Source organism: Pseudoxanthobacter soli DSM 19599 (assembly GCF_900148505.1).
GTDB lineage: Bacteria > Pseudomonadota > Alphaproteobacteria > Rhizobiales > Segnochrobactraceae > Pseudoxanthobacter > Pseudoxanthobacter soli.
The window spans coordinates 56836-172178 of the sequence record NZ_FRXO01000006.1 but is presented as its reverse complement, the minus strand read 5'-3'; the positions used below and the strand labels follow the sequence as shown (position 1 = coordinate 172178).

The window sequence follows — 115343 nt, the reverse complement described above, 5'->3', positions numbered from 1 at the left end:
GAACGGGATATGTTCTAGGCGGCGATGCGGCCGCCGAGCTCGTCCTCGATGTGCACGCGAATGATGTCGTCGAAGCTCTTGTCGGCCGTGAAACCGAGCGCGATCGCGCGCGCGGGATCGAAATCCTGCGCCCAGCCGTCGACGATGCGGATGATGGTCTCGTCAGGCTCGCGGCGGATCAGCTTCACGGCCCGCTCGCCTGCGACACGGCCGAGCGCCGCGATTTCCTCACCAACCGTGGTCGAGAGGCCGGGCATGTTGAGGCTGCGCCGCGGTCCGACGCGGCCGAGATCGAGCGTCGCGGCGTGCATCAGGAAACCGACCGCCGCCCGCGGGCTTGCGAACCAGTGGCGGACGTCGGGCGACACCGGCAGCACCGCTTCCTCGCCGTTCAGCGGCTCGCGCAGGATGTTCGAGAAGAAGCCGGAGGCGGCCTTGTTCGGCCGGCCGGGGCGGATGCAGATGGTGGGAAGCCGGATACCGATGCCGTCGAAGAAGCCGCGGCGGGAATAATCGGCCAGCAGCAGCTCGCAGATCGCCTTCTGCGTGCCGTAGCTCGTCAGCGGCGTCTGGAAGAACTCGTCGCCGATCTTCTCCGGGAACGGGGCGCCGAACACCGCGATCGACGAGGTGAACACCACACGGGGACGATAGGGCGAGGCGAGCCCGGCAAGCCGGATCGCATCGAACAGCTGTCTGGTGCCGTCGAGATTGATGCGGTAGCCCTTGTCGAAATCGGCCTCGGCCTCGCCGGACACGATGGCGGCGAGGTGGAAGATGAGATCCGGTCGGCCGGCGATCAGCGTCTCGGCGGTGGCGGGCGCGGAGAGGTCGACGGTCAACGTCTCGACCTTACCGCCGAAGCCTGCAGGCCGCTCAGGCGCGACCACGTCGGCCAGCGTCAGGGCGGTGACTTCGCGGCCGTCGATCTGGCCGGCCTCGACCAGACGGCCGATCAGCTTGCGGCCGACCATGCCGGCGGCGCCGATGATGAGAACATGCATGGGAAAGAACCTCGAAAGAACGGAAATTCAGGAGAAGCGAACGCGCGCGATGGCGTAGGGGCCGAGCCGGAGCGTGCCATTCTGGAGCGGACGGGCGAGAACGTCGATGGCATCCGTCATGCGGGCGGCCTCGACGAAGCTGTCGGCATCGATCACGCTCGCATCGCGCACCGCGCCGTCCATGACGACGCTCTGCGGCTCTGCCGTGCGGTTTGCCAGCCACAGCGTGCGGCCGCCATCGGTGTCCGCGGCGATCGCTTCCAGCGCGGCCGGCGCCTCGACGGCAAGCCGCGATGCGCCCTTCAGCGCCGCGAGCCCGCGCAGCACATGGTACATCGGGAACAACCCGCCCTCCTCGTCGAACCAGGGCTGCGGCCACGATTGCGGCGTGTGCAGGAGGCCGAACGGGCCGGTGGCACCGCCGAGCGACACGGTCTCGGCGCCGCCGTCCGCGAACCGGGCGAAGAAGCCGAGCGCCCACGCGGCGCCAAGCAGGCCGCGATGGCGCGGGTCGTTATAGTTCATCGCCTGGCGGATGTTGCCGGGATTGGCCATCGGCGCGTCCCCGTAGGGGTTCATCCGCATCCCGATGGCGCTCGGCCCGACCGCATAGGGCTTCTCCCCGGCGATCGCCCGGGTGCTCGCCGCCATCGCCGGCAGCGATTCCAGCCCCTCGACGATGGAATGGTCGTCGCCGGCGTGGAGCGTCGCGGTCGTGGTGAAGCTCAGGAGATCGATGAGGTCCACCGGCGGGCGCTTGCGGTTCATCTCGGTGAAGTAGCTGAACATACCGCCGCCGAGCCGCACGCCGGGGAAGGCCGCGCGGGCTGCGGAGAAGAAATCGCGCGGCGGCGGGGCGGGCGGCCACGGGCTGCCGGGCAGCGTGCACTTCAGGTCCGGCGCCGGAGACACGAGCACGGTGCGGAACGGCCTGCCGATCGAGGCGACCGCCTCGCCGAGCGCTGCGATCTCCGCTTCGAAACCGTCGACGGAGGCGACGACCGCCTCGAGCCACGGCTCCGCGCCGATCTTCGCGGCCGTCTCCGCCAGCCGCTTCAGCACCTCGCGGTCGTGGCCGCGGCGCGGATCGTAGTGGCAGACGGCGACGGCGACGCCTGCGGCGGCGATGGTGGCGATATTGGCGAGGGTCGGCTCGATCTCGTCGGGATCGAGGCCGAGGCCGAGGCCGGGGACCGTCCCTTCCCGCGCGCCGATGGAGACGCGTGCTGCGCCCGTGTCGGCCGTCGCCGCGGGCCTGCCCGTCACGGTGACGCCGACCGACTGGGCGATGGTCTCACCGGCCGGGATGGTGTAGGGCCACGGCCGCGCGAGCGGGCGCACATAGGTCTTGTAGGAGGCGTCGGTCCAGTTGCGCTGGTCCTCCATCTCGTAGGCATCGCCCTCCATCCGGCAGGTGACGCCGAGGCCCGGCGCGGCCTCGTGAGTGAGCGCGCGCAGATCCTTCATCGGCTGGACCGGATCGATCAGCGCGGGAAAGACGCTGTCCTCCACGGTCCCGTCGACATGCTCCACGGTCACCGGCCGGCCGCTGACCCCGACCAGCGGATGCAGCACGACGAAGCCGGTGCGGTTCGTCAGGAAGTCCGTCTCGGTGACGGCTTCGGCCGAGAACGTCAGGCGGCCGTTGGCGTGGCCGTCGATGGTGGCGCGGTAGCGCAGGCGCTGGGTATCGTCCTCGGCGACCGCATCATAGGAGACGCGGAAGCCTTCCGGCATCTCCGTGAGTTCGAAATTGGCGATGCGGGGATTGTAGGTGCCCCAGTTGCGGTCGCGTACGATGAAGGACACCGCGCGGATGATCTCGACACCGCCATAGCGGATGTGGCGCAGGTTGCCGGCATCGAGTTCGGCGGTGAAGTCGCCGGCCTTGAGGATGTGGAGCGGGGCGACCGGCTCCTCGGTGCCGAACAGGCGGACGGCCAGGGAGGGGGTGTCGACGGATGGGGTTTCGGTGCTCATCGTTCCACCCGGCTGCTGACGAGCCGCTCCGCGAGCAGCGCGACGATGATGATGGTGCCGATGGCCGAGCCCTGCCAGAACGGCGAGACGCCCATCAGGTTGAGGCCGTTGCGGATCATCACCATGATGAACACGCCGATCAGCGTGCCGATGACCGAGCCGCGGCCGCCATAGAGGCTTGCGCCGCCGATCACCACCGCGGCGATGGTGTCGAGTTCCATGGCGTTGCCCATCAGCGGGTCGGCCGACAGCAGCTGGCTGATCGAGAACGTGATGGCGACCGCCGACAGCGCGCCCGACAGCACATAGGGCAGCACGGAATAGAACAGCGTGTTGAGGCCCGCCGCACGCGCCGCTTCCCGGTTGGAACCGACCGCGTAGATGGTGCGCCCGCCCTTAGTATAGGTCAGGTAGAGCCAGGCGGCCACGTAGAGCGCAAGCAGGAACAGCACGTTGGTCGGAATGCCGAACACCGTTGTGTAGACGATCTGCTGCATCGCCTCCGGGATGTCGGAGATCGCGGTCTGGCCGGACAGGATGTAGGCGAGGCTGCGCGCGATCGCCATCATGCCGAGGGTGACGACGAACGCCGCGAGCCCGAACAGGTGGATCAGCAGTCCGGAAATCAGCCCGATCGCGGCGCCCGCGGCGACCGCCAGCATGATGGCCGGCACGATCGGCATCTCGCGCAGCGCCAGCCCGAGGATGATGCCCGTCAGGCCCGCGACCGAGCCGACCGAAAGGTCGATGCCGCCGGTGAGGATGACGAACGTCATGCCGACCGCGACGATGCCGATCACCACCGACTGGTCCAGCATGTTGAAGATGTTGGACTGGGTGAGGAAATAGGGCGACAGCATCGACAGGCAGATGGCGATGACGGCCGCCAGCAGCACCATGCGCACTTCGAGCCGGCGGAAGACGGATCTCATCCGTGTCTTCGGCGCGGGGGAAGCGAGGGATGCGGTGCCCATGGATATCGGCTCCTTGCGGCTCATAGCGTTGCCGCCATGGTTGAAATGCGGGATTTGATGGCGTCCGGCGACGGCAGCGGGCGGCCTTCCGGCAGGCTGAGGCCGACCCAGCCGAGATCGTGGCCGCGCGGGCTGCGCATCGGCATCATCAGCGTGCTGCGACGGCCGCCGGCGGCCTCGGTCACGAAGCCCTCGTCGCGCCGGCGAAGCGCCTCGGGAATGCGGGTGTCGGCCATGAAGGCGGCATCGCCCGCCTTGAAGCCGGGATCGGCATCGGCGTCTGCGACGACGGCGTTGAGGCAGATCAGGCGGTCGTCCTCCAGCAGCGCCCAGAACCCGGCGCCGCCATAGCTGCGGGTGAGGTCGCCGAGCAGGGCGGTGTTGCGCGCCATCGAGGTGCGCGGCGCGGCGAGAAGGGTGAGCTTCTCCTCGTCGAGCATCGCGCTCGGCAGATCGGCGACCGAGCGCCCGTCGCTGATGACGACGATCCGGTCGCTGAGGCCGAGCAGTTCCTCGAAGTCGGAGGAGACCACGACCACGGCGACGCCCCGCCGGGCGACCTCGCGCAGCATGGCGTAGATCGAGGCGCGGGCGCCGATGTCCACGCCCTTGGTCGGCTCGTCGAGGATCAGCACCTGCGGATCGAGCAGCAGCCAGCGCGCGATGATGATCTTCTGCTGCATGCCGCCGGAGAAATTCAGCATGGAGGCATCGAGCAGCCGGTCCGCCGGCAGGCCGAGTTCGGCCAGGAGTTCGGTCGCCTTCCGCTCCCGGGAGCGGTAGTTGCAGAAGAAGCCCTTGTGCGCCCCGAGATGGGCGAGCAGCAGGTTCTCCTTCACCGAGAGATCCGGCACGATGTTCTGGGTGCGGCGGTCTTCCGCCACGAAGCCGACACCGGCGCGGATGGACGCCTGGGGACGGTGGTCCGGCAGCGGCTTGCCCGCGACCGAGACCGTTCCGGCGCTGCGGCGGCGCAGCCCGAACACCGCCTCAACCGTCTCCGATCGGCCGGCCCCGACGAGGCCGCCGAGCCCGACGATCTCGCCCTTGCGGACGGTGAACGACACGTCCTTCACCTCCGGCGCCGCCGCGAGGCCTTTCACCTCCAGTGCCACCGGGCCGAAGGCGCCGTGCTCGACCGCGCCGCGATGCTCGTAGATGGAGCCGAGTTCGGCGCCCACCATGGCGCGGATCAGCTCGGGCTGGGTGAGATCCGCGGTCGGGCGCGACTTCATGACGGTGCGGCCCTCGCGCATCACCGTCACGCGGTCCGTGAGCGAGAACACCTCTTCGAGGCGATGGGAAACGAAGATCAGGCCGCGGCCGGAGGCCCGGAGGCGGCCCATGATGTCGAACAGCCGCTCGACCTCGCCCGGGCTGAGCGACGCCGTCGGCTCGTCGAAGATCATCAGCCGGGCGCTGATGCCGAGGGCCTTGGCGATTTCGACGAGCTGCTTCTGGGCCGAAGACAGCCACCGCACCTCGAGATCGAGCGGCAGAGTATCGTTCTGCCCGAGTTCTTCCAGAATCGCCTCTGCGCGCTTCCTGAGCGTGCCGCGGTCGAGACGGCCGCGCGTGCCAAGCTCGGGCAGGAAGATGTTCTCGAGCACGGACAGGTCCGGGACGAGGCTCGTCTCCTGCATCACGATGGCGATGCCGTTGCGGAGCGCGTCGCGGGTGCCGTTCAGGACGATCGGGCGGCCCGCAAAGGTGAGCGTGCCGGAATCGACGGTGTAATGGCCGGAAATGACCTTGGAGAGGGTCGACTTGCCGGCGCCGTTGGCGCCGAGGAGGCCGTGAATCTCGCCTTCGACCAGTTCGAAGTCGGCGCCCGCGAGCGCACGCGTGCGGCCGAACGTCTTCGAGATGCCGCTGGCGACAAGAAGCGGCGCGCTGGATGGCGGGGAGGACTGCATCGTCGGAACCTCGATGCCCGCAGGCGCCGTCCCGGGTGTGAGATCGGGACGGCGCACCGGGCGCGTTTGCACGGACGGACGGGGGGAATCTGCCGGCACGGCCCGGGTGCCGCCGCGGAAACGGGTCGTCCGCGGCGGCGGAGGGCTGTGCAGGGATCAGACCTCGTTCGCGAACACCGTGAGGCGCACGGTCGGCAGTTCCTTCTCGATGTTCTCGCTGGTGACCGCGAGGATCGGCACCACGATCTCCTTCGGCGGCGTCTTGCCGGCCAGCACCTCGAGCATCGCCTCACCCGAACGCTCGCCCATGAGGTAGGGCTGCTGCATGCCGGAGACGACGAGTTCGCCCGACTTCAGGAGATCGACGAACTCGGGGATGCCGTCGAAGGCCGCGACCAGCACCTCGCCGTTGCGGCGGGCCGCCTTGATGGCGCGCAGCGCGCCGATGGCGGGCTGGTCGGTCTGCACGAACAGGCCGCGCATGCCGGGGTTGGCGGTCAGCATGTCCTGGGTGAACTTGAAGGTCTCGTCGGCGGTGTAGCTCTGCATCTGCTGCAGGCCGGCTTCCTTGCCGGTGAAGCCGCCTTCCTTCAGGCCGTCGAGGAAGCCCTTGGTGCGGGCCTGGCCGTTCTTGCGCGCCTGGGAGATCGCCACGATGCCGACGGAACCGTCCTCCCAGCCCTTCTTCTTCAGGGCGGCGGCCAGCGCCTTGCCCACATCGAACGCGCCGCGATAGTTGTCGGAGATGATGAACGAGGCGTAGTCGCCGCTGTTGGTGCCGATATCGGCGATCACCACCGGGATGTTGGCGCGCTTGGCGAGCGTCAAAACGCTCGGAGCGGTCGAGGAATCCGTCGGCGAGATCACGATGCCGGCGACGCCGCGGGCGATCGAGTCCTGGGCGTTCTGGAGCTGCGTCTGGGCGCTGTTGTGGGAATCGAGCGCCTGGAACGAATAGCCCTGCTTGGTGACCGCCGCCTCGACGCCCTTGGACAGGAAGCGCCAGAACGGCAGGTCCAGGCCCGGGGTGAGATAGACGATGCTCTTGCCGGCCGCGGCGGCCGGGAACAGGCCGGCGGTGCTGGCGCCGGCGACGGCGAGGGTGCTGGCGGCGATCTTCAGGAATGTCCTGCGTTCCATCGTGAATTTCCTCCCATATGTGATTTTTCGGCTCGCGCGCCTTCGGGATGGCGTCGCGGCCTGTTGCTTTCTGGTCTCCGGAGCGCTTGGCCGGATGCCGGCTCAGGCCGGCAGGGACCGGTCCGCGCTTCGGACGGTCGGGCATTGCGCCGGCGCCGCCGTGCATGCCCCAAATCGTGGAATGGAGCGCTTCCCGTCGGGCGGACGAAGCCGTCCGAACGCGAGGCGCGCCTGAGTGCCGGGGCTTGGGCGCCCCTCAATCCTCCGCCGTCAAGATGGACTGGGTGGTGCTGTAGATGCGCCCGGTGTGGATGGCGAACGCCTCCACGGCGCGTTCCGGATCGTGGAGGCGAAGCGCCGCCACGATGGCGAGATGGTCGTCGTAGCTGGCGGCGATGGCGCCCGGCCGCGCCACGACGCGACGGCGATATTCCATCATGTAGCCGTAGAGATCGGTCGAGAAATCGGCGAGCAGCGGGTTCGCCGACACCCGGTAGATCGTGGTGTGGAACTCGCGGTCGCAGATCAGGAACCGCACCGGGTCGTCCAGCGACAGCCGCTGCGCCTCCAGCAGGCTCTCCAGCGTGGCGAGGGTTGCGTCGTCGATGGCGCGCGCCGCATCGGCCACCACCTGCCTCTCGACCAGAAGCCGTGCCGAATGCACCGAGTCGATGTCGTAGGCGTCGACCGCGCGGGCCATCGCGAGACCGATCGTGACCGGCCCGACATCCGCCCTGAGCACGCGCGTCCGCGCGCCGTGGGAGACCTCGAGCACGCCCTGGGTGGCGAGGATCTGGATGCCGCCCCGCACCGCCTCTCGGCTGACATTCAAAGCGGCCGCAAGCTCCCGCTCGCTCGGAAGCGCGTCGCCGACCTGCAGGATGCCGGAGGCGATCAGGCCGGCGATCTTCTCGCTGATGACGGTCTTGATCGAGCGCTTCACGATACCATCGCGAAACGCCCTGATCTCCGTCAGCGGAATGGCCGGCGATGAGCTGGCAGGCTGGGGCATGGTTCCTCTGATCAACTGGTTGAACCAGTAGACCAGCTAAGGAAGCGGGAGGACGGGTGTTTTGTCAAGCGGGTGAAATCGGGCGGCTGGGGACATCCGGAAGGCACGATCATGAGCGCCACGAGACCGGTGGCCAGCCCGCGAGGCGAGACGCCGCAAAAGCCGCTGCGGCCGTATCGCCGCGTCGGGATCTCCGTCCATTGCCGGATCGAATCGCAGGGTCCCGCCGCACAGGTCGTCCCTCGCCTATAGGCGCCGCTGCGGCCGCTCCGGACTCATCGTCCCCCACCCCGACCACGCCCGGAAAAGCCGGGTTCACGGCATTATCATCGCGGGAAAGTCTCCACGGCGCGCGCCATGACATCCGTGCGGCGATGGAGCCTGCGGGTCAGATTCGTGCGGCGCGAAGGGCGAAACCAGCGGTGGCGCGATGTGCCGGAGTTCGGAACCGGTCGCCACCACAACCGTTCTGTCGGGGCCGGAGACGATTGCATCGCCTGCCGTAATCGGTGACATTGGGCGGTATCATTTCACATCCATTCAAAGGTGATTGCCTGAATGCAGGGTGGCGCGTCCCTCGTCTTGCTGATCGTGCTGCCTTTCATCGCCAGCCTCGCCGCCATCTCGCTGCGGGCCAAGGCACGGGATGCCGGGGCCTGGCTGTCGGGCCTGACGACGTTCGGTCTCCTCGCGCTGATCATCGCGTCCTATCCGGCGGTCGATAACGGCGGCGTGCTGCGCTACGTTATCCCGTGGGTTCCCGAGCTTGGGCTCGACATCATCCTGCGCCTTGATGGATATGCGTGGATGTTCGCCGTCCTCATCACCGGGATCGGCCTTCTGGTGGTGCTCTACACGCGCTACTACATGTCGCCGGACGATCCGGTGCCGCGCTTCTACGCCTTCTTTCTCGCTTTCATGGGATCGATGCTCGGCGTCGTTTTGTCGGGGAACATCATCCAGCTCGTCGTCTTCTGGGAGCTGACGAGCCTGTTCTCGTTCCTGCTGATCGGCTACTGGTCGAGCAACGCGGGCGCGCGCGACGGCGCGCGCATGGCGCTGACCGTCACCGGGGCGGGAGGACTGGCGCTGCTCGCCAGCATGCTGCTGATCGGCCACGTCATCGGCAGCTACGATCTCGACACCGTGCTCGCCTCCGGCAACGTCATCCGCGACAGCAGCCTCTATCTGCCGATCCTGCTGCTGTTCCTGCTCGGCACCTTCACCAAGAGCGCGCAGTTCCCGTTCCATTTCTGGCTGCCGAACGCGATGGCCGCGCCGACGCCGGTCTCCTCGTTCCTGCATTCGGCGACGATGGTGAAGGCCGGCGTGTTCCTGATGGCGCGGATGTGGCCGGTGCTCGCGGACACCTACGAATGGTTCGCCATCGTCGGCTTCGCGGGCATGGCGACGCTGCTGCTCGGTGCGTACTTCGCGATCTTCCAGCAGGACATCAAGGGGCTGCTCGCCTATTCCACCATCAGCCATCTCGGGCTGATCACGCTGCTCATCAGCCTCGGCAGCCCGCTCGCGCTGGTGGCGGCGATCTTCCACATGATGAACCACGCCACCTTCAAGGCGTCGCTGTTCATGGCCGCCGGCATCATCGACCACGAGGTGGGCACGCGCGACATGCGCCGCATCGGCGGGCTGTTCCGTTTCATGCCGATCACAGCGACGCTGGCCATGGTCGCCAGCGCCTCGATGGCCGGCGTGCCGCTGCTCAACGGCTTCCTCTCCAAGGAGATGTTCTTCGCCGAGGCGATCGAGACCCACGCCGATTCCGTGTTCGATACCGCCGCGCCCTATGTCGCCGTGCTGGCGAGCGCCTTCGCGGTCACCTACTCCATCCGCTTCATCCACGGCGTGTTCTTCGGCAAGCCGCCGGAGGCGTTCGAGCACACGCCCCACGAGCCGCCGTTCTTCATGCGGCTGCCCGTGCTGCTTCTGGTGCTGATCTGCCTGATAGTCGGCATCGTGCCGGGGCGGACCGTCGGTCCCTATCTGCACAGCGCCGTCGTCTCGGTGCTCGGTGCCGAGACGCCCGCCTACAGCCTTGCGGTCTGGCACGGCTTCAACCTGCCGCTGGTCATGAGCCTCGTCGCCCTCGTGGCCGGCACGCTCCTGTTCTTCGCGCTGCGCCGCTACCTCGCGACCAGCGAGGAGGGGCCGCCCTATTTCCGGCTGCTCAAGGGGCAGCGCATCTTCGAGCGCGTGATGGTGCTGGTATCCTGGCGATGGGCGCGGCTTGCCGAAAGCCGGCTCGGCACCCGCCGCCTTCAGCCCCAGCTGAGGCTGCTCGCCGGCTTCGCCTTCATCCTCGCCCTGATGGCGCTGTTCACCGGGCCGTTCGGCGCGGAAGTCACCGTCTCGGCCGGAAGCGATCCCGTCTTCACCGGGCTCTGGGCCATCGGCGCGCTCTGCGCCGTGGGCGCGGCCTACCAGGCCAAGTTTCACCGTCTGGTCGCGCTCATTCTCATGAGCGGCGCCGGCCTCGTCACCTGCATCACCTTCGTGTGGCTGTCCGCGCCCGACCTTGCGCTAACGCAGCTCGTCGTCGAGATCGTCACCACCGTCCTGATCCTGCTCGGCCTGCGCTGGCTGCCGAAGCGGCTGGAAGACGTCGACCCCGTCAGGGAGTTCTCGGCCAAGGTGCGCCGCTTCCGCGACCTCGCCCTCGCCGCCGCGTGTGGCGCCGGCGTGACGGCGATCGCCTATGCCGTGATGACGCGGCAGCCGCCGCAGAGCATCGGCGACTATTTCCTGGAAAACGCCTACAGCCAGGGTGGCGGGCGCAACGTCGTCAACGTCATTCTCGTCGACTTCCGCGGCTTCGATACCTTCGGCGAGATCACTGTGCTCGGCATCGTCGCGCTCACGGTGTTCGCCCTGCTCCGGCGTTTCCGCCCGGCGCCCGACAACGTGGCCTCCCCCGACCAGCAGCTCCATCAGGCAGCCTCTGACGATCCCCAGGCGCGGCCGGAGGCCGGCAGCATCGCCAGCGACTATCTGCTGGTGCCGGGCGTCATCATGAAATGGCTGTTCCCGGTCATCATCGTGCTGGCGGCCTATCTGTTCATCCGCGGCCACGACGTGCCGGGCGGCGGGTTCATCGCAGGCATCGCCATGGCCGCCGCCTTCATCCTGCAATATATGGCGGCCGGCACCACCTGGGTCGAAGAACGGCTGCGCGTTCTTCCCGTGCGCTGGATGGGCTTCGGCCTGCTCATCGCCGCCGCCACGGGCATGGGCTCGTGGCTGTTCGGCTATCCGTTCCTCACCTCCCACGCGCAATATGTCGCCCTGCCTTTGATCGGGAAGGTGCCGGCGGCGACCGCCATGGCGTTCGACCTCGGCGTGTTCTCGCTCGTGATGGGGGCGACGGTGCTGATGCTGATCGCGCTCGCCCACCAGTCGATCCGCAAGCTTCGGGCGGCGAAGCTGCCGGCCGCGCCCGAGACGGAGACCCCGCGATGGAACTGACGCTTGCCATCGGAATCGGCGTTCTCGTCGGCTCGGGCGTGTGGCTGATCCTGCGGCCGCGCACCTATCAGGTCATCGTCGGGCTTTCGCTCATCGCCTATGGCGTCAACCTGTTCATCTTCTCGATGGGGCGGGTGCGCGTCGGCGCGCCGGCGGTGCTGGACGCCGCGGGCCCCGTGAACCCGGCCGATTATGCCGACCCGGTTCCCCAGGCGCTGGTGCTGACGGCGATCGTCATCGGCTTCGCAACCACCGCGCTGTTCCTCGTGGTCATGCTTGCCTCGCGCGGCCTCACCGGCAGCGACCACGTCGACGGCAGGGAGTCGTGAACGTGCTGCCGATCGAGCATCTTCTCATTGCCCCGATCGTGCTGCCGCTGGTCACCGGCGCGCTGCTCCTGCTCTATGACGAGCGGCGCCACACGCTGAAGGCGGTGATCGACGTCGTCTCCACCGTCGCGCTCCTCCTCATCAGCCTCGTGCTGCTGTGGGCCGCCGATGCGGTCGGCGGACCGGACGCGCACGTCAGCACCTATCTTCTCGGCAACTGGGCGGCGCCGTTCGGCATCGTGCTGGTTCTGGACCGCCTGTCCGCGCTGATGCTGACGATGACGAGCATCCTCGCCGTCGCGTCGCTCACGTTCTCGCTCGCTCGCTGGCACAGGGCGGGGCCGCATTTCCACACGCTGTTCCAGCTCCTGCTGATGGGGCTGAACGGGGCGTTCCTCACCGGCGATCTCTTCAACCTGTTCGTGTTCTTCGAGGTGCTGCTTGCCGCGTCCTACGGGCTGCTGCTGCACGGCTCGGGCGTCACGCGCGTGCGGGCGGGGCTGCATTATGTCGCCATCAATCTCGCGGCCTCGTTCCTGTTCCTGATCGGCGTCAGCCTGATCTACGGCGTGACCGGCACGCTGAACATGGCGGACCTCGCGGTGCGCATGGCGAGCATCCCCGCGGACGACCACGCGCTTCTCGATGCGGGCATCGTCATCCTCGGCGTCGCGTTCCTGGTGAAGGCCGGTATGTGGCCGCTGTGTTTCTGGCTGCCGGGGGCCTACGCGGCGGCTGCGGCGCCGGTCGCGGCCATCTTCGCCGTCCTCAGCAAGGTCGGGGTCTATGCCGTGCTGCGGCTGTCGCCGCTCCTGTTCGGCGTCAATGCGGGCCGCTCGGTCGGGCTCGACGACGCCTGGCTGTTCGCCGGCGGCATGGTGACGATCGCGTTCGGCACCATCGGCGTGCTGGCCTCCCAGGCCATGGGCCGGCTCGTCGCGTTCAGCGTTCTCGTTTCCAGCGGCACCATGCTCGCCGCCGCCGGCATCTCCAGCAGCGCCGTGACGGCGGGCGCCCTCTACTACATGGTCAGTTCCACCCTCACGATCGGCGCGCTGTTCCTGCTGGTCGAACTGGTGGAGCGCACCCAGAACCCGGCCGCGAACGTGCTGGCCGTGACCATGGAGGCCTATGGCGAGGACGACGAGGAAGCGGAGGAGCGCGAGGTCGGCACGTCCATCCCCGGAACGCTCGCGATCCTCGGTGCATGCTTCCTGTTGTGCGGATTGCTACTGTCGGGTCTGCCGCCGCTCTCGGGCTTCGTCGGCAAGTTCGCCGTGGCTTCGGCGGCGCTTTCGGTCGGTGGGGGCGGGCCGCTCTCGACTGAGGGATGGTCGTTCATGGCCATGCTTTTGGTCTCCGGCCTGTTCGCAATGGTCGCGATGGTCCGGGCCGGCATCCGCATGTTCTGGTCGCCGGTGGAGATCGTCGTGCCGCGGGTGATGGTGGTCGAGTTCCTGCCGGTGGTGTTTCTGCTGGTGGTGTGCGCGGCCATGACGGTGCAGGCCGGCCCGCTGATGCGTTACGCCGAGGCGACCGCCGGTGCCCTGCACCAACCGGACGCCTATATCCGCGGCGTGCTCGAAAAGCGGCCGGTCCCGCCGCCCGCCGGGTCGGCCCCCGAAGCGGAGGCCTCGCCATGACGCGTCTGCTGCCCTATCCGCTGCTCGCCGCGTCGCTGGTGCTGATGTGGCTCCTGCTCAACGGCTTCTCGCTCGGGCACCTCATTCTCGGCGTGGCGATTGCCGCCGTCGCCACGCGGATCATGGCGGCGCTCGAGCCGGAAAAGCCGCGCGTGCGGCGCTGGGGCGCCATCGTCCGGCTTTTCGGCCTCGTGTTCGTCGACATCATCCGGTCCAACATCGCCGTCGGCCGCATCGTGCTGCGCGGTCGGCCCGAGCGGACCGGCTTCGTGGCGATCCCGCTCACCGTCCGCGACCGCACGGCGCTCGCCGTGCTCGCCTGCGTGCTGACCGCGACGCCGGGAACGGCCTGGGTCGAGTACCGCTCCAGGACGGGCACGCTGCTGCTTCACGTGCTGGATCTGGAGAACGAGCAGGACTGGATCGACCTGATCAAGAAGCGCTATGAGCCGCGCCTCATGGAGATCTTCGAATGAGCGCCATGATCCTGCTCTGGTCTGTCACGCTCGCGCAGCTCATGTTCGTTCTGGCCATGGCGTGCTGCGTGTTCCGCCTGTTCCGTGGTCCCCGGGCGCAGGATCGCGTGCTCGCTCTCGATGCGCTCTATATCTGCGCCATGCTGCTGCTCCTGACCTTCGGCATCCGCACGGGCAGCACGCTCTATTTCGAGGCCGCGCTGGTCATCGCCCTGCTCGGCTTCATCTCCACGGCTGCGCTCGCGAAGTTCCTGATGCGCGGGGAGGTGATCGAATGAGCCACGCGGCCGATCTGCCGCTCTGGGCGGCCGTCCTCGTTTCCCTGTTCCTCCTGCTCGGCGCCGGCGTGACGCTGATCGGCACGATCGGGCTGGTGCGGCTTCGCAGCTTCTACCAGCGCCTGCATCCGCCGACCCTCGGAACCACCTGGGGCGCCGGCGGTGTACTGATCGCCTCGATGATCTTCTTCTCCGTGCTGGATTCGCGGCCGGTCATTCACGAGCTTCTGATCACGGCGTTCGTCACCGTCACCACGCCGGTCACGCTGATGCTGCTCGGCCGCGCCGCGCTTTATCGCGACCGCACCGAGGGACGGACGGACGTGCCGCCGTTCAATCCGGAGGGCGGCGACAGCGGCAACGGCGCGCCGCAGGAGAGCTGAGGGGCGTCGCCGGCCTCTGGACAGCGGGCGACAAGTCCGTTGACATCAGTGCGTCAGCCTATATTGTACGCATGGCTATCCGGTAGGCACTCGGGTGGCTTGACATAGGCCGCAGAGGCCAAGGGCAATTTCGCCCCGCGAGACCCCGCCGAACCGGCGTTGCGGTTTCGTGGGGTTTTTTGCGTTTGGGTCCCTGCGCAGGTTTCGAATCCGGAGCGCGGTGCACGCACCATGAAAACGCCCCTTCGCATCGGCATCCTCTACTCGACGACGGGCCCTTACGGTGCCTTCGGCCGCGAGTGCCGCGACGGCGCCGAACTGGCCGCCGCCGAACTCGCCCGCGAGGGCGTGCCGGTGGAACTCGTCGTCGCCGACCCGCAGGGCGAGGCGGCGCGCTATGTGACGCTCGCCCGGGAACTGCTGCGCGAAAAAGGCTGCCGGCACATCGTCGGCACGGCGCTTTCGGCCGCGCGCAAGGACGTGACGCCGCTCGTCGAGAAGCACGACGCGCTGCTGTGGTACATCTGTCCCTACGAGGGTTTCGAGGCGAACGAGAACATCATCTATACCGGCGCTTGCCCCAATCAGCACCTGGTCCCGCTGTTCGACTACCTCATGCCGCGCCATGGCGGCCGGGTGTTCCTGCTCGGCGCGAACTATGTGTGGGGCTGGGAGATGAACCGCCTCGCCCGCGAACTGCTGGCAAGGGGCGGCGGCGAGGTCGTCGGCGAGCGCTTCCTGCCGATCGAGGAGACCGAGATCGGCCGCCTGATCGCCGAGATCCGTGCGCAACGGCCCTCGTTCATCCTGAACAATCTCATCGGCCCGTCGAGCTACGCCTTCCTGGCCGCCATGAACGAACTCGCCCGCGAGGATCCCGCGTTCCGCCCCGAAAACTGCCCCGTCGTGAGCTGCGACCTGACGGAATGCGAACTGGGCGAGATCGTCCCCGGCGCCGCCATCGGGCAGCTTGCGGCGGCGTGCTATTTCGACAGCCTCGACACGCCGGAAAACCGGGCCTTCAAGGCGGCGGCGATGGCGCGGTTCGGTGCCGACCGGCGCTTCTCCTCCTTCTTCTCCGGCGCCTATGCGGCCGTCCGGCTCTGCGCCGAGGCGATCCTGTCCGCCGGCACGGACGAGCCGTCCGACGTCCGCCAGGCCGTGTGCGGCAAGGTTCATCACACGGTGCAAGGTCCGATGCGGATCGACCCGCGCACCAATCACGCCGCCCTGCCCTTCCATCTCGGCCGCATCAACGGCGAGGGCGGCTTCGACGTGATCGCCTCCCGTCCGCCGATCGCCGCCGATCCCTACCTGACCGGCGCGCGCGACGTGCGCCCGTCGTCTCACCTGCGGGTCGTCTCATGAGCACGCCGAACTTCGTCGGCCTGAGCGCCGTCATCCTCCACCGCCCCGACGAGGGCGTCGACCGGCTCGCCCGCCAGCTCCGGCTGCTCGGGCTCAATGTCGAACGCCACTGGTCGCCGCTCGGCCAGGACGAGCCGTGCGATATCGTGCTGGTCGATGCCGATCAGGGCTGGAACGGCCTGCTGCCGTGGAATCCCGGCGAGGCGCGCGTGCCCGTGGTCGCCCTGCTCGGCTCCGAAGCCCCGGGCCGCATCGCCTGGGCGATCGAACAGGGCGCCGGCGCCATCATCACGAAGCCCGTCACCGCGGCCTCGATCTATCCGGCGCTTGTGCTGGCGATGCACGTGTTCGCCGAGCGCCGGGCGACCGGTGAGAAGCTCGCCGAACTCGCCGCGCGGCTGCGGCTGCGCGGCGTGGTGCTCCATGCCGTCGAGACGATCGCCCGGGCCTTCGAGATCGACGAGGAGGCTGCCTATCGCCGCCTTCGCCAGTCGGCGATGCGCCGCCGCATCACGCTGGAGCAGGCGGCCGTCGAACTCCTCGCGGGCGGGCATCGCCTGCCGGAGGTCGGCTGATGGCGGTCGGCGCTCTTCTCCGCGGGCTCGTCAGGCGCCCGGTGCTGTTCGCAGGCATCGTCGTCATCGGATGCGTGGTCGCGGCGGCGCTGTTCGCGCCGTGGCTCGCCCCCTACGCACCGGACAACCAGATGTTCGACGGGCTGTCGCTCGAAGGCGCGCCCCTGCCGCCGTCGCACCAGTTCTGGCTCGGCACCGACACCCTCGGCCGCGACCTGCTCTCGCGCCTCATCTACGGTGCGCGGACATCGCTGATGATCGGCGTCGTCGCCAACGGAACGGCGGTGCTGATCGGTCTCACCGTGGGCATCCTCGCCGGCTATTTCGGCGGCCTGCCCGGCGGGGTGCTGATGCGCTTCACCGACCTGATGACGGCTTTCCCCGCGCTGTTGCTCGCCATCGTGCTGGCGGCGCTGCTGAAGCCGAGCCTCTGGATCGTCGCCATGGTGATCGCGATGGTGAACTGGGTGCAGGTCGCGCGCATCGCCTACACCGAGACCCGCTCGCTGACAGAACGCGACTTCATCCTCGCCGAACGCGCCATGGGAGCGGGAAACCTGCGGGTGCTCGCGCTCCACATCCTGCCGCACCTGGTGCCGACCGCCATCGTGTGGGGCACCCTCGGCATCGCGACCACCGTGCTGCTGGAGGCGACGCTCTCGTTCCTCGGCATCGGCGTGCAGCCGCCGGAGCCGTCGTGGGGCAACATCGTGTTCGAAAGCCAGAGCTATTTCCAGTCGGCGCCGTGGCTCGTGTTCTTCCCCGGCCTCGCGATCCTGGCGACGGCGCTGTCCTTCAACCTCGTCGGCGACGCCCTGCGCGATCTGATCGACCCGACGCAGCGCGGGAGGGACTGACATGGTGGCCCTGTTCGCCCGCCGCCTCGTGCAGGCGATCCTCATCCTCGTCGGCGTCGCGGCCATCACATTCGTGCTGCTCTACGCGCTGCCGGCCGATCCGGCGGTGCTGCTCGCCGGGCGCAACGCCACGCCGACGACGGTGGCCAACATCCGCCATCAGCTCGGGCTCGACCGCCCGCTGATCGAGCAGTTCTGGACCTACCTCTCCAACCTCGCCCAGGGCGATCTCGGGCGCTCATTCAACCAGAAGACCGCCGTCGCGCCTCTGATCGCCGCACGTCTTCCCGCGACGCTGACGCTGATGGCGGCCGGCATCGCCATTGAGGTGGCGATCGGCCTCACGCTCGGCGTGATCGCCGCGCTGCGCCGCAACGGCGTGGTCGACCGCATGGTGATGACGCTGTCGTTCGTCGGCGTCTCGACGCCCCAGTTCCTGGTGGCGCTGCTGCTGCTCTACGTGTTCGCGGCAACGCTCGGCTGGTTCCCGATGTCGGGCTACGGCTCGCCGGCCCACCTGGTGCTTCCGGCCTTCACGCTCGGCATCCTCGGCGCCGGCTGGTATGCCCGCATCGTCCGCTCGGCGATGATCGACGTGCTCGGCCAGGACTATGTCCGCACCGCCCGCGCCAAGGGCCTGTCCGCCCGGCGCGTCGTGCTGCGCCATGCGCTGCCGAACGCCCTGCTCCCGGTAATCGCCATGATCGGCATCGATATCGGCCAGTTCATGGGCGGTACTGTGGTGGTCGAGGCGGTCTTCGGCTGGCCCGGCATCGGCCAGCTCGCCTGGCAGGCGATCCAGCAGGTCGACATTCCCATCATCATGGGCGTCACGCTGGTGTCCGCGCTCGCCATCGTCCTTGGAAACCTTGCCGCCGATCTGCTCGCGCCGCTGATCGATCCGCGCATCCGCGCCGCGTGAGCCCGTCCGCTTCATCCGCCACGAAACAAACAGAGGGTTAGACGCCATGCTGAAGACACTGCTGCGATCGACGGCCTTCGCGGCCGCCATCGCCTTCGCGCCGGCCGTGGGGCTGACGCTGTCCTCCGTCGCGCCGGCGATGGCGCAGGCGCAGGGCGGCGACATCATCGTCACCTACAAGGACGACATCGCCACCCTCGATCCCGCCATCGGCTACGACTGGCAGAACTGGTCGATCATCAAGAGCCTGTTCTCCCGCCTGATGGACTACAAGCCCGGCACGCCGGACCTGGTGCCCTCGCTCGCCGAGAGCTTCACCGTCTCGCCCGACGGTCTCACCTACACCTTCAAGCTGCGCGAGGGCGTGAAGTTCTCCAACGGCCGCGAAGTCGTGCCGGCCGACGTGAAGTACTCGATCGAGCGGGCCGTCGACCCCAAGACCCAGGGGCCGGGCGCCGGCTTCTTCGGTGCCATCGCCGGCTATGACGACTTCACCGCCGGCAAGGCGACCGGGCTTTCCGGCATCGAGACGCCGGATGCCGACACCGTCGTCTTCAAGCTCTCCCGGCCGGATGCCACCTTCCTCCACGTCCTCGCGATCAACTTCGCCTCGGTCGTGCCGAAGGAAGCCGTCGAGGCGGCGAACGGCGACTTCGGCAAGAAGCCGGTCGGCTCCGGCACCTTCACGCTGAAGGACTGGACCATCGGCCAGAAGCTCGTGTTTGAGCGCAACCCCGACTATTTCGAGAAGGGCGTGCCGCGCATCAACAGCTTCACCATCGAGGTCGGCCAGGAGCCGCTGGTGGCGCTGCTGCGTCTGCAGAAGGGCGAGGTCGACATCGCCGGCGACGGCGTTCCCCCGGCCAAGTTCCTGGAGATGACCAAGTCTCCGGACGCCGCCGAGGAGATCGTCGACGGCCAGCAGTTGCAGACCGGCTACGTCACCCTCAACACGAAGATCAAGCCGCTCGACGACGTGAAGGTCCGTCAGGCGCTGAACATGGCGATCAACAAGGACCGCATCGTCCGCATCGTCAACGGCCGCGCCACGCCGGCCAACCAGCCGCTGCCGCCGCTGATGCCGGGCTACGACACCGCCTACAAGGGCTATGCCTACGATCCCGCCAAGGCGAAGGAGCTTCTGAAGGAAGCCGGCTATCCGGATGGCTTCTCCACGGTGCTCTACTCCACCAACACCGATCCGCAGCCGCGCATCGCCCAGGCGATCCAGCAGGATCTCGCCGCCGTCGGCGTGAAGGCGGAGATCAAGGCACTGGCGCAGTCGAACGTCATCGCCGCCGGCGGCACGGAGGGTGAAGCGCCGATGATCTGGTCCGGCGGCATGGCCTGGATCGCCGACTTCCCGGATCCGTCGAACTTCTACGGCCCGATCCTCGGCTGCGCCGGCGCCGTCCAGGGCGGCTGGAACTGGGCGTGGTACTGCAACGAGGACCTGCAGAAGCGGGCTGTTGCCGCCGATTCCATGTCCGACCCGTCGAAGTCGGCCGAGCGTATCGAGGCCTGGAAGAAGATCTTCATCGACGCGATGGCCGATGCCCCGTGGATCCCGATCTTCAACGAGCGCCGTATCGTGGCGAAGTCGAAGCGGATGGGCGGCGCGGCGAACATCTATGTCGACCCGACCCGCGTCATCAACTACGACGCGATCTATGTGAAGGACTGACGACGCGAAGGACTGACGGCCGGTCGCGCGCCGCAGCCTGAAGGCCGCGGCGACGCTTTCCGACCCCCTGCCGCGAGGCCGCCTGCGGGCGCCCCGCGGCACGCGGCCCCCGCGGACCGCGATCCCGGCCGGCCCCGCCGGCCGGCCCGTGCTCCAGCCGAAAGAACACGACCATGTGCGTGGCCTGCAACCACACGATCCACCGCGCCAGCCAGCATTTCGGCTGGAACCGTGACTTCACCCCCGTTCTGACCGCCCGCCCCGGCGAGACGATCCACTTCGAGTGCGCCGATTCCTCCGCCGGCCAACTCGGCGAGGGCTCGACGGTGGAGAGCGTGAAGACGCTCGATTTCGGCAAGATCAACCCGGTCACCGGTCCGGTGTTCGTCGATGGCGCCGAGCCGGGCGACGCGCTGAAGGTGACGATCCGCAAGTTCGTTCCCTCCGGAATCGGCTGGACGGCGAACATCCCGGGCTTCGGCCTCCTCGCCGACCAGTTCACCGACCCGGCGCTTCATGTGTGGAAATATGACGCCGCCTCGATGGCGCCGGCGCTCTACGGCCCCGGTGGCCGGGTGCCGCTGAAGCCGTTCGCAGGCACCATCGGCGTGGCGCCGGCCGAACCGGGCCTGCATTCGATCGTTCCGCCGCGCCGCGTCGGCGGCAATCTCGACATCCGCGACATCACCGAGGGCGTGACGCTCTATCTTCCCGTCGAGGTGCCCGGCGCGCTGTTCTCGATCGGCGACACTCACGCCGCCCAGGGCGACGGCGAGGTGTGCGGCACCGCCATCGAGAGCCGGATGGACGTCGAGGCGACCATCGAGCTCGTCAAGGGCGCGCGGCTCGAAAGCCCGCGCTTCACCACGCCCGGCCCGGTGACGCGCCATCTCGACGCCGCCGGCTACGAGGTGACCACCGGCATCGGCCCCGATCTGATGACCGGCGCGCGGGAAGCGGTGAAGCGCATGATCGACCTTCTGGCGGCCGAGCACGGCCTCTCCCCGGTCGATGCCTACATGCTCTGCTCGGTCTGCGGCGACCTGCGCATCAGCGAGATCGTCGACATGCCGAACTGGGTGGTGTCGTTCTATTTCCCGCGGATCGTGTTTTCGTGACGGCGCCGGTCCTCTCCGTCGAGCGGCTCTCGGTCGACGCGCGCACGCCGGCCGGCGCGCGCCGCGTGCTGAACGAAGTCAGCTTCGATCTCATGCCGGGCGAGACGCTGTGTCTCGCCGGTGAATCGGGCTCGGGCAAGTCGGTCACGTCGCTCGCGGTGATGGGGCTGCTGCCCAAGACGTCGTTGCGCATCGCCTCCGGCGCGATCCGCCTCGACGGTCGGGACCTGACGCAGCTTTCCGACCGCGCGATGCGTCGCGTGCGCGGCGGCGACGTCGCGATGATCTTCCAGGAGCCGATGACCTCGCTCAATCCGGTCATCACGGTCGGCGATCAGCTCGTCGAGGCGATCCGCGCCCATCAGGGCGCGGAGAATGCCAGGGCGCGGGCCCGCGACATGCTGGACGCGGTGCGGATCGTCGATCCGGCCCGCCGGCTGGCGCAATATCCCCACGAGCTTTCCGGCGGCATGCGCCAGCGCGTGATGATCGCGATGGCGTTGTCGTGCCGCCCGAAGGTGCTGATCGCCGACGAGCCGACCACCGCGCTCGACGTGACGGTGCAGGCGCAGATCCTGACGCTGATGCGCGAATTGAAGGGCGAGTTCGGCACCTCCATCGTGCTGATCACCCACGACATGGGCGTGGTGGCCGAGATGGCCGACCGCGTGGCCATCATGCAGGCCGGCCGCATCGTCGAGGCGGCGGACGTGGTGCCGCTGTTTACCGCCCCGCGTGAGGACTACACCAAGGCGCTTCTCGCCGCGGTGCCGCGTCTCGGTGCGCGCACCGGCGAAGACGGCCCGCCGCGCGTCACCGTCGTTTCGCCGCCCACGCCTGCGCTGGCGGAGGGGCCGGTCCTGTTCGTGCGCGACCTTGCCGTGACCTATGGCGGCGCGCGCAACTGGCTCGGCCTCCGGTCCGGCGGCCACCGCGCGGTCGAGGGTGTTTCCTTCGAACTGCGGCGCGGCCGGACCCTTGGCCTCGTCGGCGAGAGCGGTTCGGGCAAGTCGACCACCGGAAAGGCCGTGCTCGGGCTCATTCCGTTCTCCGGCGAGGTCGCGCTCGATGGCATCGGCATCGCCGGCCTGTCGCCGCGGGCGATGCGGCCGGTGCGCCGCAAGGCCCAGATGATCTTCCAGGATCCCTATGCCTCGCTCGACCCGCGCATGTCGGTCGGCGCGGCGATCGCGGAACCCCTCGCGATCCACGGCATCGGCACCCGCGAGGATCGCCGGGAGCGGGCGGCCGAGCTGCTGCGCCGCGTCGGCCTCTCGCCGGATCATGCGAGCCGCTATCCCCACGAGTTCTCCGGCGGCCAGCGGCAGCGCATCTGCATCGCCCGCGCGCTCGCGCTCGAACCGAAGCTGATCGTCGCCGACGAGAGCGTCGCCGCTCTCGACGTTTCGGTGCGCGCGCGCGTGCTCGACCTGATGCTCGAGCTGCAGGAGACGATGGGCCTCGCCTATCTGTTCATCTCCCACGACATGGCCGTGATCGAGCGCATGTGCCACGACGTGGCGGTGATGCGCGGCGGCCGCATCGTCGAGGCGGGCAGCCGCCGCGCGGTGTTCGAGGCGCCCGCCGAGGACTATACCCGCGAGCTGATGGCCGCGGTGCCGCTGCCCGATCCCACCCGGCGCTTCGCCGCGCCTGTCGTGGCGGCGAACGAGGCCTCGGGGATCGCGCGGCAGCGGACGCTGGGCATCGGCGGCCACTGAAGGGCCGTCAACCGGGCAGCGGCGGCATCGCGCCGCCGCCCAATCACGCCCGGGTGTCGCGCAGGACCACGTAGATCGCCGGGATCACCAGCACCGTCAGCAGCGTCGACGAGGCCAGCCCGAACAGCAGCGAGATCGCGAGCCCCTGGAAGATCGGGTCGGACAGGATCGTCGCCGCGCCGATCATCGCCGCGAGCGCCGTCAGCAGGATGGGCTTGAAGCGCACCGCACCGGCTTCGATGACGACGTCATGCAGTGTCCGCCCTGCCCCGCCACCGTGGCGGATGAAGTCCACCAGCAGGATGGAATTGCGCACGATGATGCCGGCGAGCGCGATGAAGCCGATCATCGAGGTCGCGGTGAACGCGGCGTGGAACGCCCAGTGGCCGAGCAGGATGCCGACCAGGGTGAGCGGCACCGGCACGAGGATGACCAGCGGCAGCTTGAACGAGCCGAACTGCGCCACCACCAGTACATAGATGCCAACGAGCGCCACCATGAACGCGCCGCCCATGTCGCGGAACGTGACCCAGGTCACCTCCCATTCGCCGTCCCACAGCAATGTCGGCACGGATTCGTCCGCCGGCTGGCCATGCAGCGCGATCTTCGGTTTCGGCAGGCTGCCCCAGTCGTGGGCCTCGATGCGGTTGTCGACCTCGATCATGCCGTAGACCGGCGCTTCGAAGGCACCGGCGAGCTCGGCCTGCACCATGTCCGTGAAGCGGCCGTCCCGGCGGTAGATGTTCGGCGAGCCCTGCTCGACGGTTGCGCGCACGACGTCACCCAGTTGCACCACCGAGCGGTTGCCCGGCTGAGCGTTCGCCGCGACCGGGGTCGAGGCCAGCCGCTCGTTCCAGACGAGATCGTTCTTCGGCAGCCTGACGACGATCTCGATCGGGTCGCGGCCGTCGCCGCGATGCGAGTAGCCGACCGGCAGTCCGCCGACGAGCGCGCGGATGGTGTCGTAGACGTCGGATTGCTCGACGCCGAAGAACTCCAGCCGGTCCTGATCGATCTCCAGCCGCAGCCGCGGGCGCGGGTCGCCGATGGAATCGTCGATGTCGACGATGAACGGCACCTCGTGGAAGATTTTCTTCACCTCCGCCGCCACCGCGCGGCGGGTGGCGGGATCGGGACCGTAGATCTCGGCGATCAGCGTCGCCATCACCGGCGGGCCGGGCGGAACCTCGACCACCTTCAGGCTTGCGCCGTCCGGCAGTTTCAGGGTCTTCAGAAGCCGCTCGCGCAGATCGAGCGCGACCTGGTGACTCGGCCGCGCACGCTCGGCCTTGGGGGCCAGCGTCAGGGCGAGTTCGCCGAGTTCCGGCGACTGGCGGAAATAGGCGTGACGCACCAGACCGTTGAAGTTGAACGGCGCGGGCGTGCCGGCATAGAGGTCGATCGCGCGCGTTTCCGGCAGCGTTCCGGCGACGGCCGCCGCCTCGGTCAGGAAACGTTCCGTATCCTCCAGGCTCGCCCCTTCCGGCAGGTCCAGCGTGACGCTCAACTCGGACTTGTTGTCGAACGGCAGCAGCTTCACCGTGACGTCGCGGGTGTAGAACAGCGCCATCGAGGCGACCGTGGCGATGCCGACGAGGGCGAGAAAGGTCCACGCCCGCGTCCGCGTCTTCAGCAGCGGCTCCGCGACATGGCGATAGAGCCGGCCGAGCCGGCCCTCGTCATGGCCATGGGCGCCGGCTCCCCCGGCAGCGCCCGCTGCCTTCTTCGGCGCGAGCTTCAGCATCAGCCACGGCGCGACCGTCATCGCCACGAAGAACGAGAACACCATGGCCGCCGAGGCATTCACCGGAATGGGCGCCATGTACGGCCCCATCATGCCGGAAACGAACAGCATCGGCAGCAGGGCGGCGATGACGGTGAGGGTGGCGACGACGGTGGGATTGCCCACCTCCGCCACGGCTTCCACGGCCGCGGTCACGCGGTTGCGCCCGTCGCGCATGCCCCAGTGGCGGGCGATGTTCTCCACCACGACGATGGCGTCGTCGACGAGGATGCCGATCGAGAAGATCAGCGCGAACAGGCTGACGCGGTTGATGGTGTATCCCATGATCAGGGCCGCGAACAGCGTCAGCAGGATCGTCGTCGGGATCACCACCAGCGTGACGGAGGCCTCGCGCCATCCGATGGCGACCGCGATCAGGATGACGATGGAAACCGTCGCGAGCGCGAGGTGGAACAGGAGTTCGTTCGCCTTCTCGTTAGCCGTGTCGCCGTAGTCGCGCGACACCGAGACGGTGATGTCGTCGGGGATCAGGCGGCCCTTCAGGCTCTCGACGCGATCGCGCAGCGCCTCTGCCACCACGACGGCATTGGCCCCGGCGCGCTTGGCGATGGCCACGCTGACGGCCGGTGCCGTGAGCCACTGGCCATCTTTGTCGCGCGCGATGCGCTGCACGCGGCTGTCGTCCGGCGCGGGCGCGGCGACGACGGTGGCGAGATCGCGCACATAGACCGGCCGGCCGTCGCGCGTCGTGACGAGAAGGAGGCCGATATCGGGCACGCCCGACAGCGTCTGGCCGGCGACGAGCGTGCGCGTCTGGCCAGTATCGCGAACGGGGCCGGCGACGAACGAGCGGTTGGCGCCCTGGATCTTGGCGAGCAGTTGCTGGAGCGTGACACCGTAGAGCGCCAGTTTCTCCGGGTCCGGCTCCACGCGGATTTCGGGCGCCCGCCCGCCGGCCACGAAGCTGAGGCCGGCATTGTCGACCTTGGCGAGTTCCGATTTCAGTTCGTCGGCAAGCTGATAGAGGGCGGCATCGTTCCAGTGGTCCGCGGCGTCTGCCTTCGGCGACAGCGTGAACACCACGATCGGGACGTCGTTGATGCCGCGCCCCACGATCAGCGGCTCGGGAATGCCGAGCGGCAGCCGGTCGATATTGGCGCGGATCTTCTCGTGGACGCGCAGGATCGCGTCGTCGGCATTGGTGCCGACATCGAACCGGGCGGTGACCATGACCTTGTCGTCGACCGTCTGGCTGTAGACGTGCTCGACATTGTCGATGGCCTTGACGATGGTCTCGAGCGGCTTCGTCACGAGTTCCACGGCATCGGCCGCCTTGAGGCCGTCAGCCTGGACGACGATGTCGACCATCGGCACCGAGATCTGCGGCTCCTCCTCCCGCGGGATCGCCATGAGTGCCAGGAGCCCCATCGCGAGCGACGCCAGCAGGAACAGCGGCGTCAGCGGCGAGCGGATCGTCGCGCGGGTGAGGTGGCCGGAGAGACCGAGCGGGCGGGTGGGCGCGATCGGCTCCGGCCCGCGCGGTGTGTCGTTGGGAGCGGTCACGGCGTCACCACCACGTCGCCGGCCTGGAGGCCGGACAGGATCTCGATGCCATCGGGAAGGCCGGGGCGCGGCAGGGGACGTCCGGGCTGAACGGGCACGCTCATCGCGGTGCCGTCGGGCGTCCGCACGGTGAGATAATCGATGCCGAAACGCGTGGTCAGCGCGCCGGCCGGCACCACGAACGCCGGGCGCTGGTCGCCGGGCACCCAGACGCGCACGCGCTCGCCGACGAAATAGTCGCCGAGCCCGTCGACAGCCGCATCCGCGATGACGCGGCCATCCTCGACCTGGGGATAGATCAGCGTGATGCGGCCGGACGCGGCGACGTGTTCGCCGAGGTCGGCGCCGTCGATACGAACCTGGTCGCCCACGTTCAGCGTGTGGGCGTGGGTTTCCGGCAGGCGAAGACGCAGCACATAGTTGCCCTCGGCGACCGTCGCCACCGCCTCTCCGGCCAGCAGCACGGAGCCGACGGTGACGGGTACCGTCAGCACCCGGCCAGTGGCAGGTGCCCGGATCTGGCCTTCCGCCTGCTGCTGCGCCACGACGGCGCGCTCCGCCGTGCGTGCCGCGAGGGTCGTGGCGGCGACATCGACGGCCGTGCGGGCGGCATCCTGCTGGGCCTGCGAAACCGTGCCGCTCTGGCGCAGGCGCTCCATGCGGCCCTGGTCGAGCTGCGCCTTGTCGAGCGCCGCCTTGGCCCCCTCGATCTGGGCGTCGAGCGCGTCGAGCTGCAGGGCGAGCTTGTCGTCGGTGACGGTGGCGATCACCTCGCCCTCGCGAACCATGTCGCCCCGGTTGACCTTGAGCGCCGTCACCGTGCCGCCGATCCGCGCACGGGCCGGCACGACGTTGGAACTTTCGACCGTGGCAAACACGGCCTTCGGATCGTTGACCATCACCGGCGCGACCGCCATGTCGGCGGCCGTCGCCACGTTCGTCCAGGCCGTCAGTCCGAGGGACGCGACGGCGAGCGGCGCCAGCACCAGAGCGGGCGCGAACCGGCAACGCCCGCGAACCGGCGGGGCCGCCGCACGGATTTGGTGGTCGTCGAGAAGCGTCATGTCACGGGTCCTTCCGCGGGGACACCAGGGGTTCCCGGCCGTCGCCGGTTTCCAGGCAGAAACGGGTCCGAACCGCCTCCAGCACGGCGGCCGCAGCCGGGCTGGCGAGACGGTAGTGAATAGTCTTTCCCTCGCGGCGGCCGGCGACCAGCCCATCGTGACGCAGCAGCGCCAGATGCTGGGAGACGACGGCCTCGCGGCAACCGATCTCGGCGGCCAGTTCGCCGACCGGCCGCTCGCCTTCCGCAAGCCGGCAGAGGATCAGCAGGCGATGCGGGTTCGCGAGCGCCCGCAGCAGCGCCACGGCCTCGTCGGCACGACCGGAAAGGGTGTGACCGTTTAATTTCATAATTGCGTATATACGAGAATTATGGATATGATCAAGCCCGGAATGGCAATGCGGCACAAGCAATCCGGGTGATCGTTCACAGCCATCGTTTCCCGGCCGGCCGCCCTTGCCCTCAAGAGGAACTCCGCCATGACCATAGACCGCGCCGTCCTACTGTTCGCCGGCTTCATGATCCTCGTCAGTCTCGGCCTCGCCTGGGCCTTCAGCCCGTGGTGGTTGCTGCTCGCCGCGTTCGTCGGCCTCAACCTGATGCAGGCGTCGCTGACCGGCTTCTGCCCGCTGGCGATCATCCTGAAGAAGCTCGGCGTGAAGCCCGGTGCCGCGTTCGGCTGAGCCGGATCCGGCCGAGACGGAAAGGCCTTGCAGAAAATTCCGTGCGGAGGCGGAATAAAGCCGCGCGCCCGGTGTCGATCCTCATGACGACATCACCGGAACGGGCGCGAGGCTTTCGATGCAACAAGACAGATATCGGCTGTGGCCGCCGGGCCCCCGCCTCGTCGGCGGCGTTCTTGCCGCCGCGGGTGTCGCCGGCGTGCTCACCGTCGGCCTCGCGTTCGCCGGGGGCTTCCTCTCGCCCGGCCGCCTGACGCAGGCGCGCCTCATCGATACCTTCGAGAGCCTCAACGGCGTTCATCCGGGCTTCCGGCGAAACCACGCCAAGGGCGTCTGCATCGCCGGTGCCTTCGAGGCGAACGGCGCCGGAACGCGGCTTTCCAGCGCATCGGTGTTCCGCAGCGGCACGACACCGGTGACGGGCCGGTTCGCCGTGGCGGTCGGCAGACCCTTCGTGCCGGACAGCGAGACGGAGGTGCGCAGCCTCGCCCTCGCGTTCCACCTCCCCGGCGGCGAGGAATGGCGCACGGGCATGAACGACATCCCGGTCTTCCCGGTGCGCACGCCGGCGGGATTCGAGGAGCAACTGCTTGCCTCCCGGCCCGACCCAGCGACCGGAAAGCCGGACCCGGCGGCACTGAAGGCGTTCTTCGGCGCGCATCCGGAGGCCGCGGAGGCGGTGCAGCGCATCAAGGCCCGGCCGTTCTCCGACGGGTTCGCGAATGCGAGCTATAACAGCCTCGACGCGTTCCGTTTCGTGAACGCCGCCGGAACCTCGACGCCGGTGCGCTGGTCGATGGTGGCGAAGGACCCCTTCGTGCCGGCCGCGCCGCGCGCCGCACCCACCGGCGACGACCGGAACTATCTGTTCGATGCGCTGGCGGCGCGGATCGCGAAGGGTCCCGTGCGGTGGCATCTGATGGTGACGGTCGGCCAGCCCGGCGATCCCACCGGCGATGCGACGCAGCCCTGGCCGGACGATCGCGAACACGTCGACGTCGGCACGCTGGTCATCGACCACATCGAGGCCGAAGGACCCGGCAACTGCCGCGACGTCAATTTCGATCCGCTCGTGCTGCCGTCCGGAATTGCGCCCTCGGACGATCCCCTGCTCAGCGCCCGTTCGGCCGCCTACTCGACCTCGTTCACCCGCCGGGCAGGCGAGGCGAAGACGCCGAGCGAAGTGCAGTTTCCAGACCACCGGAGCGGGACATGACCATGATCGAGCAAACCCCGACACCGCCGCGCTTTCCGGTGCTCTCCCGCGTTCTGCACTGGCTGATGGCCGTGATTATCATCGCGATGCTGTTCATCGGCATCGGCATGGTGGCTTCCGTCGCGGATTATCACTGGCTCCTGTCCGTTCACCGGCCGCTCGGCATCGCCATCCTCGTGCTCGCGGCGGTCAGGCTGGCGAACCGGCGGCTCAATCCGCCGCCCCCACTGCCGGGCGACATGCCTGCGCTGCTGCGGTTCGCCGCCCACAGCTCCCACATCCTGCTCTACGGGCTGATGTTCGCCGTGCCTCTTGTCGGGTGGGGAATGCTGTCTGCGGCGCGCTATCCCGTGGTGATGTACGGCGCGTTTGTGCTGCCGCCGATCCTGCCGCAGAATGACATGTTGTTCGCGTGGCTGCGAACCGGACACACGGTGCTCGCTGCGGTGCTTTTCCTCACCCTCCTCGCCCATATCGGCGCCGCGCTCCTGCATGGCCTCGTGTTCCGCGACGGGGTGTTCGCCAGCATGGCGCCCGTGCCGCTCGCAAGTCATACCGCGCGCCGTTCGAAGGCCGGGCCGGCGCAGGGATAGACCTCCGGCGCGGGAAAGCGCGATGATGCCGTCATGACAACGGATATGCTGCGCCAGATCGAGCCGCTCATCCCGGCGCTTCGCCGCTATGCGCGCGCGCTCGTGCGCAACCGCGCGGAGGCCGACGATCTGGTGCAGGACTGCCTGGAACGGGCGATCCGCAACTGGCACCGGCGGCGCGACGGGACCGAGCCGCGCGCCTGGCTCTTCACCATCCTGCACAACCTCGCCATCAACGGCATGAGGCAGGCCGCGCGGCGGCGCAGCGTTCCGGTCGAGGACGCCGGCGAGATCGACGTCGCCCATCCTGCGACCCAGGAAAGCGGCCTGCACTATCGCGACGTGATGACGGCCTTGTCCCGCCTTCCCGAGGACCAGCGCGCGGTGATTCTGCTGGTGGCGGTGGAGGATCTTTCCTATGCGGAGACGGCGGGCGTTCTGGGCGTGCCCATCGGAACGGTGATGTCGCGCCTGTCGCGGGCGCGCCAGCGGCTGCATCTGGCCTTGTCCGAAGACATGCAGGGAAGCCCGCGGGAGACGGGCGCAGCCACCCTGCGGAGAGTGAAATGACGCCGGGACCGATCACGGAAGACGACCTCAACGGCTATGTGGACGATGCCCTCCCGCCCGAGCGGCGCGCCGAGGTGTTCCGCCATCTGGAGGATAACCCCGATGCCGCCGCCCGCGTCGCGGCCTTCCGCGCGGAACGCGACCTGCTGCGCGCCGCGCTCGCGCCGATCGCTGCCGAACCCCTGCCGCGGGAACTGGACCTTGCCAGCATTGCGGCGGCGAGCCCGCGTGCGGCTCCTTGGCTCCGGTGGCCGGCTGCCGCCGCGGCCGTTCTCCTGCTCGGATGCGGCTTTTCCGGGGGCTGGATGTTGCGCGGCATGGGTGCGGCACAGGGTGAAGGCCTCTCCGCCCTCGGGCAGGAAGCGGTCATGAGCTATGCTGTCTATGCTCCGGACCGGACGCGCCCCGTCGAGATCGGCGCCGACGACCGCACCGCCCTGGCGGCGTGGGCCTCGAACCGCCTGGGCCGGCCGGTCGCCATTCCCGACCTCGCGGCTGCCGGATATCGCTTCATGGGCGGGCGCATCGTCGCGACGGAGCACGGCCCCGCGGCGCTCTTCATGTACGACGACGACAAGGGGACCCGCCTCGTGGTGCTCGCGCGCCCGATGGCGACGGATGGCGACACGCCGATGACGACCGCGAAGGCGGACAACGGCGTCAATGGCTACAGCTGGTCGGATGACGGCCTCGGCTACAGCCTCGTCGGGGACGCCGCGCCGGACGCGCTGCACCCGCTCGCCAACGAGGCCCGCCGCCAGATCCGCAGCGACGCGTGAGCCCCGGGCAATTCGCGGCGGGCGGTCCGGCCGCCCCACGACCGGGGCTCGATCCCCGAAGAAGCCCCGCCCGGCGGGGCGCTCAAGCCCGGAACAGGCCCCCACCCGCCGGGGCGCTTACGTTGAGAGCGGCGTTGCCGGGTGTGGCGATGTCGATATCCGCGATCACCGGCAGATGGTCGGAACAGGCGCGCGCGGCGGTGTCGGTCCAGGATGCGACGACAGGCGCGGTGCTGTAGATCCGGTCGAGACGAAGGATAGGCCGGCGCGCCGGAAAGGTCCGCAGCCGCGTGCGTTCCGGAAAGGCGTGGGCGAGGCTGCGGCGCACCGGCCGCCACGGGAACCAGTCGTTGAAGTCGCCCATCATCACGCGGAGATCGGCAGGACGCCCGGCAGCGGCGATCTCGACCAGCCGCCGGGCCTGCCGCCACCGTTCGCCGATGCCGAGCCCGAGATGCACGGCGACGATGTGGCAGGAAACATCGCCCACGGCGAACCGGGCTTCCAAGGCCGAACGCGGCTCACGGCGACCCTGGGAAACGTCGTGGACCGCGATATCCGTGAGCGGCCAGCGGCTGAACAGGGCGTGGCCATAGTCGCCGTCCGGCGTGACGATCGTCCTCGCCTGGGCGAGATATCCCTCCTCGCCGGCGAGGGCGCGCAGCGGCGTCAGGCATTCCGGTCCCCGGCCGCGCGTGTCGAGCTCCTGCAACGCGAACACGTCTGGCCGGTGACGGGCGATCAGGTCCCTGACCCGACCGAGATCGAAACGGCGGTCCGGGCCGATGCCGCCATGCACGTTCCAGGTCATCAGGCGTAACGTCATCAGGCGCGGCCTGATCGTCGGACGCTGTTCTTCCGGCACGCCGATCCTCATTCCACCGGGCGATATCGGGAAATCAGCCATTGCAGGCCGACCCCCATCAGCACCCAGAGGAGCACGATGACGGCAAGCATCGCAATGCCGCCGGCGGTGGGATTGCTGAACATCTCGGTGAGCTGGTGGCCCAGCACCGACATCACCACGATGCCCGGCATCAGGCCGATCGCCGTGCCGGCGACATAATCGAAGAACCGCAGTCCTGAGGCGCCGGCCACCAGATTGACGAAGGTGAACGGCGCGAGGGGCACCAGACGAACGGCCGCCACCGCCATCACGCCACGGCTGAGCAGGGTCCGGCGGATGCGGTTGGTGCGCGGGCCGATCACGCGCCGCAGCGGGGCGGCGCCGAGATAGCGTCCCACGGCGTAGCTCACCGTGGCGCTCGCCATCGCGCCGGCCATCGCCAGCAGCGCCCCGCTCCACCCGCCGAACACGGCGATGGTCGCGAACACCAGCAGCGTCACGGGAAAGATCACGCATTCGGCGACCACGAACACCGCGATCACCGCGAGCGGCGCCCAGGGCTGCTCGGAAATTCCCTCGATCGCTCGCATGATGCGATCTGTCTGGCCGAGCGGCGACATCTGCCACGCAAGGCCGACGAGCAGCAGCCCGACCAGCGCGACCCCGACCTTCACCAGGAGCCCGACATTGAGGCCTCCAGCCGGCTCGGCGCGCGCCTCCTCGCCGAGGGGCCCGAGCGGATCGACCACCGCATCGAAGGCCGGCACGCTCGCTTCGATGCCGCTCGCCGCGTCCTGCGTCCGGCGCAGGCCGCGCCCGCTGTCGCGGCCGATGGAGTCGAGATAGTTCACCATTGAGCCTCCTTCGCGCCGGACGGCGGCAATCTCTTTCTCGTCGACGCATGCGTGCTCCGCCAGCAGCCGGTCCCGGATGCGGGCGATCGATTGCCGCGTCTCCTCGTCCCGCGCCTCGATGACGAGGTCGCATTCGCTGTCGAGCCCCATGGAGCGGTTGCACAGGTTGGCCGAGCCGACGCGCAGCACCTCGTCGTCGACGATGGTCACTTTGGAATGAACCATGATGTCCTCGTCCCGTTCCCCGTCGCAGCCCTGCGGGTAGAACAGCCGCACGCGGTCGGCGACGCCGGCGTCCTCGAGCACGCTCATGAAGCGCAGGCGGCCGCCGATCATCACCTGTCGCTCGACCACGCCGCCATAGTCCCGTGGCGCCACGATCACGGCTTCGAGATCGGGCCGCTCGGTCATCCGGCGCGCCAGCGCCTCGGCGGTGCCGACATGGGTGACGAACTGGTTCTCGATGTAAACCAGTCGCTCGGCGCGCGAGACCATGTCCGAGAACAGCCGCACCACCTCGGTGACCGGCTGTTCCCGACCGAAATTCGGCATGGTGCGCGCGATGCCGATGTCGATGTCGCGGAAATCCGGTTCGAGGTCTTCCGGCCAGAGATCCGGCGGATTTCGCCGCACGCGGCGCGAACGGGAGAGCCGCTCGAACGCCGCCCGCTGCCATCTTGCGCGCACGAGATCGGCGAGCGCGACGGCCGCGTCGCCGTCGAGGGTCATCTGAACGTCGTGGAACGGGGGGTAGACCACGCCGGCAGGGTCCGCCCGGCGGGCATCGCCCGGCCTGTGCTCCGGGGTGTCCCAGCGGCGGACGGTCAGGTCGAGACCGCCGGTAAAGGCGAGGCTGTCGTCGATCGTCACGATCTTCTGGTGATGGGAGGCTGCCATGGGCAGCACGTCGTCGAGGCAGATTTCGATCTGTCGCGGGGTGAGCCACAGGAAGGAAATCGTCGGCGCAAGCTCGCGCTGCAGCGCGAACACCATCGAATAGTCCCACAGCAGCAGCCGGATGCGCAGCCACGGCCGGCGCTTCACCAGAGCGCTGAGGAAGGCGCCGAGGGTTTCCGGAAAGCCGTCGTCGCAGGTGCCTGAAGGGCCGACCAGCCGCATCCGGCTGTCGATGTCCCAGCCGACGATGTGAATGGAATGGGTCGCTGCGAGCATCGCCTTGCGCAGCACGCCATAATAGGCACCGGCGTCGACCAGAACGGCGGCCCGCTTCGCCCGCGCCAGGCGCCAGACGTTGCGTCCCGGTTGGAGAAGCGGCGTGCCGTTTGTTTCCTGCAGGCTGGGTTCGGCGGAGTGGGCGCGGTCGAGCACGAGCGGGTTCCCGGTGACAGACGGGACCACAACGCACTGCACCGAAAAAGGATCACCCGCGGCCCCTCTTTTGCCGAGTGAGCCGCGGAGACGCGGCCGGCCCGGCCCGGAGGGCCTCTCACCTCACCGCGAAGCGGCGACCGCGACGCCCGCGCCGATCATCGCCCCGCCGGCGGCGCGGTTGAGGCGGCGGACCGCTCTCGGCGTCCGCAGCAGCACCCGCGCCCGGGAGGCAAGCATCACATGCCCACCCACCACCACGGCCTCCACGGCCAGCACGACGCCCGCGAGCACGGCGACATGGCCGGGCGTCAGCGATGCGCCGACCACGTTCGGCAGCAGCGCGAGATAGAACAGCGGCATCTTGGGATTACCCAGATTGAGCGCGAGCCCGGTGAGGAAGACCGCCGGCAGACCACGCCTGCCTGCTGCGGGCTCCGGCGCCGGCACCACCGGCGCGGCCAGAAAGAGCCGCAGGCCCATCCAAACCAGATAGGCCGCGCCGGCATAGCGCAGCACCGTCATGGCCGTCCCCATCTCGGCGGCGACGAACGAAAGGCCGAACGCGGCGAGCGACAGGAAGACGAGGATGCCGGCGACCGTTCCGATGCCGTAGGCGATGCCGGAGGCCGGGCCATGCGAGATCGTGCGGGAGACGATCGTCAGGTTGTCGGGACCGGGACTGGCCGCGAACACGAAAAATGCCGCCGCGAACGCGAGCACGGTGGAGATATCCATGGTCCTCTCCGCTGCCGAAACCGCCGCGGCCGGAGATCCGCGGCGAGGCTGGCCGCACCGTTACACCAGGAACAGGCCATCGCTTTCCCGGACGGCGATGACGACGTCCTGATAGTCGTTGTCGCCGGTGTCGCGGAGGATATCCTCGAAGCCGACCTCGAGATAGCCGCCACCCCCGATCGTACCCGAAAGCACCTGCTCCTTCCCGTCGGGATTATACGCGGCATAGGAGTGGAACACCTGCGCATCCGAGAGAAAGCCCCGGCTCTGGCTGTAGAGCACCCATGGGGAGCCGCCCTCCGTCGACAGGCCGGCGGTGCTCACGAACGACAGATCGTCAGGCAGGTCTCCATAGCTCTCGTAGCCGTTCTGGACGAGGAAGAACCCGATCTGCTGCCCGTCTCCCGGTTTGCCGAGATTGACCGTCTCGCCGGAGGCCGCGGCTTCGAGGGTGTTCTCGAACAAGAGATGGACGTCCGAAATGGTGCCGTTCAGCGACACGCTGTAGTAGCCGAGCATGTTGCTGTAGGACGAAACCGCCGATTCGATCTGCACCGAGAACCCGACCGAGCCGTCGCCGGCCATGAAGGCGGGATTGGCGATGCCGTTGATCAGTCCCGGTGCGACGCTGACGCCTTCCGCCAGGGCCGGCAGGTAGTCGACGAAAGAGAAGGCGGTGTGCGTCTGGCCGTTTGTCTGGCGGGCGACGGCCATGAAATCGCCGCCGGACAAATCGCCGCCGATCTTGAAGCTCGATCCGCCGGCGCTGACGATCGCGCCGTCCGCCGTCCTCGCGACGGCGATGTCGGCCCGGGCAAGGCCGGCGCCGAGGATGCCGATCACGTTATGAAGGCCGAGCCCGGCAACGGAATCGCCGTCGAGATCCGCCAGCGTGTCGGCAAGCATGCTCCCGCCGCTGCCGAACGGGTTCTCCGAGGTTCCGAACACGATGAAGTCGCCGCCCGGCCCGCCGCTGATCCAGTCGCTGCCGACGACGCCGTAGATGTGGTCCCGTCCGGCGTTGCCGATCAGCACGTTGTTGAGTTCCGTGCCGATGATGACGTCGTTGCCGAAACCGCCGATGGCGGTCTCGATCACGGTGTCCGGCGCGATGGCGATGTTGTTGGCGAGCCCCGCGACGCTGGAGAAGCTGCCCGGCGTGAGCCGGATGAAGGCATCGGCCGTGAAGCCGGACACGTCGAGCACGTTGCCGGTGCCGCCGTCCCAGATGGTCAGGACGGGAGTCGTGTTGATGGAGAAGTCGAAGATCGCCTTCAGCGGGCCTTCGATGTTCGAGTTGAAGCCGAACACCTGACCGCCGGAGGACAGCGGACCGTCGACCGGCGCGCCATAGAGCCTCTGCACGGCGGCGATGTCGAGGATCATCGGCGTCTGCAGGTCGCGGTTGCTGCCGTCCGGCGTCTGGCCCCAGTCGGTCCCCGTCACGGTGTAGCTGCCATAATAGGCGGCGTTGGTGCTGCGGTAGTTGATGTAGGACATCAGCGACCACAGGTTCACGTCGTAGGGGCCGAACTGCTGGGTGGCGGGATCGGCGTTGCCATTGTAGGGCCCGCTGTGACCGAGCCCCAGCCCGTGGCCGAGTTCGTGGACGACAGTCGAGAACGGATAGCCGCCCTTGACCTGCAGATCCGTGCTGATCGGCCCGAAATCGCCCTCGTCGGTGGCGATGGAGAGGTAGGGGACGCCCGGAACCGGACTGTTGAGGATATCGCTGCCCACCGGCAGGGTGTCCACGGAATCGAAGGTCCAGAACGCGCCGGCCGTTCCGCGCCGGATCTGGAAGTCGGCCGTGCCGTCGGGCGCCTCGACGAAGGCGACGTTGGCGACCGCCGACCACAGCGCCATGGCCGTGACGAACGCCTCGCGTTCGGTCGCCGTCCAGCCGGAGGAGTCCTCGAAGGAATAGGAGATCGTCGCCGGCGTTCCCGGCTGCGGCGCGCCCCACTTCGTCTCGTTGGAATCGGGATAGTAGAGCGCCGGGATCGTGTCCGACTGCCACGTCGAAAAGGCGTAGGGCGTCAGAAGGCCGTTGCCGTCTACGCCCGATATGAACGCGATCTGCGCGTCGTAGCCATTGTCGATCGACATCGTCCCCCGCCCCACTTCATGCACGCGATTTCATTCACGCGATCGGATGCGCCGGTCTCCGAGACGGCGCATCAATCACGGCCATAGTCTAGTTTGCCCCGGGCGCGGCCGTGAACCTCTCCCGTGCCGCTCAGCCTTCACGATCGCGCGCTCTTTGGAGCGTCTTCCGATCTGAACGGGATATGCTCTAGCCGCGGTCGAGGATATCCCGGACGCGCATCGCAAGCTGTTCGAACGTGAAGGGCTTGGAGATCAGGTGCACGCCCGCGTCGAGCCGGCCCTGATGGACGATGGCGTTGCGCGAGTATCCGGTGGTGAACAGTACCTTCAGGCCCGGCCGCAGGCCCACGGCGGCATCGGCGAGGACCCGTCCGGTCTTGCCCGGCAGCACCACGTCCGTGAACAGGAGATCGATCTTCCGATCCGACTTCAGGATGTCCAGCGCCGCGTCGGCGTCCGGCGCCTCGATCACCGCATAGCCGAGTTCGGACAGCACCATCGTGCTGTAAGCCCTGACGTCGTCATTGTCCTCGACGACGAGGATGACCTCGCCGGCGCTGCTTGCCGGAACTGCGGGTTCCGGCGCACCGGCGCGGACGTCGGCCTTGCCCATGTAGCGCGGGAAGTAGAGCTTCACCGTCGTGCCCTGGCCTTCCTCGCTGTAGACCGTGACGTGCCCTCCGGACTGCTTCACGAAGCCGTAGACCATGCTGAGACCAAGGCCGGTTCCCCGGCCCGTCTCCTTGGTGGTGAAGAACGGCTCGAACACCCGCCCGAGCGTCTCCCGCGACATGCCCATGCCGGTGTCGCTGACCGCCAGCATGACGTACTGGCCCGGGATGACCTCGGTATCGACGGCGGTATAGCCTTCGTCGAGCGCGGTGTTCGCCGTCTCGATCGTCAGCCGGCCGCCCTCCGGCATGGCATCCCTGGCGTTGACCGCGAGGTTGAGGACGGCGTTTTCGAGCTGGTTCTGGTCGGCCTCGACGGTCCAGAGCCGTGGCGACAGCACGCCCTCCAGCTCGATCGGCTCGCCCAGCGTCCGGTGCAGCAGCTCCGTCATTTCCCGAACCAGCAGGTTGAGATCCAGGGGCCGCGGCTCCAGCGGCTGGCGCCTCGAAAACGCCAGAAGCCGTCCCGTCAGGTTCGCCGCCCGTTGTGCGCCCTGCAGGGCCATGTCGGCGGCCCGGGCGACGCGGGCATCGTCACCGGGACGGCTGCGCTTGATGGTGTCGAGCCCGCCGATGATGACCGTGAGCAGGTTGTTGAAGTCGTGCGCGACGCCGCCGGTCAGCTGGCCGACGGCCTCCATCTTCTGCGCCTGCCGCAAGGCGTCCTCGGCGATGGCGCGCTTGGCGACTTCCTGCGCCACGCGGTCCTCGAGATGCGCGTTCAGCACCTGCAGTTCCGCCTCCGCGCGCCGCCGCTGGCGCAGCTCGTGGTCCGCGGCCTGGAACAGCTGCGCGTTGTCGAGCGCGATGGCCGCCTGGCTGGCGAGGCCGAGGACGCGATCCTCGGCGACATCGTCGAACACGCCCGCATCGGAGTGCCCGAAGAACAGCCCGCCGAGCACCTCGCCCGTGCGCGACCTGACCGGTACGGCCAGATAGCTGCGGATGCGCGGGCTGCCTTGCAGCAGATCCTGGTATTGCGCCAGGCGGCTGAAGTCCGGATCCGTGGTGATGTCCGGCGAGCGCACGGCCGCGGCCCCGCCGAATGCCTGCGCGAACAGATGGGTATCGCTCGGCATCGGAAAGCTGGCGAACACCTCCGCCGAGGCCCCCGACAGCGCGGAAAGCCGGTAGCGACTGCCCTCCGCATCGGCGAGGTTGTAGAAGAAGGCCCCGCATTCAGCGCCGGTGATCTCAACCGCGGCGTCCGCGATGGTCTGAACGAGCCGGTTCTGATCGAGGTCGCCGGAGATGGCGGCGGCTGCGCGAACGAGGATCTGCAGCGCCCGCGTCTGTTCCATCAGCGCCACGCTCGCCGCCTTCTCTTCGGTGACGTCGATGACGATGCCGACCATCCTCTTGTGGCCCTTGTCGTCGCTCTCGACGCGACCGCGCGCGATGACGATGCGTTCCTCACCGGAACCATGGACGCGATATTCCGCCTCGTAGGGCTCCCCGGTTTCGACCGACCGGTCGAGCCGCGCCAGCACGCGGTCCTTGTCCCTCGGGTCGAGGGCATGCAGGAACTCCCCGCGCGGAAGACCGATCTCCGCTTCCGGTGCGGCCACGCCGAACACCTCCACCAGCGGTCCCTGGAACGCGATCCGGTCGCTGTCCACGTCCCATTCGAACACCGCGACGCGCCCCGTCGACAGGGCGAGCGAGAGCCGGTCCTGGGTCATCAGGTAGCGCTGCTCGCTGCGGAAGACGGCGCGATTGGCCTCCCGGCGGACTTCCGCCATCTGGATGTTGGAATGAACCCGCGCCAGAAGCTCGCGCGCCGCGAACGGCTTGATGAGGTAGTCGTCGGCGCCGGCCTCCAGCCCCTCGACCTTCGCCTCCTCCCCCGCCCGGGCGGAGAGCATCAGGATGGGGACCTCCGCCAGCGACGGATCGCTGCGGATGCGCTTCAGAAGCCCGAAGCCGTCGAGCCGGGGCATCATGACGTCGGTCAGGACGAGATCCGGCTTGCGGGCGCGGGCGGCCGAAAATGCAGCCTCGCCGTCTCCGGCCATATCGACGAGATAGCCCTGTGACTGCAGCAGGCGACTGACATAGCCCCGCATGTCGGCATTGTCGTCGGCGAGCAGCACGCGCTTGCCGGCCGGCTGTGCGGCGGGGGCTTGCGCGGCGATGGCTCCGAGCCCGGAGACCGACAGATCTCCATCGACCTGGAGCCCCGGCCCACCGTCGGGCAGCCAGCGCAGCGCCTCCTCGACGAATTCGTGCGCGCGGACGACGTCGGCCTCCTCGGAAAGCCCCGCCCTGACGTGCTCGGGCGACAGGTGCTCGCGACCGAACGGCAGGGCGACGGTGAAGGCGGTGCCGACGCCCGGCGTGCTTTCCACCGCGATCCGACCGCCGTGGAGCTTGACCAACTCGTGAACGAGGGCGAGGCCGATGCCGCTTCCCTCGTAGCTGCGGCCCTGCACGCCCTCGATGCGGTGGAACCGCTCGAACAGCTTCGGGATCTCGTGTTCCGCGATGCCGATCCCGGTGTCGCGGACCTCGATCGTGGCCCACCGCCGGTCGTCGGACGGCGCGACGCTGACGCTGATCTCGCCATCGAGAGTGAACTTGAAGGCGTTCGAGAGGAGATTGAGGAGAACCTTCTCCCACATCTCGCGGTCGACATACACAGCCTCGGGGAGCGGCGCGCACTTCAGGTCGAGTTTCATCCCGGCCCGCTCGATGGCCGAGCGGAAGCTGGAGGCGATTTCGGCGCTGAATCTCGCGAGGTCGGTCGGGACATAGGTCGCCCGGATGCGACCCGCCTCGATCCGCGAGAAATCGAGCAGGCTGTTGACGAGCCGGAGCAGGCGCGTGCCGTTGCGGTGCGCCAGCTCCGCCTGCGTCCGCATGTCCTCCACCGATCCGTCGACCGAGAGAAGCTCTTCCAGCGGACCGAGCATCAGCGTCAGCGGCGTGCGGAATTCGTGGCTGACATTGGAGAAGAACGCCGTCTTGGCACGGTCCAGCTCGGCCAGCGCCTCGGCCCGCCGCCTCTCTTCCTCGTAGGCGTCGGCGTTCGCGACGGCGGCCCCGATCTGGCCTGCTGCAAGGCCGAGGAAACCTCGGTATGCCTCGTCGAACAGCCGGTAGGGATTGAGGCCGACGACAAGGATGCCCGCGCGTCCGGTCTCGCCGGACTGGGGCACCGGCAGCACGGCCGCCACTGTCGTCGCCCTCTCCCAAGCGCCGGTCGGCGCCGCCCCGCCGAAGAGCCCTGCGATGTCCGCGACCACCACCGGCTCGTGCGTCCGCAGCACCTCCGCGATCGGCCAAGGCGACGTGCCGTCTGCCGGAAGCGTGGCCGGTGCGGCCGGATGTCCCGCTGGAACGCCGTGGCTGGCGGCGAGGACGGCGGCGTCCTCGTTCGGCGACATCATGTAGAGCAGCGAGAAGGTCAGGTCGTAGGGGTCGGTCGCAAGCGCCGTCGCGCTGCGCTGGCATGTTTCGCGCCAGGAGCGGACATCCGCGGTATGAGCCGCGAGCTCGCTGAGGAGCTTCAGCTGGCGCTCGCCGATGACGCGCTGGGTATCGTCGGTGTTGGCGCAGATGATGCCGCCCGGGTCGCCGTCGTCGTCCGGTATCGGGCTATAGGAAAAGGTGTAGTAGGTTTCCTCGGCATAGCCATGGCGCTCCATGATCAGGAGCTGCTCCTCGACATAGGTGCCTTCTATTCCGCCCATGGCCGTGTTGAGCATCGGCCCGATGTCCGGCCAGATCTCGCGCCACACCTCTGCGGTCGGCTTTCCGAGCGCCCAGGGATGCTTGCCGCCGATGATGGACTTGTAGGCGTCGTTGTAGAGATAGATCAGCTCCTCGCCCCAGCCGATCCAGATCGGCTGACGCGACGTCAGCATGATGCGGACAGCCGTCCTGAGGCTTTGCGGCCAGAACTCGGGATTGCCGAGCGGGCCGTTGGCCCAGTCGTAGTCCCGGATCAGGGCGCCCATCTCGCCGCCACCGGCGAGGAAACGGGGTACGGCGGGATGGTCCGTCTCCGAAAGCCTGGATTCGCTCATGGTCGTCCGTCTGGCTGCCACGCTTCTGTGAAGCGGCGGGGTCTGCGGGCGGGGGGTCAGGCTTTCCTGTCGAGCGCGGCTGAAAGCGCGACCGAGAGGTCGTTCATCTTGAATGGTTTGGACACGACCGCCCGGTCACGGAATTCCGGCGGCAATCCAGCGGCGCCATATCCGCTGGCGAAGGCAAACGGAACGCCGCGCTCGGCGAGAAGATCGGCGACGGGAAAAACCTCCCTGCCGCGCAGATTGATGTCGAGAAGCGCGAAGTCGAAGCCACCTTCGACCACCTTCTCCATCGCCTCGTCGACGCTGGCGGCGGTCGCCGCGAGCGTGCATCCGAGGTCGTAGAGCATGTCCTCGACCGACATCGCGATCAGGCTTTCGTCTTCGACGAGAAGGACCCGCACCCCCTCCAGCCCCATCTTCATCTCCGGTTTAGCGTGTGCCCGTGCGGCTCATTCAGTTTCTTGCAGTTTCTTGGACATCCGGGCCAACCACCCCGGCTTCGACGGTCCCTCAGAGGTCCAGCCGGCCCCCACGGCTCCAGCGGACCCGGCTAAACGCGACATCGTGGAACTGGTTCCGCTCCGGTCCGCGGAAACGAGCGACTGGCCGCAAACGTGCGAGGAGGGAAAGGCGGGACGCGCCCGGCCTGAGGAGGAGATGATGGCGAACGCGAGCAAGAAGCATATCGGCGCCGGCAGCACCGGGAAGGGTGCGGGAAGCGGAGCCTTGACCGACGTGGAGGACGATCTCGTTCCTCAGAACATGGCACTGTCCAATCGCGACAAGAAGCGTCATTCCGACGGCCGGGGGCTCGATTCCAAGGCCGTGCAGACCGATCAGCTTCAGGATCATGCGGCGAACCGCCTCGACGACGAGTAGGCGCCCACCGTTCTGCGACAGCCGATGCGGGCGGCAACGCCGCCCGCATTCATGCCGGCCCGCCGGTCTTCCGGCGCGTCCGTCCCGTCAATGCGCGGGCTGCGACTGCTTCGCCCGCGAGACGATCTGGGTCGGGTTGACGAAGCGCAGCGCCAGCACCAGCCAGAACAGCGTCGTCACCATATAGACCACGGCCATGGCGTCGATCGATTGCGATGCGCGCACGCCCGAGGCGAACACCGCGTAATAGAGCGACACCACCAGCGTCTGGCTCGTCGGCCCGGCGACGAGGAAGGTCAGCTCGAACATCGCGATGGTGCGCACCAGCACCAGCAGCAGGGCCGCGAGCATTCCCGGCAGCAGCAGCGGCAGCAGAATGCGGACGAACAGGCTTCCGGTGCCCGCGCCGAACACCCGGGCGGCGGCTTCGACGCGCGGGTCGATCTGCTCGATGAAGGGCACCATCACCAGCACCACGAACGGGATCGACGGCACCAGGTTGATGATCACCACGCCCCAGAAGCTCCCCCCGAGCCCGATCTGATAGAGCAGCGTGGCGAGCGGGATGCCGTAAGTCAGCGGCGGCACCAGCATCGGCAGCAGGAACACGAGCGTGACCAGCCGCTTGCCGGGAAAGTCGCGCCTCGCCAGCGCATAGGCCGTGGTAATGCCGATCAGGCCCGACAGCAGCGTGACGAGAAACACGATCTCGAAGGTGACGACGAGGACGTCGGTCAGCTGGAACTCCCGCCACGCGGCGAAATACCAGCGCGTCGTGAAGCCCGCCGGCAGCCATGTGCCGAGCCAGCGGGTCGCCAGCGAGTTCACCACGACGGTGGCGATCACCCCGGCGAGGTTGAGGATGAACAGCACCGCCACGGCCCACACCGCCGTGCGCCACAGCTTCGATCCGATGCCACGGTCGCGGATCATGGGTCAGCCTTTCGTGCCGCCGGCCGGACCGCGGTAGAACAGGCCGCGCAACCCGAGCACAAGGAGAATGACGGCGAACTGGACGACGCCCATGATGATGGCGATCGCCGAGCCGAGCGAGTGGTTGTATTCCTCGAAGGCCGCCGTATAGGCGGCGATCGAGATGACGCGCGTCGGTCCCGCCGGCGCGCCGAGCAGCACGGCCGAGGGGAACACCGCGAACGCCTGCACGAAGGCAAGGCAGAACGTGACCGCGAGCCCGGGAACCAGAAGCGGCAGGAAGATGCGCGTGAACCGGCGCCGCGCGTTGGCGCCGAGCGTCGCCGCGGCGTGCTCGATCGCCGGGTCGATGCCGGACACGTAGGATAGCGTCAGCAGGAACGCGAACGGAAAGCCCGTGATCAGCAGCGAGGCGAACACGCCCCAATAGTTGTTGGTGAGCCGGATCGGTGCGTCGAGCAGGCCGATCGTGAGCAGCGTCCGGTTGAACCAGCCCTGCGGGCCGAGGAAGTTGAGCAGGCCCTCCGCCACCAGCACCGTGCCGAGGGTGATCGGCAGCACCAGGATGATCGTCAGCAGCCGCTGCCGCCGCATCAGCCGGACGCGGAACGCGATCGGCACGGCGAGCGCGAGGTTGATCACCGTCACCGGCAGCGCGAGCCAGAGCGTGGCGCCGATGGTGTCGTAGAGGAACGGATCGGAGAAGAAACGCCGGTAGTTCTCGAACCACGGCCCGGTGGCGGGCGTGATCGAGTCCACCACGCCGTAGGCGAACGGATAGATGAACAGCGCGAGCACCGCGAGAAGCCCCGGCAGCACCAGCAGCGTGGTGCCGTCGAACCCGCGGGCCGCGAGCCGGGTGCGCAGCGACGGTCGCGCCTGCCGGTAGCCGGCTCCGAGCACCGCGTCGCTCATGTCCGTGCCTCCGCGAAGACGAGGGTGCGCGCCGGATCGAAACGCAGGGACACCGCCTCGCCGGCCGGCAGAGCGGTTTCGGCGCGGAAATAGGCGGTCGTGTCGTCGGTCAGCGTCGCCGCGCCGAACCAGGCGCGCCCGCGATATTCGATGGAGCGCACGACCGCCTGGATGCCGCCGTCGGCGCGCGCCGCGACGAGGTCTTCCGGACGCACCGCGACGGAGACGGCGGAGCCCGGCGCATGGGCCATGGCCGCGGGCAGCACGAGGCGTCCGCCGGCGATTTCCACGGTGCCGGCGCCGTCGACGATCCGGCCGGAAACGCGGGTGCGGAAGCCCATGAAGTCGGCGACATCGGCGCTCGCCGGCCGCTCGTAGAGATCTTCCGGCGTGCCGACCTGGCGGATCACGCCGTGCGACATCACCACGATCCGGTCGGCGAGCGACAGGGCCTCGTCCTGATCGTGGGTGACATAGATCGTGGTGGAGCCGATGGCGTCGTGGATCGCCCGAATCTCTGCGCGCATCTCGAGCCGAAGCTTGGCGTCGAGGTTGGAGAGCGGCTCGTCCATCAGCACCAGCGGCGGGCGGATCACGATGGCGCGAGCGATCGCCACGCGCTGCTGCTGGCCGCCGGAAAGCTGGCCGGGCAGCTTGTCGGCCTGGGATTTCAGCCGCACGAGGTCGAGCGCCGCATCCACCCGCTGCTCGGCTTCGGCACGGGGAACGCCCTGCATCGCAAGGCCGAAGCCGACATTCTTGCGGATCGTCATGTGCGGGAACAGCGCGTAGGACTGGAACACCATCCCGAACCCGCGCTGCTCGGGCTGGAGTTCATGGATCGCGCGGCCGTCGACGCGGATCTCGCCGCCGGTGAGCGGGATGAGGCCGGCGATGCAGTTGAGCGCCGTCGACTTGCCGCATCCGGAGGGACCGAGCAGCGCGATGAACTCCCCGCGCTCCACCGTCAGGTTGATCCCGTCGAGCGCGCGGTAGGTGCCGAACGCCCGTTGCAGGTCGATGAGTTCGAGGCGGCCGCCGCCGGCGGAAGGCGCCGCGGCACGGCCGGCCGCGCCGGCGAAGATGGTGTGGGCGTTCATCGCGTGCTTGCTCCCGAAGGCAAGGGGCGCCGGCGGCGTGCCGGCGGCGGGAAGAGCGGCCGGGGCGAGAGCCCGGCCGCCGCAGGTCCAGTCCGGATCAGGTCCGTTCCGGCTCAGGTCTTCTTGGCGCCGATCCGCTCGTCCCAGATGCGGAACGCGGCGACGATCTTGTCGGCGTCGAGCGGCACCTCCAGCGGGGCGTCGGCGATCCACTTGTCGTATTCGGGACGGCCGAACTCCTTGATCGCCTGCTGGCTCGCCTCCGGCGCCATCGAGAGCGGCACGTCCTTCACCGCCGGGCCGGGATAGAAATACCCCTCGTCGTAGGCATAGGCCTGCGCCTTCGGCGTCAGCATGAAGTTCATCAGGTCGAGGAGAACGGCGAGCTTCTCCTCGGAAACACCCTTCGGCACGACCATGTAGTGGGCGTCGGTCACCCAGTGGAAGCCGGCGAGGGTGCCCACCTGGGCCTCCGCCGGCACGGTGCCGAGCACGCGGGGATTGATGTCCCAGCCGGTGGTGGACGCCACGATGTCGCGGGTGCCCTCGCCGAGCTCTCGCATCGTCTGGGTGGTGCCGGAGGGGTAGTATTCGATGTTCTGGCCGAGCTCTTCCAGATAGGCCCACGTCTTGTCCCAGCCCTTCTCGGGATCCTTCGGATCGGAATCCTTGAGGATGTAGGGCAGGCCCATCAGGAAGGTGCGTCCCGGTCCGGAATTGGCGGGGCGCGCATAGAGGAACTTGTTCTTGTGCTGCCGGGTCCACTCCAGCAGTTCCTCGGCGGTCTTGGGCGGGGTGGGAACCCGGTCCGGCATGTATTCGATCAGCGGGCCGGACGGGTAGTAGGAGACGACGACGCCATGGTCGTCGGCGATCGCCTGCATCTTGAAGGCCTGCGGGATCAGGATCGCCTGCAGGTCGGGAAGGTCCGCCTTGTAGGGCGCGAGATCGGTCCAGATGTTCTGGGCGAGGCCGGCGGAAAGCGCATCTGTCCCCGTCAGCACCAGGTCGATGTCGACGCGCCCGGCAGCCTGCTGGGCCTTGAGCTTGGACGGCAGTTCCGGCGCCGGCGCCTTGGTGAAGGCGATGCGGCTGACCCATTCCGGCTTGGAATCGGCATAGAGCTGGAGTGCGGCCTGGGTGAGCGCCAGGTTGCCGGCGACATCAGCCACGGTGAGCGTGACGGGGGTCGACGGCGCCTTGAGGGCGGCGAAGGCCTTGCCGCCGAACAAGGGAACGCTGGTGAGCGCCGCCGTGGTCGCCAGGAAGCGTCTGCGGTTCATGTGCATGGTCGGTTTTCTCCCCTTTGCCGGCGCCTTTTGCTGGCGCCTGGATTTCTGCCGGTGCGTTTTCGTCCCGGCAGCATTGTTCAAAGCCGATACGCATCCCTCGCGAGCCGGTAGGCGAGGTCCGTCGCCATGTCGTGCGCCTCGTCCTCGTCGAGCCGGCCGTCCGAGACGAGGCGGGCGAGCCAGGCGCAATCCACCCGCCGGGCGACGTCGTGCCGGGCGGGAATCGAGAGAAACGCGCGGGTGTCGTCGTTGAAGCCGACGGTGTTGTAGATGCCGGCGGTCTCGGACGTGGCCTCGCGGAAGCGGCGCATCCCCTCGGCACTGTCGAAGAACCACCACGGCGGCCCGAGCCGCAGCGCCGGATAGTGGCCGGCGAGCGGGGCGAGTTCGCGCGAATAGGCGGCCTCGTCGAGGGTGAACACGATCACCGTGACCGACGGGTCGTTGCCGACGACGGAAAGCAGCGGCCGCAGAGCGTGGACATAGTCGGTGCGCGAGGGGATATCGGCGCCCTTGTCGAAGCCGAACCGCTGGAACAGCAGGGCATTGTGATTGCGCACCGAACCGGGGTGGATCTGCATCACCAGCCCGTCGTCCCGGCTCATGCGCGCCATCTCGGTCAGCATCTGGGCGCGGAACAGTTCGCGGGCGGCGGCATCGGCCGTGCCCGCCCGCACGGTGTCGAACAGGGCGGCGGCGTCCGGTGTTGCGAGGTCGGCGGTCAGGGCCGTGGGATGGCCGTGGTCCGTCGCGGTCGCGCCGCGCGCCTTGAAATAGGCCCGGCGCGTGCGATGGGCGGCGAGATAGCCCTCCCACGTTTCCGCCTCGCCGGTCAGGTCGAACAGTCGGTCGAGCGCCGCCGCGAAGCCCGGCCGGTCGGGATCGACCACGGCGTCTGGCCGATAGGTCGGCACCACCCGGCCATGCCAGCCCGACGCGCGGATCGCGTCGTGATGGGCGAGATCGTCGAGCGCGCCGTCCGTCGTGGCGATCGCCTCGATGCCGAAACGATCGTAGAGGGCGCGCGGCCGCATCGCCTCGTCGCCGAGTGCCCCGGCGATGCGGTCGTAGAGGCGGTCGGCATTTTCCGGCGAGAGCCGTTCCTCGATGCCGAACACGGTTTCCAGCGCGTGCTCGAACCAGAGACGAGACGGCGTGCCGCGAAACAGTCGATAATGCGCGGCGAACAGCTGCCAGATTCGCCGTCCGTCGGTCTCGACCGGGCCGCCATCGACGCGCGGCACGCCGAGCGCCTCGAGCGGAACGCCCTGAGAGTAGAGCATGCGGAAGATGTAGTGATCGGGAATGACGAACAGCGCCGCCGGATCCGGAAAAGCCGGGTTCCGCGCATACCACTCGGGCTCGGTATGGCCGTGCGGAGAAACGATGGGCAGCCTCTCGACCTCGGCGAACAGGCGCCGCGCAACGGCGCGTGCCTCGGCCTCGATCGGCAGCAGCCGGTCCGGATTGAGCGCCATCGGTCCTCCCCTTTGGCTTGCCGGCCTTGTCGTTTTTGTGCGGCCTTGGCGATCCCTAACAACTAATATATTAGCATGTCAATTCGTTCGATCCGGTCCATGGGCAAAATGAGCGTGTCCTCCCTTCCTGATGCAACCGCCGCGGACACGCTTCTCCGGCCCTCTCCGGCGCGCCGGATCACCTCCGCGACGCAGGTTTTCGAGGTGCTACGGGCGGAAATCATCGCCCTGCGGCTCCCGCCGGGAACGCCGCTCCAGGACAAGGCGCTGATCGCCCGCTTCCAGGTCAGCCGCACGCCGGTGCGCGAGGCCTTGATCAGGCTGGCGGAACTCGGGCTCGTCGACGTGTTCCCGCAATCGGGCACGTTCGTGTCCCGCATCCCGGTCTCCGCGATTCCCGAGGCGGTGCTGATCCGCAAGGCGCTGGAAGGCATCACCGTGGAGAAGGCGACCCGCGCCGCCGCTCCGAACCGGATGACGGCGATCGACATGGCGATTGGCCGCCAGAAGGTCGCCGCCCTGCTCCACGACGTCGACGCATTCCACGAGGCCGACGAGGCCTTCCACGCGGCGGTGGCCGACCTCGCCGGCCATCCCGGCATCTGGACGCTGCTGACCCAGGTGAAGGCGCAGGTCGACCGGGCCCGCCGCCTCACCCTGCCGATCCTCGGGCGGATGGAGCAGGTGCTCGCGGAGCACGCCGTGATCCGCGACTGCATCGCCGCGGGCGATGCAGAGGGGGCGAAGGCCGCCATGGACGGCCACGTCTCGGCCGTCATCCCGGACATCGAAAAATTGCGGGGCCGCTCTCCGGACTATTTCGTCTGACGCGGGCGCAATCGTCCGCCCTCCTCACCCCGGATCCCGCAAGCCGGTCAACGGGTTCGCGGAGTGGCCTTCCCGGCCCGTGGAACGGCGTCCATTCGCGGGCGGGCGCGCATAAGTCCTGGAATGGCCGGATCGTGACGCCCGTCCGACGCGGCATTTCCTTTCCGGCCATGGTTGGAACGCCTGTCCCGTCACGCGGTTGTTAGGGGGTCCTTCCCCTCAGAGAGCTCCCGCCACATGAGACAAGTGCTCCCCGGCTCGGCATTCCCGCTCGGTGTCACCGTCGACAGCAAGGGAACGAACTTCGCGCTTTTCTCCGACAATGCCACGGGCGTGACGCTCTGCCTGTTCGATCGCAACGGCGAGACCGAGCTCGAGCGCATCGACCTGCACGAATGCACCAATGGCGTCTGGCACATCTACCTGCCGGGCGTCGGGCGCGGCCAGACCTACGGCTGGCGGGTGCACGGCCCCTGGGCGCCGGATGCCGGGCATCGCTTCAACCCGAACAAGCTCTTGCTCGACCCCTATGCGCGGATGCTCGTCGGCGGCATTCAGTGGAACGATGCGCTCTACGGCTACCGGATCGGCGCCGGCGACGATGCCGATCTCATCATGGACGACCGCGACAGCGCCCCGTTCATGCCCAAGGCGCGCGTGGTGGCCGGCATACCCTATTCATCGAGCCAGCATCCCCGCATCCCCTGGCCGAAGATGGTGATCTACGAGGGTCATGTCCGTGGCCTGACCATGCGTCATCCGATGGTGCCGGAAGCGATCCGCGGCACCTTCACCGCCCTCTCCCAGCCGGAATTCATCGACTACCTGTCGGGCCTCGGGGTGACCGCGCTCGAACTCCTGCCGATTCACGCCTTCGCCCAGGACCAGTATCTGCTCGACCGCGGGCTCTCCAACTACTGGGGCTACAACACGCTGTCGTTCTTCGCGCCGGAGCCGCGCTATCTCGGCGAGGACGGGCTCGATTCCATCGGCGAGGCGGTCGACCGGCTGCACCAGGCCGGCATAGAGATCATTCTCGACGTGGTTTACAACCACACCTGCGAGGGCAATCACCTCGGCCCCACGCTGTCGTTCAAGGGCATCGACAACGCCTCGTACTACCGGCTGCTGCCCGGCAACGGCCGCTACTACGACGACATGACGGGCTGCGGCAACGCGGTGAACACCGATCATCCGCGGGTGCTGCAGATGGTCATGGACTCGCTGCGGATGTGGGCGACGGTCTACGGCATCGACGGCTTCCGCTTCGACCTCGCCACGACGCTCGGCCGGCGGCCGACCGGGTTCGATTCCGGCCATGCGTTCTTCAACGCCATTCTGCAGGACCCGACCCTCGGCGGCCTGAAGCTGATCGCCGAACCCTGGGACGTCGGTCCCGGCGGCTACCAGCTCGGCGCGTTCCCGCCCGGCTTCTCCGAGTGGAACGGCGACTATCGCGACAAGGTGCGCGAGTTCTGGTGCGGTTCGGAAGGCCTGCTGCCGAGCTTCGCCACCCGTTTCGCCGCGTCCCAGGACATCTTCTCCGAAGGGCGCCGGCGGCCGTGGTCCAGCGTCAACTTCATCACCGCCCACGACGGTTTCACGCTCCACGATCTCGTCACCTACAACGACAAGCACAACGAGGCCAACGGCGAGGACAATCGCGACGGCCACGACGACAACAAGAGCTGGAACTGCGGCACCGAGGGCGAGACCGACGATCCCGGCATCAACGCCCTGCGCAAGCGCCAGAAGCGCAACCTGATCGCCACCCTTTTCCTGTCCCAGGGCGTGCCGATGCTGCTCGCCGGCGACGAGCGCTCGAACTCCCAGGGCGGCAACAACAATGCCTATTGCCAGGACAACGAGATCGGCTGGGTCGACTGGTCGAACGACGATCCGGAACTCCCGGAATTCGTCGCCCGGCTGGCGGCGATCCGGAAGAAATATTCCTCGCTGTCCCGGCCGGAATTCCTGACCGGCACCCGCAACGACCGCGGCCAGCCGGATGTCGCCTGGTTCAACACCAGCGGCGAGCGCATGCGCGAGGAGGACTGGGACAACCCGCACTCCAAGTGCCTGACGCTGCGGCTCGCACCGGTGCTGGAGGACGAGCCTTCGCTCGTGATCATGTTCAACGCCTCCCATGTCGATGTCGAGTTCGTCGCTCCGCCTGTCGAGTCCGGTCACTGGGAAGCGATCCTCGCCACGGGCGACGACCTCGAAGGCACAAGCCTCGAAGGCGGCAGCACCTTCACCCTGCCGGCGCGAACCCTCGTGCTGTGGGAGTGGCATGAATGATCCCGACTCCATGCCGCTTCGGGCCGGAGCCGACAGCATCCGGCGTTCGCTTTCGCCTGTTCGCTCCCGACGTGAGTGCCGTCGACCTCGAGATCGACGGTCTCGGAATCCTGCCGATGCTCGAAGCGGGCGGCGGCTTCTTCAGGGCCGACGTGGCGGGCGCTGTGCCCGGGCTGCGCTATCGCTTCGTGATCGACGGCCAGGCCGTTCCCGACCCGGCCTCGCGGATGCAGGCGGAGGATGCCGACGGATGGAGCGTGCTCGCCCCGGCCGTTGTGCCGCCTCCGAAGGGCCTGTCCCGGCCCTGGCACGAGGCGGTGATCGCCGAGGTTCACGTCGGGACGGCGACGCCGGAGGGCACCTTCCGGGCGCTGATCGGCCGGCTCGATCACTATCGCAATGCCGGTTTCACCGCGATCGAGCTGATGCCGGTGGGCGAGTTCCCCGGCCGGCACAACTGGGGCTATGACGGGGTGCTGATCTATGCGCCCGACCGCGCCTACGGCACGCCGGACGATCTGCGCGCGCTCGTCGCCGCGGCCCACGGGCGGGGTCTCGCGGTGATGCTCGATGTGGTCTACAACCATTTCGGGCCGAGCGGAAACTTCTTGCCGCTGTACGCGAAGTCGTTCTTCCGGCCGGATATCTCTACGCCGTGGGGACCGGCCATCGACCTCGGTAACGGGACTGTCCGGGCGTTCTTTGTCGAGAACGCGGCGTACTGGCTGTCCGATTTCGGCTTCGACGGGCTGCGCTTCGATGCGGTCCATGCCTTCGCCACCGACGGCGCCGGCACGTTCCTGCGCGAGATCGCGCACGCCTGCCGCGCCGTGCGGCCCGACGCCTGGCTCGTGCTCGAAAACCACGACAACATCGCGGAGTGGATCGAGCCGGACGCGCGCCTCTTCACCGCCCAATGGAACGACGACTGGCACCACGCCTTCCATGTGCTGGCGAGCGGCGAGGGTAGCGGCTACTACGCACCCTATGCGCGGGATGCCTGCGCGGCAGCGGCGCGGGCGCTCGCGGAAGGCTTCGTGTTCCAGGGAGAGCCCTACCCCGACGCGGGCGGCAAGCCGCGCGGCACGCCGAGCGCCGGTCTGCCGCCGGAAGCGTTCGTCGCCTTCGCCCAGAACCACGATCACATCGGAAACCGGGCGCTTGGCGACCGGCTCGCCGGTGCGCTCGCGCCCGAGCGGCTCGCGCTGCTGCGTTTCGTGCTGATGCTGTCGCCCTCGATCCCGCTGCTGTTCCAGGGCGAGGAGGCGCTGCTGCCGAAGCCGTTCCCGTTCTTCTGCGATTTCGGGGGCGATCTCGCCGATGCGGTGCGAACCGGCCGCCGGGCCGAGTTTCCGGATTTCTTCATCGGTCATGAGGACGCCGATTTCCCCGATCCGCTCGACGAGCAGACGTTCCGGTCCGCGGTCCTGACCGAGGGCGACTATGCGGCTCCCGGCGCGCGATGCGCGCTGGCGTCTTTCCGAAGACTGGCACAGGCCCGCGCGCGGCTGATCTGGCCGCTTGCCGCCGGCACGTTCCTCGGCGCGGAAGGGGAGTGCGAGGGCACGGCCATCGTGACGCGCTGGCGCTACGAGGGAGGCACGCTCGTTCTCGCCCTCAATACCGCCGACACGGAGGCTGAAATCGCCGTGCCGGCCCTTGCTGCGCCGGACGAAACCCTTGGGGCGTTCGAGCTGTCCGGCGACCGTCTCCATCTCTCCCCGTTCGCGGCCGCCTTCTGGAGCCTGCCCGCATGACGCAAGCCCCTGTCACGTCCAACGGCGCGCCCGCATTGCGCGCCACCTACCGGTTCCAGTTCCACCGCGACTTCACCTTCGCCGATGCCGAGGCGCTGGTGCCCTATCTTGCCGATCTCGGCATCAGCCACCTCTACGCCTCCCCCATCACCATGGCGGTGCCGGGCTCGACCCACGGCTACGACGTGACCGACCCGACCAGACTCAATCCCGAACTCGGCGGCGAGGATCGGCTGGAGCGCCTTTCCAGGGCGCTCGCCGGCCACGGCATGGGCCTGATCATCGATATCGTGCCCAACCACATGGCGGCTTCCACCCGGAATCCGCACTGGATGGAGATGCTGGAGTTCGGGCCGGCATCGCCGAAGGCGCGGCTGTTCGACGTCATCTGGGAATCGGGGCGCCTGCTGCTGCCCGTGCTCGGGACGCCGCTTCAGGAAGCGGTGGACACGGGCGCGCTGTCTCTACGCCTGGATGCCGATGCGGGCCGCATCGTCGCCGTCGCCTATGGGGATCACGCCTTTCCCCTCTGTCCGGACAGCGTCGCCCAACTCCTCGACGCCGCCACGGCGCGGGAGCCATCGCTCGGAGCCATCGCCGCGACTTACCGGTCTCTGGTGACCGAGGCGGATGCCATCGGTATCGGACGGGCTGAGGAAGCGCGCCGCCGGCTGTCCAGGCTTGATGACGCCGGCCGCGCCGCTCTCGAAGCGGCTCTCGCGGAGGCGGATCTGTCCGCCGTGCTCGATGCCCAGCACTGGCGCCTCGCGTGGTGGCGCACGGCGTCCCACAGCCTGAACTACCGGCGGTTCTTCAACATCACGGAACTCGCCGGCGTCCGGATCGAGGACGAAGGGGTGTTCGAATTCGTTCACCGCCTGCCGCTCGATCTCATCCGCCGCGGCCTCGTGCACGGCCTGCGCGTCGACCATATCGACGGCCTCGTCGACCCCGCCGGCTATTGCGAGCGTCTGCGCGAGGCCGTGGGTGCGGGCGTGCCGATCTTCGTCGAGAAGATTCTCGAACCGGGCGAACGGCTGCGGTCGTGGACCGTCGACGGCACCACCGGATACGAGCGGCTCAACGACATCAACGGCCTGTTCGTCGACCCCGAGGCCTACCGGGCGATCGAGGACGATCTGCGGCGCCGGCACATCCTGACCGGCACCCTCGCCAGCCGTCTTGCCGCCGCCAAGCGGCAGGTTCTGGAGACGAGCCTCAGGGCCGAGGCCGACCTCCTCGCCCGCCTCGCCCGCGATGGTCTCGACGACGCCATGGCCGCCGGCGATCTGACCGAAGCCGCGATCCGGCAGGCCGTCGTGGCGATGATCGTGCACTGCCCGGTCTATCGTTCCTATGCGACGGACGAGGGATTCACCGAGGACGACGTCGCGGTCTGGACGGCGATCCGTTCGGCCGTGGAGGCGAACGAGGATCCGCTGACGGCCAGCGCCGTCGCGCTTCTCATCGGTCGCCTCGAACGGCCGGAGACGGCGAGCGACCGCGAATTCCGCAGCCGCTTCCAGCAATTGAGCGGGCCGGCGATGGCGAAGGGGTTCGAAGACACCGAGCTCTATCGCGTGCCCGTCCTGCTCTCGGTCAACGAGGTCGGCGGCAGTCTCGAACATCCCGCGCGAACCCGCGAGGAGCTCCACGACCTGGCCGCCCGGCGCGCGGCAGGTGGCGCCCGCGATCTCGTTCCGCTCGCCACTCACGACACCAAGCGCGGCCCCGACACACGCGCGCGTCTCGATGCGCTCGGTCTCGTGCCTGAACGCTGGCTTGCATTCCTGACTGAGCAGGAGCCGCTGCTTGCCCGCCTCGCTCGCAGGCAGGACGGTGTCGACCGCCCCGACGCGATCGACCGGCTGCTGATCGTGCAGACGCTGCTTTCGACCTGGCCGGTGTCCCGCGAGCGCATCGACGCCTATCTGGAGAAGGCCCTGCGCGAGGCGAAGCGGCACACCAACTGGGAAACCCCGGACGAGGCCTACGAGCAGGCGGCCCGCGAATTCGCGGCAGCGCTGACGACCGCGCCGGAAGGCGAGCCCTTCCGTGCCGCTCTCGTCGATCTCATCGAGGCGCTCGCGCCTGCCGCCCGCCTGATCGGATTGCAGCAGGTGGTGCTGCAGCACACCCTGCCCGGCACGCCCGACATCTATCAGGGCACGGAGTTTCGCGATTTCTCCCTCGTCGACCCGGACAACCGCCGCCCGGTGGACTGGGGGCTGCGAAAGGCGGCGCTTGAGGCGGCCGACGATGCCGGCGCGGGCCTCGACCCGGCCGATGCGGAGAAGTTCGCGCTCACCCGTTCCCTGCTCGGCCTGCGTCGGGAAACACCGTGCCTCGTCCGCGGCGGCTACGCGCCGCTCGATGTCGAGGAGGATGGGTGGCGGTGGTTCGCCTTCGAACGCACCGCGGACGACCAGACCGTCCGCGTCATCGTCCCGACCCGGTTTGCCGAACTCGGCCGCGGGGCAAGCGCGGATGTCGAGGCCGCTTTTTCCGAGCCGTGGCAGGGAGAATGGATCGCCCTCGACGGCCGCCCCCTCAAGCGCGAAGGCCGGCGCCTCATCCTGTCTCGGTCCCGCCCGTTCGTTGTGGCGCGGAAAGCGTGACCATCACGAAAGCCGGAGCGGCGTTGATCCGCCGGCCGGCTGTCCGCCGGGGTGCGATGTCGACGCTGGCATTCAGCCAACGGCCATCACGCCGCCCGGGCGTCTCACGGTCCCGGCGGCGTCGGCAAAATTCCCTCAGATCGGAAAGAGCGGGACGGTCGATGCGCCCGCTGTGGGGTGCGTGGCAGCACAGCTAATGGCGGTGTGACTGCCGGCTTGCGCGCGACATCACCTGCCTGAAAAAACGGGTGCCGGCTGGAGGCCTCCCTTTCAGGCACACTGTCCTGAACGGAACTGGCTCCAGGCCGGCACCCTGTAATCACGCCGCCTGCAGGGCCTTCTCGTTGACGACCTGATCGGCGAGCTTGGTCAGCGTCTCGTCGGTCTTGGATTCCTCCTGCAGGGTGGCATCGAGCAGCTTCACCACCTCGTCCATGCCCAGCACCTGCGCCCAGCGCCTCAGCGTGCCGTAGCGGCTGATTTCATAGTGCTCGACGGCCTGAGCCGCAGCGGCGAGACCCGCGTCGAGAGCCGGCTGGCCCTTGAACTCCTCGAGGATCTCCTCGCCTTCCTCCAGGATGCCTTCGATGGCCGCGCAGGTCTTGCCCTGCGCGCGCTTGCCGAGAAGCTCGAACACCTGCTGCAGGCGTTCGATCTGGCCTTCGGTCTCGTCGCGGTGCTGCTCGAAGGCGGCCTTGAGTTCCGGCGACTGCGCGCCGCGCGCCATCTTCGGCAGCGCCTTCACGATCTTGCGCTCCGCGTAATAGATATCCTTCAGGGTGTCCAGGAACAGGTTTTCGAGTGTCTTGCCAGCCATATTCGTCTCCTGTGGTCGTGTTGATGAAGCCCCCAGCAAAGAACGAAAGCAAGCAAAGTTGGTTCCGGTTCTTCAATATTTGCTGGTTATTCCAGATGTCTGAGACAGGTAATATCGAAATTTGAATCAAGTCAGCGCAGAAAGACGGCGGTTCTTCACGTCTTCAGCGTGGAAGCGGACGGAAATGACACGCGCCGCCTGATCGGTACGGAAGGTCCGTCCGGTCGATGCGGAAGATCGCGACGACGCCTTCCCTCAACAACAATGCGCCGACAGCGGAGCCGCGCTCGCCCGGCTTATGTCTTCCTGTCCGGCGTCGATTCCTCGTTCCTCTCGGCGTCCCAGTCGGCGCCGGTATTCTCGCCGTCGCTCGTCACCCGCGGCGTCGCGGCCGAGAGGCCGCTGTTGTCGCCACCGCAATCGACGTCGGCGAACTGGCCCTCGGCGTCCTTCCTCACGGTGTCGGCCGTGCTCTTGCGGGCCGGCACGACGGGCGCCGCGACCTTGCCGCGCGCGCGGCTGTTGTCGGGACTGTCCTGATCGGCCATCGCCGTCCTCCCTTTGTCGTCCGCGCGGGCCTCTTCCCGCGCCCCACGGCCCACGCGGTGCGGGAGCACCGCCGCAGGGCCGAGCGGAGACGGCGGATCGCCGCCCCGCCTTCCGTTTCCTTTATCGCTTGGCGACCTCGAGATCGGCTTCCTCGCGCAGCAGATGCTCCTGCGCCACCTCGCCCATGTGCTCTTCCAGCCACTTGGCCATCGCCTCTTCCTCGCGGCAGATCTCCTCGCAAACCGCCGCCGTCTCGAGGTCGCCCTCGATGCGCGCGGCCGCGCTCAGAATGCGGTACGAAGCGATTTCCATGTGCTCGAACGAATAGCTCGCCAGCACGCCCTTCACGACCTCGTCGCCGGCGAACAGGCCGCTCATATTCTGCATCGTCGCGGTGAACTTGCCCGCGAAGTCCTTCAGGCCGGAGGACGAGGCGTTGCGCCGCTCCAGGCAGCGTTCGAGGCGCTTGGCCTGGGTGCGGGTCTCCTCAAGGTGCTGCTCGATCCTCGCCTTCAGCGCCGGATAGGTCTTGATCCGGTCGGCCTGGCCGCTCAGAAGCGATTCCGCCTGCTCTTCCATGGCGTGAGCGTCGCGAAGCCACTGATCCACACGGCTTGTCATGTCGGCCATTGCTGTCTCCCTCGTTCGAACCCTCGAAGGGCGCCGATGCGCCCCGTGCTGGTTGAACCCGGGTGGGCGGGCCACGTTCCGGCAGCGTTGATTTCCGACGCTGCGGTCTCGCGCCGCCTTTGGAGCGCTTTCCGATCTGATGGAAACATCAGATCGACAAGAAATCGCTCCAGATTCAAAAGCTAGAGCATATCCTTGTCGTTCGGATCGGTTCGATCTGAACGGGATATGCTCTAGCGGAAACCCGCCTCGGAGGCGGCCGCCGGGCTGTCCATGCCCTGATGCATGGGCATCATGTTGTGGTTCAGGTGGGTCATGATCCAGATCGATCCGATCACCACGAGCGCGACGATCAGCACGCCGAATGCCAGCGCCAGCACATTGTTGGTGTTGTCCGGCCCGGTGGTGAGGTGGAGGAAGAACACGAGGTGCACCCCCATCTGCGCGATGGCGAGCACCACCAGGGCCGACACGATGGCGGGCTCGTAGATCAGGCCGCTGCGGGCCACGGCATAGGACACGGCGGTGAGCAGGATGGCGAGGCCATATCCCACGAGGTAGCCGCGCAGCCCCGTCGCTGGCTCCGTGTCGCGGTTTTCGCCCGGGGCCATGTCGTCGAAATCCGCGGGGTGGTGGCAGGACGTTCGTTCGGTCATGGGCCGGCTCCCAGAAGGTAGACGAGCGTGAAGATCGCGATCCAGATGATGTCGAGGGCGTGCCAGAACAGGTTGAAGCAGTGCAGGCGCCTGAGAATGTCGGGCCGGAAGCCCTTCACCATCAGCTGCGCCATCATCGTGCCGAGCCACAGCAGGCCCAGCGTGACGTGGATGCCGTGGCAGCCGACGAGCGCGAAGAAGGCGGACAGGAACGCGCTGCGGCCGGGCCCGGCGCCTTCCGCGATCATCTCGGCGAATTCCTGCACCTCCAGGGCCAGGAAGGCGGCGCCGAACAGCCCGGTCAGCATCAGCCAGAGCTGAACGCCGGGCAGGTTGCGCCTCTGGGCCGCGAGGCTACCGATGCCGCAGGTGACGCTGGAGGTCAGCAGCAGCGCCGTCTGCAGCATCACGCGGGGCACGTCGAACAGCTCCGCCCCGCCCGGTCCCCCGGCGGTCTCGCCCGACAGCACCGCATAGGCGGCGAAGAAGGCCGAGAACATGATGATGTCGGACAGCAGGAAGATCCAGAATCCATAGGCGACGATCACATATCTCGACGCGGGCCCGCCCTCGCCGTGCCCCGTCGCGCTGTGGCCGTGACCGTGCCGCCTGTGGCCGAGGCGATAGGGATCCTCCCGGCCGCTGCGGATGTTCGGACGATCAGGCAGGGCTCCGGTTCCGGCGCTCATGCGGGCTCCTCCCCATGTTCGTAAAGGGCACGGCGGGCCTCGCGGCGCGGCCGGTCGATCCGCTCGACCTCCTCCGCCTCGATCTCGTACTCGCCGACGTCGCGCCAGGCGAAGGCGACAAAGATGACGTAGGCGCCGATCACCCCGAGCACGGCGAGCCACCAGATGTGCCAGATCAGGGCAAAGCCGATCATGGTGGTGAAGAAGGCGCTGGCGAATCCGGCCGGGCTGTTCTTCGGCATCTCGATCGGCTCATAGGGCTGGTCTTCCAGCACCTGTCCCCGGATCGCCCGCTGCTTGATCGTCCAGTAGGCCTCCTCGTTCTCGACGTGGGGCATGTGCGGAAAGTTGAACACCGGCGGCGGCGACGGCGTCGACCATTCGAGCGAGCGGCCGTCCCAGGGATCCCCGGTCTCGTCGCGCAGCGCGTCGCGGTGACGGATCGAGTAGAACAGCTGGCCGATCTGGCAGGCCGCGCCTGCGATCATCACGGCGATGCCGGCAACGGCGATGTTGAGCCAGCCCTGCCAGGACTCGACCGGAACATGCTGGAGCCGGCGGGTCATGCCCTGCAGGCCGAGCACGTAGAGCGGCACGAACACCAGGATGAAGCCGGCCAGCGTCAGCCAGAACGCCGCCTTGCCCCATCCCTCGTGAAGCCGGAAACCGAACGCCTTCGGGAACCAGTAGGTGTAGCCCGCGAACGCCCCGAACAGCACGCCGGCGATGATGACATTGTGGAAATGGGCGACCAGGAACATGGAGTTGTGCAGCACGAAATCGGCCGGCGGCACGGCGAGCAGCACGCCGGTCATGCCGCCGACGGCGAAGGTCAGCACGAAACCGATCGCCCACAGCATCGGAGTGTCGAACCGCACCCGACCGCCATACATCGTGAACAGCCAGTTGTAGATCTTCACCCCGGTGCCGACGGCGATGATCGAGGTGGCGATGCCGAAGGCGGCGTTGACGTTGGCCCCCGCCCCCATGGTGAAGAAGTGGTGCAGCCACACGGTGAAGGAGACGACGCAGATGAACAGCGTCGCCGCCACCATGGAGCGGTAGCCGAACAGCGGCTTTGACGAGAACGTCGAGAAGATCTCCGAGAAGATGCCGAAGGCCGGCAGCACGAGGATGTAGACTTCCGGATGTCCCCAGGCCCAGATGAGGTTCACGAACATCATCGGGTTGCCGCCGGCTTCGTTGGTGAAGAAGTGGAAGCCGAGATAGCGGTCCAGCGTCAGCATCGCGAGCGTGGCCGTGAGGATCGGAAAGGCCGCGACGATGAGGAGGTTCGCGGCGAGCGACGTCCAGCAGAACATCGGGATGCGCAGATAGCCCATGCCGGGCGCGCGCATCTTCAGGATCGTGGTGACGAGATTGACCCCCGTCATCAGGGTGCCGACGCCGGAAAGCTGGATCGCCCAGAGATAATAGTCGACGCCGACGCCCGGCGAGTAGTCGAGTTCCGAAAGCGGCGCGTAGGGCAGCCAGCCCGTGCGGGCGAACTCGCCGATCACCAGCGAGACGTTGACGAGAAGGGCGCCCGAGGCGGTGAGCCAAAAGCTCACGGAATTGAACGTGGGGAAGGCCACGTCGCGGATGCCGAGCTGCAGCGGCACGGCATAGTTCATCAGCCCGATCATGAACGGCATCGCGCCGAAGAAGATCATGATGGTGCCGTGGGCGGAGAAGATCTGATCGTAGTGGTCCGGCGGCAGGTAGCCCTCGCTGCCGCCGACGGCGACCGCCTGCTGGGTCCGCATCATGATGGCGTCGACGAAGCCGCGCAGCAGCATGAGCACGGCCAGCATGATGTACATCACGCCGATGCGCTTGTGGTCGACGGAGGTGATCCACTCGCGCCAGAGATAGGGCCAGTAGCCGCGCACGGTGACCCAGCCCAGCACCGCCGCCAGTCCGAGGAAGACGACCAGCGCGGCGATCAGCGGGATCGGTTCGTTGAACGGTATGGCCGACCAGTCGAGCTTGCCCAGCATGTTCAGCCGTCCTCGTGTCGGTGGTGGCCGGCGGCGGAAGTGCCGGTGCCGGAGGTTTCGATCGGGGGAACGGGATGCACGTCGGGCTCACCGCCACGGCCGGTTCCGGGCCCCGGTGCGGGCGGAAGGGCCTGGCGCACGATGGCGTCGAACAGCCCGGTCGGGACGCTGCCGAAGGTGAAGGGCGCGACGTTCTGGCTTTGACGGCTGAGGGCGGTGTAGGCCTGCGCGTCGAGAACCCGCCCGCCGGTCTTCACGCCGTCGGCCCAGGCCTCGAATGCCGGTGGCGCGACCGCACGCACCGCGAAGTTCATGTCGGGAAAGCCGGCGCCGCTATAGTGGGCCGACTGGCCGTAGAGCACCGCTTCCTTGTCGGCCTGGAGGTTCAACTCGCTCTCCATGCCGTTCATCGCGTAGATCATGGTGCCGAGCTGCGGCACGAAGAATACGTTCATCACGCTGGCCGAGGTCAGGCGGAACCGCACGGGCGTGCCGGCGGGAATGACGAGCTCGTTGACCGCCGCGATGCCTTGCTGCGGGTAGATGAACAGCCATTTCCAGTCGAGGGCGACGACCTGCACCTCGAGCGGCGGTCTGTCCGAGGCGAGCGGCCTGCGCGGGTCGAGGTCGTGCGAGCCGTAGTAGATCAGCCCGCCGATGAAGAGGATCGTCAGCGTCGGAATCGACCAGACGATCATCTCGATCCGGCCTGAATAGGTGAAGTCCGGGTCGTAGCGGCTCTTGCGGTTTGAGGCGCGGAACCACCAGGCGAACCACACCGTCGCGATCATTGTCGGGACGACGATCGCGAGCATCACCGCCAGCGCGTTGAGCAGAATCGTCCGGTTGCCCTGCCCGACCGGGCCGAGCGGATCGAGCACCCCGCCGGTGCAGTCCGTCACGGCGACGCCGGCCGGGCCGCTGGCGCACGAGTCGGCCGCGCGCTGGGGTGTTGCCTCGGGCAGGGACGGTCCGGCTTGCGAAGGCGGTCCCGATGCCGACGGCGGCGCCTGAGACGGCGGACCCGGTGTCGAGGGCGAGGCGGGCGGGGGCGCCGTCTGGGCGGCGGCCGGGGTCACCAGCCACGGGATGGATGCCGACGGGGTCGTCGCCGGGGCCTCGGTTCCGTCCAGCGTGTAGGCCAGCACATAGTCGCCCGGCTTGGTGCCGATGGAGCCGTGGCCGCCCGCGACGATCAGGACATATTGGCGGCCGTCCTGCATGTAGGTCATGGGCGTCGACTGGCCGCCGGCCGGCAGCCGCGCCTCCCACAGCTGCCGCCCGTCGGTGACGTCGTAGGCGCGGAAGTAGTCGTCGACGGCGGCGGCGAGAAAGGCGACGCCGCCCCGCGTCAGCAGCGGGCCGCCGATGCCGGGCACGCCGAGCTTGAATGGCAGCGGCAGCGGCGTCATGTCGTAGACGGTACCGTTCTTGTGCTTGTAGGCGATCTTGCCCGTCAGAAGATCGACGCCGGCGACGTAGCCCCACGGCGGCGCCTGGCAGGGAATATCCAGCGGCCCGAGGAACGGCCCCATATAGACGCCGTAGGGCGCGCCCTCGTTACGGTTCAGCCCCTGCTCGCTGCCCTTCTCGGCGCCTTTCGGCGGCATCTCCGCGGCGGGAACCAGCCGCGAGATGAAGGCGAGATAGGTGGGCATTGCGAACATGACCTGCCGTTCGGGATCGACCGCCACGCTGCCCCAGTTGAACACGCCGAAATTGCCGGGATAGACGATGGTGCCCTTCACGGACGGCGGCGTGTAGCGCCCTTCGTAGCGGTAGCGGTGGAATTCGATCCGGCATGCGAGCTGGTCGAGCAGCGTGATGCCCCACATGTCGCGCTCGCGCAGCGGCGGCGGCGAGAAGGTGAGATCGGAAAGGGGTTGGGTCGGCGCGCTGAAATCCTCGGGAATGGTGCCCCCCGGCGCCGGCACCTCGCGCACGGGGATGATCGGCTCGCCGTTCCGCCGGTCCAGAACGTAGATGTCGCCCTGCTTGGTCGGGCCGACGAGCGCCGGAACAACGGTCCCGTCGGGCCGCGTCAGGTCGAACAGCACCGGCTGGGCGGGGACATCCATGTCCCAGAGATCGTGATGGACGGTCTGGCGCACCCATCGCACCTGCCCGGTCGCGACGTCGAGCGCCACGATCGAGGAGGAGAAGCGTTCGACGGCCTCGCTGCGGCCCATGCCGAGCTGGTCGGGAACCTGGTTGCCGAGCGGGATGTAGACGAGGCCGAGGCCCTCATCGACGCTGAAAACCGACCAGCTGTTCGGGGAATTGGTGGTGTAGGTCTCGCCCGGCGCGAGGGGTGCGGTCTCATCGGGGTTGCCGGAATCCCAGTTCCAGAGCAGCGTGCCGTTGCGGGCGTCGAAGGCACGGATCACGCCGGACTGGGAATGGACCGAGTAATTGTCATTGACCGCGCCGCCGATGATCAGCCTGCCGTCGACGACGACCGGCGGCGAGGTGGAATAATAGTAACCGGCCGGGTTGTACTTCATGCCGGCTTCCAGATGCAGCGCGCCCTGATCTGCGAAGCCGGTGCACACCGCGCCGGTCGCCGCATCGAGCGCGATCAGACGGGCATCGGAGGTCGGCAGGAAAACCCGCGTCGCGCAGGGCGTTCCGGCTGCCGCCTCAGGATCGACCCAGTAGGTGACGCCGCGGCAGGTCTGGTGCTGCCGGTCCGGGTTGAGGCCGGACTCGGCGACATATTTCCACTTCTCGCGGCCGGTGCGGGCGTCGAGCGCGATCGCCCAGTTGTGCGGCGTGCACAGATAGAGCGTGTCACCCACCTTCAGCGGCGTGACCTGATAGGTCGTCTCGGAGACGTCGTCCGGCAGCTTGACGTCGCCCGTCTGGTACTGCCAGGCGAGCTTGAGCTGCGAGACGTTCTCGGCGTTGATCTGGTCGAGCGGCGAATAGCGCTGGCCGTAGGGCGTGCGGCCATATTGATGCCAGTCGCCGGCCGGGACGTTGCCGCCAAAGTTGGCCGAGGCGACGGCGCGCTGCGGCAGCGTGCCGGCCATGTCGTGGGGATCGGTCGTCATCGCATAGGCCGCGACGGCGATGGAGACCAGAACGGGCACCGCGAGCGGCCAGCGGTTCGGAAGACGTTCCGCCGCGCTACCGCTGACGAGCCCGCGCCGTATCCAGGGCGTCAGCAGCCATAGCCCGAACACGACGATGACGCCGCCTCGCGGGGCGAGCTGCCACCAGTCGAACCCGACCTCCCACACCGCCCAGACGATGGCGGCGAGCACGAGAATGCCGTAGGCCGCGAGCGCCGCACCCTTTCGGCGCCAGAGCAGGACGGCGGTGATGAGGAACATCACGCCGATGAAGCCATAGAACCAGCTGCCGCCGAGCGCGATCAGCCAGGCGCCGCCCGCGAGAATCGCCAGGCCGAACAGCGCAAGCGCGGCCGATGTGAGAACGATGATCATGGCATCCCTCGCTGCGGGCACCGCATTCCTGCGTTGCCGATGTGAGGTTCGCGCCGCGGCGCCGACGGAGCCGGCGGTTCACGCCGCATCGGGAATCAGTCCGACTGGTCGATCGCGTGGGGCGGGGGTTGCCCGGGCCGGTCGGGATCGGAGGCGCTGAAGGCATAGACGGCGATCGCCACGATCACCGCGGCGGCGAGAATCCAGAGCAGTCGTGTGCGGTGCATGGCCTCGCCCTTTCGTCAGCAAGCGCCCCAACCGTGCTTGTGCCGGAATGTTCCCGCTTCGGATCGTTTCCCGGCCGGCGACCGCGTCGCGCCGATGACGGGAAACGGTGCGGTCCCGGACCGGACGCCGCGGGGAACAAAGCTGCCGAAGCCCCGTTCGGTTGCCGAGAAGCGTCGTGAACCGGACGCCTCGAAGCGAGGACTCGGCGGTGAAAAGCATTCTTGTCACGGGTGGAGCCGGCTTCATCGGCCGGCATGTCGCGGAAGAGCTGCTGCGGCACGGCTATCGGGTGCGGGTGCTCGATGCCCTGATCGAGCAGGTGCACGGCGAGGGCCTCGCCGGCCTTCCCGACGGGGCCGAACTGGTCACGGGCGACGTTCGCGACCGGGCCTGCCTGGAAGAGGCGCTGCGCGGCGTCGAGGGCGTGGTGCATCTCGCCGCCGAGGTCGGGGTCGGCCAGTCGATGTACGAGATCGCGCGCTATGTCGGCGCCAACGATCTCGGCACGGCGGTCCTGCTGGAGGCGCTGATCCGCCATCCGGTGAGGCGGATCGTCGTCGCCTCCTCCATGAGCGTCTATGGCGAAGGCGTCTATACGACGGCCGACGGACGGCGCCTGGATCATGCCCGCCGCAATCCGTCGCGGATGCAGGCGGGCCTCTGGGATCCCGCCGCGGCGGATGGAACGCCGCTCGTTCCGGTCGCGACCGACGAGCAGAAGCCGGTCGATCTCGCCTCGATCTACGCGCTCACCAAATATGCCCAGGAATGCGCGGTGCTGATCTTCGGTCGCGCCTATGGCGTCGATGCCGTCGCGCTGCGGCTCTTCAATGTGTTCGGGCCGGGGCAGGCGCTTTCCAATCCCTATACCGGCGTGCTCGCCAACTTCGCCTCCCGCCTCGCCAACGGCAAGTCGCCGATGGTGTTCGAGGATGGCCACCAGAAGCGCGATTTCGTGCATGTCCGCGACGTCGCGACCGCGTTCCGGCTTGCGCTCGAACAGGAGGGCGCCCGCGGGCAGGTCATCAATGTCGGCAGCGGCCAGGCCTATTCCATCTCCGAGGTCGCCACCCTGCTCGCCAGCGCCATGGGTCGGCCGGATCTCGTGCCCGAAGTGCTCGGCAAGGCGCGCTCCGGCGACATCCGCCACTGCTTCGCCGACATCGCCAAGGCGCGCGATCTTCTCGGCTACCGCCCCGCCCACCGGCTGGAGGATTCCCTCGGCGAGATCGTCGACTGGGTGCGCGGCTCCGTCGCGGTCGACCGCGGCGCCGTGATGAAGCAGGAGCTCGAAGCCATGGGGCTCGTGTCATGACGCACCCCCTTGCTTCCGACAGGGCGTCCGCCGCGCCTGTTGCCGTGATCGGCGGCTGCGGCTTCATCGGCTCCAACATCGCCGACCGACTGCTGTCCATCGGCCGGCCGGTGCTGGTGATCGACAATCTGAGCCGTCCCGGCGTGGAGGAAAACCTCGCCTGGCTCGCGGAGCGGCACACCCGCCGCCTCGCCGTCGAACGCGCCGATGTCCGCGACGCGGCGGCGATGCGCACCCTCCTCTCCGGCGCGCGCGCGGTGATCCACCTCGCGGCGCAGACGGCCGTCACCACCAGCCTCGTCGATCCGGTGGACGACTTCGACGTCAACGCGCGCGGCACCCTCAACGTTCTCGAGGCGGTGCGGCTGTCCGGGCACCGCATCCCGGTCGTGTTCGCCAGCACCAACAAGGTCTATGGCAGCCTCGAAGACCTCGCCTTCGCCGAGCGCGATGACCGGTTCGAACCGGCGGACGCCGCCATCGCCGCCCGTGGGATCGACGAGACCCGTCCGCTCCAGTTCCGGACGCCCTATGGCTGCTCCAAGGGCGTCGCCGATCAGTACGTTCTCGACTACGTCGCGTCCTACGGGATCCCTGCCGCCGTGCTGCGCATGAGCTGCATCTATGGCCCCCGGCAGTTCGGCACTGAGGATCAGGGCTGGGTCGCGAACTTCCTTTTGCGCGCGCTGTCGGGCGACACGATCACCATCTTCGGCAGCGGCCGGCAGGTCCGCGATGTCCTCCATGTCCGCGACGCGGTCTCCGCCTATCTCGGCCTGCTCGACCGGATCGAGACGCTGAAGGGACAGGCCTTCAATCTCGGCGGCGGGCCGGCCAATGCCGTCAGCCTGCGTGCGGTGCTCGACGAGATCGCGACGATCACCGCGCGTCCGGTTCCCGTGCGCCATGCCGCGGAGCGCCCCGGCGACCAGCCCTATTTCGTCGCCGACACCGGGCGCATCGAGGCGGCGCTCGGCTGGAGGGCGACGATCGGCTGGCGCAACGGCATCCGCGATCTCGCCGCCTGGCTGATCCGCCACCGCAATCCGGCAGCCCGGCTGACCCGGGAGAAGGCCGAGGTGTGACGCGCTCTCTCCGCGCGGCGCACCGAAGCCCGGCCCTTGTGCCCACAAGCCGGCCATCAGGGGTGAGATGGCCTCCATCCGGTTCCGGGCCGTCTCGACCCCGCTTCCGCTCCCTGGCGTCCGTGCGCGGGGGGGAACACGCCAGACGCATGAAGAAGGCAATCCGCATGAAGCCGAGCGCGCCGCCCCGCCGCATCCTGATGACGACAGATGCCGTCGGTGGCGTCTGGCACTACGCCGCCACGCTGGCGCGGGAACTCGCGGCGGCCGGCGACACCGTCGTGCTGGCCGGCGTGGGGCCGCGGCCTTCGCGCGAGCAGTGCCGGGCGGCGGCGGCGTTCGCCATCATCGAGTGGGTGGATTCGCCGCCGGAATGGCTCGCCGCCGACGAGGCGGATGTCGTCGGTCTCGGCGCCAGTCTGGCTGCGCTCGCAAGGCGGCACAGGGCGGATCTCGTGCAGGTCAATGCGCCCTCCCAGGCCGTCGGTCTCGATGTCTCCTGCCCCGTCGTCGCCGTCTCGCACTCTTGCGCCGCGACGTGGTTCCGGGCGGTGCGGGGCGGCGAGGTTCCGCCGGACTGGGCGTGGCAGACGGAGCGAAACCGCCGCGGGTTCGCCCGCGCCGATATCGCGGTCGCGCCGAGCCGCAGCCATGCGGCCGCCCTGTCGGCCCTCTATGGCGACCTTCCCCGGCTGCACGTCGTCCACAACGCCGCCCCGCTCGGCCCACGGGCTCATGGCCGGGAGGACTTCGTGCTCGCTGCCGGCCGTTGGTGGGATGAAGGCAAGAACGCCCGCGCGCTGGATGCGGCGGCGGCGCGATCCCGCTGGCCGATCCTTGCGGCCGGGTCCGCGACGGGGCCGAACGGCACGCGGCACGATTTCCGCGAGGCGGTCGGGCTCGGCCCGCTGCGGAACGAGGACCTGCGGTGGCTGATGGCCCGCTGCGGCGTGTTCGTGTCGCCGTCGATCTACGAGCCTTTCGGCCTCGCGCCGCTGGAGGCGGCCGCCTCTGGCGCGCCGCTCGTCCTCGCCGACATCCCGACCTACCGCGAGCTCTGGGAGGGCGCGGCCCTGTTCTTTCCGGCGGGCGACGCCGCCGTTCTCGGCGAGACCCTGAACTGGCTGGCCGGCGACCGCCACGCCCGCGATGCGCTGGCGGATGCCGCCTTCGAGCGCGCGCAGCGCTTCACCGTCGCCGGGCAGGCCGCCGCGATGCGTGCGCTTTACGACCGGGCTGCCTTCACCGTCCAGCCTGCCTTGAGCTTCGCGGAGTGAATGTCCCATGCGGTTTGTCTTCTACACCCACTCGCTTGTCTCGGACTGGAACCACGGCAACGCACACTTCCTGCGCGGTGTGATGCGCGACCTCGTCGCGCGCGGCCACGACGCGCTCGCGCTGGAGCCCGAGGACGGATGGAGCCGCGCCAACCTTGTGCGCGATCAGGGCGAGGCCGCACTGGCGCGCTTCGCCGAGACGTTTCCGGAGCTGCGCTCGGCAGAATACGGACCTGATTTCGACCACGAGGCGGCGCTTTCGCAGACCGACGTGGTGGTGGTTCACGAGTGGACCGAGCCGGCCCTCGTCGGCCGCATCGGCCGGGCGCGCCGCGATGGCGGTCGCTTCACTCTGCTGTTCCACGACACCCATCACCGCGCGGTTTCCGAGCACGATGCCATCGCCGCCCTGCCGCTCGAGGACTATGACGCGGTGCTCGCCTTCGGCGAGGCGCTCCGGCAGCGCTATGTCGCCGCCGGCTGGGGGCGCGACGTCCACACCTGGCACGAGGCGGCGGACATCCGCCTGTTCAAGCCGGCGCCCGATGTCCGCAAGGAGGCTGACCTCGTCTGGATCGGCAACTGGGGAGACGGCGAACGCACCGCCGAGATCGCGGAATATCTGGTCGAGCCGGTCCGCGACCTCGACCTGTCCGCCACGGTGCACGGCGTCCGCTATCCCGACGCGGCGCTCGAAACGCTGGCGGCCGCCGGCATCTCCTTCCGCGGCTGGACGCCGAACGCCGAGGTGCCCGGATGCTTCGCGGCCCACCGCGTCACCGTCCACATCCCCCGGCGACCCTATGTCGAAAGCCTTCCGGGGATCCCGACAATCCGGATGTTCGAGGCTCTCGCCTGCGGCATCCCGCTGGTGTCGGCGCCGTGGGACGATGCCGAGGGGCTGTTCCGCCCGGGCACCGACTTCGTGTTCGCCCGCGGCGGCGAGGCCATGCGCGACACGCTGGAGGCGCTGCTCAACGATCTCGACCTGCGCCGTTCGCTCGCGGCCAACGGGCTCGAAACCATCCGCGCACGCCACACCTGCGCGCACCGCGTCGACGAACTTCTCGACATCCTGTCGCGCTGCGGCACCGCCGCGGTCGTCTCCGAACTCGCCCAGAAGGAGGCCGCGCAATGAGAATGGCGTTCTACGGATCGAGCCTGCTGTCGAGCTACTGGAACGGCGCGGCCACCTATTATCGCGGGCTCCTGAAGGCGCTGGCGGAACGGGGCTATCACATCACCTTCTACGAGCCCGACGTCTACGACCGCCAGAGAAACCGCGATATCGAGCCGCCGGACTGGTGCAGCGTCGTGGTCTACGAGGCCACGCCCCAGGGGCTCGTCGGTGTCGCCCGCGAGGCCGCCGAGGCCGATATCGTCGTCAAGGCGAGCGGCGTCGGCTACGAGGACGAGGCGCTGCTGCTCGAAGTGCTCCGCCATGCCCGTCCGGATGCCCTGACGGTGTTCTGGGACGTGGATGCCCCGGCCACCCTCGCCCAGCTTCGCCAGGAGCCGCACCACCCGCTCCGGCGCGTGCTGAAGGACATCGGCGTCGTCCTCACCTATGGCGGCGGCGATCCCGTGGTGCGGGGCTACCGGGAGATGGGCGCGGCCGAGTGCATCCCGATCTACAACGCGCTCGATCCGGCCACCCACCATCCGGTGCTGCCGGACGAGCGCTTCACAGCCGATCTCGGCTTCCTCGGCAACCGCCTGCCCGACCGCGAGGCCCGCGTCGAGGCGTTCTTTCTCGAACCCGCGGCACGGCTTCCGGATCATCGCTTCCTCATCGGCGGCTCCGGCTGGGACGAGAAGCCGATGCCGTCCAACGTCCTGCAGATCGGCCATGTCGGCACGCGCGATCACAATGCCTTCAATGCGGGCCCCCGCGCGGTGCTCAACATCAGCCGCGACAGCATGGCCAGCAACGGCTTCTCGCCCGCGACCCGCGTGTTCGAGGCGGCCGGCGCAGGCGCCTGCATCGTCACGGACCTGTGGCCCGGCATCGAGCGCTTCCTGAAGCCGGGCGAGGAGATTCTCGTCGCCCGCGACGGGCGGGACGTGGCCGAAATCGTGCAATCCCTGACCCCGGTCCGGGCGCGCGAGATCGGCGACGCCGCCCGCCGCCGCGTGCTGGCCGGCCACACCTACGCGCACCGCGCGGTCGAGGCCGACCGGGTGCTGCGGCGCCTTGCGGTCCGGCCGCTGGCGGAGGCCGCGCGATGAATGCCGGCCCCCGAAATCCCGACACCCGGAACATCGTCTTCATCGGTCTGTCGCTGTCGTCCTCGTGGGGCAACGGCCATGCCACCACATACCGGTCGCTGCTGCGCGGGCTCGCCGCACTCGGCCACCGCCTCACGTTCCTGGAACGCGACGTGCCGTGGTATGCCGCGAACCGCGATCTTCCCGATCCCGACTTCTGCGCCCTGCACTATTACCGCTCCGTCGACGATCTGACGGCGCACCACGGCCTTTTGCTCGCCACGGCCGATGCGGTGGTCGTCGGCTCCTACACGCCGGAGGGCATCGCGGTCATCGATGCCGTCGAGCCGCTGGTGGCGGGCGCGCTCTGCTTCTACGACATCGACACGCCCGTCACGCTCGCGGCGCTGGAGCATAACCCGTTCAGATCGGAAAGCGCTCTCGCCGGAGGCGCCTGCGATTATCTTGCCCGCCGGCAGGTCCCCTTTTTCGACCTCTATTTCTCGTTCTCCGGGGGGCCGAACCTCGATCGCCTGGAGCGGGAGTTCGGGGCCCGCCGGGCCGAGGCGCTTTATTGCTCGGTCGACCCCCTGCGTTACGCGGCGACGGGCGAACCGGTCCGCTGGGATCTCGGCTACCTCGGCACCTACAGCGCGGACCGGCAGCCAGCGCTCGAACGGCTCCTCATCGAGCCCGCGCGGCGGATGCCCGGCCGCCGGTTCGTCGTCGCCGGCCCGCAATATCCCGACACGATCGACTGGCCCGCCAATGTCGAGCGGATCGACCATCTGGCGCCCGACGAGCACGCCTCGTTCTACAGCCGCCAGCGCTTCACCCTGAGCGTCACCCGCCGCGACATGGTGGCTGCCGGCTGGTCGCCGAGCGTGCGCCTGTTCGAGGCCGCCGCCTGCGGGGTGCCGATCGTGACCGACCCATGGCCCGGCGTGGCCGACTTCTTTCCCCCCGGGCGGGCGATCCACGTCGCGGAGCGGACGGAGGATGTCTGCGCCCTCCTCGCCGGCGACGACGAGACCGCTCGGCGCGCGGTCGCCGCGGCGGCGCGTGAGATCGTGGCATCCGCCCACACCGGGGCGGCCCGGGCCCGGGATTTCCTCTCCGCGCTCGCTCCGCCGTCGTCGCCGGCGGAGAGCCACGCGGCGGCATGACGACCGGATATGCGGCGGCCGGCCGATCGCCGGAGCCGGAAGCGACGTGACTTGATCGCGATGAAGGGGCGTTCCAGCCCGGACCGCAGGAGGAGCGACATGCCGAAATCAACGATTGGACGCCCGGATACCGTTGTCGTTGCCGGTGGCGCCGGCTTTCTCGGCTCGCACCTGTGCGAAGCCCTGCTCATGGCGGGGCATCGGGTCCTCTGCGTCGACAATTTCCTGACCGGGACGAAGGCGAATGTCGAGGCCTTCGCCAGCCACCGCCGCTTCCGGCTGATCGCGGGCGACATCTGCCAGCCGTTCGATCCGGGGGAGCCCGTCGACCGCGTCTACAATCTCGCCTGCGCAGCCTCGCCGCCTCACTATCAGGCCGATCCGGTTCACACGATGCGGACGTGCGTCGTCGGCACGCTGAATCTTCTCGAACTCACCGAGCGCAACGGCGCGCGTTTCCTCCAGGCGTCGACGAGCGAGGTCTATGGAGACCCGGAGATTCATCCGCAGACTGAGAGCTATACCGGTCATGTCAACTGCACCGGCCCGCGTGCCTGCTACGACGAGGGCAAGCGCGCGGCCGAAGCGATGTGCTTCGACTATCTGCGCGCGGGCCGCGCCGATATCCGCGTCGCCCGGATCTTCAACACCTACGGTCCGAGGATGCACCCTCGCGACGGCCGGATCGTCTCCAACCTCATTGTTCAGGCACTGACCGGCCGCCCGCTCACCATCTACGGCGACGGCTCGCAGACGCGCTCGTTCTGCTTCGTATCGGATCTCGTCGAGGGCCTGATGCGGCTGATGGAAGTCGACCCGGCTCCGGACGGCCCGGTCAATCTCGGCAATCCCGGTGAGTTCACCGTCATCGATCTCGCGTCCATGGTGCTGGAAATGACCGGATCGCGCTCCCCGATCGTCTTCAGGCCGCTGCCGGAGGACGACCCGAAGCGCCGCCGGCCGGATATCGGCCTCGCCACGGAGCTTCTCGGCTGGCGTCCGGCCGTGCCGCTCCGCAAGGGGCTGGCCGCAACGATCCACCATTTCGCCCGCGAGGCCGTGCTGGAGGAGGGGGCGACAGTGCCCCCCTCCGCGCGCAAGCGGCGCAGGCCGGTGGCGGACGATGCGGCGCAGACGCAGGCCAGCGCGATGGGCTGAGCGAACGAAAACGCCCCGGCCGGGCAGGTGCCGGTCGGGGCGCAACAGCGGAACAATGGAAAATCAGCGCGGACGGGAGATTAGCGTTTCTGCGGGTTTCCGGCGGCGAACGGGGGAGGCTTCAGCCATTCCGCCGATTCCACCAGCGCCTCGGCCGAGTTTTCGCCGAGCATTTCGAGCACGCTCGCGCGGGCGCGGTTGAGACGGCTCTTGATCGTGCCCATGGCGCAACCGCAGATCACGGCGGTTTCCTCGTAGCTCATGCCGAGGACGCCGATGAGCACGAGCACCTCGCGGTAGTTCGGCGGAAGCCGTTCCACCGCCTCGCGAACCTCCAGCCCCCGCAGCGACCACTCCTGCGTCGCGGACACAGCGGGCTCGGGCAGATTGTCGGCCGCGCCTAAAACTTCGCGATTGGTGATCCGGATGCGCGAATAGAACGTATTGCGCATGATGGTGAAGAGCCACGACTTGAGGCGGGTGCCGTCCTCGAACTTGTCGAGATTGGCGATCGCCTTGGCGAGCGTTTCCTGGACGAGGTCGTCCGCATCGTGTGGGTCTCTGCAGAAGGTCCGGGCGAATGCCCGGAGCGCAGGAATGACCTCGACGACGGAGTTTGCGTCCGTTCGTTTTGGGAGGACGGCGTTCAAGGCTGAGCCTCCACGGGGTGCCTGATAATGCGTGATGATGCTCAACGTGGAAACGGAAGGTAAGTTCCCTCCCTTCATCACGCGATGGGCGTGCGCTCGAGCAATTGCCGCAATCCCTCGCCGTAGAAGGCGGCGAGGCGGTCCGATATCGCGGCACCTGACGACGAAGGCGGCACGGCGCTCGACCACAATCCGAGCTGAAAGGCGAGATAGCACGGCAGCAGGGCGCGGATCAGGCGGGCATCGACGCCGACGCCGCGCTCGGCCATGCGCCCGCAAAGCGCCCGATATTCCTCCGCCGAAAGGCCGTGCTCCACGATCGCGCCGACGACGTCCCAGGCGACGTCCTGGCAGCCGATCAAGTCGTGGCCGTGACAGTGGTCGATCGCATCGACCTTCACGAGCCCGCCCGGCGTCGCGATCCATTCCCAGGCGTGCAGCCTGCCGTCGATCTCGATCGGCCGCACCGACGGCGCGAGGGTGCTGATCTCGCGCAGGAGCCGCTCCAGCACCGCCCCCGCCGCACTGCCGAGCGCGAGCCCGGTATTGTGCACGGCCATCTCCCGGAGCTTTTCAAGCGAAGCGCCCGGCTCGTCGGAGCGGAGATGCGTGGCGCGGTAGGCCATGTAGTCGGCGAGCCGGTCCATCAGCCGGCTGCGGTCGGGGCTTTGATCGGAACGGGCGGAACCGTCCCACAGCGGCACGCCCGTCGTGCGGTGCGCAATCCACCGCTCGACGATGAACCCGCGGCAGAGCCCGGCGATTTCGGGCGTGAAGCCCGCGTCGGCCAGGGTGCGCGCGCGCCGCAGCTTCGACTGCCCGACCGCGCCGAGCCCGGCAAACTTGATAAGCCAGCGTCCGCTCTCGGCATGGGCGAGGAACTTGCGCCGCTCGAACCGGAGGTCGACGGGTGCGTAGCCCTCGATCCCCGCCCTGCGCCGCCACCGTCCGGCGGAAATGTCTTCCAGCGGCCGCGTAAGCGGCCCGATCAGGGGACGGAGCTGGTCACCGAGCCCGTCCGGCGCTAGCAGGATGTCCTCCCCGCAGACGTGATGCGGAATGTCCTGCCACAGCGCCCGCGTGCGCTCTGAGGCGGCCTGCCCCGGCTCTCCGCTATGGCTCGGGAAGAAATGGATGCGCTCTTTGCCGACGCCGTTCTCGATCAGCCACCGCGCGGCGGCTGCGAACGACGACCCGGACAGTCCGGGGCCCTCGTCGACGATCGCAAACCGCACGCCCGGCTTCCCGACCGCCCGGACGATCAGGTCGGGGCTCGCCCGTATCTCGCGGTCGAAGGGGTGCCCTGTGGGACGCAGGCTGATCGGCGGCTCCGCACCGAGAGCGGCCGCCACCAGCGCGGCGAGCCCCGTGCCGATGCTGCGCAGGCCGATGACGCAGGTCGCGGAATCGAGGCCGGATTGCCGCGCCGCCGCGAGATAGCTCTCCGGCATCACGGCATAATGGGCGTATCCCTCGCAGCTGCGCGTCCTGACCAATCCGTCGCATGGCAGCGCCGCGAGCTGCCGCGCGATCTCGTCGAGCGTGCCCGCGTCGAAATCCCGCCCTCCACCGCGTGTCTGCAGGATGGCATGGGCGAATGCGAGCAGCACGGCCGCGCCCCGGCGCTGGGTGCGCGAAACCACATCGAAGCCGAAGCGGTCGAAGTCCGCATCCGCCAGACCCTGCACGAGTTCGCCCGCGCGTATGAACGCGTCGACCAGCGCGTCGTGCCGGCTTATGCCGTCACCCGCGGTGCGCACGGCCGCGAGCGCGCCCAGGACGGATGCCCTGACCGCTTCGGCCGCCTCCCACCGCTCGCTGTCACCATGGATGATCACGCCGATCCCTTCCCGGCCTCCGGTCGATATGTCCGGTTCATGACGACAACGGCCGAGGACTGATCCGGTTGCCCTTGGCCGGACGAAGGCCGAATTCCGCCCCGCCGCCGGGAACATTCCTTCCCCGCCGCCGTTCCGGGCGTTCCGGGCGTGACAGACGGTGAGCGAGATGGCACAGGGCAAGATACGGATCGGCATCATCGGCGTCGGCAACTGCGCGTCGTCGCTGGTGCAGGGCCTCGGCTTCTATCGCGGCCTGAACGACAGCGAGACCGTTCCCGGCCTGATGCACGTCGAACTCGGCGGCTATCGCCTCGACGACATCGAGATCGTCTCAGCCTTCGATGTCGCGGCCGGAAAAGTCGGCCGCGATGTGGCGGAGGCCGTCTTCGCCAGTCCCAACAACACGCTGCGCTTCGCCGACGTCCCGGCGACGGGCGTCGTCGTCGAGCGCGGCCCGACTCTCGACGGCATCGGGCGCTATCTCGCCGGAACGCTGATGGAATCCGACGCGCCGGAGATCGATGTCGCCGAGGTGCTGCGCCGGACGAACACAGAGATCCTGATCTCCTATCTCCCGGTCGGTTCGGAGCAGGCGACCCAGTGGTATGCGGAACAGGCGCTCGCGGCCGGGTGCGCCTTCATCAACTGCATCCCCGCCTTCATAGCCTCCCGCCCCGAATGGAGCGCGCGCTTCGAGGCGCGCGGCCTGCCGGTCATCGGCGACGACATCAAGAGCCAGGTCGGCGCCACCATCGTCCACCGGATGCTCGCCAACCTGTTCCGCGAGCGGGGCGTGCGGCTCGATCGCACCTACCAGCTCAATTTCGGCGGCAACACCGACTTCCTCAACATGCTCGAACGCGAGCGGCTCGAATCCAAGAAGATCTCGAAGACGCAATCGGTCGCGAGCCAGCTCGACACGCCGCTGCCGCCCGACGACATCCATGTCGGTCCGAGCGACCACGTGCCGTGGCTCACCGACCGCAAGTGGGCCTACATCCGGCTGGAGGGAACGACATTCGGCGGCGTGCCGCTCAATGCCGAACTCAAGCTCGAGGTCTGGGATTCGCCCAACTCCGCCGGGGTGGTGATCGATGCCATCCGCTGCGCCAGGCTCGCGCTCGACCGCGGCATCGCCGGCGCGCTCGTCGGCCCGTCGAGCTATTTCATGAAGTCCCCGCCGGTGCAGTTCACCGATGCCGAGGCGCGCCAGCGCACACTGGCGTTCATCGACGGCCACTCCGGCGCCCGGGACGCCGCCGAATGACGACGTTCTATCTCGTCCGCCACGCCGCCCACGATTCCCTCGGCAGCTATCTCGCCGGCCGGATGGAGGGCGTTCACCTCGGCCCGGCCGGCCGCGAGCAGGCGGAGCGGCTGGCCCGCCGCATGCAGCGGGAGACGTTCGCGGCGATCGTGTCGAGCCCGCGCGAGCGCACGCGCGAAACCGCGATGGCGATCTCCGTGCTGGCCGAAATCGGCCCTGTCGAGATCGATCCGGACCTCGACGAAATCGACTTCGGCGCGTGGTCCGGCAAGACGTTCGACGAACTCAACACCGATCCGGCATGGCGGCGCTGGAACGAGGACCGCGCGAGCGCGCGCACGCCGAACGGCGAGAGCATGGACGATGTCGGCCGCCGCGTGCTCGGGCGGATGGATGCGCTCCGCCGCCGCCACGACGGGGAAACCGTGGTGCTCGTCACTCACGCCGACGTCATCAAGGCCGTGGTCTGCCACACGCTCGGACTGCCGGCGGACCGGTGTTTCCGCTTCGAGATCGATCCGGCGTCGATCACGGTCGTCGCCGACGACGGCCAGGGCGCCCGCCTGATCCGCCTGAACGAAGGTGTCTGACATGACCATGGCCAAGTCATCAACAGTGCCGTCAGCAATGCCCTTCGCCGAACACTCTGCCGCCCCGGCGAGGCCGGCCACGGCGCCCGCCGACCGTGAAGCGCTCCGCCGCCGCATCGCCGAACTCGGCCCCTGGTTCCACAATATCGAGATCGGCGGCGTGCGGACGGCGCCGGAGCATTTTCTCGGCGATTATCCCGCCGTCAAGTGGCGCAAGTTCGCGGACGCGATTCCGGCCGATCTCGCCGGCAAGACCGTGCTCGATGTCGGCTGCAATGCCGGCTTCTATTCGATCGAGATGAAGCGGCGCGGCGCAAGCCGCGTTCTTGGCCTCGATACCGATCCACGCTATCTCGCCCAGGCACGCTTCGCGGTGGAGGCCTCCGGTGTCGAGATCGAGTTCCGCCAGGGCTCGGTCTACGATGTCGGCGCGCTCGGCGAGCGGTTCGACATCGTGCTCTTCATGGGCGTGCTCTATCACCTCCGCCATCCGCTGCTGGCGCTCGACCTGCTGCGCGAGCACGTGGTCGGCGACCTTCTGGTGTTCCAGTCGATGCAGCGCGGAAGTGCCGAGACCGGCGCCGTGGCGGAGGATTACGATTTCTGGCGCGACGACCCGTTCGCGGATCCCTCCTTTCCGCGCCTGCACTTCATCGAGCGCCGCTATGCCGGCGATCCCACCAACTGGTGGATTCCGAACCGCTCCTGCGCGGAGGCCATGCTGCGCAGCGCCGGATTTTCCATCGCCGCGCATCCGGAGGCCGAGGTCTATCTCTGCCGCCCGCATGGTCCTCCGGCTGGCGAAGGCGCCGTCTACCCGCCGAAAGGAAGGCCGGAATGATCGAAGCCGCGATGATCTGGAACGAGCCCAACAACAAGTCCCACTGGGATCCGGAGGTCGACCCGGACTGGCGCCGGTTCGCCGAAATGGCGATCCTCGCCGCCGATGCCATCGGTGCCGAGAATCCGGCGATCACCCGGGTTCTCGGCGGCATTTCCCCGATCGATCCGGGCTTCATGTCGCGGATGCGGGCATTCGGCGTGCTCGATCATGTCGATGCGGTCGCGGTGCACGGCTTTCCGCTCGACTGGAACCTCTGGCAGATCCACGAGTGGCCGCAGAGGATCGCCGAGATCCAGGCCGTCACCGATCTGCCGGTCTGGGTGAGCGAGGTCGGCATCTCCACCTTCGGTGCCGAGGAGGTGCAGGCCTGGGGCCTGGAACGATCGGCCGACCTCCTGATCGGCCGCGCGCCGCGCATCCACTGGTACAGCCTCTACGACCTGCCCCGCGCATGGGAGGCCACCACCCGCCACCGCGAGGCCGAGGGCTCGTCCTATTACCGGCATTTCTACATGGGCCTGCTGCGCGAGGACGACACGCCCAAGCCCGCCTTCGAGTTGTTCCGCCGCCACGCGCCGCAGATGGGTCTGGTGCAGTGGTTTCACTTCGAGGACCACCGCCTCGACCAGGCGGTGCGCCGCATGAAGGAACTCGGCGTCCGCCATCTGCGCACCGGGCTTTCCTGGGCCGATAGCTACCGCCCGGGCGCGCTTGCGTGGTTCGATCGCCAGATGGAGGCGCTCGCGGAGTTCGAGGTGACAGTCACGTTCTGCTTCACCCCCGAGCATCGCGGGCTGATGCCGCATCACACCAGCGCGCCGCTGGTTCCCGACGAATTCGCCGGCTTCTGCGCCGAGATGATCCGCCGCTATGCCCCGCCCGTGGTGCGTCTGGATGCGGCCGCGGAGCGAAGACTCGCCGCGGTCTGAGGCGCGCAGGGATTTGCCATAAGGCAACGGCAGACCACCGGCGTTCTCACCTTCCTTCGCCGCATCAACGACGGCTCCTACTGGCAGGCGCGGTGTCTCGTCGAGGGATTGCGCGCCCGCGGCCACGGTCCCGATGCGGCTTTCGTGGCCGGGAATCCGCGCCTCTAGCCACGTGGCCTAACCCTCCTGGCGCCCGGCCGAGCGGAACAATCCGCCCGCCGCGCCGTTCTCACAAAGGCACGATTCCGACGCCGACGTGCGCACCAGCCTCGGAGGACCCCCATGAGCGAAGCGTCGAAGACACGCGATCACGATGAAATCCGCCGCTGGATCGAGGCGCGGGACGGCCGGCCGGCCTGCATCCGCACGAATGGTTCCGGCGGCATCCTCAGGATCGATTTCGGCGAGCCGGAGGAGAATCTGGAAGAGATTTCATGGGATGAATTCTTCCGGATCTTCGACGAGAGCGATCTCGACTTCCTGCACCAGGACAAGACCGCGGACGGCAAGACCAGCCGCTTCAGCAAGTTCGTGTCCAGCGACGGCTGAGCGTCCACCACAAAGCCATTCGCCGCCCCGCTTTGCCCGTCCGAGAGGGAACCATGCCGTCTGCCGTCCTCGACGAACCCCGCGAGTCCGCGCCGCCGCGCACGGACACCATGCAGGCCGCGGTGCTGGTGGCGCCGCGCACCTTCGAACTTCGCACGGTGCCGCTTCCTGTCCCCGGGCCGGGCGAAATCCGTGTCCGTCTCGAGGGGTGCGGCGTCTGCGCTTCCAACGTCACCCCCTTCGAGGGCCCGGACTGGATGAGCTTTCCGACCGCGCCCGGCGGGCTCGGCCACGAGGGATGGGGGCTCGTCGATGCCGTCGGTCCGCACGTGACGGCATTCCTGCCCGGCGACCGCGTCGCCACGCTATTCGGCAACAGCTACGCCGAATATGACGTCGGTCCGGCCGAGGCTGCGGTGCGGCTGCCGGCATCGCTCGAAGGCCGGCCCTTTCCGGGCGAACCGCTCGGCTGCGTGATGAACATCCTGCGCCGCGCCGACATCGCGCCCGGCGCGACGGTCGCGGTGATCGGCATCGGCTTCCTCGGCGCGCTCCTGACGCAGCTCGCCTCAAGCGCGGGCGCGCGCGTCATCGCCATTTCCCGCCGGCAGGTCTCGCTCGATCTCGCCCGTCACATGGGCGCCGCCGATGTCGTCGCCATGGACGACCACGCCGCCGTCGTCAACCATGTCCGCCATCTCACCGGCGGCGGCTTCTGCCAGCGCGTCATCGAGGCGACCGGCAAGCCGTGGCCGCTCGATCTCGCCGGCGACATCGTCGCCGAGGGCGGACGGCTCGTCATCGCCGGCTACCATCAGGACGGCCCGCGCCAGGTCAACATGCAGCAATGGAACTGGAAGGGCATCGACGTGATCAACGCCCACGAGCGAGATCGCGAGGTCTACCTGCGCGGCATCCGGGCGGCGATCGCGACCGTGGAGGCCGGTCTGCTGTCGCCCGAACCGCTCTACACCCACCGCTACCCGCTCTCCCGCCTCGGCGACGCGCTGACCGCCACCCGCGACCACCCGGAAGGCTTCGTCAAGGCGCTGGTGATGCTGCAATGACGCGCGCGATGGCTGCTCCCGCGTCTCCGCACGCCGCACCGTTGCGCCTCGGCTTCCTCGGTGTGGGCTGGATCGGACGGCACCGCATGGAGGCCGTCCTCGCCTCCGGCCTCGCCGAGGCCTGCGCCGTGTGCGATCCGTCACCCGACATGGTCTCGTCTGCACGCGCGCTGTCGCCGACCGCCTTTGCCGCCGGCTCTCTCGACGATCTGATCGACGCCCGGCCCGACGGCATCGTGATCGCGACGCCGAGCGCGCTGCACGCCGCCCAGGCGATCCGCGCGCTCGAAGCCGGCATCGCCGTGTTCTGCCAGAAGCCTCTCGCGCGGACCGGCGCCGAAGTCGCCGCCGTCATCGACGCCGCGCGCGCGGCGAACCGGCCGCTCGGCATCGACCTGTCCTATCGCCACGCCGAGGCGATGCGGCTCGTCCGCGCGCACATCCGCGCCGGCGAGATCGGCACGGTTTATGCCGTCGATCTGACCTTCCACAACGCCTACGGGCCGGACAAGCCATGGTTCTACGACATGGCGCTTGCCGGCGGCGGCTGTGTCATGGATCTCGGCGTGCACCTCGTCGACCTGTTGCTCTGGACGCTCGATTTCGTGCCGGTCGAGGCGGTGTCGGCCGACCTCTACCGCGGTGGCCGCCGTCTCCGCCGCCCGGCGGACGAGGTGGAGGATTATGCGGTCGTGACGCTCGGGCTCGAAACGGGCGCGGTGGCGCGGCTCGCCTGTTCGTGGGGGCTCAACGCCGGCCGCGACGCCGTCATCGAAGCGATCTTCCACGGCACATCGGGCGCGCTGTCGCTCGCCAACGTCGCCGGCTCGTTCTTCGATTTCACTGCGGAACTGCGCCGGGGCACGCAAAGGCAGGTTCTTGCCGGCCCGCCGGATGACTGGGGCGGGCGGGCGATCGTCGCCTGGGCAGATCGCCTCGCCGCCGGCGGCGGCTTCGATCCGGACACCGCGAACCACCGCGCCGTCGCCGGCGTGCTCGACAGGATCTATGGTCGCTGAACGCACCGCGGCCGAGCGGATCGGCCGCCTCCGACGTCGCTCGTCAGCTCACAGGCACGTCTCGCGCGCCTTGCGACCCGGCGGTCTGCCAAGCTGACTATAATGCCGACCTGGAATGCCGTTCTGTGGCGCAATCCTGCGGCCGCAACGGGTCAGTTCGGATTCTGCCGCTGCTTCCTGAGGGTCAATTCCCCCTGCAGTTGCTCCGCAAGCTTCAGCAGCCTCGCGGGAACCTTTTCGGCTTCGATGGCCTCCAGAAGCGAGGCAAGCCCAGCATCCAGGCGGGGAAGGTCCGCGACCTCTCCTGCAGGTTCCGGATTATCCGGTGAAATTGGCATCATCTGCGCCGGTTCCAGCTTGTCTGTCGGATTTATGTGCCGATGAGCCGGCAAAAATGCAAGGAGATCGCCACAGATAAATCAGGTCTATTCGTGCCGCGGAACACACGATTTTTTGCACCTAACCGAGCCCCACGTCCGGTTTGTCGATATCGATCAGGCTCGAGGCGGCCAGGTTCACCCGTCGCAGGTCCGGCCTGCGCCTCAGAACGGCCCCGGCACCGGCATCTCCCTTCAGCCGGTCGAGCAACGGAAACAGCGCGCGGGGAACGAGCGTCGGCGGCAGCGTCCGCCCGCCGGCCTGCGCCATCGCCGGTTGCCAGACCCGCCGCCGCGCCATGCGTTCAAGATCCGCCCGCGTCAGGAACGGCATGTCGGCGAGGAGTACCAGCACGCGGCCGGCGCCCCTCCGCCGGGCGCGGGCGAGACCCCGCTTCAGGCTGGCGCTCTGGCCGCCGTTCTGTCGTCCCGCGGGCACGATTGCGAAGCCGCGCGAGCGGAAAAGTCCCGCCACGGCTGGGTTTCGCACCACTGCAACGGCTCCGCCGCAAAACAAACCCGCGACAAGGCGGGCGACGGAGAGGGCCATCGGCCGGCCGGCGACGAGGCTCGTCAGCTTGTCCCGCGCGCCGAAACGCCGGGATCGCCCGGCTGCGAGAACCACAACCTGAAGGCTTCCACTTCCACCGCCGGGAATCATAGACGGGCCTGCGCCTCGCCCAGCACCTCCGCCAGCACCGAGGCGGCGAGCGTGCGCGGATCGCGGGCCGCGGGAACGGCGCCGATCGGCCCCCGCACCCGGGCGATCTGCGTCTCCGCGATGCCGAGTGTCCGTAGCCTTTCCGCCCGTCGGGTGGCAGTCCGCCGGCTCCCCTGGGCGCCCAGATAGAACGCTTCCGTCTGAACCAGACATTGAAGGATCTCCGCCTCCGCGTCGTGGTCGTGGAAGAACAGCACTCCGGCCGTATGGGCATCGACCGGCACCGCGGCGAGCGAATCCGGCCCCGTGAACGGCATCGCCGCCACGGCCTTGTCGACCGCGATGCCCGCTGCGCCGCCGCCGGGCGACAGGAGCACAGTCTCGTAGCCGAGACCCGCCGCGAGGCTGGCGAACGTCGCCGCCTCCGGTCCCTTTCCGAACACGACGAAGCGCGGGTCGGGAACGATCTCGACCGTCACTCGGGCAACGCCGGCCGGCTCCGCCGAAATGCCCGTCGCGCCGAGCCGCAGGGTGCAGGCCTGCCGGGCGGCGATCGCGGTGCGCACGGGCGAAAGCTCTGCCCGGGATGTTGGCAGCACCAGAACGTCGATGCCGCCGCCGCAGGGCAGGCGGATATCCATGAACGGCGATCCGTCGCCGTAACGCACCGTCCGGGCTATGCCGGTCCGTCCAACCTCGGCCGCATGGAGCGCCACATCGGCATCGACGCAGCCGGACGACAGCGAGCCGGCGCGGTTGCCGGCGTGGTCCACGAACATTGCCGCACCGGCGGGGCGGTAGAAACCGCCGGTCCCACCGACGAGAACGGCCAATGCGACGGGTTCCTCGATGCGATCGACCGGAAAGTCTCCCGCGCGAACCCGCATCCGGGGGGCGGCGGTCGCGACGGAAACGCAGCGCGGTCGGGTATCGTCGTCGATGAACATGCGAGCCTCCGATGGACCGCCGACGCCGTCAGACCGCCGGCAGTCGGTCGATCAGCTTGTCGAGCGTGACGGGATAGTCCCGCACGCGGATGCCGGTGGCGTTGAACACTGCATTAGCGATCGCTGCCGCTACGCCGCAGAGGCCGAGTTCGCCGACGCCCTTTGCCTTGAGGGGAGAGGAAACCGCGTCGGCACCGTCGAGGAAGATCACGTCCTGCGTGGGGATGTCGGCGTGCACCGGCACCTCGTAGAGCGCGAGGTCGTGATTGACGAAGAAGCCGCGTTTCTCGTCGACCGCCAGTTCCTCCATCAGCGCCGCGCCGACGCCCATGGTCATCGCGCCGATCACCTGGCTGCGGGCGGTCACCGGGTTGAGAATGCGGCCGGCATCGCACACCGCCAGCATCCGGCGAACCCTGATTTCGCCGGTGGCGGCGTGAACGCCGACCTCGACGAAGTGCGCGCCGAACGTCGCGAGCTCGAACGTGTCGCGGAAGTCGCCGAACTCGATCCTGTCCTCGGCGACGATCTCGCCGGCCGCCGCTAGCGCCGACAGCGGATGAACGCCGCCCTCCGCGGTGCGCACTGTCCCGTCGGCGAACGTCACCGTTTCGGGGTCCGCCTGCAGGCGCTGCGCGATCTCGTTGCGCAGCGCCACACACGCTGCGTAGACGCCGGCCGTCGAACTGCACGCGCCGAACTGCCCGCCGGAGCCCGACGACACCGGATAGCGGGAATCGCCGAGCCGCACGTCGACATCGGCAATTGCAACGCCGGTCATCTCCGAGGCCGTCTGGGCGATGATGGTGTAGGAGCCCGTGCCGATGTCGGTCATGTCGGTCTCGACGATCAGCGACCCGTCCGGCTGCAGCCGCACGCGCGCGCCGGAGGTGGTGGCGGGCGCGCCGCGATAGGCACCCGCGACGCCGTGGCCGATCAGCCAGTCGCCGTGCCGCGTCGCGCCCGGCGCGCGGTTGCGGTCCGGCCACCCGAACGCCTCCGCACCGGTGCGCAGGCACTCCACGAAGCGGCGCTGGGAGAACCGCCGCGTCGCGTCCTGCGGATGGACCTGGGTGTCGTTGACGATGCGGAACGCGACGGGGTCCATGCCGAGCCTCTCCGCCATCTCGTCCATGGCGATCTCCAGCGCCATCTGGCCGGCGGCGTCGCCCGGGGCGCGCATCGAGTTGCTCTCGGGAAGGTGGAGCGTCGCGATCCGGTTGACGATCAGCCGGTTCGGCCCGGCATAGAAGGCATGGGTCTGCAAGGTCGCATCCTCGCCCTTGCCGTCCGGCGGCGCATTGGAGGTGTTTTCGTGGGCGATGGCGGTGATCCGCCCGTCGGCCGTCGCGCCGATCCGGATGCGCTGGATGGTCGCCGCGCGGTGCGTCGTGTTGTTGAAGACCATGTCGCGCGGCAGCGCGACCTTCACCGGCCGCCCCGCCTCGCGGGCCGCGAGCGCCGCCAGAACGGCATCGGCCCGCAGGAACAGTTTCGCGCCGAAGCCGCCGCCGATATAGGGCGTGACGACGCGGACGTCGTCCTCGGACAGGCCGAGGGTGGTGGCCAGTGCCGACCGGTTCCACGCGACCATCTGGTTGGAGGTCCAAACCGTCAGCCTGCCGTCCTGCCACGCCGCCATCGTGGCATGGGGCTCCATCATCGCGTGGCTCTGGCAGGGCGTGGTGTAGGTCTCGTCGAGCGTGACCGGTGCCGCCGCGAAGGCGCCCGCGAAATCGCCGACCGCCGCGTCCGGCTCGGCCTCGTCGCGGTTCAGGTCCGCGTACGCCGCGTGAAGGTCGAACTGCGCCGGTTCGGCCTCATATTCCACCCGCACCAGCCCAGCCGCGGCCCTCGCCTGTTCGAAGGTCCCGGCGACGACCACGGCGACCGCCTGATGGTAGTGCTCCACCGCCCGGCCGCCGAACAGGGGAACGATGTTCTTGTCGTCCTTGGGCAGCGCGTCCATGTCGAGCGCGGTGACGATGGTGACGACGCCCGGCGCATTGCGCGCGTCCGAGGCGTCGATCGCGCGGATCCGGCCCTTGGCGATGCCGGCGGCAACGGGATATCCGACGAGCGGATCCTTCACCACATCGTGCCGTTCATAAGCGTAGGGCGCCCGGCCCGTCACCTTCAGCGGGCCCTCGACGCGGCGGACGGGCCGGCCGATCACGGCCATTCGGTCGGCGGGGTTCGCCTGCGCGGCGCGCTCGAATTTCATGGTCGGGCTCCCTCTCCGGTCTGGTCCGGCGATCGCGCGCGATCGAGCAGCAGTGCCAGCGTGCGCCGGGCGAGCGACAGCTTGAAGCGGTTGTCATCTGTCGGGGCGGCGTCCGAAAGCAGGATGTCCGTGACCGCGTCGGCGCCATCGGGCATCGCCTCGTCGGCGGCGTCCACGCGCCAGGGCTTGTGCGCCACCCCGCCGAGCGCGACGCGGCCGGTGCCGTCCGGCTGCACCACGACGGCGGCGGAGACCAGGGCGAACGCATAGGACGCCCGGTCGCGGACCTTGTAGTAGAAATGCCGGCCGCCGGGCGGCGGCGGCAGCACGACGGCGGTGACGAACTCGCCGGGCTCCAGCACGGTCTCGATGTGGGGTGTGTCGCCGGGCGCGGTGTAGAAGCCGGCGATCGGGATCGACCGGGTCTCGCCGCCGGCCGAAACCGTCTCCACGGTGGCGTCAAGCGCCCGCATGGCGACCGCCATGTCGCTCGGGTGTGTGGCGATGCAGTGCTCGCTTGCCCCGATCACCGCCAGCTGGCGGCTGACGCCGTCGAGCGCCGAACAGCCACTGCCCGGCGCGCGTTTGTTGCACGCCATGTTGGTGTCGTAGAAATAGGGGCAGCGGGTCCGTTGCAGCAGGTTGCCCGCCGTCGTCGCCTTGTTGCGCAACTGGCCGGAGGCGCCCGCGACAAGGGCGCGCGTCAGGACGCCATAGTCCCTCCGCACCCGCCCGTCGGCTGCAAGATCGGTGTTGCGCACAAGCGCACCGATCCGAAGCCCGCCATCGTCCGTGTCCTCGATCCGGTCGAGGCCCGTCCCGTTGACGTCGACGAGATGGGCCGGGGCCTCGATCTCGTGCTTCATGAGATCGAGCAGATTTGTGCCGCCGGCGATGAAGCGCGCGCCCTCCACGCTCGCCGCCGCCGCACCGGCCTCGGCCGGGCTCGTCACGCGCTCGTAGCTGAAGGGCCTCATGTCCGTTGCTCCGCGACATCGCGGATGGCCGCGAGAATGTTGGCATAGGCACCACAGCGGCAGATGTTGCCGCTCATCCGCTCGCGGATTTCCGCGTCCGTCGGCTCGATCGGCGCCGTCAGGTCCGCCGTGACGTGGCTCGGAATGCCCGCTTCGATCTCCTCCAGCACCGCTCCGGCAGAGCAGATCTGCCCCGGCGTGCAGTAGCCGCACTGGTAGCCATCGTGCTCGACGAACGCGGCCTGCAGCGGGTGCATCGCGTCGGGCGTGCCGAGGCCCTCGATGGTGATGATGTCGTCACCCTCGTGCATCACGGCGAGCGTCAGGCACGCATTGATGCGGCGGCCGTTCACCGTCACCGTGCAGGCGCCGCACTGGCCGTAATCGCAGCCCTTTTTGGTCCCCGTCAGGTGCAGAATTTCGCGCAGGGCATCGAGCAGCGTGGTGCGATGATCGACATGCAGCATCCGCTCCGCGCCGTTGATCCGCAGCCGCACCGCGGATGCGATGTCCGCATTCTCGGTGCGGGGGCCGCTTTCGGAAGATGACGGCGATGTCCTGCTCCCCGCCGGCCTTTCGGACGGTGCGTCGAAGGTCGCGGCAGTGAGGTCGGCCGCCACCGGCTCGCGTCGGGTGATGTTGCTGGGGTTCCGGTCGTTCATGCCGTTCCTCTCGTCGTCTCGCCGTCGCGCATGGCCGCCCTGCCGGGCGTCCCGCAGAAGCGAAGAAGCCTCGCCGAAGCCGCGGCGGCCATCACGCGGCCGGAAGCCGCCTCACGTGGCGGTGCGCGGCACACCCGTCATGCCTGTGCGTTGCCCGTCCACGGCCAAGACCGATGCCGCCAATGTTGATGCCAGCGGCCAGGCTCTTGCTGCTCAAAGCCCTTGCCGCTCACGGCCGGCCGCTCCGTCGCCGCCGTCGTTCGCGTTCGGGACCGCCCGCCGGTGCGGACGGCGGCTCTGCGTGGATTCGAACGGTTCGAATGTGGTCCGTCCCGCCTGAGCAACGCCGGCTCGACGGTCGGGTTCCGCCTCGGCGCGGAACGGTCCGCATGCCGGCCGCAGCCCGGCCTCCGGGCGGCGGTGCGGCCGTTGTCGCGCACCGTGTCGAACCAGTCCGGCACCGGCTGCGTTAGCTCGGCATGGATGCCGAGCGTGCCCGCCACCGGGCGAGGAGGACGACATGACGCGAGAGGACAACACGCGAGGGAACGACATGGCGCTGGGAAACGACATGGCGCGAGGGAACGACAGGGACCGGCTGGAAACCACCATCACGGGCCGCGCGCTCGCCCTGAAAATGAGCGCGGCTTTTCCGGGCGCGGACTGGGTGGGGTTGATGAAGGACCGCGCGGGCGTGTCCCGCGACTATGTCGAGTGGCACCTGCAGGAGGACATGACGCCCCCGGATGCGATCCTCGCCGCCGCCGACGAGCTGCTGCGTCAGAAGCCCGGCGCCCATTGACGCCACGCGGCCGTGCCAGCGCAGCCGCCGCCGGCGGCCCCGGTCAGTCCCGAGCGCCGATCACTCTCCGCGCACGCCCTTCTGCGGCGGCATCCGCCGCCATTCCGACACCGCGTTCATCACCTCGGTGAGCAGGTCCTTCATGCCGTCGCGCGCCGCCTCGGGCTGGCGCGCGGCGATGGCGTCGAGCACGCGCCGATGCGCCGGAAGATCGGCGGCTGCCGGCCCGAAGATCGCGCGCGTCGCCGGCGCCGTCACGGCGAGCGCCGTGCGGATCAGCGAGCCGAACGGCTGGAAGAAGCGGTTGTTCGTCGCCGCGATGATGGCGCCGTGGAAGGCGCCGTCCGCCGTGAGCGGCTCGGCCTTGCCCTCCCCGGCCGCCTCCATCTGCCCGTAGGCCGTCCGGATCGCCTCGATCTGTTCCGCCGTCGCCACCTCGGCGGCAAGCCGGGCCGCCTCCGGTTCGATCCCGAGGCGCAGTTCCATCAGTTCGAGGATGATCGCGGAATCCGGGTTTCCCTCCCGGAGCCAGGCCAGCACCTCCCGGTCGAAGAAATTCCAGGCGCTCGACGGCCGCACGCAGGTTCCGCGCCGGGGCCGGGATTCCACCAGCCCCTTGGCGGTGAGCATCTTCACCGCCTCGCGCACCGCGCTGCGGCCGACCGAGAAGCTCGCCGAGATTTCCGCTTCGTTCGGCAGGATCGAGCCGGGGGGATAGCGTCCGGAGATGATCTCGCGCCCGAGCTGGTTCGATACATTGAAGGTAATGCTGCTGCCGGGATTCGACAGGCCCATTCCGATCCCCGTAGGCTTTTCAGGACGCCGAGGGACTCTTCATACTGGGTTCCGGGCCGCTTGCCATGGCAAAGATCGGCCTGCGACCGTCAGCGACGATTGTATTCGCCCCGGCAGCGCTGCCAGAACGCGAACTTCAATTTCGGCGATACCGCCGCGCCACCGCTGCACCTCCGGCGTGTCTCGCGTCGTGTCTCGCCTCTCACGAGTCGGTTTCCTTCGCCGCGCCCGGCAGAAGGCCCGGCGCGACCCGCGCGCCGCTGCGGCGCCACAGCTGGAAGCGGGCATATTGCTCGTCGGCGAGCACGCCGATCAGGATCACGGCGCCCATCACCGCGAAGTTGAGCGAACTCGGAATGCCCAGCAGGTTGACGAGGTTCTGCAGGATCTGCAGCAGCACCGCACCGAGCACGATGCCCAGCACCGATCCCTCGCCGCCGCGCAGCGAGCAGCCGCCGAGCACGGCGGCGGCGATGCCGTAGAGCTCGTAGAAATTGCCGTGGGAGGCCGGCGCGATCGAGCGGGTGTACATCGCGAAATAGATCGACGACAGCCCGGCGAGCAGACCGGCGATCACATAGGCCGCCGCGATGACGGCGCCGGTGCGGATGCCGGAATAGCGCGCCGCCTCCTCGTTCTTGCCGACGGCGTAGAGATAGCGGCCGAACACCGAGCGGTGCAGTACCACCGCCATGATCGCCGCCACCACCAGGAAGGTGACGAAGCTGTGCGGCACGCCCCAGGTGCGGCCGGTGGTCAGCCATTCGAGGGTCGGGAAGTTCTGCCCGAACTGGAAGCCGGCGGTGCCGTCGCCGGTGTACCAGCGGGCGATGCCGCGATAGAGCAGCAGCCCGCACAGGGTGACGATGAAGGCCTGCAGCCCCATCCTCACGATCAGGAAGGCGTGGAGCGCCCCGAGCAGCCCGCCCGCCAGCACCATCAGCACCAGCGCCAGCACCCAGTTCATCTCGTAGTTCGACAGGAGGTCGATGAAGATCACGCCGAGGAGGGCGAACATCGCGCCCACCGAGAGATCGATCCCGCCGACGATGATCACGAAGCCGGAGCCGATGGCGTAGAGCCCGAACAGCCCGATCAGGTTCGCCGTGTTGGACAGGTTGATGGCCGAGACGAACCGGGGATTGAGGAAGCCCGTGATCGTGCCGATCACCAGGATCAGGATCAGAAGGCTGATGTCCTTCTTAAGCATCGGCGGTCTCTTTCCCAGTGTGCCCGGCGGCAGGCTCCGTGTGCCCGACGGCGAGCCGCATCACGGCCTCCTCGCTCAGGTCCGCGCGCCCGAGCACGCCCGAAACCCGGCCCTCGTGCATGACCGCCACGCGGTCGCTGACGCCGATGACCTCCTCGAGGTCGCTCGAGATCATCATCACCGCGACGCCGCTGTCGGCGAGACCGCGCATCAGGTCGTAGATTTCCACCTTGGCGCCGATGTCGACGCCGCGGGTCGGCTCGTCGAAGATGATCACCTTCGGCTTCATCGACAGCCACTTGGCGAGCACCACCTTCTGCTGGTTGCCGCCCGAAAGCGTGCCGACCCGCGCGTTGAGGTCGGCCGCCTTGATGCGCAGCGCGGTGCGCCGGGCGGCGGCATTGCGCCGCTCCGCCTGCGGTTCCACCAGCCCGAAGCGGGCATAGGACATCAGGTCCGGCAGCGAGATGTTGTGGGTGATGCTGAGATCGAGAATGACGCCGCTGTGCTTGCGGTCCTCCGGCACCAGAAAGATGCCGCGCCGGACCGCGTCGCGCGGATGGGAAAGGTGCAGCGGCTCGCCTTCGAGCCGCACCACGCCGGCCCGCGGTCGGTCGATGCCGAACAGCACACGGGCGACCTCGCTGCGGCCCGAGCCGATCAGGCCGGCGAAGCCGAGGATCTCGCCGCGATGGAGCGCGAAGCTCACGGAGCCGTGGAGATGGGAACCGGCATCGAGCCCCTCGACCTCCAGCACCGTGGCGCCGGCCACCTCGCGCGGCGCGGTGTAGAAATCGGCGACGTCGCGCCCGATCATCAGGCGGATCATCGCGGCGTGGGACATCTCGCTGCGGTCGAGCGCGCCGGCGAGCCGGCCGTCGCGCAGCACCACCACGCGGTCGGCGCAGCGCATCACCTCGCCGAGCCGGTGGGAGATGAAGATGATGGCGACCCCGCTCGCCTTCAGGTCCGCCACGGTCGCCAGCAGCCGCTCGGTTTCCGCCAGCGTCAGGCTGGAGGTCGGCTCGTCCATGACGATGACACGCGCGCCCTGGGAGATGCCCTTGGCGATTTCGAGCTGCTGGCGCTGGGCGATCGAGAGGCGCTCGACCTTGGTGTCGGCGGTGTAGTCGCAGCCGAGCCGACGCAGGATCGGCTCGGCGCTCGCCCGCATCTCCCGCTGCCTCACGAGCCCGAAGCGCGACCTCTCGCGGCCGATATAGATGTTGGCCGCGACGTCGAGATTTTCGAACAGGTTGAGTTCCTGGTGGACGAAGGCGATGCCGCTTTCCATCGCCTGCTTCACGCTCAGCGCGGCGTGGCCGATGCCATCGACCACGATCGTGCCGCTGGTCGGCTGCACCACCCCGGCGAGGATCTTCATCAGCGTCGATTTGCCGGCGCCGTTCTCGCCGATGAGGCCGATCACCTCGCCCGCCGCCACCGACAGCGACACATCGGCCAGCGCCTTCACGCCCGGATAGGTCTTGTGGATGGCCTTCAGCTCAAGAAACGGAACAACGCTCATCACCATCACGCCGACAGGCCGGCCCGCGGAACGCGGGCGGGGGCTCGCACACATCCGATGAAGAGGCCCCGGCCCATGAAGGGAGCCAGCCCCATGAAGAGTGCGATGCCGATGAAGGGAGCCCGGCCGATGAAGCGGCCTCCGCCGATGAAAAGAGCCCGGGCGAATGCCGGCCGGGCCCTTCCGGTCACGCTGGTCGCGGTCGCGCGCTCACTTGCACCTTCACGCGTGCCTTCACTTGCCCTGCATCTTCCGCAGTTCGGCGGCATAGGCGTCGACATTGTCGGCCGTGATCACCTTGGTCGGGATGATGATCAGCTTGTCGGCCGGGATGACGGACTTGTCGCCCTCCAGGATCTTGGCCATCACCTTCATCCCCTGATAGGCCCATTCGTAGGGCTGCTGGACCACGGTGCCGGCGACGGTGCCCTCCTTCACGCCGCCGAGCGTGATCGGATCGTCGTCGAAGCCCGTGACCGTGATCTTGCCGAGCGCGCCCGCTTCCTTCAGCGCCTGGTAGATCTGGGGGATGTTGTAGGAATAGATTCCAAGCATGCAGTTGACGTCGGGGCTGGCGGTCAGCGTGTCCTCGACATTGCGCTTGGCGCGCGACTGGTCGACATCGTCGGCGCGCACGTCGACGAGCTCGATCTTGGTGCCCTTGATCTCTTCCTTGATGCCCTCGATGCGCTCGCGGGCATTGTCGGCGCCGGGAAGGCCGACATAGGCGACGCACTTGCCGCCGTCCGGCAGCACCTTCTTCAGGATCTCGCCGACCTGCTTGCCGGCCTCGACATTGCTCGAGCCGATATAGGCCACGCGCTTGCTGTCGGGGGCGTCGCTGTCGGTCGTCATCAGCAGCGCGCTTCCGGCGACGCGGTCGAGCGCCTCCGTCTGGGTCTTGGGATCGACCGCGCTGACGAGGATGCCGGCCGCGCCCGCCGCAACCAGATCGTCCATCAGGCGCGTCTGGTTCGCTGCTGAAGACTGATCGGAATATTTGAACTGCAGATCGTAATTCGGCAGTTCCGTCTGCGCTTTCTTGAGGCCGGCTTCGGCAGCCTTCCAGAAATCGGACGCGGCATTGGGAACGAGAACCAGGGTCTTCTTGTCTTGAGCGTGCAGGGAAACACTTGACGCGAGCAGTACCGCAACGGCGGCGGCAGCGATCTTGGCTTTCATTGTCCCTCCCGATACCCTTCTTTGAGGGTTTATGCGTTATTGTGATTGAACTGAGTCGGGTTGTTCAAGCCTTTAGATCGTATATATCAGACAATTAAACCGGTCAATCGACTTCTCTGTTCTCGCGGGACGGCATGATGCAACGGATATCACTGGCAATTATCGGATTGGGAAAGATCGCCACGGACCAGCATGTGCCGTGTGTCCGCCGTGGCGCGGACTTCGAGATCGTGGCAACGGCGAGCCGCAATGCACGGCTCGACGGGGTCGAGAACTTCACAACCCTTGAGGAACTTCTCGCCGCGCGGCCGGATGTCCAGGCCGTTGCCTTGTGCGTGCCGCCGCGTCCGCGCTATGCGCTTGCGAAGTCGGCGCTGCTGGCCGGAAAGCACGTTCTTCTGGAAAAGCCGCCGGGCGCCACGGTTTCGGAGGTGCAGAGCCTCGCCGCGCTCGCCGTCGCGCGCGATGTCAGCCTGTTCGCCACCTGGCATTCGCGCTACGCCGCCGCCGTCGAGGAGGCCCGCCGCTTCCTCGAACCGCGCGCGATCCGTTCCGTCCGGATCGAATGGAAGGAGGATGTCCGCCACTGGCATCCCGGCCAGCAGTGGATCTGGGAGCCCGGCGGCCTCGGGGTGTTCGATCCCGGCATCAACGCGCTGTCGATCCTGACGGAAATCCTGCCGAGCCCGGTCTTTCTCACGGCGGCCGGGCTGGAATTTCCCGCCAACAGGGCGACGCCGATCGCCGCGTTGCTGACCTTCGCCTCCGAGGCCGGTTTCCCGGTCGAGGCGGTGTTCGACTGGCGCCAGACCGGCCCGCAGACCTGGGACATCGTGGCTGAGACCGACGACGGCGTCCTGCGGCTTTCCAACGGCGGCACCAAGCTCGTCATCGGCGAGCGTAACATCGAAATCGCCGAGAAACCGGAATATGAGGCGCTCTACGACCGGTTCGCCGCCCTGATCCGCGGCGGCCGTCAGGATGTCGACCTCGCGCCCCTCCAGCACGTCGCCGACGCCTTCCTGCTCGGCGAGCGCCAGGTGGTCGAGCCGTTCGAGGATTGAGGCCGCCCGCCCGCCGGGGCACGGCTTCGGCCCGGCCCCGGCGCGGCGCCGCCCTCAGAGCATAACGCGTTCAGATCGAACCGATCTGAACGCGTTATGATCAAGCATTTGAAGCTGGAGCGATTTCTTGTCGATCCGATGAGTTCATCAGATCGGAAAGCGCTCTAGGTGCCGAGCGGACCGGAACGGCCAATCTTTCCGCGGGCACCCGTTGCCCGTGGCTCGCGCCTGACCCGTTTCATCGGGGTACCCTTGGGGGTAATCTCGGGGGTATCATTGGGGGTCTCCGTAACGCCGACCCCGGCGTCCCCCGTGGCATTAACGCCGACCCCGGCGTTCCCCGTGGGGCCACTCCTTGTGCCGTCAGTGTCGCCGTCCTTGCCGCGCGGGCCGGCCGGCTCGTTCGCCGAGATTTCGCGCAGGGTCTCGACCCGCTCCCCGGTCTCCCGGGCGGGTGCCGCACCCGAAGGGGCCGGCTTGTCCGGCCCGGGATCGCCGCCTGCGATCATGGCCCCCGGCCCGGACAGGGTCGCGTGGGAGACGGGCGCCGCGTCGCCATCAGCCCCGGCCTCCCGGTTCTCACGTTCGATCTCCCGGCACGCCCGCTCCCAGTGCTCGCGATGCCGCCCGTCCGGCCAGCCCTCCTCTTCCCAGATGGCGTAGGCGCGTGCCCGAATGCGGTCTTCGTCGTCGATGATGGCCATGAACTCTCTCCCGGAACAGCCCTTTCGATAGAACGCCGGGAGGTCGCGTTCGTTCTGTCGCGTTGCGCACGAAACGCCACGCCGTCGCCCTATCCCGCCTGAGCCTCGCCTGCCCGCTATGCGCTCCCGTTCCGTCGCGGGCGCCGCCCCCGCCCCGCTCTCCGGCCTCAGGCCGCCCGCTCGGTCGGATGCCGACCAAGGAACGAATTCCCGGCCGGCAAGTTGGATCGCAGTCGGACGGCAAGTCCGGTCCAGTCGTCGTCAAAGGCTTTCGTCAAACATCTCCCGTCGTTCATCGGTCTCCCGGTTACACCGGGCGGCCGATCCGGTGAATCGCGTGCGGAGATGTCCGGTGTTCGGGGTAAGGGCTCCTGCGCTTACCCCCGTTTCATATCAGCGGGAAGTCGGCATGCCTGATCATGTTTGGTGGAAACGGGGCGTCATCTATGAAATCTATGCCCGTTCCTTCCAGGATTCGAACGGCGACGGGGTCGGCGATCTGGCCGGCATCCGGCAGCGGCTCGATTATCTTGCCTGGCTCGGCGTGGAGGCGATCTGGATTTCGCCGATCTATCCCTCGCCGATGGCCGATTTCGGCTACGACATCAGCGACTACTGCGCCATCGATCCGCTGTTCGGCTCGCTGGATGACTTCGACGTCCTGCTGGAGGACGCCCACCGGCGCGGCCTGAAGGTCGTGCTCGACTATGTCCCGAACCACACCTCCGACCGGCACCCGTGGTTCGCGGAATCCCGGTCGTCGAGGGACAATCCCCGCCGCGACTGGTACATCTGGAAGGACCCCGCGCCCGGCGGCGGCCCGCCCAACAACTGGATCAGCAACTTCGGCGGCAGCGCCTGGCAGTTCGACGAGGCGACCGGCCAATATTATTATCACGCTTTCCTGCGCGAGCAGCCGGACCTCAACTGGCGCAACCCGGACGTGCGCGCCGCGATGCATGAGGCGCTGCGGTTCTGGCTGCGGCGCGGCGTCGACGGCTTCCGCGTCGACGTGATGTGGCATCTCGCCAAGAGCGCCGCGTTCCTCGACGATCCCGTCAATCCCGCCTATGCCGAGGGCGCGCCCGACAACCAGCGCATCCTCCAGGTCAACTCCACCGATCAGCCCGAAGTGCACGCGTTCGTCCACGGCATCCGCAGCGTGATCGACGAGTTCGAGGACCGTGTGCTGATCGGCGAGATCTATCTGCCGGTCGAGCGGCTCGTCGCCTATTACGGCGACAATCTCGGCGGCGCGCACCTGCCGTTCAATTTCCAGCTGATCCACGCCACCTGGTCGGCACCGGCGCTCGGCCGCCTGATCGAGGAATACGAAGCGGCCATTCCCGAAGGCGGCTGGCCGAACTGGGTGCTCGGCAACCATGACCAGAGCCGGATCGCAAGCCGCGTGGGCGCGGCGCAGGCGCGCGTCGCCGCCATGCTGCTGCTCACGCTGCGCGGCACGCCCACCATCTATTATGGCGACGAGATCGGCATGACCGATGTGCCCGTGAGCGGCGAGGACATCCGCGATCCCTGGTCGCTCAACGAGCCGGGCATCGGCGTCGGCCGCGATCCGCAGCGCACCCCGATGCAATGGTCCGCGAGGCCGTTCGCCGGCTTCTCGCGCGGCCGCCCCTGGCTGCCCCTCGGCCGGGATTTCCAGACCGCCAATGTCGAGACCCTGCGGGAAGACCCGCAATCCATCCTCAACCTCTACCGCAACCTCTGCGCGCTCCGGACGGAGTGGAAGGCGCTGCGGGTCGGGGCGATGAAGATGCACCGCGCCGAGGGCGATCTCCTGATCTTCGAGCGCGCCGTCGACGACGAGCGCCTGCTTGTCTGCCTCAATCTCGGCGCCGAGGCCCGGCAGGCGGAACTCCCCGCCGGTCTCGGCCGCTGGCGCGCCCTTCTCTCCACCGTGTCGGCGCGGAACGCCGGCAACAATGTCGAGTTCGAGGACACGGTGCAGCTCCATCCCGACGAAGGGCTGGTTGCGGTCCTCACCGCCTGAGCCGCCTCTTCCCGCCGCGTACCGTGGACGGGATCCGCGTTGCCTGCCGTCATGAAGCCTTTCCCCGCGACGTCACGCGCCGCGGGGAGCCGCCGCGTGCCGTCCGATCGAACGACGCAACAACCGGACGAAGAACACCGAACGACAAACACAAGCGCGCCGGCATCGGCCCCATCGGTCATCGGGCGCAAGCCGGCCATTCAGGGAGGGGAAAGGGATGAGCGGCATCGCGAGGCGGTTGCCCGTCGGGGCGGAGACGGTGGAGGGCGGCGTTTCCTTCCGGGTCTGGGCGCCGGGCCGGCGCCATGTCGAGGTCGTCCTCGAAGAGGCGGAGGAGGACCAGCAAACTCCGCCGTCCGGGCCGTCCGCCGCAACCCCGGACGTGGCGGCGGTCCGCCGCGAGAGGTCCGGCGGGGCGGGCTTTCCCCTCGAAGCTGAGGCCGACGGCTATTTCTCCGCCGTTGTTCCGGCCGCGGCGGGCGCCCGCTACCGCTTCCGGCTGGATGGCGCCGCCGATCTCCTGCCGGACCCGGCGTCTCGCCACCAGCCGGATGGTCCGCACGGGGCTTCCGTGGTGGTCGATCCCGGCACGTTCCGGTGGACCGACGCGGACTGGCGCGGCATCGGCATCGCGGGTCAGATCATCTACGAGATGCACGTCGGCACCTTCACCCCCGAGGGCACCTGGGCCGCCGCCGCCGGCAAGCTGCCGCTTCTGAAGGAGATCGGCATCACCGTGATCGAGATGATGCCCGTCAACGAGTTCCCCGGCCGGTTCGGATGGGGCTACGACGGCGTCAATCTGTTCGCGCCCACCCGGCTCTACGGCACGCCGGAAGACCTGCGCGCGTTCATCGACGCCGCACACCGCGAGGGCATCGCGGTCATTCTCGACGTCGTCTACAATCATTTCGGCCCGGACGGGAACTATCTCGGGCACTACACGCAGCACTACTTCACCGACCGCTACGACAACGAGTGGGGCGCCGCCATCAATTTCGACGGGCCGGGCAGCGAGGGCACGCGCGATTTCTTCCTCGCCAACGTGACGATGTGGATCGAGGAGTACCATTTCGACGGCCTGCGGCTCGATGCGACCCAAAGCCTGCACGACCGCTCGCCGGAGCACATCGTCGCCGCCATCGCCCGCACCGCCCGCAAAGCGGCCGGTTCGCGCGCGGTCATCGTCATCGGCGAGAACGAACCGCAGGACGCCCGGCTCGTGCGCCCGCCGGAGGCCGGCGGCTACGGCCTCGACGCGCTCTGGAACGACGATCTTCATCATTCGGCGATGGTCACGCTCACCGGGCGGGCGGAAGCCTATTATCAGGACTATGACGGCAGCCCGCAGGAGTTCATCTCGGCGGCGAAGCACGGCTTCCTGTTCCAGGGCCAGGTCTACTCGCAGCAGGAAAAGCGGCGCGGCACCCACGCGCTCGACATCCCCCCGCCGGCCTTCGTCACCTTCGTCCAGAACCACGACCAGGTCGCGAACTCGGCCTGGGGCCACCGCTTCCACCGCATCGCGAGCCCGGCCCGCGCCCGCGCCGTCACGGCGCTGCTTCTCCTGCTGCCCGGCACGCCGATGCTGTTCCAGGGCCAGGAATTTTGGGCCTCGGCGCCGTTCCTCTATTTCGCCGACCACGAACCGGAACTGGCGGCAATGGTGGAAAAGGGCCGCGGCGAATTCATGCGCCAGTTCCCGAGCCTCGCCGCGCTGGACCATATCCCGTTCAGATCGAACCGATCTGAACGACAAGGATATGTTCAAGCTTTTGAATATGGAGCGATTTCTTGTCGATCTGATGATTCCATCAGATCGGAAAGCGCTCCAGAGGGCAGCCCGCTCACCGCCCGCCCCCACGAACCGTCGTCGTTCGAGGCCTCGAAGCTCGACTGGTCCGAGTTCGACCGCAACGCGGCCGTGGTCGCGCTCCATCGCGACCTCATCGCCCTCAGAAGGACCGATCCCGCCTTCTCCGCGCAGACAGCCGGCGGGCTCGACGGCGCCGTGCTGGGTCCCGAGGCCTTCGTCCTGCGGTTCTTCGGACCGGATGGCGACGACCGGCTCGTCATCGTCAATCTCGGCACCGATATCCGCCGGCCGAGCTTCCCCGTGCCCCTGATGGCCCCGCCGGCCGGCCGGCGCTGGTCGCTGATCTGGTCGAGCGAGGACCTCGGCTATGGCGGCGGCGGAACGCCGCCGGTCGAGACCGAGACCGGCTGGCACCTTCCCGGCCATGCGACGGTGGTCCTCGCCGGCCGGTAGGGCATAACCCGTCGCACTCATGCCCGGCCCGCGCGGAAAGATCGAGGCGAGCGCGCGCGACGTGCTGCTGCTCGTCACCTCCGGCCACACCGAGGCCGAAGCTTTCGCCCTCGCGGCAGGTGCGCTCGCGGCCGCCTTGAGCCGCTACGTCTTCGACGACGCGGATTTCCCCGCGCCCTCGGCGCCGCAGCCACAACGCAGCGGGCGGCCCGCGCGGATCGATCTCGCCCGGCGGGCGGGCGCGGGGCGCGATGGGGTGAAAGGTCCGGCCCGCTCATCGCCGCACCCCATGAAAATATGTCTAATAGTGATATTTCAGCCGAACAGAAATATCGCTATCAGCTATAAAAGAAGATCACCTACACCCTCACCGCCCGCCGCTCCCTTCGGAAGCTTGCCGCCCCGATCCGGGCCGAGGTCGAAGCCAAGCTGGCGCGCTATGCCGAGACCGGCGCCGGCGACGTGAAGGCCCTCACGGGCCGGCCCGGCGCCCGGCTCCGGGTGCGGGATTACCGGGTGATCTTCGTCGAGACGGCGGACACCATCGAGGTTCGGGAGTTCGGCGACCGGCGCGAGATTTATCGCTGACAGGCCGCCCCCCGCCCGGGAGACGGAAGCAGAAGAAGAAGACCATGGGCAGACCCCAGATCATCACCACCCCGGCCGGCGAGGAAATGGTCATCCTTCCTCGCTCCGATTACGAGGCATTGCTGGCCCGCGCCGGCGACGAGGCGGCGGAAGACATCATGACCGCGCGCATCGTGGACGAGACGGGCGCGCGCCTAGCGGCCGGGCAGGACGTGGCGCTGCCGGAAAGCGTATGGGTAGCCATCGAGGCCGGCGAAAGCGCGGTGCGCGCCATCCGCCGCCATCGCGGCCAGACACAGGCCGAACTGGCGGCGTCCGCGGGTGTCGGGCAGGCCTACATTTCCGAGATCGAATCCGGCCGGAAGACCGGTACGCCCGAAACGCTGGCCCAGATCGCCCGCGCCCTCGGCGTTCCGCTCGACGCTCTGGTGGAGTGAGACCGCGCCACCGGCTCACCCCTGCCGGGCCAAGTGCCCCGCGCCGCCATCCCGGTGGATCAGCACCAAAGCTGCCCTCGCCCCCTTCCGGCGGCAACCTGCCCGCTTTCCGCGCAGACCGGCCCGCGTCACAATCGGACGTGACGCAAGGGACCGCGCAGAAAGGACACCCGCGCCGTGAATCGCCGTTTCGATCTCAAGGGCTGGGGCCCGATCCTTGCCGCCGCCGTGTTCGGCTTCGTGCTCGGCACATCGGGCGTGACGGTCCTCTGGCCGAAGATGTGGGAGGGAGCGAAACTCAGCGACTCGCTCGGGTTCTGGGGCGGTATCTTCGGCGGCGCCATGACGCTGGTGGCCGCGATAATCGCGTTCCGGCCGGCGCGCGATCAGATGCTCATTGCACGCGCGGCGGCGATTGCGACGGACCTCCGCGACCTGAGGGATTTGGCGACAACCATTGCCGCCCTCATCTCGATCATTGAAGAACACATGATCTTGGTCGCGGACGATCTCGCATTTACAGCCGAATACAATTATCTTACTGGCGTATATGATGATATTCTCAACAATAGAATACAATTGATTTTTATAAGTACAGTTGAAATTAGAAAATGTATTATTACGTTTGAAGCTGCTGCGTTTAAATTTAGCCATGAAGACACTCTTCTTGAGGATGCGGTGGCCGTGTGCAATGCAGTGCAGTTGTTTGTTAGAATAAACCGTGAAATAAGAAATATAGAAAATAGAGATAATTACAATCGTCTCGCAAATAATATAAAAGCTTTTTTACCAATTATTGAAAGTAAAATCGCGAAAGTTAAAAGCACTTGCGGCAGAATCACCAAGGAATATGCAAGGCGCGCAAGAGACATCGAGCTCCAGCTCGGCCCGCACTGACGCGCCGCCACCCTCGCCTGCCCATCCCGTTCCCGCACCGCCCTCATACACCCTCCGCCCTCGGCGCGTTGCCGCTGAAGCCAGCCGTCGAAGCCCATGCCTTTCGGCGGGCGACGTGAACCTCAAGGCCGCGTGGCATGGGGAGCGATGGCTTTCGCACCCCGCGTTTCGGGATGCACCCGAAGCATGGCTTCGGCGACGGTGCCGGCGGGCATCTCCTCGTCCATGTCGACCGCGAGGACCGCGTGGACACCCGCCCGCAGCGCCGCGCCGAGGAAGAGGAAGAGGCAGAGGCCGATTCCCTCCCGCTCTCTTGCGGTTCGCTCGCGAGCGTCCGGCTATGCCTTCGCGAGCGGTGCGGCGGCGGCGGGATCGGCGCTCTCCAGGGCGCCATTGAGCGCGCGTTCGGAGGCTTTGCGCGCCGATAGACGGGCCTTGAAGCAGCCGTTGCTGCGCAACAGGCGCGACAGCGCTTCGGCGCGCGCGGTGGCCGTGCGCATGTCGGCGCCCGCGCCGCCGAGTCGCCCGGCCTCGAAGGCGGCGATGACGCTGTCGTGGACATAGCTGGTGCGGCACACCGTCAGGGTGTTGGCGAGCTCGTCGGCGAGCGGGGCGATCGCCTGCCGGATCTGCTTGCGACGGCCGCGCTCGCTCGCCTCGGGTTCCTGCCGCGCGAGCTTGTCGAGCACGCCGAGCGAAGCGGTGAGCGTGCGGAAGTCCTTGAGCGAGATCGCCTGCCCGCTGATGGTCTTGAGAAAGAGATTCACATCGCCCGCGCGCACGGCGTGAATGTCTCCCGCCGCATCACGATACTTGAACAGGCGCCGCCCCGGCAGCGATTTCAGGAGCAGGAGAACCTGGGTGAGCCGTGCGTCTGCGGCCGCCTTGCGGATCATCTTTCCGCCCTTGCCCTTGAACGACAGCATGACATCGCTGCCGTCGATCCGGACATGGGATTTCAGCAGCGTGGTCGCCCCGCGCGTGCCGTGTTCCTCGGCATATTGGTCGCTGCCGGCGCGGATGGCGGTGAGCGCGACGAGCCGCACCACGGCGGCGAGCGCCAGCATCTTGTCGGGCGCCGGCCGCAGCAGCGCGCGGCCGATGGCGCGGTTGATCTTCGGCAGCGCCTCGGCGAGACCGGCGAGGCGCCGGGCCTTCATCGCCTCGCGGGCCTGCGACCAGTCGGGGTGATAGCGGTATTGCAGCCGCCCGGCCGCGTCCTCGCCCACCGCCTGCAGATGGGCGCGGGGATCGGCGGCGAAGCGGACATTGGCATAGGCCGGCGGCACCGCGAGGCTGCGGAACCGCGCCAGTGTCTCCGCGTCGCTGATCGCCTCGCCGGCCGCGGTTTCGTAGGAAAAACCGCGGCCGCGGCGCCGGCGGCGGATCGTGAGATCGGCGGGCGAGACGATGGTGAGATTGAAGCGGCGGGCGACGCGCTTCGGGGTCATCTTCTCGCTCATGGCGGGACCTGGCCTGGTGCTGTGATCTCCCGTTCCAACGTTGCCCCGCACCGGCCCGTTCCAAGGCCCGCCCGATGGTGCGCCACGAGACCGGGCGCCGTGGGTCGCAAGTCAGGTACAGGGCACGGAGTTCAGATCACCAGTCAGACCGCCGGTTCAGGCGGCAGCTGCGGGCGCACCGACCTGCCCGGCGAGCCATCCTGGCGAGCCGAACGCGCCGGATTTCGAGAAGCACAGCGTTCCAGCCCAGCGTCCGGACGTCATGCGGGAGGCCGGAACGCCGGGCTCGCTGTCGCCTTCCACCGTCAGGATCGAGGCGCCGAGGCTCGCGCAGAGCGCCGCGAACGTCTCCCCGCCGACGACGCTCAACACCGCCGGGGGCGGCAGCAGGCGGCAGAGGCCGTCCATCCAGGCCGCGATCAGCTCCGCCGCCCGGTCGGGCGCCATGCCGGGCGCGAGGTCCGGCAGCGCCACGCACCGGCCATGACGCTCAAGCACGGCGGCGACCCGCGCCGCGCTCGCCGCATGATCGGCATCGAAGCGCACGATCCAGCCGGGCTGCGCGGTGGCGAGAACCTCGATCTGCGCCTTCGTGACCGGGTGGTGGGAGCCGACGAGCACGAGATGCGGCAGGCCGGCGGGCCGCACGACCGGGGCGGCCTGGCCGGCGAGCGCCCGCGCCAGCCCCGCCGCGCCGCACCAGAGCGTCGACGGCCGGCCGCGATACCGCGCGACGATGGCGTCGAGATCGGCGTCCGTCGACGCGTCGAGGATAAGCACGGCCGTGCCCTCGCCGCCTTCGGCCCTCTCGTCGCGCGCGAGGATGCCCTCCCGCGCCAGATCGGCCACCGGCTCCGCGACGAACGACAGGCCGTCGGCGCCGGCGAGCATCTGCCGCCCACCCGTCGTGATGCGGCGCTGCGCCGGAAAGGCGGGCGCCAGCACGATGCGCTCGAACACGCCTGCGCGCACGATCTCGGCGATCTCAGCCGCCCAGTGGCCGCGCAGCAGGCTGTCGATCTTCTTGAAGGCGAGGTCGGCACCGGCGAAGACGGGAATCGTGTCGCGCGTCGCCGCCACGGCCCGCTCCCGGGCGCCGTCGCGGCAGGAGAGGTCGAGCGCGAACGAACCGCCCGGCGCGGGCCCGGCGGGATCGAGCAGCACAGGCAGCGGCCCGGCGAGCGCGGTGAACTGCGCGGCGCTGTCGAGGGCGCCGGTGAGGTCGTCGGCAACGAGGCGCAGCATCCTCATGCCGCGCTGGCCGCCGCGCCGCCGGCCTTCACCACGGTCACCGCGATCCCGAGCGAGCGCAGCCGCTCGATCTCGGCCGGATCGGCGCGGTCGTCGGTGATCATCTCGTCGATCTCGCCGAGCTCGCAGATCTGGCAGAACGCCGCCTCGCGGAACTTCGAGGCATCGGCGAGCAGCACCACCCGGCGCGCGGCGGCGATCATCGCCCGCTTCATCGCGGCGGCCTCCATCGAGGTTTCGGTCAGGGCCGTGCCGCTGATCGCATGGGTGCCGAGGAAGGCGACGTCCGCGTTCAGCTTGCCGAGCAGGCCCTCGCCCGGTTCGCCCACCATCGTCAGCGACCCCGGCCGCAGCGAGCCGCCGAGGATGACGACGCGGATATTGCCGGCGCCGGCGAGCGCCTGCCCGATGCCGAGATCGTTGGTCACCGCCGTCAGCGCCAGGCCGCGCTCGACGGCGGCCCGGGCGGCGGCGAGCACGGTGGAACTGCTGTCGAACAGCACGCTCGCGCCGGAATGCAGCGTGGCCGCTGCGGCAAGGCCGATCGCCTCCTTCTCCGCCCGGTCGAACTCCGCGGTGATGGCGGCCTCGGGCTCGAAGGTCGACTGCAACTGCTTGGGGATCACGGCGCCGCCGTGGGAGCGCTCCAGATAGCCCCGTTCCTCCAGGTGTTCGAGATCGCGCCGGACGGTCGACATCGAGATGCCCGTCGCCTCGGCCAGTTCCTGGATGGAGGCGGCGCCACGCTTGCGGATGTGTTCGAGCACATAGGCGCGTCGCTGAGCTGGGATGAGTTCGGGACGACGGTTCGTTGCCATGGATGATCCGGTGAACGTCCGGGTTGGGGCTCGCCGCGCGGTGCACGCGGCAGACGCAGAGTGCCACAGAACGGGCGCCGCCGGACAGCGTCCCCGCCGCGGCCACCGCGCTCGCCTTTGGTAAAAAATGGAAGCTTTCGCGGCAAGTCAAGCGCCCGGCTTTGCTGCGATGCAGCGCAATGGCCGACATTTCATGCTGCTTTGCGGCGTGATTTGGAATATTTTGCAACGATGTGGAATTTTATGGCTTCACAATCTTCCACGTCGCCGGTACGTTCGCCGCACATCGAAACCGGAGGCGCTTCGTGTCTCGTCCAAGGATTGCCATCACCTCGGGGGATCCGGCCGGCATCGGCCCGGAGATCATGGCGCGCGCCGCCTCCGTGCTCGCCCCGCGGATCGCCGCCGGCGACCTGTCCCTCGTGCTCATCGGCTCCGCCGCGAAGCACCGGGCTGCCGTCGCCCTGCTCGGTCTCGACGATGTGGCGGTCACGGTCACGCCCGACGCCATCGGCCCTGACACCGCCGGCATCTCCTTCGTCGATGTCGATCCCGACCGTCTGCACGTACCCGTCGGCCAGTCCACGGCGGAAGGCGGGCGCATCGCCTACGATGCCATCGACACCGCCGTGCGGCTGGCGATGGACGGCAAGGTCGGCGCGATCTGCACCGGCCCGATCAGCAAGGAAGCGCTGAACTTCGCCGGCCATCACTATAGCGGCCACACCGAGCTTCTGGCCGATCTCACCGGCGCGCGCGACAGCGTCATGCTGCTGGTTCACGGCAACATGCGCGTTAGCCACGTCACCACCCATGTCGCGCTGCAGGACGTGCCGCGCCGCGTCACGCCCGAGCGCATCGGCCGCGTCGTGACGCTCACCGACGAAGCGCTCCGCGCCCTCGGCGTCGAGCGGCGCAAGATCGCGGTGGCCGCGCTCAACCCCCACGCCGGCGAGGGCGGCCTGTTCGGCCGGCAGGACATCGACGTCACCGAGCCGACCATCGGCGCGCTGCGCGACCAGGGTTTCAATGTCGAGGGCCCCGTGCCCGGCGACACCGTGTTCGTCAAGCTGCGCGCGAAGCAGTTCGACGCCGTCGTCGCGATGTACCACGACCAGGGCCATATCCCGGTGAAGCTGCTCGGCTTCTCGGTCGACGAGGCGACCGGCCGCTGGGAGGCGCTCAGCGGCGTCAACGTCACCCTCGGCCTGCCGATCGTCCGCACCTCGGTCGATCACGGCACCGCCTTCGACATCGCCGGCAAGGGCATCGCCAGCGAGACGAGCCTGATCGAGGCCATCGACCTCGCGGTCGCGTTCGCCCGCGCCCGCAAGGGCTGAAGCTGAAGCGGGGCGGGAAAGGTCGAACACGACCGCCCGTCCCCTGTCAAAACGCCGATCGGAACGGGCCGGCCCGATCGTCACAACGCCAAAGCCGGCCCTCGGGAGGAAGCCATGATTTCCAGAAAGATCCGCAATGCGCTTCTGGCGCTGGCCATGCCGCTGGTGCTCGGCGCGATGCCGGCCTCGGCGGCAAGCGACAAGCCGACCATCGGCGTCGTGGTGCCGACCCTCGCCGCGCAGTTCTGGAACAACTATGTCGACTTCATGAAGAAGGGGGCCGACGAACTCGGCGTCAATCTCGTCGTGCTCAATGCCGACAACAAGCCCGACCAGATGGTGAAGTCGCTCGAGGATCTCGTGGCGCAGCCCGCCGACGGCATCATCTTCACACCCTACTGGGCGACCGCGGCGCGCGGCCTGACGCTGGCGAAGGACGCCAACATCCCGGTGATCCTCACCGACAGCTATCCGGACTTCTCGCCCCAGTCGGAGCGCTTCCCGAACTATCTCGCCTTCGTCGGGCCGAGCGACCAGGACGCCGGCCGCCAGATGGCCGAGGCGCTGTTCGCGGCCATGACGCCCGACGCCAACGGCAAGAAGGTCATCGGCGTGGTGAACGGCACCGCCGGCACCTCGGTGGCGATCGACCGCCGCAAGGGCCTGGAGGACGCGCTGAAGGATCATCCCGAGGTGGTCGTGGCCGGCGAGGTCGACGGCAACTTCGTGCGCGACACCTCCCAGACCGTGTTCGAGTCGCTCTATCAGGGCCACCCGGACATCAAGGGCGTGTGGGCGGCGAACGGCGGCACCGCGACGGGCGTCCTGACCGCGCTCAAGAATGCCGGCAAGCAGCCGGGCAAGGACGTCATGGTCGTCGCCATGGACCTCAACCCGGAGAACGTCCAGGCGGTGAAGGACGGCGACCTCCTGTTCGACATCGGCGGCCACTGGCTGCAGGGCGGCTTCGCGCTCGTGATGATGTACGACGCCATCAAGGGCCACGCGATCCCGAAGGACCAGGACAACGTCAAGCTGAAGCTCCTGCCGCTCACCAAGGCGCTGGTGCCGCAGTTCGAAGCCGACTTCCCGGGCGGCGTGCCTCCCTATGACTTCAAGGCCCATTCGCAGGTCTACAACCCGAACGCGGGCGCGGCCTCCTTCGAGCTGAAATACTCGAAGTAACCGCCGGGCGCCTCGCCCTCCCCGATCAACAGGCCGCGCGGCCGGGCCCTCTTTGAAGTCCGGCCGCGCTCCCTCAATCCGCAGGGACGCCCGTGCAGATCGTCGCCAAGGACATCGCCAGAACGTTCGGCAGCACCCGCGCCCTCTCGGGCGTGTCGATCACGCTCGATCCCGGCAAGGTGCATGCGCTGGTCGGGGAAAACGGCGCCGGCAAGTCGACGCTTTTGAAGATTCTCGCCGGGGCGGAACAGCCCGATACCGGCAGCATGACCCTCGCCGGCGAGCCCTATGCACCGCGCTCGCTCGCCGAGGCGACGCGCCGCGGCGTGCGCCTGGTGTTCCAGGAAATCACCATCAATCCGTCGCTCTCGGTCGCGGAGAACATCTTCGCCGGCCAACTCGCCCGCTTCCGCCGTGGCGGCCTTCTCAGCCAGTCGGCGCTGCGCCGCGAGGCGCAGGCGCTGCTCGACACGCTCTCCGCCGACATCTCCGTGTCGCAGCCCCTCGCCCGGCTCGATCTCGGCCAGTGGAAGTGCATCGAGGTGGCCCGCGCGCTTTCAACCGGGCCGCGCGCGGTGCTGTTCGACGAATCCACCGCCTTCCTCAACCACCGCGAGGTCGACCGGCTGCTGGCGGCGATGCAGGCGCTGAAGGCGCAGGGGCTCGTGGTGGCGTTCGTGTCCCACCACCTCGCCGAGATCGGGGCCGTCGCCGACCGCCTGACCATCCTGAAGGACGGCCGCAAGGTCGGCGACTTCGAGGCCGGCGAACTCGACCGCGACGGCATCCAGAGCCGCATGGTGGGCCGGGATCTGTCGAAGGGGCTGTTTCCGCCGCGCGCCTCCCGCGTCGCCGGCGAGCCGGTGATCCGCTTCGACGCGGTCGCCTGCGACGGCCTGCTGCCGAGTTCGCTGTCGGTGCGCGCCGGCGAGATCCTCGGCATCGCCGGGCTCAAGGGCGCCGGCGGCGAGCGCATCCTGGAGGTCGCGGCCGGCGCGGTGCAGCCGCGCGCGGGCACCCTCGACCTCGGCGGCGCGCCGATGCGCGCCCGCTTGCCGGCCGACGCCTGGAACCGCGGCGTCGCCTATGTGCCGGGCGAGCGCAACACCGAGGGGCTGATCGTCGACGCCAGCGTGCTCGACAATCTCGTGATGGCGCGTCCGCCCCGGCGCGGGCCGTTCTTCGACCGCCAGGGCGCGCGGGATCTCGCCAACGCGCTGATCCGGCGGCTCCTGATCAAGACCAGCTCCGAGAAGGCGCGCACCGGTTCGCTCAGCGGCGGCAACCTTCAGAAGGTCGTGCTCGGCAAGTGCCTCGCGACGGACCCGCGGGTGCTGCTGCTCAACAATCCGACCCGCGGCGTCGATGTCGGCGCGCGGGCGGAAATCTACCGCTCGCTGCGGGAGGCCGCCGAAGCGGGACTCGCGATCCTGCTCGCGAGCGAGGACCTCAACGAACTCATCGGCCTGAGCGACCGGATCGTCGTCATGCGCGAGCGGCGGGTCGCTGCCGTCATCGACGACCCGGCCGGGACGACCGAAGACATCATCATCCGGCATATGACCTGAGGAGAGCGCGTCATGACCACCACCAGACCCCAGGTCGGCGCAGCCCAACCCCAGGTCGGCGCAGCCCAGCCCCAGACCGGCGCAGCCCAGCCCCAGACCGGCGCGGCCCAGCCCCAGACCGGCGTAGCCCAGCCGGAGCCCCGCCGCTTCCGGCGCGAGGACGTGCGGCGCTTCTTCCCGATCCTGCTGCTCGTGGTTCTGGTCGCGATCTTCTCGCTCGCCTCGCCGCGCTTCCTCCAGTTCAACAACCTGATGATCGTCGCCCAGCAGGCCGTTGTGCTGCTGGTGGCCGCGCTCGGCATGACGTTCGTGATCATCGCCGGCTCCATCGACCTGTCGGTCGGGGCGATCGTCGCGCTCGCCGCGCTGGTGGCGGCGGCGACCTCGGCGAGCCTCGGCGTGTTCGCCATCGTGCCGGCCTGCGCCATCGGCCTCGCCTGCGGCCTCATCAACGGCCTCGTGGTGGCGAAGGGCAAGGTGCCCTCGTTCATCGTCACCCTCGGCGCCATGGTGGTCTATCGCGGCATCGTGCTCTATTTCACCCGTGGCGCCCCGATCTCCATCGAGGACGAGGGCTTCCTCGACGTCTATTCCGGACGCACCGCCGGCATTCCCCATTCGGTGCTGATCGCGCTCGCCCTCATCGTCGTCGCCGCGGTGATCCTGAACTTCACCGTTTTCGGCCGCGAGGTCCGCGCCATCGGCGGCGGCGAGCGCATCGCGCACCTCACGGGCATCCGCGTCGATCGGGTCAAGATCGCGATCTTCGCGCTACTCGGCCTCTTGTGCGGCATGGCCGGACTGCTGCAGGGTGCGCGCTCCATGGCCGCGACCGCGCAGCTCGGCGAGGGTCTCGAACTCGACGCCATCGCCGCGGTCGTGGTGGGCGGCACGCCGCTCACCGGCGGCATCGGCAGCATTCAGGGCACCATCCTAGGCGCCCTGATCATCACCATCCTGTCGAACGGGATGAACATCATCGGCCTGGATCCGTATTTCCAGAACATCGTCAAGGGCCTCGTGCTGGTTCTCTCCGTCTTCGTGACGATCGATCGCAAGAAGATCGGCATCATCAAATAAGAGAATCCGTCGGTAAGCCCGGGACGAAACGAGACAAATCCGAACATCGGGAGGCAGACATGACTGTCCAGACCATGCGCGACTTCGGCATCGCCGAAAACCAGGTCTATATCGGCGGCCGCTGGGTCGATTCGGCGGGCCGGGAGCGCCGCGAGATCGAGAACCCCAAGGACGGCAGCATCGTCGCGGCGGTTCCCGCCGCCACCATCGAGGATGCCGACCGCGCCGTGGCGGCGGCACGCAAGGCCCAGCCCGACTGGAACGCGGCGACGTCGCTGGAGCGCGGCGCGCTGCTCCACAAGCTCGCCAACCTGATCGAGGAGAACAGCGAGACGCTGGCGCACCTCCTCACCGCAGAGGGCGGCAAGATCCTGCCGGAATCCCGCATCGACGTCGGGTTCTCGGCGCTGCTCCTGCGCTATGCCGCCGAGAGCGCCCGCCACCTGCAGGGCGAGATCTTCCCGGGCGAGCACCGCGACGAACAGATCTGGATCCAGCGCGTGCCCTATGGCGTCGTCGCCGGCATCACCGCGTGGAACTTCCCGGCGGCGCTGTTCGCCCGCAAGGTCGGCCCGGCCCTCGTCACCGGCAACACCATCGTGGTGAAGCCCCACGAGCTGACGCCGCTCACCACCCTGGTGCTGGCCGAGCTCTGCCGCCGTGCAGGCATCCCCGATGGCGTCGTCAATGTCGTGGTCGGCGATGGCCGCACCGTCGGCGCGCATCTGGTGTCCCACAAGGGCACCGACCTGATCTCCATGACCGGAAGCGTCCGCGCGGGCGGCGAGATCTACGCGCTGGGCGCCGAGCGCCTGAAGCCGGTGCGCCTCGAACTCGGCGGCAAGGCTCCCTTCATCGTCATGGAGGACGCCGATCTCGACAAGGCTGTGGAGGCGGCCGTCGTCTCCAAGTTCTTCGCGGGCGGCTCGGTGTGTACCTGCAACGACCGCATGTACCTGCACCGCTCGATCCACGATGCCTTCCTCGAGAAGTTCCTGGCGAAGGTGAAGACGCTGACCGTCGGCGACCCGGAGACCAACGTGAACATCGGCCCGCGCATCAGCGCCGGCGAGGTGGAGAAGCTCAAGGCCATGGTCGCCCGGGCGCTGGAGCAGAACGCCACCAAGCTCGCCGACACCACGCCCGCCGACGGTCCGGCCGGGCGCGGCAACTGGTTCTACCCGACCGTGTTCTCGGTGAAGTCGAACGACCTCGACATCATGCGTCAGGAGACCTTCGGCCCGGTGATCGCCGCGATGCCGGTCGACGACTTCGACCAGGCGCTCGCCTACGCCAACGATTCGGAGTACGGCCTCTCGGCCTATGTGTTCACGCGCGACCATCGCAAGATCATGCGCAGCGTCAACGAGCTGGAATTCGGCGAGATCTACGTCAACCGCGCCTCCGGCGAGAGCCCGCATGGCCACCATGTCGGCTACCGCAAGAGCGGCCTCGGCGGCGAGGACGGCAAGCACGGCATCGAGGGCTTCATGCGCAAGAAGACCCTCTACAACAGCTACGCCTGACGACATCCCTCCCCGGCGGGCGCTGCCACGCCGGGGAGGCCGACCTGAAGACGAAACGGCCGCGCGGCGAAACCCGCGCGGCCGTTTTCGTTCAGTGCCGGCCTTCGTTCAGTGTCGACCTCGGTTCAGTGTCGACCTTGCCGGGCGAGCCACTGGGCAAGCTCGACCTCCGCCTGCTCCAGCGCGGTGCGGTTCACGAGCCGGCGCAGGAAGGCGATGCAGAGCGCGCGGGTGCGCAGGTTGAACGCCTCCTCCGCCTGATCCACGGCCGAATCGTAGACGCCGAGCTTGTCGTAGAGCTGCTGCAGGCGGTTCTGGACGCTGCGCAGCGACAGATTGCGGCGGCGGGCGATGAGCCGGTCGGTGAGGCCGAGCGCGACGTCGAGCAGCACCTCGTATTCGGCATCCGTGACGCCCTGGGAGCGGTCCGACGCCTTCTGCTGCACGGTGCGGATTTCGCGGTCGATGACGCACTGGTTCTCGATGAAGATCGAGCGCAGCGCCAGACGCAGCCGGTCCTCGGACGCGGATTTCAGGATGTAGCCGTAGGCCGCGCCCTCCGGCACGATGCGCGAGACGCCCCTGACATAGGCCTCGTCGGCATAGTTCGACCAGAACAGGATCGCGGTTTCCGGCCGCTCGCTCCAGATCACCCGCGCGGCTTCGACGCCGGTGCGGCGCGGCATCTGCAGGTCCATCACGAGGTGAAGGCAGTTGTGCTCGCGGGACAGCCGTTCGCCGTCGTGGCCGTGGGCGGCCTCGATCACCATCTCGCATTCCGGAAGGGCCGCCTCGATCGCCTCCTTGAGATAGGAGCGATGGACGGAATCGTCCTCCACGATCAGGACTTTCATTCGGCTTCCTCCGATCCCGCCCGTCCGCGTGCCGTCAGGCCCCGGTCGCGGACGACAGGCTGGCGACGGGAGCGGCGCCGGCCGGCAGTTCCACGATGACGGTCGTGCCGCCGCGGTCGCTTTCCTCGATGCGGAACGAGGCCGAAACGAGGCGCGCGCGCGTGCGCATGTTGTTGATGCCGCTCACCCTCTTGCCGACGCCGACGGAGAGGCCGATGCCGTTGTCGCGCACCGCGATGCGGATGCGGTCGCCGACGAGCGAGAGTTCGACGAGGATTTCCGACGGCCGCCCGTGATGCACCGCGTTGTTGACGGCCTCCTGCACGATGCGGAACAGCGCCACCTTGAGCGGCTCGCCGAGCCGGTCGATCCGCCCGCCCGTTGTATCGCGGATTCGCGTGGCGATGGCCAGCCCGCCGTCGCGTGCGCTGTTCTCCAGCAGGTTCTCGATGCCTTCGACGAAGCCGAACAGCTGCAGCACGTTCGGCCGGGCGTCGTCGATGATCCGCCGGAGGCCGCGAATCGAACTGTGCAGGTCGCCGGCAAGCTGCTTCATCGCCTCGCCCGACACCGTCTCACGCTCGCCGAGCCGCTCCAGCCGGCGGGCGAATCGGGTGAGGTCGGCGAGCGTCTCGTCGTGCAGGTCCATGCCGATGCGCTGGCGCTCGCGCTCCAGCGCCTCGGTCAGCTTCTGCGCGCTCTCGCGCAGCCCCTCCTCGCGCGCCCGCGCCTCGGCCTCGATGACGGCGGAGCGGTGGGCCTGCTCGCTGATGCGCAGCGCGTGGAAATAGGGCGCCAGCAGGTCGGCGACATGCTGGGCCACGCCGATATCGGCCATGGTGTAGAAGCCGGCGACATGGGTCGAGGCCGACAGCGCGCCGAACACCGTGCCCTGCACGCGCAGCGGCACGTGGAGGCGGGAGCGCAGGCGCTCGTCGAAGATGGGATGATTGAACGCGCCCTCGAACTGGAAGCGCTTGTCGGTCAGGGCGTCCTCGGCGAGGATGTACGGCACGTCGCCCCACAGCACCGAGCGGATCGGGCTGAAGCGGGCTGCGACCGGCTGCTCGTGCCAGGCGCCCCAGCGGGTGTGGAGGCCGGTTTCGTAGGCGGCGACCGCCTCGTTGTCGACCACCAGCACGCACACGTCGAGATGGTCGTGGGGCAGGATCTGGGCGATCTCGCGCGACACGGCGTGAATGACAGGCTGGAATTCGGTCTGGCCGGCGATGGCGCGCGAAATCGCCAGCACGTGGTGCAGCATGTCTTCGGGCTTGATCGAAGGGCGATCGATCATCGCCATGTCCTCCCGGGCCGGCCACGCGGCCCCGCTTCCTCCGAGGCGGCATTCACGCCGCCATCGCACCGCAGCGGGGCGGTTTTTTCCAGGCCCTCTCGTCGGCGACGACACCTAGCATCGTCGACCCGGGGAGGCCATCCTGACTTGCGGGAACCCGCAAGATGAGCGCGGACCGCCGCAGGTTTCATGCGCAGACCGCCCCTGACGCCGCGCCATCTTGCCGTCAGTCTTCACGCCAAGCACCCGACGAGGTGCACGGGATCGGTCGGCCGGATATTGGGCGGCCCGCCGAGAACAGAACGTCGATCCCGAGCGGGAACGATCAGTGGGAAGGAAACCATGACGATGAAGAAAGCCTCGATTCTGGCGTCCGTCGCCGTGCTGTCGCTGATGGCGGCGCAGGGCGCGTCTGCGGAAACCGCCGACAAGCGCATCGCCCTCTCCAACAACTATGCCGGCAATTCCTGGCGTCAGGCGATGCTGGAGAGCTGGCAGAAGGTCACGTCCGCGGCGGTCAAGAGCGGTGTCGTCGCCGCTGCCGACGCCTACACGACGGCCGAGAACCAGGCGACCGAGCAGGCCGCCCAGATCCAGAACCTCGTGCTCCAGGGCTACAACGCCATCGTCATCAACGCCGCTTCGCCGACCGCCCTCAACGGCGCCGTCAAGGAAGCCTGCGATGCGGGCGTGGTGGTGGTGTCGTTCGACGGCATCGTGACCGAGCCGTGCGCGTGGCGCGTCGCCGTCGACTTCAAGCGCATGGGCGGCATCCAGGTCGACTATCTCGCCAAGCGGCTGCCGGATGGCGGCAAGCTCCTGGAGATCCGCGGCCTGCCGGGCACCTCGGTCGACGAGGAAATCCACGCCGGCATCGACGCGGGCGTGAAGGCCCATCCGAATTTCTCGATCGCCTCGTCGGTTCAGGGCGACTGGACCCAGACCGTGGCCCAGAAGGCCGTGGCCGGCGTGCTGCCGAGCCTGCCGCCGATCGTCGGCGTCGTCACCCAGGGCGGCGACGGCTACGGCGCGGCCGAGGCCTTCAAGGCCGCTGGCCGTCCGACCCCCATCATCGTTCTCGGCAACCGCCAGGACGAGCTGCAGTGGTGGAAGGAACAGCGCGACGCCAACGGCTACGAGACCATGTCGGTCTCCATCGCGCCGGGCGTGTCCACCCTCGCGTTCTGGGTCGCCCAGCAGATCCTCGACGGCAAGCAGGTTCCGAAGGACCTGACGGTGCCGTTCCTGCAGATCGATCAGGCCGACCTCGACAACGCGCTGAAGACCACGCCCGCGGGCGGCGTCGCCAACGTCGAATATTCGCAGGCCGACGCCGAGAAGGTGATCGGCGGCGCGCACTGAGCCGCTTCGGACGATTTGTCCGCGCGCTCCTGACGGCACGCCGCGCCGGTCCTTGCGACCGGTTCGGCGACCGGCCCGGTGGCCGGCATGTTTCCTCCCAGCAGACTGCGGATCCGCGCCTTCGGGCGCGGGTCCGTCTTTTCCGCGACGATCCGACATCCGGGATCCGGCTTTCCGGGAGAATGATGGATGACTGAAACGCAGCCCGACCTCATCCGGCTCGCCGGCATCCGCAAGTCGTTCGGGGCCGTGATGGCGCTGCGCGGCGTCGATCTCACCATCCGCCGGGGCGAGTGCATCGGCCTCGTCGGCCACAACGGCGCCGGCAAGTCGACGCTGATGCAGGTGCTCGCCGGCACGCTGAAGCCCGACGAGGGCACGATCACCGTCTCCGGCCACGAGCCGGTGCGGGGCTACAGCGTCAGCGAGGCGCAGGGCTGGGGCGTGCGCTGCGTGTTTCAGGAGCTGTCGCTCTGCCCCAACCTGACGGTGGCGGAGAACGCCCGCATCCGCCACCCGTC

Annotated in this window: 97 protein-coding genes and 1 pseudogene (1 of these 98 running past the window's edge); 51 read left to right on the top strand and 47 right to left on the bottom strand. The window is 68.5% G+C overall.

The features are described 5' to 3' along the window. Positions 1 to 14 precede the first annotated feature (14 nt). From denD to BUF17_RS15560, 6 genes are all read right to left on the bottom strand, one after another. A complete protein-coding gene (denD, locus tag BUF17_RS15585) occupies positions 15 to 1004 on the bottom strand; it encodes a D-erythronate dehydrogenase (protein ID WP_073630336.1) in 990 nt (329 codons plus the stop codon). Between the two features lie 27 nt (positions 1005 to 1031). Then, entirely contained in the window at positions 1032 to 2984 is a 1953-nt protein-coding gene (locus BUF17_RS15580) for a D-apionate lactonase family protein (RefSeq protein ID WP_073630334.1), read from the bottom strand. Beyond that, entirely contained in the window at positions 2981 to 3916 is a 936-nt protein-coding gene (locus tag BUF17_RS15575; protein ID WP_244530909.1) for an ABC transporter permease, read from the bottom strand. The genes BUF17_RS15580 and BUF17_RS15575 overlap by 4 nt, the downstream gene beginning before the upstream one ends. 62 nt (positions 3917 to 3978) lie before the next feature. Then, the gene (locus BUF17_RS15570) at positions 3979 to 5874 is read right to left on the bottom strand and encodes a sugar ABC transporter ATP-binding protein (protein ID WP_073630330.1); all 1896 of its coding nucleotides are present in this window, start codon (positions 5872 to 5874) and stop codon (positions 3979 to 3981) included. Positions 5875 to 6030: 156 nt separating this feature from the next. Then, positions 6031 to 7014, bottom strand: coding sequence for a substrate-binding domain-containing protein (locus BUF17_RS15565; protein ID WP_084564746.1), 984 nt, complete (start codon positions 7012 to 7014; stop codon positions 6031 to 6033). A gap of 256 nt (positions 7015 to 7270) precedes the next feature. Next, complete coding sequence (locus tag BUF17_RS15560; protein ID WP_073630328.1) at positions 7271 to 8026, bottom strand: FadR/GntR family transcriptional regulator; 756 nt, start codon at positions 8024 to 8026, stop codon at positions 7271 to 7273. 558 nt (positions 8027 to 8584) lie between these two features. Between BUF17_RS15560 and BUF17_RS15555 the strand changes: the two genes are divergently transcribed. From BUF17_RS15555 to BUF17_RS15495, 13 genes are all read left to right on the top strand, one after another. After that, a complete protein-coding gene (locus BUF17_RS15555; RefSeq protein WP_073630326.1) occupies positions 8585 to 11509 on the top strand; it encodes a monovalent cation/H+ antiporter subunit A in 2925 nt (974 codons plus the stop codon). Beyond that, entirely contained in the window at positions 11500 to 11838 is a 339-nt protein-coding gene (locus tag BUF17_RS15550; RefSeq protein ID WP_073630324.1) for a Na+/H+ antiporter subunit C, read from the top strand. Before BUF17_RS15555 ends, BUF17_RS15550 begins: the two co-directional genes overlap by 10 nt. 2 nt (positions 11839 to 11840) lie before the next feature. Then, a complete protein-coding gene (locus BUF17_RS15545) occupies positions 11841 to 13481 on the top strand; it encodes a monovalent cation/H+ antiporter subunit D (RefSeq protein WP_139282559.1) in 1641 nt (546 codons plus the stop codon). Continuing rightward, positions 13478 to 13957 carry a Na+/H+ antiporter subunit E gene (locus BUF17_RS15540; protein WP_073630322.1) on the top strand — a complete coding sequence of 160 codons (480 nt, stop codon included), beginning with the start codon at positions 13478 to 13480 and terminating at the stop codon, positions 13955 to 13957. The genes BUF17_RS15545 and BUF17_RS15540 overlap by 4 nt, the downstream gene beginning before the upstream one ends. Beyond that, positions 13954 to 14235 carry a K+/H+ antiporter subunit F gene (locus BUF17_RS15535; RefSeq protein ID WP_073630320.1) on the top strand — a complete coding sequence of 94 codons (282 nt, stop codon included), beginning with the start codon at positions 13954 to 13956 and terminating at the stop codon, positions 14233 to 14235. Before BUF17_RS15540 ends, BUF17_RS15535 begins: the two co-directional genes overlap by 4 nt. Then, positions 14232 to 14618: a monovalent cation/H(+) antiporter subunit G gene (mnhG, locus tag BUF17_RS15530; RefSeq protein ID WP_073630318.1), complete on the top strand. Its 387-nt coding sequence runs from the start codon at positions 14232 to 14234 to the stop codon at positions 14616 to 14618. The genes BUF17_RS15535 and mnhG overlap by 4 nt, the downstream gene beginning before the upstream one ends. A 231-nt stretch (positions 14619 to 14849) precedes the next feature. After that, a complete protein-coding gene (locus BUF17_RS15525) occupies positions 14850 to 15986 on the top strand; it encodes a transporter substrate-binding domain-containing protein (RefSeq protein ID WP_073630316.1) in 1137 nt (378 codons plus the stop codon). Beyond that, positions 15983 to 16561: an ANTAR domain-containing response regulator gene (locus BUF17_RS15520; RefSeq protein ID WP_073630314.1), complete on the top strand. Its 579-nt coding sequence runs from the start codon at positions 15983 to 15985 to the stop codon at positions 16559 to 16561. Before BUF17_RS15525 ends, BUF17_RS15520 begins: the two co-directional genes overlap by 4 nt. Then, the gene (locus tag BUF17_RS15515; RefSeq protein WP_073630312.1) at positions 16561 to 17418 is read left to right on the top strand and encodes an ABC transporter permease; all 858 of its coding nucleotides are present in this window, start codon (positions 16561 to 16563) and stop codon (positions 17416 to 17418) included. Before BUF17_RS15520 ends, BUF17_RS15515 begins: the two co-directional genes overlap by 1 nt. A 1-nt stretch (position 17419) precedes the next feature. Then, on the top strand, positions 17420 to 18340 hold the full coding sequence (locus tag BUF17_RS15510; protein WP_073630310.1) for an ABC transporter permease: 921 nt from the start codon (positions 17420 to 17422) through the stop codon (positions 18338 to 18340). A 46-nt stretch (positions 18341 to 18386) separates the two neighbouring features. Then, complete coding sequence (locus tag BUF17_RS15505; RefSeq protein ID WP_084564744.1) at positions 18387 to 20024, top strand: ABC transporter substrate-binding protein; 1638 nt, start codon at positions 18387 to 18389, stop codon at positions 20022 to 20024. A 173-nt stretch (positions 20025 to 20197) separates the two neighbouring features. After that, complete coding sequence (locus tag BUF17_RS15500) at positions 20198 to 21142, top strand: acetamidase/formamidase family protein (protein ID WP_073630308.1); 945 nt, start codon at positions 20198 to 20200, stop codon at positions 21140 to 21142. Continuing rightward, entirely contained in the window at positions 21139 to 22863 is a 1725-nt protein-coding gene (locus tag BUF17_RS15495; RefSeq protein ID WP_084564742.1) for an ABC transporter ATP-binding protein, read from the top strand. Before BUF17_RS15500 ends, BUF17_RS15495 begins: the two co-directional genes overlap by 4 nt. A gap of 43 nt (positions 22864 to 22906) precedes the next feature. Here the strand turns inward: BUF17_RS15495 and BUF17_RS15490 are convergent, their stop codons facing one another. The 3 genes from BUF17_RS15490 to BUF17_RS15480 are packed head-to-tail and all read right to left on the bottom strand — an operon-like array spanning position 22907 to position 27583. Then, positions 22907 to 26170, bottom strand: coding sequence for an efflux RND transporter permease subunit (locus tag BUF17_RS15490; RefSeq protein WP_244530908.1), 3264 nt, complete (start codon positions 26168 to 26170; stop codon positions 22907 to 22909). Beyond that, positions 26167 to 27234, bottom strand: coding sequence for an efflux RND transporter periplasmic adaptor subunit (locus BUF17_RS15485; RefSeq protein ID WP_084564740.1), 1068 nt, complete (start codon positions 27232 to 27234; stop codon positions 26167 to 26169). Before BUF17_RS15485 ends, BUF17_RS15490 begins: the two co-directional genes overlap by 4 nt. 1 nt (position 27235) lies before the next feature. Further along, on the bottom strand, positions 27236 to 27583 hold the full coding sequence (locus BUF17_RS15480) for an ArsR/SmtB family transcription factor (protein ID WP_073630306.1): 348 nt from the start codon (positions 27581 to 27583) through the stop codon (positions 27236 to 27238). 129 nt (positions 27584 to 27712) lie between these two features. Here BUF17_RS15480 and BUF17_RS15475 point away from each other — a divergent pair, with 129 nt between their 5' ends. The 5 genes from BUF17_RS15475 (at position 27713) to BUF17_RS15455 (ending at position 31074) form a co-directional block, all read left to right on the top strand. Beyond that, positions 27713 to 27916 (top strand): YgaP family membrane protein, encoded by a 204-nt coding sequence (locus BUF17_RS15475; protein ID WP_073630304.1) that lies wholly within the window; start codon positions 27713 to 27715, stop codon positions 27914 to 27916. A gap of 118 nt (positions 27917 to 28034) precedes the next feature. After that, entirely contained in the window at positions 28035 to 29132 is a 1098-nt protein-coding gene (locus tag BUF17_RS15470) for a catalase family peroxidase (RefSeq protein WP_073630302.1), read from the top strand. Beyond that, positions 29129 to 29725 carry a cytochrome b gene (locus tag BUF17_RS15465; protein ID WP_073630300.1) on the top strand — a complete coding sequence of 199 codons (597 nt, stop codon included), beginning with the start codon at positions 29129 to 29131 and terminating at the stop codon, positions 29723 to 29725. The genes BUF17_RS15470 and BUF17_RS15465 overlap by 4 nt, the downstream gene beginning before the upstream one ends. Positions 29726 to 29758: 33 nt before the next feature. Continuing rightward, positions 29759 to 30295 (top strand): RNA polymerase sigma factor, encoded by a 537-nt coding sequence (locus BUF17_RS15460; protein WP_244530907.1) that lies wholly within the window; start codon positions 29759 to 29761, stop codon positions 30293 to 30295. Further along, the gene (locus tag BUF17_RS15455) at positions 30292 to 31074 is read left to right on the top strand and encodes an anti-sigma factor family protein (RefSeq protein WP_073630296.1); all 783 of its coding nucleotides are present in this window, start codon (positions 30292 to 30294) and stop codon (positions 31072 to 31074) included. Before BUF17_RS15460 ends, BUF17_RS15455 begins: the two co-directional genes overlap by 4 nt. A gap of 82 nt (positions 31075 to 31156) precedes the next feature. Here BUF17_RS15455 and BUF17_RS15450 read toward each other — a convergent pair whose 3' ends face one another. From BUF17_RS15450 to BUF17_RS15425, 6 genes are all read right to left on the bottom strand, one after another. After that, complete coding sequence (locus BUF17_RS15450) at positions 31157 to 31900, bottom strand: endonuclease/exonuclease/phosphatase family protein (RefSeq protein WP_073630644.1); 744 nt, start codon at positions 31898 to 31900, stop codon at positions 31157 to 31159. Positions 31901 to 31947: 47 nt separating this feature from the next. Then, complete coding sequence (locus tag BUF17_RS15445) at positions 31948 to 34104, bottom strand: VTT domain-containing protein (protein WP_244530906.1); 2157 nt, start codon at positions 34102 to 34104, stop codon at positions 31948 to 31950. Between the two features lie 123 nt (positions 34105 to 34227). Beyond that, positions 34228 to 34842, bottom strand: a complete 615-nt coding sequence (locus tag BUF17_RS15440) for a LysE family translocator (RefSeq protein WP_073630294.1) — start codon at positions 34840 to 34842, stop codon at positions 34228 to 34230. A 60-nt stretch (positions 34843 to 34902) separates the two neighbouring features. After that, positions 34903 to 36951, bottom strand: coding sequence for a M10 family metallopeptidase C-terminal domain-containing protein (locus tag BUF17_RS15435; protein WP_073630292.1), 2049 nt, complete (start codon positions 36949 to 36951; stop codon positions 34903 to 34905). Between the two features lie 187 nt (positions 36952 to 37138). Beyond that, a complete protein-coding gene (locus BUF17_RS15430; RefSeq protein ID WP_073630290.1) occupies positions 37139 to 41650 on the bottom strand; it encodes an ATP-binding protein in 4512 nt (1503 codons plus the stop codon). A gap of 56 nt (positions 41651 to 41706) precedes the next feature. Further along, complete coding sequence (locus BUF17_RS15425; protein WP_210215452.1) at positions 41707 to 42072, bottom strand: response regulator; 366 nt, start codon at positions 42070 to 42072, stop codon at positions 41707 to 41709. 244 nt (positions 42073 to 42316) lie between these two features. Between BUF17_RS15425 and BUF17_RS15420 the strand changes: the two genes are divergently transcribed. After that, positions 42317 to 42535 (top strand): hypothetical protein, encoded by a 219-nt coding sequence (locus BUF17_RS15420; RefSeq protein WP_073630642.1) that lies wholly within the window; start codon positions 42317 to 42319, stop codon positions 42533 to 42535. Positions 42536 to 42622: 87 nt separating this feature from the next. On the opposite strand, the gene BUF17_RS15415 is transcribed toward BUF17_RS15420, so the two are convergent. The 5 genes from BUF17_RS15415 to uxaC form a co-directional block, all read right to left on the bottom strand. Further along, positions 42623 to 43468: an ABC transporter permease gene (locus tag BUF17_RS15415; RefSeq protein ID WP_073630286.1), complete on the bottom strand. Its 846-nt coding sequence runs from the start codon at positions 43466 to 43468 to the stop codon at positions 42623 to 42625. Positions 43469 to 43471: 3 nt separating this feature from the next. Continuing rightward, the gene (locus BUF17_RS15410) at positions 43472 to 44383 is read right to left on the bottom strand and encodes an ABC transporter permease (RefSeq protein ID WP_073630284.1); all 912 of its coding nucleotides are present in this window, start codon (positions 44381 to 44383) and stop codon (positions 43472 to 43474) included. Next, entirely contained in the window at positions 44380 to 45483 is a 1104-nt protein-coding gene (locus BUF17_RS15405; protein WP_073630282.1) for an ABC transporter ATP-binding protein, read from the bottom strand. Before BUF17_RS15405 ends, BUF17_RS15410 begins: the two co-directional genes overlap by 4 nt. Positions 45484 to 45596: 113 nt before the next feature. Continuing rightward, entirely contained in the window at positions 45597 to 46772 is a 1176-nt protein-coding gene (locus BUF17_RS15400; protein WP_073630280.1) for an ABC transporter substrate-binding protein, read from the bottom strand. An 80-nt stretch (positions 46773 to 46852) separates the two neighbouring features. Continuing rightward, on the bottom strand, positions 46853 to 48253 hold the full coding sequence (uxaC, locus tag BUF17_RS15395) for a glucuronate isomerase (protein ID WP_073630278.1): 1401 nt from the start codon (positions 48251 to 48253) through the stop codon (positions 46853 to 46855). 108 nt (positions 48254 to 48361) lie between these two features. Here uxaC and BUF17_RS15390 point away from each other — a divergent pair, with 108 nt between their 5' ends. The 4 genes from BUF17_RS15390 (at position 48362) to treY (ending at position 55757) form a co-directional block, all read left to right on the top strand. Beyond that, entirely contained in the window at positions 48362 to 49081 is a 720-nt protein-coding gene (locus BUF17_RS15390) for a GntR family transcriptional regulator (protein WP_244530921.1), read from the top strand. A 237-nt stretch (positions 49082 to 49318) separates the two neighbouring features. Then, complete coding sequence (gene glgX, locus BUF17_RS15385) at positions 49319 to 51382, top strand: glycogen debranching protein GlgX (protein ID WP_073630274.1); 2064 nt, start codon at positions 49319 to 49321, stop codon at positions 51380 to 51382. After that, positions 51379 to 53139 carry a malto-oligosyltrehalose trehalohydrolase gene (gene treZ / locus BUF17_RS15380; RefSeq protein ID WP_073630272.1) on the top strand — a complete coding sequence of 587 codons (1761 nt, stop codon included), beginning with the start codon at positions 51379 to 51381 and terminating at the stop codon, positions 53137 to 53139. Before glgX ends, treZ (BUF17_RS15380) begins: the two co-directional genes overlap by 4 nt. Further along, the gene (treY, locus tag BUF17_RS15375; RefSeq protein ID WP_073630270.1) at positions 53136 to 55757 is read left to right on the top strand and encodes a malto-oligosyltrehalose synthase; all 2622 of its coding nucleotides are present in this window, start codon (positions 53136 to 53138) and stop codon (positions 55755 to 55757) included. Before treZ (BUF17_RS15380) ends, treY begins: the two co-directional genes overlap by 4 nt. Before the next feature lie 319 nt (positions 55758 to 56076). Here treY and BUF17_RS15370 read toward each other — a convergent pair whose 3' ends face one another. The 9 genes and pseudogenes from BUF17_RS15370 to BUF17_RS23405 form a co-directional block, all read right to left on the bottom strand. After that, entirely contained in the window at positions 56077 to 56574 is a 498-nt protein-coding gene (locus tag BUF17_RS15370; RefSeq protein ID WP_073630268.1) for a YciE/YciF ferroxidase family protein, read from the bottom strand. A gap of 296 nt (positions 56575 to 56870) precedes the next feature. Then, positions 56871 to 57122 carry a hypothetical protein gene (locus BUF17_RS15365; protein WP_073630266.1) on the bottom strand — a complete coding sequence of 84 codons (252 nt, stop codon included), beginning with the start codon at positions 57120 to 57122 and terminating at the stop codon, positions 56871 to 56873. A 121-nt stretch (positions 57123 to 57243) separates the two neighbouring features. Continuing rightward, complete coding sequence (locus BUF17_RS15360; RefSeq protein WP_073630264.1) at positions 57244 to 57753, bottom strand: ferritin-like domain-containing protein; 510 nt, start codon at positions 57751 to 57753, stop codon at positions 57244 to 57246. Positions 57754 to 57986: 233 nt separating this feature from the next. Then, positions 57987 to 58409, bottom strand: a complete 423-nt coding sequence (gene cyoD, locus BUF17_RS15355) for a cytochrome o ubiquinol oxidase subunit IV (RefSeq protein ID WP_073630262.1) — start codon at positions 58407 to 58409, stop codon at positions 57987 to 57989. Continuing rightward, positions 58406 to 59098: a cytochrome o ubiquinol oxidase subunit III gene (gene cyoC, locus BUF17_RS15350; protein ID WP_073630260.1), complete on the bottom strand. Its 693-nt coding sequence runs from the start codon at positions 59096 to 59098 to the stop codon at positions 58406 to 58408. Before cyoC ends, cyoD begins: the two co-directional genes overlap by 4 nt. Then, complete coding sequence (gene cyoB / locus BUF17_RS15345) at positions 59095 to 61098, bottom strand: cytochrome o ubiquinol oxidase subunit I (RefSeq protein ID WP_073630258.1); 2004 nt, start codon at positions 61096 to 61098, stop codon at positions 59095 to 59097. The genes cyoC and cyoB overlap by 4 nt, the downstream gene beginning before the upstream one ends. A 2-nt stretch (positions 61099 to 61100) precedes the next feature. Further along, positions 61101 to 62000, bottom strand: a complete 900-nt coding sequence (gene cyoA, locus BUF17_RS23270) for a ubiquinol oxidase subunit II (RefSeq protein WP_280163326.1) — start codon at positions 61998 to 62000, stop codon at positions 61101 to 61103. Positions 62001 to 62228: 228 nt separating this feature from the next. Continuing rightward, positions 62229 to 64547: pseudogene (locus tag BUF17_RS15335) on the bottom strand (glucose/quinate/shikimate family membrane-bound PQQ-dependent dehydrogenase); the annotation flags it as partial. Between the two features lie 95 nt (positions 64548 to 64642). Further along, positions 64643 to 64774, bottom strand: coding sequence for a hypothetical protein (locus BUF17_RS23405; protein ID WP_280163274.1), 132 nt, complete (start codon positions 64772 to 64774; stop codon positions 64643 to 64645). 209 nt (positions 64775 to 64983) lie between these two features. Here BUF17_RS23405 and BUF17_RS15330 point away from each other — a divergent pair, with 209 nt between their 5' ends. The 7 genes from BUF17_RS15330 to BUF17_RS15300 all read left to right on the top strand — a co-directional run bounded on the left by BUF17_RS15330 (position 64984) and on the right by BUF17_RS15300 (position 72984). Further along, on the top strand, positions 64984 to 66090 hold the full coding sequence (locus tag BUF17_RS15330; protein WP_073630256.1) for an NAD-dependent epimerase/dehydratase family protein: 1107 nt from the start codon (positions 64984 to 64986) through the stop codon (positions 66088 to 66090). Continuing rightward, positions 66087 to 67175: an NAD-dependent epimerase/dehydratase family protein gene (locus tag BUF17_RS15325; RefSeq protein WP_073630254.1), complete on the top strand. Its 1089-nt coding sequence runs from the start codon at positions 66087 to 66089 to the stop codon at positions 67173 to 67175. Before BUF17_RS15330 ends, BUF17_RS15325 begins: the two co-directional genes overlap by 4 nt. A 149-nt stretch (positions 67176 to 67324) precedes the next feature. Next, positions 67325 to 68452, top strand: a complete 1128-nt coding sequence (locus tag BUF17_RS15320; RefSeq protein WP_244530905.1) for a glycosyltransferase family 4 protein — start codon at positions 67325 to 67327, stop codon at positions 68450 to 68452. A 7-nt stretch (positions 68453 to 68459) separates the two neighbouring features. Continuing rightward, positions 68460 to 69590 carry a CgeB family protein gene (locus BUF17_RS15315; protein WP_073630252.1) on the top strand — a complete coding sequence of 377 codons (1131 nt, stop codon included), beginning with the start codon at positions 68460 to 68462 and terminating at the stop codon, positions 69588 to 69590. Next, positions 69587 to 70681, top strand: a complete 1095-nt coding sequence (locus BUF17_RS15310) for a CgeB family protein (RefSeq protein ID WP_073630250.1) — start codon at positions 69587 to 69589, stop codon at positions 70679 to 70681. Before BUF17_RS15315 ends, BUF17_RS15310 begins: the two co-directional genes overlap by 4 nt. Continuing rightward, the gene (locus BUF17_RS15305; RefSeq protein WP_073630248.1) at positions 70678 to 71826 is read left to right on the top strand and encodes a CgeB family protein; all 1149 of its coding nucleotides are present in this window, start codon (positions 70678 to 70680) and stop codon (positions 71824 to 71826) included. Before BUF17_RS15310 ends, BUF17_RS15305 begins: the two co-directional genes overlap by 4 nt. A 99-nt stretch (positions 71827 to 71925) precedes the next feature. After that, positions 71926 to 72984: a UDP-glucuronic acid decarboxylase family protein gene (locus tag BUF17_RS15300; protein WP_073630246.1), complete on the top strand. Its 1059-nt coding sequence runs from the start codon at positions 71926 to 71928 to the stop codon at positions 72982 to 72984. 80 nt (positions 72985 to 73064) lie between these two features. On the opposite strand, the gene BUF17_RS15295 is transcribed toward BUF17_RS15300, so the two are convergent. Together BUF17_RS15295 and BUF17_RS15290 are read right to left on the bottom strand one after the other, a co-directional pair. Further along, entirely contained in the window at positions 73065 to 73634 is a 570-nt protein-coding gene (locus BUF17_RS15295; RefSeq protein WP_073630244.1) for a sigma-70 family RNA polymerase sigma factor, read from the bottom strand. Between the two features lie 77 nt (positions 73635 to 73711). Further along, positions 73712 to 75472, bottom strand: coding sequence for a hypothetical protein (locus tag BUF17_RS15290; protein ID WP_073630242.1), 1761 nt, complete (start codon positions 75470 to 75472; stop codon positions 73712 to 73714). Positions 75473 to 75641: 169 nt separating this feature from the next. On the opposite strand from BUF17_RS15290, the gene BUF17_RS15285 reads away from it, so the two are divergent. From BUF17_RS15285 to BUF17_RS15255, 7 genes are all read left to right on the top strand, one after another. Continuing rightward, the gene (locus BUF17_RS15285) at positions 75642 to 76742 is read left to right on the top strand and encodes an inositol-3-phosphate synthase (protein ID WP_073630240.1); all 1101 of its coding nucleotides are present in this window, start codon (positions 75642 to 75644) and stop codon (positions 76740 to 76742) included. Continuing rightward, positions 76739 to 77332: a histidine phosphatase family protein gene (locus BUF17_RS15280; protein WP_073630238.1), complete on the top strand. Its 594-nt coding sequence runs from the start codon at positions 76739 to 76741 to the stop codon at positions 77330 to 77332. The genes BUF17_RS15285 and BUF17_RS15280 overlap by 4 nt, the downstream gene beginning before the upstream one ends. A gap of 37 nt (positions 77333 to 77369) precedes the next feature. After that, positions 77370 to 78173 (top strand): TIGR04290 family methyltransferase, encoded by an 804-nt coding sequence (locus BUF17_RS15275; protein ID WP_073630235.1) that lies wholly within the window; start codon positions 77370 to 77372, stop codon positions 78171 to 78173. Further along, positions 78170 to 79105: a glycoside hydrolase 5 family protein gene (locus BUF17_RS15270; RefSeq protein ID WP_073630233.1), complete on the top strand. Its 936-nt coding sequence runs from the start codon at positions 78170 to 78172 to the stop codon at positions 79103 to 79105. Before BUF17_RS15275 ends, BUF17_RS15270 begins: the two co-directional genes overlap by 4 nt. A gap of 282 nt (positions 79106 to 79387) precedes the next feature. Next, positions 79388 to 79654, top strand: coding sequence for a hypothetical protein (locus BUF17_RS15265; protein WP_073630231.1), 267 nt, complete (start codon positions 79388 to 79390; stop codon positions 79652 to 79654). Positions 79655 to 79707: 53 nt separating this feature from the next. Then, positions 79708 to 80721: an MDR/zinc-dependent alcohol dehydrogenase-like family protein gene (locus tag BUF17_RS15260; RefSeq protein WP_073630229.1), complete on the top strand. Its 1014-nt coding sequence runs from the start codon at positions 79708 to 79710 to the stop codon at positions 80719 to 80721. Further along, entirely contained in the window at positions 80718 to 81740 is a 1023-nt protein-coding gene (locus tag BUF17_RS15255; RefSeq protein WP_073630227.1) for a Gfo/Idh/MocA family protein, read from the top strand. The genes BUF17_RS15260 and BUF17_RS15255 overlap by 4 nt, the downstream gene beginning before the upstream one ends. Positions 81741 to 81892: 152 nt before the next feature. On the opposite strand, the gene BUF17_RS15250 is transcribed toward BUF17_RS15255, so the two are convergent. The 6 genes from BUF17_RS15250 to paoA form a co-directional block, all read right to left on the bottom strand. Continuing rightward, positions 81893 to 82081 carry a hypothetical protein gene (locus BUF17_RS15250; protein ID WP_073630225.1) on the bottom strand — a complete coding sequence of 63 codons (189 nt, stop codon included), beginning with the start codon at positions 82079 to 82081 and terminating at the stop codon, positions 81893 to 81895. Between the two features lie 118 nt (positions 82082 to 82199). Continuing rightward, entirely contained in the window at positions 82200 to 82778 is a 579-nt protein-coding gene (locus tag BUF17_RS15245) for an NTP transferase domain-containing protein (protein WP_084564734.1), read from the bottom strand. Beyond that, positions 82775 to 83725, bottom strand: coding sequence for an XdhC family protein (locus BUF17_RS15240; protein ID WP_073630221.1), 951 nt, complete (start codon positions 83723 to 83725; stop codon positions 82775 to 82777). Before BUF17_RS15240 ends, BUF17_RS15245 begins: the two co-directional genes overlap by 4 nt. Before the next feature lie 28 nt (positions 83726 to 83753). Beyond that, complete coding sequence (gene paoC / locus BUF17_RS15235) at positions 83754 to 85949, bottom strand: aldehyde oxidoreductase molybdenum-binding subunit PaoC (RefSeq protein ID WP_073630219.1); 2196 nt, start codon at positions 85947 to 85949, stop codon at positions 83754 to 83756. Next, the gene (locus BUF17_RS15230) at positions 85946 to 86926 is read right to left on the bottom strand and encodes an FAD binding domain-containing protein (RefSeq protein WP_073630217.1); all 981 of its coding nucleotides are present in this window, start codon (positions 86924 to 86926) and stop codon (positions 85946 to 85948) included. The genes paoC and BUF17_RS15230 overlap by 4 nt, the downstream gene beginning before the upstream one ends. After that, positions 86923 to 87588 (bottom strand): aldehyde dehydrogenase iron-sulfur subunit PaoA, encoded by a 666-nt coding sequence (paoA, locus tag BUF17_RS15225; protein WP_073630215.1) that lies wholly within the window; start codon positions 87586 to 87588, stop codon positions 86923 to 86925. Before paoA ends, BUF17_RS15230 begins: the two co-directional genes overlap by 4 nt. A gap of 520 nt (positions 87589 to 88108) precedes the next feature. Between paoA and BUF17_RS15220 the strand changes: the two genes are divergently transcribed. Further along, positions 88109 to 88390 (top strand): hypothetical protein, encoded by a 282-nt coding sequence (locus tag BUF17_RS15220; RefSeq protein ID WP_073630213.1) that lies wholly within the window; start codon positions 88109 to 88111, stop codon positions 88388 to 88390. A gap of 60 nt (positions 88391 to 88450) precedes the next feature. Here the strand turns inward: BUF17_RS15220 and BUF17_RS15215 are convergent, their stop codons facing one another. From BUF17_RS15215 to BUF17_RS15195, 4 genes are all read right to left on the bottom strand, one after another. Next, positions 88451 to 89185 (bottom strand): FadR/GntR family transcriptional regulator, encoded by a 735-nt coding sequence (locus tag BUF17_RS15215; protein WP_073630211.1) that lies wholly within the window; start codon positions 89183 to 89185, stop codon positions 88451 to 88453. Positions 89186 to 89387: 202 nt separating this feature from the next. Beyond that, complete coding sequence (locus tag BUF17_RS15210) at positions 89388 to 90395, bottom strand: ABC transporter permease (protein ID WP_073630209.1); 1008 nt, start codon at positions 90393 to 90395, stop codon at positions 89388 to 89390. After that, entirely contained in the window at positions 90388 to 91923 is a 1536-nt protein-coding gene (locus BUF17_RS15205; RefSeq protein WP_073630638.1) for a sugar ABC transporter ATP-binding protein, read from the bottom strand. The genes BUF17_RS15210 and BUF17_RS15205 overlap by 8 nt, the downstream gene beginning before the upstream one ends. Positions 91924 to 92157: 234 nt before the next feature. Continuing rightward, positions 92158 to 93105 carry a sugar-binding protein gene (locus BUF17_RS15195; RefSeq protein ID WP_073630206.1) on the bottom strand — a complete coding sequence of 316 codons (948 nt, stop codon included), beginning with the start codon at positions 93103 to 93105 and terminating at the stop codon, positions 92158 to 92160. Between the two features lie 137 nt (positions 93106 to 93242). Here BUF17_RS15195 and BUF17_RS15190 point away from each other — a divergent pair, with 137 nt between their 5' ends. Then, on the top strand, positions 93243 to 94169 hold the full coding sequence (locus BUF17_RS15190; protein ID WP_073630204.1) for a Gfo/Idh/MocA family protein: 927 nt from the start codon (positions 93243 to 93245) through the stop codon (positions 94167 to 94169). Positions 94170 to 94333: 164 nt separating this feature from the next. Here BUF17_RS15190 and BUF17_RS23450 read toward each other — a convergent pair whose 3' ends face one another. Then, complete coding sequence (locus BUF17_RS23450) at positions 94334 to 94873, bottom strand: DUF2934 domain-containing protein (RefSeq protein WP_073630202.1); 540 nt, start codon at positions 94871 to 94873, stop codon at positions 94334 to 94336. A gap of 409 nt (positions 94874 to 95282) precedes the next feature. Between BUF17_RS23450 and BUF17_RS15180 the strand changes: the two genes are divergently transcribed. From BUF17_RS15180 to BUF17_RS15160, 5 genes are all read left to right on the top strand, one after another. Next, positions 95283 to 96887: an alpha-amylase family glycosyl hydrolase gene (locus tag BUF17_RS15180; RefSeq protein ID WP_073630200.1), complete on the top strand. Its 1605-nt coding sequence runs from the start codon at positions 95283 to 95285 to the stop codon at positions 96885 to 96887. 217 nt (positions 96888 to 97104) lie between these two features. Continuing rightward, entirely contained in the window at positions 97105 to 99156 is a 2052-nt protein-coding gene (treZ, locus tag BUF17_RS15175; RefSeq protein WP_073630198.1) for a malto-oligosyltrehalose trehalohydrolase, read from the top strand. Positions 99157 to 99618: 462 nt separating this feature from the next. Continuing rightward, positions 99619 to 99744 (top strand): type II toxin-antitoxin system RelE family toxin, encoded by a 126-nt coding sequence (locus BUF17_RS15170; protein WP_342186144.1) that lies wholly within the window; start codon positions 99619 to 99621, stop codon positions 99742 to 99744. Between the two features lie 44 nt (positions 99745 to 99788). Then, on the top strand, positions 99789 to 100181 hold the full coding sequence (locus BUF17_RS15165) for a helix-turn-helix domain-containing protein (RefSeq protein WP_073630194.1): 393 nt from the start codon (positions 99789 to 99791) through the stop codon (positions 100179 to 100181). A gap of 177 nt (positions 100182 to 100358) precedes the next feature. Next, positions 100359 to 101078, top strand: coding sequence for a hypothetical protein (locus tag BUF17_RS15160; protein WP_073630192.1), 720 nt, complete (start codon positions 100359 to 100361; stop codon positions 101076 to 101078). A 338-nt stretch (positions 101079 to 101416) separates the two neighbouring features. On the opposite strand, the gene BUF17_RS15155 is transcribed toward BUF17_RS15160, so the two are convergent. The 3 genes from BUF17_RS15155 to BUF17_RS15145 all read right to left on the bottom strand — a co-directional run bounded on the left by BUF17_RS15155 (position 101417) and on the right by BUF17_RS15145 (position 104610). Further along, on the bottom strand, positions 101417 to 102541 hold the full coding sequence (locus tag BUF17_RS15155; protein ID WP_073630190.1) for a DNA topoisomerase IB: 1125 nt from the start codon (positions 102539 to 102541) through the stop codon (positions 101417 to 101419). Positions 102542 to 102697: 156 nt separating this feature from the next. Then, positions 102698 to 103792: a four-carbon acid sugar kinase family protein gene (locus BUF17_RS15150; RefSeq protein ID WP_073630188.1), complete on the bottom strand. Its 1095-nt coding sequence runs from the start codon at positions 103790 to 103792 to the stop codon at positions 102698 to 102700. Further along, positions 103789 to 104610: a DeoR/GlpR family DNA-binding transcription regulator gene (locus BUF17_RS15145; RefSeq protein WP_073630186.1), complete on the bottom strand. Its 822-nt coding sequence runs from the start codon at positions 104608 to 104610 to the stop codon at positions 103789 to 103791. Before BUF17_RS15145 ends, BUF17_RS15150 begins: the two co-directional genes overlap by 4 nt. Before the next feature lie 365 nt (positions 104611 to 104975). Here BUF17_RS15145 and pdxA point away from each other — a divergent pair, with 365 nt between their 5' ends. The 5 genes from pdxA to BUF17_RS15120 all read left to right on the top strand — a co-directional run bounded on the left by pdxA (position 104976) and on the right by BUF17_RS15120 (position 111309). Beyond that, positions 104976 to 105950 carry a 4-hydroxythreonine-4-phosphate dehydrogenase PdxA gene (pdxA, locus tag BUF17_RS15140; RefSeq protein ID WP_428977657.1) on the top strand — a complete coding sequence of 325 codons (975 nt, stop codon included), beginning with the start codon at positions 104976 to 104978 and terminating at the stop codon, positions 105948 to 105950. A gap of 114 nt (positions 105951 to 106064) precedes the next feature. After that, on the top strand, positions 106065 to 107135 hold the full coding sequence (locus tag BUF17_RS15135; RefSeq protein ID WP_073630184.1) for an ABC transporter substrate-binding protein: 1071 nt from the start codon (positions 106065 to 106067) through the stop codon (positions 107133 to 107135). A gap of 92 nt (positions 107136 to 107227) precedes the next feature. Continuing rightward, positions 107228 to 108703, top strand: coding sequence for a sugar ABC transporter ATP-binding protein (locus BUF17_RS15130; protein WP_073630182.1), 1476 nt, complete (start codon positions 107228 to 107230; stop codon positions 108701 to 108703). A gap of 12 nt (positions 108704 to 108715) precedes the next feature. Next, positions 108716 to 109783: an ABC transporter permease gene (locus tag BUF17_RS15125; protein ID WP_084564732.1), complete on the top strand. Its 1068-nt coding sequence runs from the start codon at positions 108716 to 108718 to the stop codon at positions 109781 to 109783. 59 nt (positions 109784 to 109842) lie between these two features. After that, positions 109843 to 111309: an aldehyde dehydrogenase family protein gene (locus BUF17_RS15120; RefSeq protein WP_084564730.1), complete on the top strand. Its 1467-nt coding sequence runs from the start codon at positions 109843 to 109845 to the stop codon at positions 111307 to 111309. 125 nt (positions 111310 to 111434) lie between these two features. Here the strand turns inward: BUF17_RS15120 and BUF17_RS15115 are convergent, their stop codons facing one another. Both BUF17_RS15115 and BUF17_RS15110 read right to left on the bottom strand, forming a co-directional pair. Beyond that, positions 111435 to 112163, bottom strand: a complete 729-nt coding sequence (locus tag BUF17_RS15115) for a response regulator transcription factor (RefSeq protein ID WP_073630180.1) — start codon at positions 112161 to 112163, stop codon at positions 111435 to 111437. 34 nt (positions 112164 to 112197) lie between these two features. Further along, positions 112198 to 113460 carry a GAF domain-containing sensor histidine kinase gene (locus tag BUF17_RS15110; RefSeq protein ID WP_073630628.1) on the bottom strand — a complete coding sequence of 421 codons (1263 nt, stop codon included), beginning with the start codon at positions 113458 to 113460 and terminating at the stop codon, positions 112198 to 112200. A 348-nt stretch (positions 113461 to 113808) separates the two neighbouring features. Between BUF17_RS15110 and BUF17_RS15105 the strand changes: the two genes are divergently transcribed. Next, positions 113809 to 114822, top strand: coding sequence for an ABC transporter substrate-binding protein (locus BUF17_RS15105; protein WP_428977656.1), 1014 nt, complete (start codon positions 113809 to 113811; stop codon positions 114820 to 114822). A 189-nt stretch (positions 114823 to 115011) separates the two neighbouring features. Continuing rightward, positions 115012 to 115343 carry the beginning of a sugar ABC transporter ATP-binding protein gene (locus BUF17_RS15100; protein WP_073630176.1) on the top strand. 1168 nt of this gene lie beyond the right edge of the window, so only the first 332 of its 1500 coding nucleotides appear in the window; the start codon lies at positions 115012 to 115014; its stop codon lies off the right edge, out of view.

Excerpts from the sequence above, each read along its gene's own strand:
- denD (WP_073630336.1), bottom strand. The coding sequence starts at position 1,004 with ATGCATGTTCTCATCATCGGCGCCGCCGGCATGGTCGGCCGCAAGCTG.
- BUF17_RS15580 (WP_073630334.1), bottom strand. The coding sequence starts at position 2,984 with ATGAGCACCGAAACCCCATCCGTCGACACCCCCTCCCTGGCCGTCCGC.
- BUF17_RS15575 (WP_244530909.1), bottom strand. The coding sequence starts at position 3,916 with ATGAGATCCGTCTTCCGCCGGCTCGAAGTGCGCATGGTGCTGCTGGCG.
- BUF17_RS15570 (WP_073630330.1), bottom strand. The coding sequence starts at position 5,874 with ATGCAGTCCTCCCCGCCATCCAGCGCGCCGCTTCTTGTCGCCAGCGGC.
- BUF17_RS15565 (WP_084564746.1), bottom strand. The coding sequence starts at position 7,014 with ATGGAACGCAGGACATTCCTGAAGATCGCCGCCAGCACCCTCGCCGTC.
- BUF17_RS15560 (WP_073630328.1), bottom strand. The coding sequence starts at position 8,026 with ATGCCCCAGCCTGCCAGCTCATCGCCGGCCATTCCGCTGACGGAGATC.
- BUF17_RS15555 (WP_073630326.1), top strand. The coding sequence starts at position 8,585 with ATGCAGGGTGGCGCGTCCCTCGTCTTGCTGATCGTGCTGCCTTTCATC.
- BUF17_RS15550 (WP_073630324.1), top strand. The coding sequence starts at position 11,500 with ATGGAACTGACGCTTGCCATCGGAATCGGCGTTCTCGTCGGCTCGGGC.
- BUF17_RS15540 (WP_073630322.1), top strand. The coding sequence starts at position 13,478 with ATGACGCGTCTGCTGCCCTATCCGCTGCTCGCCGCGTCGCTGGTGCTG.
- BUF17_RS15535 (WP_073630320.1), top strand. The coding sequence starts at position 13,954 with ATGAGCGCCATGATCCTGCTCTGGTCTGTCACGCTCGCGCAGCTCATG.
- mnhG (WP_073630318.1), top strand. The coding sequence starts at position 14,232 with ATGAGCCACGCGGCCGATCTGCCGCTCTGGGCGGCCGTCCTCGTTTCC.
- BUF17_RS15525 (WP_073630316.1), top strand. The coding sequence starts at position 14,850 with ATGAAAACGCCCCTTCGCATCGGCATCCTCTACTCGACGACGGGCCCT.
- BUF17_RS15520 (WP_073630314.1), top strand. The coding sequence starts at position 15,983 with ATGAGCACGCCGAACTTCGTCGGCCTGAGCGCCGTCATCCTCCACCGC.
- BUF17_RS15515 (WP_073630312.1), top strand. The coding sequence starts at position 16,561 with ATGGCGGTCGGCGCTCTTCTCCGCGGGCTCGTCAGGCGCCCGGTGCTG.
- BUF17_RS15510 (WP_073630310.1), top strand. The coding sequence starts at position 17,420 with ATGGTGGCCCTGTTCGCCCGCCGCCTCGTGCAGGCGATCCTCATCCTC.
- BUF17_RS15505 (WP_084564744.1), top strand. The coding sequence starts at position 18,387 with ATGCTGAAGACACTGCTGCGATCGACGGCCTTCGCGGCCGCCATCGCC.
- BUF17_RS15500 (WP_073630308.1), top strand. The coding sequence starts at position 20,198 with ATGTGCGTGGCCTGCAACCACACGATCCACCGCGCCAGCCAGCATTTC.
- BUF17_RS15485 (WP_084564740.1), bottom strand. The coding sequence starts at position 27,234 with ATGACGCTTCTCGACGACCACCAAATCCGTGCGGCGGCCCCGCCGGTT.
- BUF17_RS15480 (WP_073630306.1), bottom strand. The coding sequence starts at position 27,583 with ATGAAATTAAACGGTCACACCCTTTCCGGTCGTGCCGACGAGGCCGTG.
- BUF17_RS15475 (WP_073630304.1), top strand. The coding sequence starts at position 27,713 with ATGACCATAGACCGCGCCGTCCTACTGTTCGCCGGCTTCATGATCCTC.
- BUF17_RS15470 (WP_073630302.1), top strand. The coding sequence starts at position 28,035 with ATGCAACAAGACAGATATCGGCTGTGGCCGCCGGGCCCCCGCCTCGTC.
- BUF17_RS15465 (WP_073630300.1), top strand. The coding sequence starts at position 29,129 with ATGACCATGATCGAGCAAACCCCGACACCGCCGCGCTTTCCGGTGCTC.
- BUF17_RS15460 (WP_244530907.1), top strand. The coding sequence starts at position 29,759 with ATGACAACGGATATGCTGCGCCAGATCGAGCCGCTCATCCCGGCGCTT.
- BUF17_RS15455 (WP_073630296.1), top strand. The coding sequence starts at position 30,292 with ATGACGCCGGGACCGATCACGGAAGACGACCTCAACGGCTATGTGGAC.
- BUF17_RS15450 (WP_073630644.1), bottom strand. The coding sequence starts at position 31,900 with ATGACGTTACGCCTGATGACCTGGAACGTGCATGGCGGCATCGGCCCG.
- BUF17_RS15440 (WP_073630294.1), bottom strand. The coding sequence starts at position 34,842 with ATGGATATCTCCACCGTGCTCGCGTTCGCGGCGGCATTTTTCGTGTTC.
- BUF17_RS15435 (WP_073630292.1), bottom strand. The coding sequence starts at position 36,951 with ATGTCGATCGACAATGGCTACGACGCGCAGATCGCGTTCATATCGGGC.
- BUF17_RS15430 (WP_073630290.1), bottom strand. The coding sequence starts at position 41,650 with ATGAGCGAATCCAGGCTTTCGGAGACGGACCATCCCGCCGTACCCCGT.
- BUF17_RS15425 (WP_210215452.1), bottom strand. The coding sequence starts at position 42,072 with ATGGGGCTGGAGGGGGTGCGGGTCCTTCTCGTCGAAGACGAAAGCCTG.
- BUF17_RS15420 (WP_073630642.1), top strand. The coding sequence starts at position 42,317 with ATGGCGAACGCGAGCAAGAAGCATATCGGCGCCGGCAGCACCGGGAAG.
- BUF17_RS15415 (WP_073630286.1), bottom strand. The coding sequence starts at position 43,468 with ATGATCCGCGACCGTGGCATCGGATCGAAGCTGTGGCGCACGGCGGTG.
- BUF17_RS15410 (WP_073630284.1), bottom strand. The coding sequence starts at position 44,383 with ATGAGCGACGCGGTGCTCGGAGCCGGCTACCGGCAGGCGCGACCGTCG.
- BUF17_RS15405 (WP_073630282.1), bottom strand. The coding sequence starts at position 45,483 with ATGAACGCCCACACCATCTTCGCCGGCGCGGCCGGCCGTGCCGCGGCG.
- BUF17_RS15400 (WP_073630280.1), bottom strand. The coding sequence starts at position 46,772 with ATGCACATGAACCGCAGACGCTTCCTGGCGACCACGGCGGCGCTCACC.
- uxaC (WP_073630278.1), bottom strand. The coding sequence starts at position 48,253 with ATGGCGCTCAATCCGGACCGGCTGCTGCCGATCGAGGCCGAGGCACGC.
- BUF17_RS15390 (WP_244530921.1), top strand. The coding sequence starts at position 48,362 with ATGAGCGTGTCCTCCCTTCCTGATGCAACCGCCGCGGACACGCTTCTC.
- glgX (WP_073630274.1), top strand. The coding sequence starts at position 49,319 with ATGAGACAAGTGCTCCCCGGCTCGGCATTCCCGCTCGGTGTCACCGTC.
- treZ (WP_073630272.1), top strand. The coding sequence starts at position 51,379 with ATGATCCCGACTCCATGCCGCTTCGGGCCGGAGCCGACAGCATCCGGC.
- treY (WP_073630270.1), top strand. The coding sequence starts at position 53,136 with ATGACGCAAGCCCCTGTCACGTCCAACGGCGCGCCCGCATTGCGCGCC.
- BUF17_RS15370 (WP_073630268.1), bottom strand. The coding sequence starts at position 56,574 with ATGGCTGGCAAGACACTCGAAAACCTGTTCCTGGACACCCTGAAGGAT.
- BUF17_RS15365 (WP_073630266.1), bottom strand. The coding sequence starts at position 57,122 with ATGGCCGATCAGGACAGTCCCGACAACAGCCGCGCGCGCGGCAAGGTC.
- BUF17_RS15360 (WP_073630264.1), bottom strand. The coding sequence starts at position 57,753 with ATGGCCGACATGACAAGCCGTGTGGATCAGTGGCTTCGCGACGCTCAC.
- cyoD (WP_073630262.1), bottom strand. The coding sequence starts at position 58,409 with ATGACCGAACGAACGTCCTGCCACCACCCCGCGGATTTCGACGACATG.
- cyoC (WP_073630260.1), bottom strand. The coding sequence starts at position 59,098 with ATGAGCGCCGGAACCGGAGCCCTGCCTGATCGTCCGAACATCCGCAGC.
- cyoB (WP_073630258.1), bottom strand. The coding sequence starts at position 61,098 with ATGCTGGGCAAGCTCGACTGGTCGGCCATACCGTTCAACGAACCGATC.
- BUF17_RS23405 (WP_280163274.1), bottom strand. The coding sequence starts at position 64,774 with ATGCACCGCACACGACTGCTCTGGATTCTCGCCGCCGCGGTGATCGTG.
- BUF17_RS15325 (WP_073630254.1), top strand. The coding sequence starts at position 66,087 with ATGACGCACCCCCTTGCTTCCGACAGGGCGTCCGCCGCGCCTGTTGCC.
- BUF17_RS15320 (WP_244530905.1), top strand. The coding sequence starts at position 67,325 with ATGAAGAAGGCAATCCGCATGAAGCCGAGCGCGCCGCCCCGCCGCATC.
- BUF17_RS15315 (WP_073630252.1), top strand. The coding sequence starts at position 68,460 with ATGCGGTTTGTCTTCTACACCCACTCGCTTGTCTCGGACTGGAACCAC.
- BUF17_RS15310 (WP_073630250.1), top strand. The coding sequence starts at position 69,587 with ATGAGAATGGCGTTCTACGGATCGAGCCTGCTGTCGAGCTACTGGAAC.
- BUF17_RS15305 (WP_073630248.1), top strand. The coding sequence starts at position 70,678 with ATGAATGCCGGCCCCCGAAATCCCGACACCCGGAACATCGTCTTCATC.
- BUF17_RS15300 (WP_073630246.1), top strand. The coding sequence starts at position 71,926 with ATGCCGAAATCAACGATTGGACGCCCGGATACCGTTGTCGTTGCCGGT.
- BUF17_RS15285 (WP_073630240.1), top strand. The coding sequence starts at position 75,642 with ATGGCACAGGGCAAGATACGGATCGGCATCATCGGCGTCGGCAACTGC.
- BUF17_RS15280 (WP_073630238.1), top strand. The coding sequence starts at position 76,739 with ATGACGACGTTCTATCTCGTCCGCCACGCCGCCCACGATTCCCTCGGC.
- BUF17_RS15275 (WP_073630235.1), top strand. The coding sequence starts at position 77,370 with ATGCCCTTCGCCGAACACTCTGCCGCCCCGGCGAGGCCGGCCACGGCG.
- BUF17_RS15270 (WP_073630233.1), top strand. The coding sequence starts at position 78,170 with ATGATCGAAGCCGCGATGATCTGGAACGAGCCCAACAACAAGTCCCAC.
- BUF17_RS15265 (WP_073630231.1), top strand. The coding sequence starts at position 79,388 with ATGAGCGAAGCGTCGAAGACACGCGATCACGATGAAATCCGCCGCTGG.
- BUF17_RS15260 (WP_073630229.1), top strand. The coding sequence starts at position 79,708 with ATGCCGTCTGCCGTCCTCGACGAACCCCGCGAGTCCGCGCCGCCGCGC.
- BUF17_RS15255 (WP_073630227.1), top strand. The coding sequence starts at position 80,718 with ATGACGCGCGCGATGGCTGCTCCCGCGTCTCCGCACGCCGCACCGTTG.
- BUF17_RS15250 (WP_073630225.1), bottom strand. The coding sequence starts at position 82,081 with ATGATGCCAATTTCACCGGATAATCCGGAACCTGCAGGAGAGGTCGCG.
- BUF17_RS15245 (WP_084564734.1), bottom strand. The coding sequence starts at position 82,778 with ATGATTCCCGGCGGTGGAAGTGGAAGCCTTCAGGTTGTGGTTCTCGCA.
- BUF17_RS15240 (WP_073630221.1), bottom strand. The coding sequence starts at position 83,725 with ATGTTCATCGACGACGATACCCGACCGCGCTGCGTTTCCGTCGCGACC.
- paoC (WP_073630219.1), bottom strand. The coding sequence starts at position 85,949 with ATGAAATTCGAGCGCGCCGCGCAGGCGAACCCCGCCGACCGAATGGCC.
- BUF17_RS15230 (WP_073630217.1), bottom strand. The coding sequence starts at position 86,926 with ATGAGGCCCTTCAGCTACGAGCGCGTGACGAGCCCGGCCGAGGCCGGT.
- paoA (WP_073630215.1), bottom strand. The coding sequence starts at position 87,588 with ATGAACGACCGGAACCCCAGCAACATCACCCGACGCGAGCCGGTGGCG.
- BUF17_RS15220 (WP_073630213.1), top strand. The coding sequence starts at position 88,109 with ATGACGCGAGAGGACAACACGCGAGGGAACGACATGGCGCTGGGAAAC.
- BUF17_RS15215 (WP_073630211.1), bottom strand. The coding sequence starts at position 89,185 with ATGGGCCTGTCGAATCCCGGCAGCAGCATTACCTTCAATGTATCGAAC.
- BUF17_RS15210 (WP_073630209.1), bottom strand. The coding sequence starts at position 90,395 with ATGCTTAAGAAGGACATCAGCCTTCTGATCCTGATCCTGGTGATCGGC.
- BUF17_RS15205 (WP_073630638.1), bottom strand. The coding sequence starts at position 91,923 with ATGAGCGTTGTTCCGTTTCTTGAGCTGAAGGCCATCCACAAGACCTAT.
- BUF17_RS15195 (WP_073630206.1), bottom strand. The coding sequence starts at position 93,105 with ATGAAAGCCAAGATCGCTGCCGCCGCCGTTGCGGTACTGCTCGCGTCA.
- BUF17_RS15190 (WP_073630204.1), top strand. The coding sequence starts at position 93,243 with ATGCAACGGATATCACTGGCAATTATCGGATTGGGAAAGATCGCCACG.
- BUF17_RS23450 (WP_073630202.1), bottom strand. The coding sequence starts at position 94,873 with ATGGCCATCATCGACGACGAAGACCGCATTCGGGCACGCGCCTACGCC.
- BUF17_RS15180 (WP_073630200.1), top strand. The coding sequence starts at position 95,283 with ATGCCTGATCATGTTTGGTGGAAACGGGGCGTCATCTATGAAATCTAT.
- treZ (WP_073630198.1), top strand. The coding sequence starts at position 97,105 with ATGAGCGGCATCGCGAGGCGGTTGCCCGTCGGGGCGGAGACGGTGGAG.
- BUF17_RS15165 (WP_073630194.1), top strand. The coding sequence starts at position 99,789 with ATGGGCAGACCCCAGATCATCACCACCCCGGCCGGCGAGGAAATGGTC.
- BUF17_RS15155 (WP_073630190.1), bottom strand. The coding sequence starts at position 102,541 with ATGAGCGAGAAGATGACCCCGAAGCGCGTCGCCCGCCGCTTCAATCTC.
- BUF17_RS15150 (WP_073630188.1), bottom strand. The coding sequence starts at position 103,792 with ATGAGGATGCTGCGCCTCGTTGCCGACGACCTCACCGGCGCCCTCGAC.
- BUF17_RS15145 (WP_073630186.1), bottom strand. The coding sequence starts at position 104,610 with ATGGCAACGAACCGTCGTCCCGAACTCATCCCAGCTCAGCGACGCGCC.
- pdxA (WP_428977657.1), top strand. The coding sequence starts at position 104,976 with ATGGCGCGCGCCGCCTCCGTGCTCGCCCCGCGGATCGCCGCCGGCGAC.
- BUF17_RS15135 (WP_073630184.1), top strand. The coding sequence starts at position 106,065 with ATGATTTCCAGAAAGATCCGCAATGCGCTTCTGGCGCTGGCCATGCCG.
- BUF17_RS15125 (WP_084564732.1), top strand. The coding sequence starts at position 108,716 with ATGACCACCACCAGACCCCAGGTCGGCGCAGCCCAACCCCAGGTCGGC.
- BUF17_RS15120 (WP_084564730.1), top strand. The coding sequence starts at position 109,843 with ATGACTGTCCAGACCATGCGCGACTTCGGCATCGCCGAAAACCAGGTC.
- BUF17_RS15115 (WP_073630180.1), bottom strand. The coding sequence starts at position 112,163 with ATGAAAGTCCTGATCGTGGAGGACGATTCCGTCCATCGCTCCTATCTC.
- BUF17_RS15110 (WP_073630628.1), bottom strand. The coding sequence starts at position 113,460 with ATGATCGATCGCCCTTCGATCAAGCCCGAAGACATGCTGCACCACGTG.
- BUF17_RS15105 (WP_428977656.1), top strand. The coding sequence starts at position 113,809 with ATGAAGAAAGCCTCGATTCTGGCGTCCGTCGCCGTGCTGTCGCTGATG.